Source organism: Mucilaginibacter sp. Mucisp86 (genome assembly GCF_047324315.1).
GTDB lineage: Bacteria > Bacteroidota > Bacteroidia > Sphingobacteriales > Sphingobacteriaceae > Mucilaginibacter.
In genome coordinates, this window is sequence record NZ_CP168503.1 from 6,166,687 (window position 1) to 6,282,029 (window position 115,343).

The following is a 115,343-nucleotide window of genomic DNA, read 5'->3' on the forward strand; positions in this document are numbered from 1 at the left end:
GATACATGGCTGATAATCGATACCGTGGGCCTTACAATAGGCCACATCCGGGCGGTTAACCGAGCTGTAAAAGCTATCCGATTCACTTTTATTGCCAATGCGGCCAACCATCCAGGGCGATATCATATCCAGGGCGCTATAAGCTGAAAGGAATGCCGGGCGCGAGTCGCTATCCTCGGTACGCCAATGGGTAGGTACGCCGCCAATAACATAACACCCTTTGCTTTTAAACCATTTGATCACATCCAGGCATTGTGCAGCGGTAAAAGGGTGGTTATCATCACTGAAACCAAAGCCCCAGATACATACTACCGGCTTACCATTTTGCTTGGCATAAGCCGGAGATGCGGTATAAACCGACATTTTGTTGGTCCAGTCGGTTTTGATTTCCGATTGCATATTTTTCCAGCCGCTAACATCATACATGATGTAAAACTTTACGCCGTTTGCTTCTGCCGCTATTTTGGTTTTCGCCGCCATTGCATCACGTACAGGGCCTTCCAATCCGCTTGGGTTAAAGCGTTGCAAGGCAGCGCCGTCAATGCCATATTGTTTCATCCATTTAAACTGCACATCAATAGTTTGATCAGAGAAGGATGAAAACACATTTGCCGGCTGGCCGTTATTAAGGTTAGCATATTTGGTAGGGAAGGTTTGGGTATAATCCCGTACATCGGGCCATGATTTAATTGCCGTGTTGGTTGGCGAAGGCTGTTCTTCCCAGGTTTGCGCCCAATGCCAGTACCTGTCAATGGGGGAGCCATCGCCAATTGCTGCAAACCAGCCCTGGTAGCCAACAACAACTTTACCCACTACGTCGCCAACGGGCGATGGGGTAAGGTCTATCGTGTCTTTTGGCTTATCCGGTGGTGTAACATCACCTCCACTGCTACTTTTCTTTGAACAGCTTAACGCCAACACTACCATGGCGGCAATACAAAAAGTTGTTGGGTTTTTACTTCTGATATTTTTCATCGATCATTGATTAAAGGGGTTATGTGTTCGATTGGCTATTTTGAAGCTGTAGGTTCGACCATTTTGATTGAGCCATCGGTATTGTAATAAAGCTTATCCACGCAAATGGATCTCAGCCAGTCTTCATGCGATAATGCGCTGGTATGATAAAATGAATACCACTGACCTTTGTACTGCACTATAGAGCCATGATTAGTATAACTATCAGTTGGGTCCATATAAATTCCGCCGTATGTCCATGGGCCAAGCGGATTTTTACTGGTGGCGTAGTTCATGCGGTTATGCTTTCCGTTAACGTCGTGGTTATCTGAGTAGGAGAGATAATAAATGCCATTGCGTTTATGCACCCAGCTTGCTTCATGGAAATCTTTAAGCCCCTCCATTGGCTTCATTTCGCCCTCAATTTCCATCATATTATCCTTTAGCTTACCACCTTTGCAGATGCCACCACCACCATAATAAAAGTAGGCTTGTCCGTCATCATCAATAAAAACACAGGGATCAATCATCGACTCAAGTCCTTTAATATAGCCTTGCACGGTAAAACCGCTTGCCGGGCTTTTGCTGGTTGCCACACCAATTTTCCAGCTTTCGTTCCATTTGGTATCGCTTGGGTGGGGGAAATAAAAATAATAGGTGCCATTTTTATACGCGCAATCTGGCGCCCACATAAAGCCACCTTCTTTACGGCCCCAGGATACCTGCGATGCGCGAAGAATTTCGCCGTGGTCTTTCCAGTGTACCATATCATCGGTAGAAAACACGTGGTATTGATCCATCAAATCACAACCTCTTGCAGGATAAATATCGTGCGAGGCGTAAACATACAAACGGCCATCAGCCCAAACGTGTGCAGATGGGTCGGCGGTGTACATATCGCGGATAAAAGGATTAGGGGCGAGGGGAGTTTCGGCAACAGGCTTACCATTGTTTTGTTTTGACTGTTTGTCCTGCGCCTTGCTGCAACTTGCAATGAGTATTACCAAACTGAAAGTCATGGCAGCCGAAGCGCTTTTGCGGGCTATGGATTTTATTAAACTAGATATGGTCATTATTGATGTATTTAAGCCCGGAACCAGTAATATTCCAATTGCCGGGCTTGTTTTAGTATGTTTTATTTTGAGATAAAGCGCAGGTCATCAACACCGGTAACCAGGTCGTCGTGAGCTTTGCTGTTAGTCCAGAAAAAGATCCGGAAGTGGTTGATCTTGGTGTAATCGGCACCCGGATCAGTCCCAGAGGGCTTGATAGACTTATCAAAATCCAGCGTTATCTGGTTCCATCCATTTTTTAGCGTTGGTATCAATGGCGCTACATCCCAGGCTGATTCATGATCATCAGATTTACCAGAGCTGGTGATCTCGATAGAACCATCGGCTTTTAGCAATGATACATCTGATACATACCACCAGAAAGTGAACCTGCCATCAGCAGCACTAAAGGAACTATTGACCGGAGGATCGATATCCTTGATGAACTGCATAAAGTCGCTTCCGTTCGCAATGGTGTTTTTCAGGTATCCTGTGCCTTCTTTTTGGCCGGTGGTAGCTATCGTTGGCGTGCCCACAGTTTGCCAACCATCAGCCTTGTCGGCATTGTCAAACATTACTGGTGGAGGTGCAGGCGCCGCCCTGAACACAAAGTCGTCAACGCCTGTAATAAAATCAGCATGGTCTTTAGTTTGCGTCCAGAAGAAGATCCTGAAGTGGTTGATGGCCGAATAATCGGCGCCGCCATCATTGGTTTTAATAGCTTTGCTGAAGTTTAGGGCTATCTCATTCCACCCATTTTTTAGGGTAGGGATCAATGGCGCTACATCCCATGCCGATTCATGGTCGTCTGATTTACCTGAGCTCGTGATCTCGATAGAGCCATCAGCCTTGAGTAACGAAACATCTGAAACATACCACCAGAATTTAAACTGCCCGTTATTGCCGGTAAGTTTGGTATCTACCGGTGTTGACAGATCTTTAATAAACTGCATAAAGTCGCTACCGTTGGCAATGGTATTTTTCAGGTATCCTGCGCCTTCTTTTTGGCCACTTGTCGCGATACTTGGTGTACCAACAGTTTGCCAGCCGTCAGTTTTATCCGCATTGTCAAAGGATACCAGCGTAGGATCTACTGCAGGTGGCTTAGTGGTATCCGGCGGTGGTGGTTTCAGGTATGATGTATCGCGCGAAATATATTTTTCCTTTTTGCAGCCCACGGCTATCAGGCCTATCATGAGGATGGAACAAGCCATCATTGTCTTTATAAATTTCATTTCCTTTTTGGTTTTAGGTTAACTTATTTAGGAATATCTACCTGTACTATTTCCGAAAAATTTGAGCTGTTAAAACTATCGCTCAGGCGAACGCCCACCCGAACAAAGAACGTACGCCCCGGAATAAGATTGGGTACAGTAAGTGTTATCGATTTTTCGGCAGCGCTCATATCAATAAATGCCTTGTTGATGGTTTTGGCGTTCACATCCGAAAAGTCACGGATAGAAGCGCCTGTACCTACCAGTTTGGTGGTATTTACATATGGCTGCACGTCTTTGATGGTTGGTAAACCGGCAACAATAGGTGCGTCGATATCAAACGTGAGTGTGAGTGTGGTACCGGTTAAGGTATGCGTGAAGTTTTTGATCACGGTATACGGTGTAACCGTAAAGTCATGCTTGGTGCCTTGACCAATGTTAACCGTTACGGTATCGAGAACCGGCCAGAAAGCGCCGCCGGTAGGTACAATTTTATACCCGCCTTTAAACAATTTTGAATCCTCATAAGTACCATCAAATTTACTTGGAATGGTTTGCGGGGTAGTCCAGCCTATTTGCTGCAGTTTGATAGTGGTGCTGCCGCCCGAGGTAAGGAGATTGCCGCCTTCGGATGATAATATATTACCCTGCAATGAAGCATTAGGGCCATCGTAGTTATCTGTTTTTGTACATGCAGAACTTGCCAGTATAGCTATGCCCACCAAAATTCTACCAATCAGATTTTTCATATCTTTAACTTTTAAATTCTTAATAATTAGGGTTGTTAGGAAGCAGGTTAGGATTTTTGCCGATTTCGCCGCCAGGGATAGGCTCATAGTAAAATTGCTTTTGGAAAGTGTACTCCCTGTTAAACAATTCAGGTTCGGCCAGGAAAATGTATTTGTTTTCATTTAATACATAATATGGCATCAGACCTTTAAAGTGGGCACGGTCAAGCACCACATCGGCAATGCGCCATCTTTTCAGATCCCAGTAATATTGATTTTCGAAAGCAAGTTCCATACGGCGTTCCTTGCGTACTTTATCCAGATCGATAGAGCCATAAGGTGTTGCGCCGGCGCGGCTCCTGAGCAGGTTGATAGAGGTTAAAGCATCGCCATTGTTGCCCAACTCTACAGCTGCCTCGGCACGGTTCAACAATATTTCGCCGTAACGCAGGTCAATCCAGGGCTGCTCGCTTCTGTTTAAGTCTACCGATGCCTGTGGTTTATTGTAATCAACGTATTTACGCACATAGAAACCTGTACGTGTTAACTCGTCGCCGCCGGTCCATGGGCCCGTAAAACCGATAACCTGTTTGCCCTGGTAAAGGGTTTTGGTATCACCTGCAAGTATATATGACCGTGAGTTTGGTTGTTTGGCGACTTCTGCGGCGGCAGTCCCGCTGAAAGAAGGGTAGATACCACGCTGCATGTCAAACATTAGCCCCCTTAACATAGCACCCGGGAAGTAGATGGTAGCCAGCAACCTTGGTTCAAGTCCTTGCATTAGTTCGGCACGATTATCGAAGCGTTTAGGGGTGCCGTCGTCATTAGTTACGTTCAGATTACCCCAAAGCTGCACGAGGTCAAGGGTAGGATATGAGCGGGATAATGCATTAGCGGTAAAGTAACGTGGCGACATGGTATCATCCCAGCTATGTGCAGTATGATTAGCAATAGAGTATTGCTTAATGAAGATGTTTTCAGGACTTGGTTTAAGGAACAGGTCAACATAGTTCTGCACTTTATCCGAATTAGCATTATAAAGCGAATAATGACCTTCCAATAATTTGGCAGCATCGTAAGCGGCCTGGAAATAGGTATTAGCCTTGCTTCCGGGGATCCCTACCAAACCTTGGGAGCGTGCCGGGCCATCAACAAAATTGGTTGAGCCATACTTGGCAATACAGGCTGCGTATAACATTACCCTTGATTTTAAAGCGGCGGCAGCATATTTATTTGCCCTGCCTGCATCGCTTGTTTCAGGCATCATCTGGTAACCAAGGTCAAGTTCCGCACCAATAAAATCCCAGGTGGCTTCTTCTTTATCACGATGTACCTGTAATTCGGATAACGGAGCAGCCGGATCCTGGGGCTCTTTAATGATAGGGACGCCGCCATAGCGTTTGGCTAAGCCAAAGTAATAGTAAGCCCGTAAAAAGTGAGCTTCACCCAATAAGGCATTCACCGTGTTTTGAGTTAAAGCTGCGGTATGTTTTGGAAGCTCGGCGATCAGGGTGTTCACATTCCTGATATCGCCGTAAGGCCAGTAGCCAAAACCGCCGCCTATATCCATGCCACCAAATGGGCCAACTTCTTCGCCGGTAACCGAAGCCGAGTTATAGAAGTTTTCCCAGTCGTTACTGCCGGTTTTAAATCCCTGGTCGGGCCGGTATTTAAAATCCTCGATAGGAAGGTTTTGATAAATAGTTGCTAAAAATGATTTTACGCCCGATTCGCTATCATAAATGATATTAGGTGTAAAAATGTTAGTAGGCGGGATGTCTAATTTTTGGCAGGAAGTTACCGAAGTACCTACACCGACAGAAATCGCTATAATGAGTTTGTGTATTTTTTTCATGTGTTAAATGATTTAGAATGAAACATTTGCACCCAGGTTAAAGGTCCTGTTCATTGGGTAGGTATAACCGCCAAGGGCTACACCAAAGTTGCCGCCATCTCTCGGATTAGGCCCCTGGTGTTCCGGGTCATAATTCTTTAATCCGGTGAATGTTAGTAGATTGTAGCTGTTTACATAAACCCGGAATTTCCTCACCCCAATGGCTTTTAATACAGCAGGCGACAGCGAGTAACCAAATTCAAGCGTTTTGACGCGCAGGTAGCTGGCGTTTTGAATAGCTTTTGTACCCTGAGCATCCGGCGAGCCCATTGCAGGATAATAACCTGGTACCCATTGCGTATTCGGATCAAATACGTTGGCCGAAGGATCTACAGTATGCCAGCTATCCAGGAAACGGGTTAACGCGCTGCGGCCATACATTAGCGGCGATGCAAACTGCTCACCGTATTGTACATATACACCTGCAGCACCCTGTAAAAGCATGTTCATATCAAAGCCTTTGTAGCTTACACCAATGGTGAGACCATAGTTATACAACGGGATATCGGTAGTGGCAATAGGATGGCTGTCTTTATCGTCAATTACACCATCATTGTTCCAGTCTTTATAGTAATAGTCGCCGGGAATAGTATTGTTATTACCGCCGCCGGTATTTACACCATAGTTATAAATTTGGTTATATGAGGTAAACTGTCCTGCATATTCAGGTCCCCACCAAACATTTTGATACCTGTTGGTCTGGTTCTCTTTCCAGTTCAGGTATTCGTTACCCGACCCGCCACGAAGTACTTTTAATGCCTTTAAACGTGTGGTGCCAATATTGCCGGTTACGTTTAAGCCAACCTGGCCAAAGGTATTACGGTACGACATGTTGAAGTCCAGGCCCTGAACACGGTCACTGTTATAGTTGATTTGTGGTACGGCAGCACCTACAGTTCCCGGTAAAGCTACTGCCGGCTGTGCCGGTAAACCAGTCCTGTCGTTCCTGAAAACCTCAATAGTACCATCAACTTTACCCCCAAACAAACCGAAATCAACAGCGATATTTTTGATGGTATTTACCGACCATGTTAAACCTGCGTTTCCTAATTTAGGTGCTGAGCCATTTACTGCGCTTGAGCCAAATATGTAGCTGTTTACAGGATAAGTGTAGCCATTTACATAGTTAAATGCAGGAGCATTTGCTTCATCTCCAGTTTGACCGTATGAAGCTCTGATCTTCAGGTTTGAAAGGATATTTTCAGATACCAGATTACGGAAAAAGCTTTCCCTGGTTAACACCCAGCCTATTGATCCGCCGGGAAAAAAGCCCCACTGGTCTGAGCCGGGTTTGTATAGGTTATTACCATCACGACGAAAACTGAACTCGGCAAGGTATTTTCCTTTATAATCATAATTTAAACGACCTATGATACTCCTGTGGGCACGGTCCTGTAAAGCACCTGCATCCATACCACCCGACATATTAGAGTTTTGCAGACCACCAAACAGATAATCAACCGGGATCTCGATATCGCGGTAAGCGTTAAAATTATCGGCGGTTTCATGGCTTTGCTCATAGGTGGCCATTGCTGTAATGTTGTGGTCTTTAGCGAAGGTATGGGCATAGTTTAACGTTAACTGACTTAGCGTATTAAAGTGGGTGTAATACTGGCGGGTAATACCTGCCGGCGAGTTTACTACACTTGGTATGTAAGTGTCATTATCGGCTTTGTAAGTATACAGTGAAAATGATTTTCTGATGATATTGTTATCGGCCGTGCCATAATCAATGTTGAATAAAGCTTTGGCGGTAAGACCAGTTACACCAGGGATGTCATATTGTAAATTTAATTGGCTGGTAATGTTCTTGTTTCTGAATCGTTTGCTGCCTACTTTATTGGCATCGGTAATGATAGATGGGTTCATGTTATCATCTATTACCGCCGGATAAAGCGGATTGTCATTAGCGTAGATCTGGTGAGTGGGGATCTGGTTCCAGGTATATTTATAAATGGTCCATTCATCAGTATAAGGCAGATTCTTTTCGTCCATCCAGGCCGATGTTAGTACTTGTGCCCTTAAGCCTTTGGTGATGGTTGCGGTAACGTTTGAACGGAAGTTGTATTTATTATAATTCAGACTGCCGGTTTTAAATACGCCATCCTGGTTCTGATATCCAAAGTTGAAGAAATAGCTGATCTTATCATTACCACCATCAATGTTCAGATTGTGCTGAATTTGGTTGGCGGTTTTCTTGAAAACCATGCCAATCCAGTCGGCTGATTTATAAGTGCCGTCGAGCCATGGTTTAATATCGGCATATGAGTATTGTGGTGTAACATTGTGCACAAAGTTATTAGCAAAATCACGCTTAACTTTTTCGTTGGTTAACAACATATAATCAACAGCGCCAACACCTTCGGGCATACCCAAAAAAGTTTGTATAGCATCGTTAACTGAATAGTTGATGTTGATCTTGCCGTTTTTGCCCCCCTTTTTTGTAGTGATAATGATAGCACCACCAGCTGCACGCATACCATAAATAGAAGCCGCCGCATCTTTCAGTACCGAAATGCTTTCAATCTCATTTGGGTCCATACGGCCAACGGTTGATTGGTCACCTCCGATAATACCATCAATAACAATTAGCGGAGCGCTTTGATAACCCCTGATATTCAAATTGTTGGCGTAGGAACCTGGCTCGGCAGTGGTTTGTACAATACGCACACCGGGTATTTTACCGGTAAGCATATTAATAACGCTTTCGTTTTTGGTTGTAGTGATCTCTTTGCTTTGCAGTGTAGCAATGGAACCTGTAATGGTTGCCCTTTTTTGCACACCGTAACCTACAACTACAACCTCCTCAAGGCTTTTATTGGTTGTTTTTAGGGCGATAGTGCCGTCTTTAATATCCTTAACGGCTATTTCCTGTGTTATATAACCTATATAGGATACCTGCAGGATGGCATTAGGCCCGGGTACCTGGAGCTGGAACTTGCCGGCTAAATCTGTAATGGCGCCAGTATTTGTATCCTTGATCTTTACACTTACCCCCGGAAGTGTCGACCCATCGGTTAAGTCTATTACTTTCCCGTTGATGGTAGTTTGCTGGGCTAACAAACTAAGCGGGAAAAGGAAGAAAAGTATAAGTAAGTATTTATATTTTTTCATATCGTCTCTCTTTGTTGATTGGTTAAGTTTATTTGGTTGGTTACCCACTTGGGGTAATAAATAGCGCATGCGGCGGCAAGCCTTACGGCGGGTTGATGTCGTAGTAATACATGGTTTAAAGAGTTTGGTTAAAGCAGTGCTTTGTTGCAGTTACGCGATAAAAGCACCGTAGCTGGTTTATAATTTCAAGTACAAAACAACAGGCGGGCATTAATAAAAAATAAATAATACATTAATAAAGGCCGTATTAATGCCCAAAAACGCGGTTTTATGAACTTTTTTGCAATCGATTGCGGAAAAAGATGATTTCCGGGAAAATAATTTGATTTTTAATGGCAGGTGTGATAGGTTGATGCATTTTTAACAAAAGGTGATACGGATTAGCAGATATTTAATTATTGGCACGAAGAAACGATGCGAAGCCGTAAATTATATGATACAAGGCATTGATTTTTGCTTAAAAAATGTAGTTTTAAAATTCGTGAACCAATAAATTATATACCCTTATCTTAATGCCCCTTAAACGTGCCTGCCAGCTTCCTGTAAAACTGCTATTGCTTATCATGTTGTGTTGCGTAAACTACTTTTATGCATCCGCGCAAAAAAAGAACGCCGGGTATAAGTATCATATCCGCAGGGCCACTTCGGCTATTAATATAGATGGGGTAATGAACGAGCAGGCCTGGATGCAGGCTGATTCGGCGGGCGACTTTTTTATGGTATTGCCGATGGATACCAGTAAGGCTAAGGTGAAAACCGAAGTACGGATGACCTATGATGATAAAAACCTGTACATTATAGCCATCAATTATAATTCGGTACCGGGGCCGTATATGGTTGAGTCGCTGAAACGCGATTTCAATTTCGTAAAAAATGATAACTTCCTCATTTTTATGGATCCTTTTGATGCCCGTACCGATGGCTTCAGTTTTGGGGCTAACGCAGCCGGAGGGCAGTGGGATGGGAGCATGTACGAGGGCGGTAAGGTTGACCTGAGCTGGGATAACCGCTGGTACTCGGCCGTAAAAAATTACCCTGATAAATGGATCTGGGAAGCATCTATCCCTTTTAAAAGTATCCGTTATAAAAAAGGGATCAAGGAGTGGGGGATCAACTTTAGCCGCAACGACCTCAAAACTGCCGAGAAATCAAGCTGGACACCTATCCCGCGGCAGTTCCCTACGGCTTCGCTAGCATATACCGGCACACTGGTATGGGATGAAGCGCCGCCAACTGCAAGCAGTAACGTATCTATTATCCCTTATGCACTTACAGGTTTATCCAAAGATTATCAGCATAATACCAAAACTGAATATAAGCATGAGATAGGAGGAGATGCCAAGATCTCTGTTACGCCATCTTTAAATCTTGATTTAACAGTCAACCCCGATTTTTCGCAGGTGGATGTTGATCAGCAGGTAATTAACCTGAACCGGTATGAACTTTTCTTTCCCGAAAAGCGGCAATTCTTTTTAGAGAACGGCGATTTGTTTGCAAACTTTGGCTACTCCGATATCCGGCCTTTTTTTTCCAGACGGATAGGATTGAATGTGCCGATTGACTTTGGAGCAAGGCTTACCGGTAAATTGAATAAAGACTGGCGTATTGGCGCTATGGATATTCAAACCGGCGGTTCGGGCGGTGTAGCACAAGCGCCCGAAAATTATGGTATTATTACCTTGCAAAGGCGGGTGCTCGACCGTTCCAATATTGGTTTCCTGTTTGTAAATAAAGATGCTACAGCTAATATTCCCGGTACCAATACAGGCTCCACCGCCTATAACCGCAATATAGGTGCTGAGTTTAACCTCGCGTCAAGAAGCAATATCTGGACAGGCAAAGTGCTTGCCCTCAAGTCATTTACACCTGGCGTAAGCGGCCATGACTATGTAGTATCTGATCATTTTCAATATCTCAGCAAATATTGGACGCTGTACATGCAGGAAGAATATGTAGGCAAAAACTATAACGCCGAAGTAGGTTATGTGCCCCGTGTTGGTTATGTGAAGCTTAGCCCGTTGTTGTTACGCAACTTTTTCCCTAAGCAGGGAAATATCCTGAGTCATGGCATTCAGCTTACATCCAATTATTTTTTTGATGAGTCGTTTCATCGTACTGATAATGAAAGCATCCTGTCATATCTCATCACTTTCCGTAATAGGGCAACCTTATCGGTATCTGGCATTAACGATTATGTGCGGCTGTTAAAACCTTACGATCCTACCAATATCGGCAAAGGTTTATTACCTACCGGGTCGGAGCACAACTGGAATACTATTGATATTCAGTTTGCTTCTAAGCCGCAAAATGTATTTACTTATCTGCTTGAGGCATCGCACGGTGGTTATTATGATAAAGGCATACGTAATAGCGTTACAAGTTTGGTTGGCTATCGTTTTCAGCCTTATGTAAATATCGCTATCAATACGTCATTCAACGATTTAAGGTTGCCGCAACCTTTCGGGCATAACACGTTCTGGCTGGTTGGGCCAAAAATTGATGTTACCTTTACCAATAGCCTGTACTTTACAACCTATGTGCAGTACAACCAGCAAATAGATAATATCAATATTAACACGCGCCTGCAATGGCGTTATAAGCCGGCATCGGATCTTTTTATAGTTTATGGCGATAACACTACACCATCTCCCTATACGGTAAAAAACAGACAGCTTACTTTAAAGTGGACGTACTGGTGCAACTTATAACAGTATTGTTATAAAACAAGCTCAGTTGATGGCTGTTGGGCTATTATATCTGCCCGTAATGAAAAAGCTGATCATATTTGATTTGGACGGTACCCTTGCCGAAAGTAAGGCTGCCCTTGATAAAGAAATGGCTGTGTTGCTAGCCGATTTAATGAAAGTTGCAAAAGTGGCCATTATATCGGGCGGCGACTGGCCTCAATTTGAAAAGCAAGTATTATCAAACCTGCCCGACAAAAAATCGCTCAAAAACTTGTCGATATTACCAACCTGCGGTACTAAATACTACCAGTACAAAAAAGCAGGTTGGAAAAAATTATATTCTGAAGATTTCACCGATACCGAAAGACGAGAGATCATCGGTAAATTAAACACGGCTGTTGAAGCATCAGGTATAAAATTTAAGAAAACCTGGGGCGATCAAATAGAAGATCGTGGAAGCCAAATCACCTTTTCGGCCTTAGGCCAGCGTGCGCCGCTCGATGAAAAAAAGAAGTGGGACCCTAAATATGTCAAACGGAAAAAAATCAAGGCCCTGCTTGATAAATCGCTAACAGGTTTTTCGGTACAAATAGGAGGAGCTACTTCTATTGATATTACCAAACCCGGCATTGATAAAGCTTATGGCATTCATAAACTACAGCACACTTTAGAAATAGCTATCAGGAAGATGATATTTATTGGTGATGCCTTATTTGAAGGCGGCAACGACCATCCCGCCCGTACAACCGGGGCAGATTGCATCCAGGTGCGTAATCCGGAAGAGACCAAGCGCGTTATTGAGGGTATAATTCTTTGCTTGAAATAGTATCGTCTGTTCTCCTTAGGGTCTGCTTAAAAGTGATTTTAATGTAAAGTGTATTGTTTACACTTAAGTGGTAGGTAAAACTGCCTATCTTTGCAACATGGAAGCAGATTCAAGTATAGAGAGTACATCATCAAATGTAGTTTTAGCCATCGCCGGATTTGTAAAATTTACCTTTATGGGATATTTTACTATTGGTTTGAGTCTTGGGGTACTTCCGGTGTTTATTCATAACCAGTTAGGGTTTAGCGCTATGATCGCTGGTATAGTGATTAGCCTGCAGTATTTAAGTACTTTTCTATTCAGGGGATATGCGGGCAGTATCATCGATAAAAAAGGCCCAAAAACTGCCGTGCTTTCCGGGTTAACAGGTTTTGCTATTAGTGGCCTGTTTTTGTGTGTGGCCTTTTTGTTTAAGGGACAACATGAACTATGTTTGATTTTAGTTGCCCTTACCCGGCTTGTAACAGGTTTTGCCGAGGGATTGATAGGATCAAGTCCTATAAATTGGGCCATTAATACTACAGGCGAACAAAATACAGCACGGGCTATATCATACAACGGTATAGCAAGTTACGGCGGACTTGCAGTAGGTGCTCCAATCGGGATTTTGCTTGCTTATAACTATGGCATAGCGGGTATTGGTATTGTAGTTTTTATACTCGGTATGATTGGCTATTTGTTGGCCGGAAGAAAAAATAATGCTGTAATGAAAAGCACTGAAAAGCGAAAGTCATTTGCTTCGGTACTTAAAACAATTGCCCCGTATGGGATATGCCTCACACTGGCCGCGTTAGGTTTTGGTACTATATCCACCTTTATAACACTTTATTATGCATATTTAAACTGGAACAATGCAGTACTTTGTCTTTCGGTTTTTAGCGTCTTTTTTATTTTAGGCCGGTTAATATTTGCAGGGGCAATTGATAATTACGGCGGACTAAAAACAGCCATTGCCTGTATGGCGTTAGAGTCGGTAGGTTTAGCGGTGCTTTGGCTGGCCAATATGCCACAGGTAGCACTTGTTGGTGCAGGAATAACAGGACTTGGGTTTTCGCTTGTATTTCCTGCACTTGGGGTAGAAGCTGTTAAATTAGTGCCCGGTTCAAATAAAGGCGCTGCATTAGGAGCTTACGGCTTGTTCCTTGATATTTCGCTTGGGCTCACCGGACCGCTTGTAGGAGGGATAGCCAGTCATTTCGGGATGTTGTATATATTTCCGTTCAGTATGGGAATGGTGCTTTTAGGCTTAGTTTCATGCCTTTTTATCGGCTGGAGAGTAAAAAGCTTTAAGGCATAATCCCATAACGCGGGTATTTAATCTATTTCATACTTTTCGTAAGGAATTTCAAAGCTGAAAGTACTTCCTTTGCCAGCATCGCTTTTTACGCTGATACTTCCTTTTTGCAATTCAATCAGTTGCTTACAAATGTATAAACCAAGACCGGTACCGGTGTTTCCTTTCGCTGAGCTGGTTTGGTAATATTTAGAAAATAAGTTCATCTGTTGTTCCTGGCTTATACCAGCCCCGGTATCTGTAATATCAACTGTTAGCCCCTCTGCGCCCCCAGTCAATTTCAGTGTTGCTTTAATGTTTACGCTTCCTGTTTCAGTATATTTAATGGCATTGCTAACAAGGTTCACGATAATCTGCTTTAGCCTGAAACTATCACCCAAAACTTCAGCTTCCGGATCGCCTTCAAAATGATAATTCAATTCCAGTTGCTTTTTATCGGCACTAAATGCCATGCTTTCTATTACCTCTTTTAATGTTTTATCCGGGCAGAACGGATCATGATGGATTTTTAGTTCGCTGCTTTCCATCTTTGCAGCATCAAGGGTATCATTGAGTGTTTGCAGCAGCAAGTCGGACGATGCTCGAACTGTACCCAGCATTTCCGATTGTTTTGGTGTTAGTGTCGTTCGGCTGAAAATGTATAAAAAACCATTTATAGATGTAAGTGGGTTACGGATTTCATGACTCATATGCAACAGCAGGTCCTGCTTTTGTCGCGCTATCGTTACGGCACGTGCGTTCTCTTTAAGTAAGCGCCCTTCAGACTGCCCCAGCTTAATTACAAACACAATCAGCAGCACTGCAAAGGCCAAAAGCAATAAAAGCGCAACAAGGTAAAGCCTGTTTAGTAAACGTGTTGTTTCCAGGTAACTATTAAATGCTAAACCCTTAAAGGCATCAGTCATGCTGTAATTTATATCCTTAATCGTTGTAATTAACTGCTCCATTTTATGGGTAATGCGCATATTGAGGGCGATGAGTTGCCTTTGCGCTTCCTGTAATTTGAAGTTGCTTTGTTGTAACTGCTTTATCTTATTAAGGTAGCTCGACTGATCTTTATTTCGAAGTTTTTGTGTAACTGAATCAACATAAACCCGGGTTCTATGGTTAATAACAACCCCGCCGGAGCCTGTAGCATAAGCATTTTTATTTTTAATAGCTTCCTTAATCCTCGCAAAAAAGCCTTTTCTTTTTAATGTGCCAGGCTGAGTTAAAGTGTCGGTGCTGTTTTGCACAGTACGGCTACTTTTAACAGCAAGTTTATTTTTAATGGTCGCCGTATTGTAATCTGAGTATGTTGTGAGTAGGGAATCAAAGTCGTGCCGGGCAGATAGAAGATCAGTGGATAGTTTTAGCTTTTGATTATGCCATGTATGAAGTTGAGCGCGCTGTTCAACATTTAGTTTGGAGGTGTCATGCTGCATGTTCAGCAGTGTATCAATTTCGGAAAATGCTAACGAAAGTTTGGCCTGGTAAGCCTGAGCTTTAGTAGCATCGGCATCTACGAGCGAGGATTGAAATAGATCCTCGGCCTGGTGAAGTAATAGCAACGCTTGCTGGGGCCTGGAATTGTTAAGGTCCATCAGGTGCGATATCTGGGCCGTATGGGCTAATCTTTCGGTGATCTTATCTCTCACAAAAAGAGCTGCGATGACTAAAATTATGGTAAAGGCTAAAAAAGCAAGCAGGATCTTCCTGGATAAAACGTTCATATAATTATTTTCATCAGTGTTCCGGTTTGTGTCAATTTAGAATTGATACCGCCGTCGCCAATGGTTTTGAAGAACAATGATAATGATAAAAATAATATAATCAGCCGATGATTACCTCGATTGATTGTCAGCGGCTTTCATGGAGGGGTAAATATTTAACTTATATTTTAATAAATGACTTTCGCGTATGTTAAATGTATCGGATGTTAAGTAAAAGTGTGGTGCCCTGATTTAATTATAAGTTATGAAGTAAAAACAAGGTAATTTTTAAATGCAAGTTTGGGATAAGGAGAAATTTATAAATGCATACTTATACGTTAAACCTTTACACCATATATTAGTAGCCTGATATTTACCATGAGATATTTTACGATAAAATTCCTATTGCTTTTAAGCTTATTGTTGATATGCAACTTGTTAAAAGCTCAAAATAAACCTGTTGAGTATTTAGCTTCATCAGCAAGGCATATTTCCCCGGGCAACCGAACCTATTATATCGACCCTGTTAAGGGTAATGATAATAATACCGGGCTAACAGATGTAAAGGCATGGAAAACATTTACAGGCATTAACCGGCTTATTTTATCGCCGGGTGATGTTGTGAAGATACTATCGCCGGGAGGGTTTCACGAAACGTTGTCAATTATGGCCCGTGGAGTGAAAGACAGGCCGGTAAAGATCTGGTTTGCCCCCGGACAGTATAGCTTTTTTCCGGATGAAGCATACAAAACACAATTGCAGATTTCCAATACCAACGATGCGCCTTACGGATTAAAAGCAATTGCATTAATGCTTGATAGCAGCAAATTCGTGGATATTGATGGTGCTGGTGCAACGGTAAACCTTCGCGGAAAAATGATTGAAACGTATATTAATAACAGCCATCATATTAAATTGAACAGTTTGAGTTTTGATTACCACCGACCAACGGTTTCTGAATTTAGCGTGGTAACAACAACGTCAAAATATGCCGATGTTACGGTTAATGCCGAATACAAGTTCGCCATTAACGACAGCACACTAACATGGCTGGGGGAAGGCTGGAGTTACCAGCCCGGATCATATTGGCAGGTGTATGATCACGTCACTAACGAATTATCGAGAATAGATATTCCGCAGGAAGGGCTTCGCTATGAAGCTACAGGAGAGCATAACCTGAGAATATTTTTCAAAAACAATCCGGGCTTTAAAAAAGGCTTAACCTATCAAAATCGTGATGTTACCCGTGATTGCGCCGGTTTTTTCATACAAAAAAGCAGTAATATCAATTTAAACCACATTCGCGTTTATTTTATGCACGGCATGGGCGTAGTAAGCCAGTTTAGCAATGACCTGAGTTTTAATCATGTTGTGGTAAAGGCGAAAGATGGTCGTACCTGTGCTGCATGGGCAGACATCCTTCATTTTTCGGGTTGTAGTGGTAAAATTGAAATAGCCAGTTCATACCTGTCCGGGGCAAATGACGACGCAATTAATGTGCATGGCACTTTTCTGAAAATAACAGAAAAGCTTTCGGCAACTCAGGTTAAAGTGAGGTTCATGCATGACCAAACTTACGGATTTGATGCTTTCTCGGTAGATGACAGTATCGGGCTTGTTCATCCGGCGAGTTTGCTTACTTATCAAAATAACAAGGTGTCGAAAGTTGAGAGACTGAATAACAGGGAATTTTTGCTGGATTTTAGCAAACCGATGCCTGATGATATGCAAACAGGAGATGTAGTGGAGAACATCACCGCTACGCCGCAGGTATGGATCCATCACAATACTATTGAAAAGATCCCGACAAGGGGCATCCTGGTTACTACTCCCAGGAAAGTAATAATCGAGAACAATATAATTAACCGAACCCACAACAGCGCAATTATGATCAATGATGATGCATCGAGCTGGTATGAGTCGGGTGCAGTAAAAGATGTTACTATTAAAAACAATACCTTTTATGAATGCGGAGGGCCGGTTATAGCCTTGTCGCCAGAAAATAAGGTAAAATCAGCAGCTCCGGTTCATTCCGGGATTAAAGTAATTGATAATAAGATCATATTGAAGGACATCCGGTTTTTTGACGCTTCAAGTACATTCGGAATTAAAGTTACGGGGAATGAGATAACAACACCCCGCAGTATTAAAAATATTGATCAATTGATAAGTTTAAAAGACTGCCAGGATACCAGGGTTTATAACAATCAGCTAATAAAGCAAAAAGAGTAATAGGGCGGTGGATATATGTTAACAGAATGGTAGTTTATTTAAGAGCGAGCGCCGAGTAGATTATTCCTCCAAACCTTGATGGCGCTTGCGCCAATTTAACGGTTTTATAACCTAAGCGGGTAAACTCAATATCTAACTTTTGAAATGATATAGGGTAGGGAACCCATGGATTAGCTTTGGTGGTATCATATTCTACAATTAGAAATTTAGGATTGCTTTTAAACCTCTTCTCCAACTGTTTTATCAAATTTGATTTATCAGCTACAAAATGCAATGAGTTTGCCATAAGCAATCCATTCAGCGAATTTAGGCCAATTGGTTCATTTACAAAATCAACTTTTCTAAAATCTATTTTGACGTTATCGCTAAAAGCAGGAAAATGTTGTTGCGTTTTGTCGATAGCTGTAATATTACTTTCCGGAGGCAGCAGGCTTGCAAGGGCAAACGTAAATGTGCCGTTTCCGCAACCCAGATCTGCCCAGTGTTGCGGGTGTTCATTTGTTATTCCTTTTTCTATCAGCGCTATAGCTTCGGATTGTTGCATGCCTTAAATGAAGCGCTAAAACTCGTCGGCCGTGCTACGGCTATCAATAAATGGCGAACTATAAAAACTTATAATTAAGAGGTCGTAATCAACAAGGAAGGTCCATTCTGAAGTTTGATCCTTTTTGTAAGTGACAACATCTTCGCAACCAAACGAGTAGTTAACGTCAAGCACTATACGGAAGCTTCCCTGACCTTTGTTCGGATCAAATTTGATCCTGTCGAAATTTAAACGGATTACCTCCGGCGAGCCTTCCGGCCTGAATTCGCGCTCAAGCGCATGTTTAAGCTCTTCGTAGTTCACTGAAAGAGGCTCAAACATAACATTCATAAACCTTAACAAGCTTGCAGGTTCATTCTTTAGCTCATCAAGCTGCTCTTTGTTAAGTTTAATTTGTAAGCTGTTCATCATCAATACAAATTTAAAAACAAAAGCTGGATTAAATCAAAATTGAGACATTAACCCAGGCAAGCGCATCCGAATAGGGTTAACACTTTTTTAAAGTATTGAATTTGAATTATTTATAATCAGTTTATTGTGTTTTTTAGGGGTTGCACCAAACTGATATTTTTGAGCAATTAGGCATGTCCAAATGTCCGTGCCTGTATTTGCAAAGCATCCGCTGAGAAATCTGGGCTATTTAACTGCCATCGATGCATAAAACAAGTATCATTTGATACTAATAGCTCTCCGACACCTCATCCTTATTTCATTAGTTGTTTTTATAACAAGCTATCGTCACTAAATATTTGAATGGGAAGGCCCTGGGGTATTAACCTTATTTAATTGTTTTAAGTACATTAATTTAAGTACGAAATCGATTGCGTTGAAATAACCTTTTCAAAACTGATGGCTGTCCTGCCTCAGAATTCTCCATCAGTTTTTTAGCTGTAAATACAGCTTCTTGAAAGTGTAAAGGCTCAGAAATGCCCCTGTTTAGAACTCGTAGTTTTAATGACGAAGATTTTTTTAATAAATTTTTAATAATTGTTGTTTTGACAATAAAAGTTTTTACATTTAGCTTTCTTTAGATAGCCCAACCTATTTAATTATAAACCAGTTAATACAACTTCATGGAAATTTTGAACGATGCTCATATTATTGAGCAATTAAGATTAGGGAACAAGGAGGCCTTTGAGGCTGTATTTAAAAAATACTACAAGTTGCTTAATGTATCGGCTTTTTACATTTTACAGGACGAAATGGAAGCCGAAGATACTGTTCAGGGTTTTTTTGTTGATCTTTGGGAAAGGCAATTATATACCAATATTAATTCGTCGCTAAAGGCTTATTTAACTACGGCGATTCGTAACCGTTGCCTGAAAAAAGTTGAAAGCGAATCACGTGCGCAAAAAAAATTAATTGATTATAAATACACACTTACCGAAATAGAGGAGGAAGAAGAGGTTCCATTGCCCGAAATTTATCCGGAAAAAATACTGGCCGATTTATCGATGCAACGGATGCAGGCTTTTACCCTGGTACATTATGAAAATAAAAAATATAAAGATGCTGCCCTTGAAATGGGCATCAGCATAAATTCATTGAAAACTCATTTAAAACTGGCGGTAAAAACTTTAAAAGCAGGGTTGAAAAGTGCTAAATAAGTTCACCCTTTTATCCTTAATGAGGTCTTATATATAATGACATACAATAAAGCGTATTTTCAGGAACTAATAATTGAGCAAATTGCGGGCGCGATAAGTGAAGAAGACAGCCATTTGCTTAACGAAGCCATACAAAATGATCCCAGGGTTAAACAACTGTGGGATGAAATGCAGCAGACATTAACATCAAATAAAGCCCGGTCGTTTTTTAACAATATTGATGAAAATAAGGCATGGGATAAAATTAAGCCCGAAATAAAACCATTAACACCTGTTAGCTCCCATCGGGTGGAGATAATGAAATGGATGTCTGTGGCGGCTTTATTATGCATTGCCTTTACCGCAGGATATTACTGGCGAAAAATGCCTGTTAATGAAGTTGCTGTGGCTTCAAAGAATATCAAAGCACCGGCCATTGAACTACAAATGGCAAATGGGCAACATATCGATCTGTCCGACACCTCAAAAAGGGTAATCAATATACCCTTTGCGCATTTGAAAAAGGGGGCTAACGGGCTAAGTTACCAGGTAGATAATAGCAAGAACGAGGAATGGAGCACGCTCGTTATTCCTTCAAAATTAAATTACAAGATTGTACTTTCCGATGGTACACAGGTTTGGTTGAATTCGGTATCAAGCCTGCGTTTTCCGTTTTCATTTTTAGGTAAAACCAGGGAAGTGTACTTAACAGGTGAGGCATTTTTTAAAGTTGCAAAAAATGCTGCTCATCCCTTCATAGTTCATACCGGCCAAACGGATGTTAAAGTTTTAGGTACAAAATTTAACGTAAATACCTACAAGCCAGATGAAACAGTAACATCTTTGGTTGAAGGTTCGGTATCAACAAGCGGTTTGGATAAGCAAAAAATGCTTTTACAGCCAGGCTACCAGGCGGTTTATACTTCGGGAAGCGGTTTTCGGGCCCAACCATTTGATTCTTCTGTCGAGTTGGCCTGGATGAATGATATTTATTATTTCCACAACACTAAACTACATGACATAAGCGATGTGCTACTGCGTTGGTTTGATGTAAAAGTTGTTTTCGATGATCCTGGTACAGCCGACGAAACATTTAGTGGCGCTATTCAAAAAAACAAACCGGTTGATGTTTTTATTCAAAATATTAAGGCGTCTGCCGGAGTTACGGCCGTTTTAAAGGAAGGGGTTTTACATATCAGGTAATTTATCCCCGGGTTAAATCACAATTCATTTCAGATGTTTTTAAATGCTTGTTTTTTGAGCATATGGGCGTTTATTGTCATTGATTAACCAGAGTTTTTAGTTTTTAATGCATTGAAACACTGCTAATTGCATCCTTTAAGAACCTTGTGATAAAAAAAATACATTTTTTCCTGTTCCAGTTCACCCGTTTCATCAGGATACGGTCTTATAGAAAACCAAATCATAAACCCAATAAGTATGGATAGAATTTTATTCAACCGGCGGCTTATACTGCCTTTTATTTTTCTTTTATTGGTAACCCGGTACAGTGCGGTACAGGCACAGGCTACGGGGCCAATAACGCTTAAAAAGGCCAATATTAGTTTGGCCGAAGTATTTAAATCGATTAAAAAGCAAACAGGTCTAACTGTTTTTTACAGTAACAATCTTTTAAATGACAAGGAACTTGTTACTGTTGATTTTAAAAACGCAGAGCTGAAAGAAGTTTTCAGTGTTCTTTTAAAGGGAAAAAATCTAAACTACGTATTGCGCGACCAGCTCATTGTTATTGAAAAAAGTGAACCAGCGCCTGTTGCCCCTCCATTAAAAAAAGAGCCTTCGGTGCCTCCCGTACCCAAAAAGGTACAAGGCGTTGTTTCGGATGACAAAGGACTTACGCTACCCGGTGTAAGTGTTAAAGTTAAAGGAACTATGAACGGTACACAATCAGATGTAGACGGAAAGTATACCCTTAATCTAAAAGAGGGCGGAAGTACAATTATTGTTTTTTCATTTGTAGGATCAAAATCGCAGGAGTTTGATCTTGCAAACTATACTCCATCAGCGGGCGGCGTTTATAGAATTAATGTGCAAATGGGGGCTGATAAAAATGCACTTGAAGAAGTAGCCGTAGTTGCTTACGGAACGCAAAAAAAGACAAGTCTTGTTAGCTCTATCACTACTGTAAACCCAAAGCAACTAAAAGGGCCGTCAAGTAACCTTACCACCATGCTTGCAGGTGTTGTGCCCGGCATGATCTCATACCAAAGAAGCGGTGAACCTGGTGCTGATAACGCCCAGTTCTTTATAAGAGGGGTGGGGACTTTTGGTGCAGGTAAGGTAGATCCGTTGATATTAATTGATGGTATTGAATCGAGTACCACCGATCTGGCAAGGCTTCAGCCGGACGATATATCGGGTTTTTCGGTATTGAAAGATGCTACAGCTTCATCATTGTATGGTGCAAGGGGAGCAAACGGCGTAATATTGGTAACCACCAAACGTGGTGATGTAGGTGCTGTTAAGTTCAATATCCGGGGTGAAAACTCAACCTCATCTAATATTAAAAATATTGATTTGGCCGATAATATTACGTACATGACACTGGCTAATGAAGCCGTGCTTACCCGTAACCCTCTGGGCATTTTGCCGTACTCACAAAATAAAATAGATCATACAGCCAAAGGTGATGATCCGCTGTTATATCCTAATAATAATTGGATCAAACAGTTGATCAAAACCAAAACCAACAATCAAAGGTATAACATGAACGCCAGTGGCGGGTCGGAAAAAGCTAAGTACTATCTGGCCATGACCTACAATATCGACAATGGCAACCTGGCCGAGAACAGCCTTAATAATTTCAGCAATAACATTAAGCTGCAATCATACTCTATTTTATCAAATACCACTTTAAACCTTACTAAAACCACTGAGGCCGTAGTAAGCTTAAAGGGGCAGTTTGATAGTTATCACGGGCCCATTAATGGCGGCGGTTACACTTTTTTAAATGCTTTGTGGAGCAACCCGGTAGCATTTCCGGCTATTTATCCTGGTAATTTGTTACCGTACGCAAGTCACCCGCTTTTTGGTAATGCGCTTATACCCGGCGGCGGCCTGTATATGAATCCGTATGCGCAATCTCTATCAGGCTACCAGACTTCAAATACAAGTACATTGACAGCGCAGTTAAACCTAAATCAAAAACTTGATTTTATTACTCAGGGCTTATCAAGCAGGGTAATGGCGTACACAACCCGTTATTCGTACTTCACAGTTTCACGTCAATACAGCCCTTACTACTACCAATCAAATGTAATTAATGGGCAATTTAATGGTTTAACTTTACTTAATAGCGGAGCACAAGGCAGTGTAGGTGCCATACCAACCGAGTATTTAACTTATAGCCCCGGAGGCAGCATTTCCAACTCAACTACATATATTGAGGCGGCAGTAAATTACAACCGCACATTTGGGCAAAAACATGCTGTTAGTGGCTTGTTAATTGGCACCATGCGTAATTATCTTACCGCTAATGCGCCAACGCTCCAACTATCCTTACCGTCACGAAATCAGGGTGTATCGGGCAGGTTTACTTATGGTTATGATAACCGTTATTTGGTTGAGTTTAACTTTGGCTATAATGGTTCCGAACGTTTTGCAAGCAATCACCGTTTCGGCTTTTTCCCTTCTGTAGGTGCCGGTTGGGTTGTATCGAACGAGAAGTTTTTTGAACCATTGCTGTCAACTATCGATAATCTTAAATTCAGGTTTACCTATGGTTTAGTAGGTAATGACCAAATCGGCTCGAGTAATGACCGTTTCTTCTACCTCTCAGATGTTAACTTAAATAATGGCTCGAACGGTCAGTTTGGTACTAACTATACCTACAGCAGGCCGGGTATAGTCACCAACCGTTACGAAAACCAAAACATAACCTGGGAACAATCAAGGCAAACCAATATAGGTATGGATTTAACGGTGGCTAAAAACTTTACTTTAACCGTAGATGCTTATCAGCAAAAACGCGATAATATCCTGATGGTACGTAGCACCATACCTACCTCGATGGGTTTACAGGCCAATATATCATCAAATGCCGGCAAATCATCCAGCAGAGGTATTGATATAGCCATGGATTATAAAAAGAACTTTAGCAATTCATTTTGGGTTCAATCGCGTGGTACGCTTACTTATTCTAAAAGCAAATTGTTAAAAAATGAAGAGCCGGTTTATGGTAATGACCTTAAATACCTTAGCCGGGTTGGCAACTCATTGAGCCAGATCTACGGCCTTCTTGCCGAGCGGTTATTTATCGATGATAAAGATGTTGCCAACTCGCCGGTTCAAAGCTTTGGCGATTATAAAGCGGGCGATATCAAATACCGTGACATGAATGGCGACGGTAAAATATCCAGTTCGGACGTTGTGCCGATCGGGTATCCGATTGTACCCGAAATTATCTACGGATTTGGCTTTTCTTTCGGTTATAAGAATTTCGATATCAGCGCGTTCTTCCAGGGATCTGCACGCTCGTCTTTTATTATAAACTCGGCGGATATTTCCCCTTTTTACCTCGTTAACGGTTTGCAGCCTAACGGCCTTAATACTGGTAACCAAAGCGGGCTTTTAAGCACGATAGCTAACGACCACTGGTCGGAAGATAATCGTAACCCCTATGCCTTTTGGCCGCGGTTAAGTACCAACATACAAGGTAATAACACCCAAACGTCTACCTGGTGGCTGCGCAACGGATCATTTGTGCGCCTTAAATCAGCAGAACTTGGGTACAATTTTAACAAGAACCAGCTTAAGTTTATCCATTTGAGCAGTGCCCGTATTTACCTGAACGGCCTCAACCTGCTAACCTTAAGCAGCTTTAAACTCTGGGACCCGGAAATGGGAACATCAGGATTGGGCTATCCAATTCAAAAAGTATTTAACGTGGGCCTAAGGGTAGAATTTTAAAAGCTTTCAAATCACTTTATATGAAAAGTAATTTTATACAAAAAATTAAGGGTTTAGTATTAAGCCAAGCACCTAAAGGGTATCTCTCTTTTGGAATGCTGATCTTGATAATGATTATTCCGATATCATCCTGCAAAAAGTCATTTCTGGATGTTGTTCCTGATAACGTATCAACAATAGCTAATGCTTTTGTTTCAAAAACCGAGGCAGAAAAATACCTGTTTACCTGCTATTCATACCTGCCTACAGAAACCGATCCTACTTACAACGTTGGTTTAACTGCTGGCGATGAGGTCTGGGTAGAGGACCCTGCAAATCACATCCGTTCAACAAACGTTTTGCAGTTACCAAGAGGGTTTCAAAACTCATCAGATCCTATTGCCAACTACATGAATGGTACCAGGGATGCCGCCGCAAACTATAAGGCAATTCGCGATTGTAATGTTTTTATTGACAATGTAAGTGATCAAACCAAAGTTCGCGACCTTGATATCGACACACGTGAACGTTGGATTGCTGAAGCACAATTTTTAAAAGCTTTTTATCACTTTCAGCTATTCAGGGCGTATGGGCCGATACCTATTATTGATAAAAACCTGGCCATTGATGCGCCTATCGATGAAATCAGGGTAAAGCGCCGCCCGGTTGATGAAGTTGTGAATTATATTGCTGATCTGTATGATAAGGCCGCGGCAAAATTACCTTTAACAATCCGCAATGAAGGAAGCGAACTTGGTCGCGTTACCAAAGCAGCAGCTTTAAGTATGAAGGCCAAATTATTGGTAACAGCTGCAAGCCCGCTGTTTAATGGTAACCCGGATTATAGCTCATTTAAAAATAAAGATGGTGAACAATTATTTAACCCTGCCTTTAGTGTTGAAAAATGGCAACGTGCCGCAGATGCCTGCAAAACGGCCATTGATTTTTGCGAATCACAAAATATCAGTTTATACACTTTTCCTGCGCCAACAAATCCGCTTAGCGATACTACCATGACGCAGATGAGCATCAGGAACGCTATGAGTGAAAAATGGAATAATGAATTGATATGGGGGCTAACCGCCAATAATAACATCAACTATAATTCATTTTTCCAGTCAATGTGCGCAGGGCAGTATGATTTCAACAATGCTGATGCCGCGAAATCAGCAAACCGTCCGTTGCTTGGCCCTACCATAAAAATGGCCAAAATGTTTTATACTAAAAATGGTGTGCCAATTAACGAGGATAAAACGCTAGACTTTAGCGATATAGCTCAGCTAAGGGTTGGTACGCATGCCGACCGTTTTAACATCAAAGAGGGTGAAACCACTGCAAGGCTCAATTTTGACAGGGAGCCTCGTTATTATGCCGATCTGGGATTTGATCGCGGTGTTTGGTATATGGCCAACAGTCCAACCAAAACCGACGAAAACACCTGGTGGATGAAATCGCGCGGTGCCGAAGTTGGTCAGTCTTCACCAATTCCTATTGCCGGTTTTTATATGAAAAAAGCGCTTAACTGGCATTATGAGTGGGCAACTGTTACTTATATCAACTATCCATGGCCCGAAATGCGCCTGTCTGATCTGTATTTGCTTTACTCGGAAGCATTGAACGAGGCACAGGGGCCAGTGGCGGATGTGTATACCTATGTAAACCGTATCAGGGCAAGGGCTGGTTTGCCTACAGTTCAGCAGTCGTGGTCAAACTACAGCATCAATCCAACTAAATATACTACTAAGGATGGTATGCGCTCAATCATTCAGCGCGAGCGCAGCCTTGAACTTTGTTTTGAAGGGCACCGTTTCTGGGATTTGCTGCGCTGGAAAACTGCCGGTGTTGAGCTTAACGGAAACGTAACAGGCTGGTCAATTAGTGAAAACTCGCCCGAATTGTATTATCGCGAACGTACCATTTATTCGAGGCATTTCGTGATCCCGCGTGATTATTTATGGCCGATACAGGAAAGCGACCTGCTGGTTAATCAAAACCTGGTGCAAAACCCTAACTGGTAAATGCGTAGCAATAATATGTTTAACACAAAAAGCATTAACATGGAAACAAAGAAACTACAAGCTGTTTGGTGCATATTGCTATCGATGATAGCCATAGCAGGATGCAAGCAGGAATCACTTAATAAACCAACTATAACAAATAATAATGGCCCCGGAGTTGTAAGTAATGTACAGGTGCAAAACCTGAATGGCCAGGCCACTTTAACATATTCGCTGCCGAGCGATAATGATCTTTTTTATGTAAAAGCTGTTTACGAAACCTCGCCGGGCAAAACGCGTGAGGTAATAGCCTCACATTATACCAACAATTTAACTGTTGATGGCTTTGGCGATACGTTAGCGCATGTGGTAAAATTATATGCTGTTAACTCCAGCGAAAAGGCTTCGGCACCGGTTTCGGTTACAGTAAACCCTTTAACCCCGCCTTTTTTACTTGCCTTCCGTTCGCTTAAGGTAACACCAACATTCGGCGGTTTTAATGTAACCTGCGATAACGCAGCTAAAGATAACCTTGCTATTGTGCCCATGGTTGATACTGCCAATAACGGCCAATACGTACAACCAAAGGGCATGGATAACATTTACAGTAACAGTGTTTTGATAAAGGCTGCAGTAAGAGGCCAGCCTGCCATTGAGCGCAAGTACGCATTTTTTGTAAGGGACAGGTTTTTAAATAAATCCGATACTTTATTTTTAAAGTTTACACCGTTTTATGAGGAACAGTTTTCGAAAGCAGATTGGTCTGTTTATGCATTGCCTGGCGATGCTACTAACCTGTATTCATATACCGATGTAACCAAGATTTTTGATGGAAACTTTACCGGTGGCTGGCCAAATTGCCTTTTCACAGTTGAAAGTGCTGGTAGCCCGCAAATGGTTACTATTGATCTTGGCAAGCAGCGGGTATTCAGTCGTTTTATATTGAATCCTTTCATCGAGATCGGTAATGTTTATTATGTAAGGGGTAACCTGCGCGACTTTGAAATATGGGGATCAAACGCGCCAAATGTGAATGGCGCCCTTGATGCCTCATGGACAAAACTGATAACCTGTAATGTGGTAAAACCATCTGGCTCACCATCAGGTACGGAAACTGCTGCCGATTATAATTACGCCCATGACGGATGGGGATTTGATTTCCCGGCCGGGCTAAGCGGTTACAGGTACCTTAGGATCAGGAGCCTGCGCAACTGGACAGGATCGTACTTTATGAGTATCAGCGAGTTTACCTTATTTGGAAAGTAGTAAAATGTGCGGAAGCTTTCTTTCAATTTAATTTCAATTATGAAACCATATAAAATCATATCATACTATCTGTTAATGTTAACGGCTTTCATCATGAGCGCCTGTACTAAAATGGATGATTACAAAAAGAAATATGAGCCCAATGGCCCTATTATATACCCCGGTAAACTTGATTCGGTGCAGGTATTTTCGGGCAGGAACCGTGTTTTGTTGACCGGTTTGTTTACATCAGATCCTAAAATTGTAAAATATAAGGTATACTGGAACAGTAAACAGGACTCGATAGTAACCCCTGTAACCCGTACATCCGGGGTTGACACGGCGAAATTGTTTATACCCAATTTACCAGAAGGTGTCATGACCTTTGAAGTTCGCACTTATGATGGCGAAGGACACGTATCTATTCCGGTTACCCTTGCAGGCAATGTTTATGGCAGTTTATATCAGAGCTCGCTGATTAATCGTGGTATTGCCAAAGCCGAACTTCAAACGGATGGCTCGGCCTTAATTAACTGGGCCGATGTAAACGCCGATGACGGATTGCAGTCGATGGAGATCAAATATACAGACGCTTCTAACAAACAGCATGATACGCTCATTGTTTCATTGCCTTCAGGGTTAAGTACATCACTGCCTAAATTTAAAGCAGGTGGTGTTATCAGTTATCGTACCTCATTTAAACCTAATAAGACAGCTATTGACACCTTCTATACAGATTTCCAGGATCACAGTGTTAAGGCCGATGTAACCAGTATTTACCTCTCAAATACGGGGCCTTTTCAGCGAAATACCTATGATGGTCGCTGGGGAACGCTCGCTGCGCCATGGATAACCAATGCTGCTGCCAAAAATAAAGACGGAGGAACAAACGGTGGTTACAGCTCAGACGGAGGAGGAACCATTAACTGGGAAACATGGAATAATACCCCTGTAGTGGATGGTATAGTTTACCAGGCAACATCTTCAGCGCTGCCAGCCGGCAATTATATAGTTTCATTTGATTCTTACTCAGAAGTACAATCAAATTCATCTGTTTATTGCGTAGCTGCGGCAGGAAATGGTATCCCTGTACTTGCAAACCTTTCTACCGCGTTGGGATCTGTAAATATGTATAATGGCGCAAAAGTAGGTACAACCAGTCCAAATTCGAGAGAAGTAAAAACTTTCACGTTCACACTTACTTCACCACAAGTGGTGTCGATAGGATTTTTGGGTAACCTGGTAGGCAATGGCAATCCGGGCAATTACTTTACGGTATTTAATATCAAATTATTTAAAAATTAAGAATGCTAAAAAGAAAGGCCCTGATACTAATCAAGGCCTTTCTTTTTTTATAATACCTTAGTTCGCTATTGAGCTGATCGATCATTCGCAAACTGCCATTTGTACAGCTTCGGGTTCCGGTATTTCTTCAATGTTTTCCGATGCTGCTTTCTTTGAAATACTTGCTTTAATAAAGCTCATACCAAATGCAAGTAAAAGCAACGGTACCGTCATCCAAATTACTTGTTGAATGCCATAATGGGCAATCACAAAGCCACCGAGTAAAGTGCCCAGCGTAATGCCTGCATTAAAAAAGGAGGGAAGCAGGCTGTTTACAAAGTCGAGCGCAGGCTCCTGAATGCCGTGGGTGAGCTGTATGTTGGCAGCCAAAAATCCCCCGGTGTGTATAAATCCCCAAACCGAGAGAATAATGACCATCGGAATAAAATGTCCGCCAAACTGATAAGCTAATATATGGGTTGCAACCAATGAAAGTAAAAACAGGCGTGTGGTAAGTATTACGTTTTTGCTAAGGGCAATACCCATAAACCAGTTGCCAGCAATACCTGTACCACCAAATACCAGCAGCATGATACTGATCTGCGCCCCACTCATGTGCGATACTTTATCAAGATATTCGGCAAGATATCCGTAGGTGGCAAACATACCCGCCAGTATAATGGTTGAAGCCAGTAATTTAACCCATAAATGTACATTTCGCAGTAATTTTACCTGGCTTTTAGGGCTTGCCAATTCTTCATTAACAGGCATTGACGGTGAGAAAAGCGCCAATGCACCAAAAGCCAGTAAGTTTACAATAGCTGATACAACAAAGGAAGCCCTCCAACTAAAAAGATCGGCCATGTAAGTGGTTAAAGGTACGCCAAGCACTGTTGCTACACTTAACCCCGCCATAACTATAGAAATGGCTTTAGGGGCATCTTTAGGCCCCGCCTGTTTGGCAGCGGCAGTCATAGATACAGCCCAGAATACCGGGTGTAAAAATGCCGGTAATATGCGGGCTATCATCAACACTGTAAAGTTTGGCGCAACTGCCGATAATAAATTAGAAATAACAAATATTCCCAATACCAGGCACATTACAAATTTGCGGTTGAGGCGGGCGGTGAGCATATTAGTAAACGGCCCGGCAAGCGCCACTGTTAATGCAAAGGCGCTAAGCAACCATCCTGCTGTATCAATTGAAATATGAAACTCTTTTACAAGGTCGGGGAGGATGCCTATTACCCCAAATTCGGTAGTAATTATACCGAATGCGCCCAGCGCCATAATGTAGATTGATTTATTCATAAGTAGATGTATTTAAATATTTAAATCTTTCGATGTTTTATGTCCTGAAAATTAAATTTTATCGATAAAAACTAATTTTAACCTTTTAAATCGTTCAACGAAGCAATGTACTCGTCAAGTACTTCCTGATTTAGTACGTATTTGAGGTTCCGGCCTTCCTTTTGCGGCAATAACAAATCGGCATCAACCAATTGTTTAAGGTGATGTGAAACGGAAGGCTGGGTAAGGTCAAGAAGATCGTTCACCTCGGCGCAATACAAACAATCCTTCCTCTTTTTAAACTGTTGTAAAATAGCTATCCGGTTTGTGTCACTCAGCGCCCTGGATATTTTTTCTATTTTTTTATTGTCCATTATCTTTTGCTTCAGATGATATTTAATCAACGTTGGTAACGCAAAGGTAGAATAATATTAATACATAGAAATGTTTCTATGTATTTAAAACACTGTAATGACAATATTAAAGGCAGGTACAGTTGCTAATTGAACGGGAAGATCTGGCAGAGCTTAAAATTTGTCACAAATGCCCCTGTTGCTTGGCGCGTTTGCCTGTTTAATGCAGGCGGTATTTAATGTAGCTTCATGGTATGAAAGTAGTAAGAGTACAATATACCACACGCCCCGGGTTTGTGGCAACCAATCAACGCAACATAGCTGCCATTGTTGAAGAGTTGAAAACCTTAAATCATCCCGGCATAAAGTACACCGCGTGGCTATTGCCCGACGGTAAAACATTTATGCATTTCGATCAGTTGGAAAATGAGGAAGCTCACCTGGTGCTACAGGGATTGGCTTCCTTTCATAAATTCGCCACCGAACTTGAAGCCAGCGATTTAGAGGTTGAACCTAAGCTTGAACTGCTTGAGCTGGTTGCCTCAACAGAATCTTATTTTTGACGATTTGAACTACTGCTTCCCGATAGGTAATGCCGTTTCGGTTTTTGCAGCTTTCATTACCAGTTTGGTTTCTACCTTACCAATAGCGACTACCGCGAAAAGTCGGTTCATCAAAAAGTCATAGTATTCTTTGCGGTCTTTTACAGTCACCTTAAGGATAAAGTCAAAATCGCCTGTAAGGTGATAGCATTCTAAAACCTCAGGTAGTTTAATGATTTCGCTTTCAAAGTGGCTTAAGCTGTGCTGGCTATGGTCTTTTAGTTGCACGTGTGTAAAAGTCATGAAATCAAGCTCCAGCTTTTCATGATCAAGCACCGCAACGTATTTTTTAATATAACCGCGTTCCTGCAACGAGCGGATGCGGTTATTGATAGGCGTAGTGGTTTTGTTGAGCTTAAGGCCTATTTCCTGGCCGGTAAGGCGGGCATTTTCCTGCAAAAGCTGAAGTATGCGGATATCGGTTTCGTCGAGTTGGTTGAGCATAGGAGTTATAAAAACTAAAATGGAAGCTTTAAATATTTGTCAAAAGTTTTACAAACTGTTTTTTAATGTAAAAATAGTTTGCAAAACCAAATTTTAAGTACTCTATGGATTATGAGTTTGTGAATATACAATTTTACATCATAATACTATGGAATATCAAAAAAAACAACTATCAGCTGTAATCCTCGTTACCGGCGCCTGCGGGCAGATTGGTACGGAGCTCGTTGCCGCTTTAAGAAAGGTTTACGGCCGGAAACAAGTAATTGCTACCGATTTGCATGATGCCACAGCAATATCTGATCAGCAGCGGCCATATCATCAGTTAAATGTATTGGATAAAGATGACCTCGAAAGCCTGGTTGTTACTTATGGTGTAACTCAAATTTATCATTTGGCGGCTACTTTATCTGCCAAAGGAGAGGAAGCCCCGCTTAAGGCATGGCACCTGAATATGCAAAGCCTGCTTAATATATTGGAGGTAGCTAAGGATCATAAATTAGATAAAGTATTTTGGCCAAGCAGCATTGCTGTATTTGGCCCGTCAACAGCCCGTAAAATAAGTCCGCAGGATGCTTTGCTTGATCCTCAAACAGTTTACGGTATCAGTAAAGAAGCTGGCGAGCAGTGGTGTGCTTATTACAGGGAGCACTACGGATTGGACGTGCGCAGTCTGCGCTATCCAGGGTTAATCAGCTATAGCGCTCCGGCTGGTGGCGGCACTACGGATTATGCTGTGGCCATATTTCACGAAGCTTTACAAAACGGATCTTACGAATGCTATCTGAACCCGGATACTGCATTGCCTATGATGTATATGGATGATGCGGTAAGGGCTACACTCGAGCTGATGAATGCACCCAAGGAAGCCCTCAAAGAGCGCGGCGCTTACAATATAGGTGCATTAAGTTTTACTCCTGCCGAACTTGCAATAGCGTTGAAAAAGCATATCCCCGACTTTACTATCAGCTATAATGCAGATAAGCGCCAGTCCATCGCAAATTCATGGCCGGCCGGCGTTGATGACACTATGGCAAGGCATGATTGGAACTGGCAGCCAGAATACGATTTGGCAGCAATGACTAAAGACATGTTTGATCACCTGGAGCCGGTTTATAAAAACAGCAATGCAGCAACTATGAGTTAAACGAAGGCCTAATGAGAGACCTGAATATTACCCAATCTATCACCGCTCGTGACGCTGCCTCGCTCGAGAAATATTTTAGCGACATTGCCCGTGAGCCAACTATTAATGCGGAGGAGGAAGTTCTGCTGGCTGGGAAGATCCGCCAGGGAGACCTGTCGGCTTTGCATAAGCTGGTAAAGGCCAATCTGCGTTTCGTAGTTTCAGTGGCGAAGAAATATCAACATCAGGGTATGCCCATGGGCGATTTGATAAGCGAAGGTAATTTAGGTTTACTCGAAGCCGCGAAGCGCTTTGATGAAACCCGCGGTTTCAAGTTTATATCGTATGCCGTTTGGTGGATCAGGCAGCGTATTATGGAAGCGCTCCTTGACAAAACGCGGATGATCCGCCTGCCTGCTAACCAGGTGGATATGATAGTACATGTTAACAGGGCGACAGGCGTTTTGGAGCAGCAGCTCGAAAGGCTGCCTGTTCAGGATGAGATAGCTGCATTTCTGGAAACTGCTGAATGGAAAGTAAAGGAGGCTTTGCATGTAGCGCCTTTTACACATTCGTATGATAAGGCCGATACAACGGCCGACGATGGATATGGCCTGCTTGATCGTTTACAGATTGACGAACCCGGAGCCGAAGGTGTTTTAGAAGCATCTCAAATCAAACAACAACTTGATGATTTGCTCAGCAAGCTAAATAGTAACGAACGGTCTGTTATATTTTATCATTATGGGCTGGATGGCTATGGTGAACTTTCGGCGCCCGAAATAGGCAGCCGACTTGGGGTTAGCGCAGAAAGGGTGAGGCAGCTAAGGAACCGCGCCATCACCAAGCTTCAGGAAAACGCCCGGTTCCAAAAGTTTGAAATTCATTAGTATCAAGAACTTTATCATTGCTTTCTTGTTGGCTAAGTTCATCTATTCAATTGGGATTCAAATCCTGCAGTAACGATATTCGATATACCTTTTTTGTTTGGCAAACGTTTGCGTTAAATTAAGATTGCAGGAAATTAGGCATTCCTATTTAAGCTTTATAATTTAGGGGCTCGTAAACATAGCGGTCAGTATACTTATACATGATCTATCATGAGTCAACTCTACAAATGCAAATGAAAAAAGCACTTCTCTCTTTATTATTGTTAATCCTCATTACTTCACAGGCCTTTAGCCAGGCAAAACACACTTTTAAAATTGCCGATGGCAATTTTATTTACGATGGAAAACCAATCCAGATCCACAGTGGCGAAATGCATTTTGCCAGGATCCCAAAGGCTTACTGGAAACAACGCCTGCAGATGCTTCGCGCAATGGGCATGAATGCCGTTGCAACCTATGTTTTCTGGAACCATCATGAGGTTAGTCCGGGCGTTTGGGATTTCAAAACTGATAACCGCGATATCCGTGAGTTTATAAAAACTGCACAGCAGGAAGGTTTGATGGTGATATTAAGACCGGGTCCGTATGCTTGTGCCGAATGGGAATTTGGGGGCTATCCGTGGTGGCTTCAAAATGATAAGCAACTGGTGATCCGCAGCAAAAATGATCGCTTTCTGGATTCATGCAAAACTTATATTAACCAATTGATGGGGCAGGTTAAAGACTTGCAAATAACTCACGGAGGGCCGATAATCATGGTTCAGGCGGAAAATGAATTTGGATCGTACGTAGCACAGCGCAAGGACGTGCCGCTTGCCGATCATAAAATCTATAGCGTGGCTATAAAGGATTTATTGCTAAAAGCAGGCGTTGATGTGCCTCTGTTTACTTCAGACGGCGACTGGCTGTTTCAGGGCGGCGTAATTCAAGGCGCATTGCCAACGGCTAACGGAGAAGGGGACACCAAAAACCTGAAGAAGCTTATTAATCAATATAACGATGGAAAAGGCCCATACATGGTGGCCGAATATTATCCAGGCTGGCTTGACCACTGGGGTGAGAGATTTGAGAAAGTGTCAGAGACCTCGGTAATTAAAGATCTGGAGAAATATCTAAAAGATACCGTATCATTTAATGTCTACATGGCGCATGGCGGTACCAATTTTGGTTTTACCAGTGGTGCCAATTATGATAAAGAGCATCAGATTCAACCGGATATTACCAGCTATGATTATGATGCGCCAATAAGTGAAGCCGGATGGGTAACACCTAAATTTACGGCTATCCGTAACCTGATGAAGAAATATGCAGCTTATTCAATTCCGGAAGTACCTGCACAAATTCCGGTGATTCAGATTCCTGCTATTAAACTTACTAAAACAGCCGATCTGCTGGAATTTGCAAAAAATCAGCAAGCCGTAGAAAGCGATACTCCGCAAACATTTGAAACACTTAACCAGGGGCATGGTTATGTATTATACAGCCGCAAGTTTACGCAACCTATTAATGGTACTTTAAACCTGGAAGGGTTAAGAGATTATGCAACGATTTATATAAACGGTGAAAGAGTTGGCGAGCTTAACAGGCAAGGCAATAAATTTACATGCCCTATAAATATCCCGTTTAATGCTCGTTTGGATATATTGGTTGAAAATCTTGGCCGCATCAATTACGGTGGCGAAATCATTCACAATCTTAAAGGTATCATCAGCCCGGTAAAAATCGACGATCATGAAATTACCGGTAACTGGCAAATGTATAAGCTCCCGATGGATAAAGTTCCGGCATTTATGGCGGGGACAACCAACACAGCCGGCAGCCCGACACTTTACCAGGGAACATTTGACCTCAACAAACTGGGTGATACCTTCCTGGATATGAAAAACTGGGGTAAGGGTATCGTATTTGTAAACGGGATTAACATTGGCCGCTACTGGAAGATTGGTCCGCAACAAACACTATATGTGCCGGGCTGCTGGCTTAAAAAAGGAGCAAACAGCATTGTTGTACTTGATCAGTTAAATGATACTAAACAGACAGAAATTAGCAGTGTACTAGTGCCAGTATTAGATGGCCCTGTAACCAAATAATATTTATTTAATTAACGCAATCAAAGGCAGCAGGAAAATCATTCTGCTGCTTTTTTGTTATTGCTAATCAATAAGATTTGGGTTTTAACATTAACTATTACTACTTAAATTTGCTCGCAATTTTAACCTATTGTTTATATCAATCGATAAGCAATAATAATAGTTCAAAATATTCGTATGGGTTGTTATATTCACACTTTATTATGAAAATCCCTAAACCGATTATGGAAATTAACCGTATTCCTAATCCAAAACGAAACAAATTTATAGGCTTTTGATTTTCATAATAAAAGCCGTAAATCAATGAGGATCAGCAAAGTTCTACATATTGCGTTTGTTTTATTGATCGGAACCGCTGCAAGGGTATCTGCACAAACTAATTATGTAGCTGCGGTTCACGGTGTATTGGATCTGCGCAGCAAACCTATCAACGATAAAATTGAGCTTACCGGGAATTGGTTGTTTTACTGGAACCAATTGCTAAAGCCCGGCGATACAGATGTTATTAAAGACAGGCTGCTGGTTGAGTTTCCTTTTAAATGGAACGGATATACCTGGAGAGGGAAAAAATTAACGGCATTTGGTTACGGAACTTACAGACTTAAAGTTTTGTTACCTCAAAAGCACGTAGCATTAAAGTTGGCGATGCCCGATGTCTATAGTGCTTACCGGCTTTATATTAACAGCAAATTAGCGTCGTCAAACGGAAGGGTAACCACTTCTGCAAAGGGTTTTGAAGCACATTGGGAGTATCATGCTGTCGACTTGCCTAACAGTGATACCATTAATATCACATTACAAATTTCCAATTTTATACATAGCAAAGGTGGTATCAGTAAACCAATATTCATAGGACCGGCAGATAGAATTGACCTTGCCCGGCACAGGGCAGAAGGTATTGACCTGATGCTTACAGGCTGTTTAATGATGGGAGGGTTATTTTTCCTTGGCTTGTATTTGTTGGGCAGCCGCGATAAAGCTATTTTACTTTTTGCTTTGTTTTCTATAGTTTATAGTTACCGGATCATTGGTACCGATAACTATGTCTTGCATACTTTATTGCCTGATATTAATTGGTACATTACAGCGAGGTTGGAGTATACGAGCTTGTTTTTAGGGATAGGTTTGTTTGGTTTCTACACTTTGTACTTATATCCTGCAGATGTAAACAGCCGGATAGTGAATGTCATTAATGGCATTAGCTTTTCGTTTGCAGTAATGACATTATTTAGTCCTGCTGTAATTTTCACCCAGTTGGTAAATCCCTTTTTGGTGGTGATGCTTTTTTGCCTCGTTTATATTCCTTATGTATACTCAAAAGCATGGCGCAATAACCGGCCGGGGTCTGTTTATGCTTTGATGAGCGCATTTGCTTTAATGTCGGTATTTGGGATATCGCTTTTTCACTACTGGGCGTTAATACCTCCCTTGCAGCTGGTAAGTTTTTTAGGTTATATCGCATTTTTCTTTTTACAGTCGCTTGTTCTGGCGCACAGGGTATCATTTGTGTTAAAAAAGGCTAAAGCTGAGGCCGAACAGGGTTTAAAGGTTAAAAGTGAATTTTTAAGCACGATGAGCCACGAGATCCGGACACCGTTAAATTCGGTAATAGGTATGAGCCATCTGCTGCTGAGGAACGAGCCACGTAAAGATCAGATCGAACATCTCGATGTCATGCTCTTTTCGGCTAATAATCTGTTGGCGATAGTGAACGACGTCCTTGATTACAACAAGATCGAAGCAGGCAAAATTACCTTTGAACACATAGAGATGGATCTGGCTGCAATTGCCCGCAATGTGGTAGGCGGCTTACAAACGGCTGCTCATGATAAGGGGATTACACTGAGGCTTGATTTTGATAAGAAATTGCAGCATAAACTACTTGGCGATCCCACCCGGTTATCGCAGGTAATTAGCAATCTTGTTCATAATGCTATCAAATTTACCCCGAGCGGCGAGGTTGTATTGGGGATGGAAGTGAAAGAACAAACTGACACTGCCGCCACATTAATGTTATTTGTTAAAGATACAGGTATCGGCATCCCCCGCGGTAAACAGAAATTAATATTTGAACGCTTTACCCAGGCCGATTCATCTATATCACGAAGTTTTGGAGGCACAGGTTTAGGTCTTGCTATCAGCAAAAAAATATTGGAACTACAGGATTCGGCTTTACAATTGATTAGTGAGGAAGGAGTGGGCTCGATATTTTACTTTATTCAAACCTTTGAGAAAGCAAGTAGTATATCGGGGGCGGTTGACGTTAACGTTAAACCAGATGCGGCGGATAAGCTTCTCGACGGGATCTCTATTTTACTGGTTGATGATAACCCAATGAACGTGCTGGTTGCGCAAACTTACTTAAAACGCTGGGGCGCCGCTACAGATGTAGCAACCAACGGCCAGGAAGCACTTGACAAGCTGGATACTTCAAAACATCGCCTTGTGTTAATGGATTTACAAATGCCTGTTATGGATGGGTATGAATCCACAAAAAAAATGAGATTGAACGGGGTAAATATTCCCATTATTGCGCTTACAGCCAATCTTCCTAAAGACGTTGAAGACGATGCTTATAATACAGGTTTTGACGATATTGTGATGAAACCCTTTTTACCTGACGAACTGCATAGCAAGGTGCTCCATTATGTTTTTAAGCAGGAGCATGCCTGAAAATCTTTCATACATCTGAAGACAGAAGGATTGTGATGCTGCTCTGAAGTCATCCATTCACAGTGTTTCCATGAAGATACATGCCTTGTTTCTGAAACACTCTTCTGTTACTACTACTATCTCCTTTTTTGTCTTTGAGGCCAATCCTTCGAAACGGGAAACGTCATCTTCCCATAAAACAAGCATTCATTCTCAGAATCATTCTTTGTGATGTTCTCAATTGATTCAACTAACAGTGTTGATCCACCTTTACTTCAGTGACAGAAACAGCACTTTTGAAAGTTTCTTTTTCTATTCTTTTTACATGTCTAATCTCCTTTGGATGGGAATCTTTGAGGCCTTGGAAACATCTTCGTATGCTAGAACTAGACAGAATCATTGTTTTAAACAAACCTACACATAGATGTTCATCTATGTATGTCCTCAGGCATAGAATGGTATCTGTCATATCTGATGTTTCAGGTCCTTTGTGGACGCTTGATGTCGAACATGTTTCAAGCGCCTTGGACTCTCCTTCGTTGCAAAAGGAAATACCTTCGTGTTTCATTCAAGCAGACAGAAGGATTCTCAGAAATGTGATGATGTGTGTGTGTGTGTGTGTTGAACTCACAGTTGAACCTTTAAACATTCATTCAGTTAGGTTGAACCCTGTTCTCCTTTTTGGGTTTTGAGGCCTATTGTGGAATTGGTTGGATGTCTTCAAGCCCATTGTGAAACCCCTTCGTAGTATTTCCTCATTGTGACATAAAAACTAAACTCAACAAAAATTTTGAATCTTTGTGATGTGTGTCCTGAACTAAAAGTCAGCTGACAGTCTAACTCTCATGGTAGATTTGAACAGTTGTCAGAAACAGGGGATGATATCATTCAGAGCAGACTTTGCAAATTTCATTTGTGTGAGATTTCACATTGCCTTGACAGCCGTTGGAGTTGGAATCTTCTCATGGTGTAACCAGCTGATAAATAAAATATGTCCCACTCTAAAACACACGTAAAAACAAATGGTGATTCTTTAATGATGGCTCGTTGATCACCATGAATAAAAATTCGGTTTTGAATTATCCCGACAAGTTTACCGGCGATACCCGTGAGATTTCATTAAAAGGAGAAGCTTTTTTTGATGTGGCCCATGATAAATCAAAACCATTTATGATCCACGTAAATGATGTGGTTGTAAAGGTGGTTGGCACCTCCTTCAACATTAAAACTACCGGCGCCAACACCGAGGTCATTGTTGAAACCGGTATAGTGCAGGTAATTCAGCAGGAGATTGTAGTGAAGCTAAAACCGAAGGAGAGAGCATCGGTACAGGGAGGTAAAATGCAAAAAGGCAGCAGCCAGGACGAGTTGTATAATTATTACCGTACCCAAAAGTTTGTGGCCAATAAAACGCCGCTATGGCGCCTGGTTGACGTGCTCAATGAAGCCTATCATGCAAATATTGTGATAGATAACAAAAAGCTGGCAAACAGGACTATAACAACCACATTTAAAGCAGATTCATTGGACAATATCCTGAAAACAATTGCAGATACATTTGGCGATGTTAAGGTGATCAGGAAACCACATCTCATCATAATCAAAAACTGATGGAAAAGAAACTAAACATACTATTTTATATAATGTTGGTATTGGCGGGTTGCCTGCTCATTACCAATGCACTTGCACAAGATAACCTAAACCGGACTGTAACGCTCAATGTTAAACAAAAAAAGATAGCCGAGATTCTTAATATCATCGGCGAAAAGGGAAAGTTTTATTTTTCATACAGTAATGATGTTATTAAAACTGATAGTGTGGTGAGCATGGTAACGTCGGGTCAAACTATCAAAAATCTGCTCGATGAGCTGTTTCACGGTAAGGTTGATTATAAAGAGTCGCCGGGGTATATTATACTCCGGCCTACACCGTACAGGCTAAGCGTTGTGCCCGATACCATAACCGGTCCGGGTAATGTTTATTACATAAGCGGTTATGTGTACGATGACATAACCGGCAAAAAACTTTATAACGCAAGCGTGTACGAAAGAAATTCCCTCGAATCGACGCTTACCGATCAGAATGGGCATTTTCAGCTTAAAATAAAGGCCAATGGTATGATTACGCTTAATGTAAGCAAGGAGCTTTATCGTGATACAAGCATCAATCTTTTGAACAACGTAAATGTATCTATAAAGCCGCGCGAGTATTATTACAGCGCCGACGCCGCCAATTCAAAATCAGACAGGAGCTGGCTGGGCAGAATGTTCCTTTCATCAGGCCAAAAAATACAGAACCTTAACCTGGGCGGGTATCTTTCAACAGTGCCGGTACAGGCTTCGCTTGTGCCAAGTTTGGGCAGTCACGGCATTATGAGCGGGCAAATAGTCAATAACTTTTCGTTCAATCTTTTAGGTGGCTATAATGGAGGTGTTAACGGCGTTGAGCTTGGCGGCTTGTTTAATATTAACAAGCAGGATGTTAAATATGTTCAGGCTGCGGGGCTCTTCAATGTTGTGGGGGGTAACAGCAAAGGAGTTCAACTAGCCGCTGTAAGTAATAATGATCAAAAAAGTATGACGGGACTTCAGGCCGGAGGTATCTATAATATGATAAAAGATAGTGTTAAGGGTGTGCAGCTTGCCGGAATCTTTAATCATGTAAATGGCAATACCAGGGGTTTTCAGGCAGCGGGCATTTATAATTATACCAGGAAAAACAGTGAAGGCTTCAGCATTGCCGGGATAGCCAACGTTACAGGCAATGAAGCAAGTGGGATGCAGGTAGCCGGAATTTTCAATAAGGCCAGGGTTATAAAAGGATCATCATTTGCATTAGTAAACATCGCGGATACACTTGATGGTTATGGTATCGGTTTACTGAATATTTCACGAAATGGTTATGCTAAAATTGAGGTGTACAGCAACGAGATCACCACAACAAATATTGCTTTCAAATCGGGCAATGCCAAACTGTATTCTATCGTTTCCGGAGGCGTTAATTTTACCGATAAGCATACATTTTACAGCGCAGGCTGGGGCTTAGGGCATGATTTTATTTTTAACAATAGCTTATTCTTATCTGCAGAAGGCTCAACTCATTTGTTGTTTGCAAAAGGATGGAAAAATCAAAATCAGATAAACCGGGTAAGCGCTTTATTGAACTTCAAAGCCGGTTCAAAAGTTAGCTTTTTTGCAGGCCCATCCTTTAACGTTTACACCAATAATGGCGATCATCCCGGCGATAGCGACATTAAGCAGATCATCAAAAATAAACCAGGTTTGATAGATTGGGGCAACCGTACAAAGGGCTGGATTGGCTGGTCGGCGGGTATAACCATATTGTAAGTTTGCAGCAGGATGCTCAACTTTGTGCGATAAAAATTACCTTATGAAAAAACTCCTGTATCTCATTTTGTTCAGCGCTTCGTCGGCATGTTTTGCCCAGAAAGCAAATAAAGACGTAACTTTTTTAAATCCAGCTACAGTAGGCAAACCGTTTGGCTACTCCCATGCTGTAATTGTTGACTTGGGTAAAAACAACATGGTGATCATGTCGGGCCAGGTTGGTTTGGATAAAGATGGCAAACTTGCCGGGAATGGTGATCTGACAAGCCAAACCGAACAGATCTTTACAAATATCAAAAATATAATTGAAGCTGCCGGCGGTACCATGAATGACCTGGTTGAGCTGAACTATTATTTGATAGATGCTTCCCAGGTTCAGCTGGTTCGCGGTATCAGGGATAAGTTTGTGAACACTAAACAACCACCGGCAAGCACATTGGTACAGGTTAGTAAGCTTTTTAGAGATGATATTTTAATTGAGATAAAAGCTACGGCGATTATCAAAAAGAAGTGAGGCTAATGATGAAAGACTTACGAAGTTTTAAAAACTTCGTAAGTCTGGTTCTGCTATTTTTTATTGGTGGCCCTTGTGGCTTTTACTTGTGCCATAGTAATGGCGCTGGCTTTATTTCCAAAGCTGTTGCGTACAAAGGTCAGTACGTCAGCAATTTCCTGATCTTTCATAAAATCATGCGCAGCCATGGTGTTTGAGTAGGTTTCGCCATTTATTTCTACATCTTCATCAAAACCATTGAGCACTATTTTGATAAGCTTGCTTTTATCGCCCAAAACATAAGTGGTTTTAACTAATGGCGGGTTCATATGCGGTACGCCCAAACCATCTGCCTGGTGGCAGGTCACACAATATTGAGTAAAAAGTGCCTGACCTCTTTTTATGGATGCTTTTAAGCCTGCAGCAGGTTTCCTGCCTGCCGGCTTTTTATGTTTTGTTTGTGCCTGTAAGGCAGCGCCTGTAAATAAGGTTATGAATAATAGCAGAAGGGCTTTCTTAAAGTCCATTGTTATTTTTTATAAGTGATTTTGTAAATGTTTCCAGCCACATCATCGGTAACATAAAGCGAACCATCCGGGCCTTGCGCTAAACCACATGGGCGGTGGGCCGCTGCACCTGAAGCTGTATTAGCAGCAGACCCTGAAAAGCCATCAGCAAAAACTTCCCACTGGCCATCAGGTTTGCCATCTTTAAACGGCTGAAATACTACAAAATAGCCAGCCTGGGGTTCGGGTGCACGGTTCCATGAGCCGTGGAAGGCAATGAACGCACCATTTTTATATTTTGCCGGAAATTGGTCGCCGGTGTAAAATATCAGGCCATTAGGAGCAAGGTGACCTGGATAAGCAGCAACCGGATCAATGGCATCTTTTCCTCCTTCTATTTTGCCATCGCCACCATATTCAGGCATCAGCATTTTTTTATGTTGCTCCTGATCATAATACATATAAGGCCAGCCGGCATTATCACCTTTTTTTAGGGCATACATACACTCTGCCGGTAATATGGCCGATTGTTTAGCGGTAAAATATTGAGGGTAAAATTCATACAGTTGGTCGCGGCCATGCTGCATTACAAAAAGCTGGTTGTTTTGCTGGTTCCAGGTAATGCCTACAACATTACGCAGGCCGGTGGCATAACGCACGCCATCGCCATAGTGCTGGTTCAGCTTATCAGCCTTAAACTGCCATATACCACCTGCCGAATCCAGGATAGGGCAACCTTTTTGACCTGGCGAGCCTTTTTTACGGTCTTCAACCTGGCAGGCGTTTGAGTAAGCACCGATATTAACGTAAAGGTTGCCATCATTATCAAGCGTTATAGCTTTAGCTTCATGCTCATGGCGACTGATAAGTCCTGTAACAATTTTTTCAGGCTTATCAGGATTGATCACTTCACTTTTATCGTTCAGCTTATAGCGAAAAACTTCTTCATCTGACGAAGCATACAGGTATCCGTTTTTGATGGACATACCTGTACCGCTGTAGGCGCCAAAGCTGTTTTTAACGGAAGCTTTACCTCCATCTTCATGCAGCATTAAAATACCCTTATTGTTTTTAACGTTGGTAAGCTTTACATAAATATCGCCTTGCGGGGTGATAGCAATATGGCGGGCACCACCAAGTTTTTCGGCAATAATACTGGCGCTGAAGCCTGCGGGTGTTTTAAGTCCGGCGTTTTCTGTTGTCGAAGCAGGAGCAGAGGTGCTATCGGCGGTTTTCTTTGAATCATTGTTGCTTTTGCAGGCTGTAAAAAACATAAAGCCTCCTATAGCAACCATCGGCAGTATGGAATGTAATAATTTGCGGTTTTTCATGGTAATTGATTAAAGGTTATCAAATTAAGTAAATATACCTATAATCCTAAAATCTGTTTTGTAGTATTCAAGTGACACTTTCATTTTTATTACAACATCCAGGCTAATAAAATTTGGTTACAATAGATTGCTGTAGTTTTTTTCGGAATAAAGTTTGGTTAAAGCAACTATGAATAAAAGATTGTACTAATTAACTAATGTTTTAACATATAAAGCAATAGCCGGTTAAACCATTGCTGATAGATATCGTCCTAACTATATAAAATTTACAATTATGAAGAAGTTAGTCATATTATCAGCAATAGCAGCCGGAAGCTTATTTATCAGCAAAGCCAACGCTCAGGTATCTATACAATTTGGTATTAATATCCCTGCTCATCGCGTTTATGTACCGGCCCCTCCGCCACCTGTGGTTCAAGAAGAGCCTGTTTACGATGACAACGTAAATGTTAGCGACGACGATGATTATTACTATTTACCGGAAGTTGAAGCTTACTACAATGTGGGCGCAGGATGCTATTATTACAATGACGGCAGCCGTTGGGTAAACTGTGCTTACCTGCCCGGTGCATACAGGGACTACAACTGGCGTACCGCTGTACGTTATGAAGTGAGGGCGCCACGTCCGTACCTGCGTCACGACTTCTACAGGCAAAGATGGGGCGGTTATATGGGTGACCGTAGTAACTGGGGCCATCGTTTTGACAGAAGGCCTGCAGATGGCTATGCTTATCGCCAAGGCTGGGGCGGCGACCGTGGAAGCTGGGGCAGAAGACCTAATCCATACGATAGCCGCGGCAACTGGGATAATGGCAGAGATAATCGTGGCTGGGGTAATGGTCGTGGTAACTGGGGTAATGGCAATGGAAATGGCAACCACGATAACCATGGCGGCTGGGGCAACGGCCAACAACAAAATAACGGCAACCATGATAACCAGGGCGATCACGACAACCGTGGCAATTGGGGTGGCCGACCATCAAACGATGGCGGACATGACAGAGGTAACAGCGGTGAACGTTTTACTCAAAACCGAGACTTCGGCAGAGGCATGCGCAGATTTTAATATTCTAACTCCCTATATATTAACTGAAAGGGTCGCCTGTTACGGGCGGCCTTTTTTGTTTTGTATGCTATTGTCCTTTTTGGAATTATTGCATGGCAGTTAATTAATAAGCAAAATAAACCATTTATTATCTACTAAACCTGTTTAGCATTACCATTTATATTATATATTTGGTTTTAAATACTAAATATCCTTGAAGAAGAAATTATCTATAGTTGACATTGCCAATAGTCTGAATATATCTAAAACTACTGTGTCTTTTATCCTTAACGGGCGGGCACAAGAAAAACGAATCAGCGATGAACTGGTAAAACGCGTATTACAATATGTAAAAGAGGTAGGCTACAAACCAAACTCTTTGGCCAAAAGCTTGCGGACTGGTAAATCAAATATCATAGGTTTATTGGTACAGGATATCTCAAACCACTTTTTTGCAACCATAGCCCGCCGTATTGAGGATTTAGCCTATCAAAGCGGTTACAAGATCATTTACAGCAGCACAGATAATGATACGCAGAAAACCCGGGAACTGATAGCCATGTTTCGCGACAGGCATGTTGATGGTTATATTATCACCCCTCCGGATAATATTGAAGAGGATATCAGCGATTTAATCAAAGATGGCTTTCCTGTTGTGCTTTTTGACCGTTACCTGCCTAAAGTGGCAACTGATTATGTGGTGGTTGACAACCTGTTCAGTACTTTTAACGCTACACAGTACCTCATTGATAAAGGACATAAAAACATCGCCTTTATAACTTACAGCTCTATCCAAACCCAAATGATAGAAAGGCTGGAAGGCTATGAAAAAGCGATGCACCAAAGTAAATTGAAACCTAATATAACCGAAGTTGATTTTCACACCACCGATCAGGCCCTCCTTAAACTAATGAGGGATTTTCTTGAAAACAATAAGGATGTCGACGCTATCCTGTTTGCCAATAATCATTTGGGAAAATGCGGGCTAAAAGCTCTCCGAAAGGCAGGCAAAAAGGTACCCGAAGATATTGCACTGATAGCTTTCGATGATTATGAACTTTTTGAATTGTATACTCCAGCTGTTACCGCCATTGCCCAACCTATTGATGAAATAGCCGATAATGTGATCAAACTGCTGATGGAAAGACTTAACAACACAACTCCCGAAGAGAAAAATCAACATATAACACTGGCTGCTGAATTAATTATCAGGGATTCATCAAACTAAAATAACTATTTTGCATCACCAATAAACCAAATCCCGCGTGATGAAAAGGTGTTTTATTTTCTTGCTGCTATCGGTACTTGCCGCTAATGTATTCGCCCAAGGCTCTGTTTTAAAAACTGCCGACCCGGTGTCGGCAAAGTTTTCGCCCGAGAGGTTAAAACGGATAGATGCCATGATTGAGCAGAACATCGACTCGGGATATGTAAAAGGTGTGGTTGGATTTATAGCCCGCGATGGCAAAATTGTTTACGATAAATCATTTGGCCTGGCAGATGAAGAGCAGAAGCGTTTGATGAGCAACGATGCTATTTTTCGTATTGCTTCGCAAACTAAAGCCATTACCAGTGTGGCAGTGATGATGCTTTTTGAAGAAGGTAAGTTTTTACTTGACGATCCAATCTCTAAATATCTCCCCACATTTGCGCATCCTGCAGTGGTTGACCAGTTTAACGATAAGGATAGCACGTATACCACTATTCCCGCAAAACGGGAAATCACCATTCGTGACCTGCTAACCCATACTTCGGGCATTGAATATGCGCAGATCGGTTCGCCCAAGATGAAGGCTATTTATGCTAAGGCTGGAATTCCGGCGGGGTTTGTAGCCGATAAGATTATGCTGGCTGATGTGATGAGCAAACTGGGTAAACTCCCCCTGCTGCACCAACCCGGCGAACGTTGGACTTACGGAATGAATATCGATGTGTTGGGCTACCTTGTAGAAAAAGTATCCGGCAAAAGTCTTGACCAATTTTTTAAAGAACGGATTTTTACACCGCTGGGCATGAATGATACTTATTTTTACATCCCTGCCGTAAAGCAAAATCGTTTGGTTACAGCCTATACATTTGACCAAAGTGGCCATATCACCAATTGGAGCAAATCTACATTTCCTTCGTTTGATGTGAATTATCCGAAGACTGCCGGTACATACTATGCCGGTGGCGCAGGACTAAGCTCAACTATAAAAGATTATGCCACCTTTTTACAAATGATGCTTAACGGCGGTGTTTATAACGGGCAACGTTTACTGGCTCGTCATACTGTCAACATGATGACCACCAATCAAATTGGCGATCTGTATATTAATGCCGATAAAGATAAATTTGGTTTGGGCTTTGGCCTAACCACGCAAAACAGTTCGGCCAAACTGGGTATTAGCGAGGGTTCCTTTGCCTGGGGCGGTTTTTATGGAACGTTATATTGGGTTGATCCTAAAGAGCATCTTGTTTGCCTGTTGTTTGTACAAAACTGGCCCTTTCCTCATAACCAGATCCAGGATAAATTCAGAGCCATGGTGTACCAGGCCCTGAACGATTAACCCAATACTTCTAAAAAAAATCTCAATTCCTGTTAACGTTTCAATAAAATATTATTCGTTATATGGCTGTGGTAACAATAATACAATAGTATACTTTATTGATATATAGGAAATTAATTTCCTTGCAGTTTATTTTTACGTAAAAATACGTGAACACGTTACGTCAAAACTGCAATGAAGTGCAGTGAAAATACTGATGTTTTTTTTATAAAAGAATGCTGTATTATAAGTAATTTCATGATATATTATTTGAGTAATAATCGGTTATCTGTTGTATCTGAACCTATTTTTCAAAAAAATATTTAAGCCTTATCGTTATGTTCAATAGCATAGTATTAGATGTTTTCATCGGATTAATCTTTGTTTATCTTTTGTATAGCTTGCTGGCAACCATTTTACAGGAAATTGTAGCCCGTTGGTTTAATCTCAGAAGCAGGATGTTGCAAATGGCTATCAGGAGAATGCTGGAGGATGATAATAAATATTCGCAATTGTCCTTAATTAATGCAGTTATAGAAATATATTATGGAATAGTACGTTTTTTTTATCCGCATTATAAATCAAAAAGCTATCTCACCAAAGCCTTTTTTAATTATCCAACAATTAAATACCTCGCGCAAAGCAGTTGGCAAAGTAAACCGGCCTATCTGGATCCATCAAATTTTTCACAAACATTGATTTACATGCTTCGTGGAGATAATTATGACGGAACGAGCCCGCAAATGAGCTTGATACAGAAATCACTATTTGTTCAAAAAAATATTTTGATAGGCGCTAATACAGCACAAATCGACTCTGAAACACTTGCATTTCTTCAAAAACTCTTCTACGATTCGACTAATGATATCGATAAATTTAAGTCGCTGCTTGAAAAATGGTTTAATGATACAATGGATCGTACTTCCGGCTGGTACAAAAAGCAGACGCGGGTGTTGTTATTTTTAATCGGCTTTATTATGGCTTATAACTTTAATATTGATACAATAGCCATTTACAAGCTTTTAGCTAAAGATAAAACAGCAAGGCAAAACCTGGTAACCCTTGCCGTAAACAACAGGGATAAATACGAAACATTGGTAAAACAGGTTGATGAGAAAGCAAATAAAGACAGTTTAACTGCAGATACCAGCAAAAAAGGTGCGAAAATAATCAGGCATTATATTATAGTTAGTGATTCCGACCTTGTTAAAGCAAGGAAGGCTGTTGATGAAGATATAAGCCAGGCGAACATGATTGCTGCAATTGGAAGACCTGATGAAGATAGCTGTAAAATTTGCGATACCTTGAAGCTAAGACTTGGTAAGATAAAAAACTTACATGATACAAGCAGCCTGAAGTTGCGAAAAGGTTTTGCAACTTCAAATAATAAAAAACCATCCAAAAATGACACCCTTAAGTTAAAAAAGGCGCTTGATTCAATAAAACGGGTTGCCCATAGCGATAGCCTTAAAATCAAACAAAAAATAGATTATTACAACAAAACCTTTACCTGTGCAGGCAATCCTTATCAAAATCCGCAAAATAAGTTTTGGGGGTGGTTAATAACAGCTTTGGCCCTGTCGCTTGGCTCAACATTTTGGTTTGATTTGTTAAACAGGTTTATTCAGTTACGTGGTACAGGGCCAAAGCCACAATCCGACGCAAGTAATAGTACACCAGATCCTTCAGCCGGGGGAGGTCCCGGGCAATCACCAACTAACAGAGTAGGGTAATGAAGCTAACGGTAAGCAAATATTTAAACGCGAGGATAGATAAGCCATCAACCTTTTCTGACTGTATTTTATACCGCGCTCCGGGTTTTGTAATAGATATTGATGATGTTGTTACGGGCACTGAAATTGAAGGAAATGGCGTATGGGTTCATAGTAAAGATGATGGCTACTTTTATTGGAGTGGAGGCTTTGCCGAAAATGATTTTGTGTTTCCCGGAAAGGAGTTTCCCGATTTTAATGATGAAGACAAAATAATCCTTTTAAAATCGGCAAAGAAATATTACTCGACATTATTAAAGGCAAAAGTTACCGGTTTTAAGGGAATAGGAGTAGGCAATAAAAATAATGATCAAACAGCCGGCCTGGCTTTGCTTGTATTTGTAGATGCTAAAGTAGGCGTTGATCAGTTGGATTTTGTCGTGCCGGGCAACCTGGTGTTTAAAGGCATTGCCATGCCTGTTGATGTTATAGCCGTAGGCAACCCTGCAACCGCGGCCCGAATTGAATATAAAAATAATGAAAACTTACGGCTGGATAACGGGAGTAAATTGGGAATGGGAGGGAGTATTTCATACATGGACGATAATGACAATGTGAATGAATACGGATCGCGGACGATAATCGTGATCAATGATCAAAACAAAAAAAACTACCTGATGAGTTGTTTTCATGTATTGCTGCCTGCATTGGTAAAATCGGGCGATGCCATATATTACAATGCTAACGATATAAGATGCCAGGTGCCTTCAAGCAAATTGCAAGCCCGCAATAGTTTCGATGTATTAACTGTTTTTGAAGGATATTACGACGGCGGATATGATTATGCTGTTGCCGAAATAGCTAATATCGGCGGTTGTGTGAATGGTGTTGATCAGGCTAGGTTTGCAGATTATTACAAAATCGATGAAATTGACAGCTTACTAAATAAGCCTGTAAAAATTTACGGTGCTACATCCTATATCCAAAGCGCTACTGTAAATAATCCAAATTGTGATGTTGAGCTTGATTGCAGAGGTATCAGGCGCGAATATGTCGGGCTTATTTCAACCGACAAAGTAACAACTGGTGGCGATTCGGGAGGACCCGTTACTGACAATGCCGGTAAGTTGATAGGTTATGTTGTGGGCGCAACTAACGATAATCAATTTACCTATATTTTACCTGTATACAATTTATTTTCTAACCGCGGATATTCACTATTTAAGTCATGAAAAAACTTTTTACTATTTTATTATTAACAATAACCTTTAATTGCGCTTCTGCGCAATCGAAACCCGATATTGTGTTCAAGTACACAGATTTAAAAGGTACTAAACAAATTATTCTTGATACAAGTAACGTAAAATATTTGATGCGTATAAGTGGCATACCAAATGATAGCGTCGATGCACTTGTGGCCAATTCAACGTTTGAACAGACAAACGGTCCCGTACAGCAATTGGGTGATTATCTGAAAGGCCTATGGGGGCAAAAATATGCAGATAGCATAAAATCAATTAAATCCACATCGAATTTAAATCTCAACCTTGATAGTAAAGTAAATAAAGGAAACCTGACGACAGGAAAAAAAATAACTTTGGTATTCGGGACAGGAAAAAAACCAGCTGATAACTTGGCTCATATTGAATTTTCCAGGGGAGTAGCTGGCAGTAAAGCAACAACTGATACAGGTAAAGTCAAAGCAGAATCAGATAGGAGCAAGGTGTTGGCCGCATTATTACCACTTGATACCGCTTTCATCGGCCCGGCATTTAAATTTATTGACAGAGAAATGTTTGACGGATTAGCCACGTTTGGTTATTCATCTCTAGTGCGCTGCATGAGTGATCAGGATGATAAACGGCTTCCCGGCGAATATATATGGCTGTATGATATGCAGCGCGGTGATTATTATACCTTGAAAAAAATAATTAAAAAATCAACTGATACTCGTAAAATAAACGGTCTTAATTGCGATGGTAAATACGTGGAATATTACAAATGGGTAAAATCAATGTTTTATAGCCCGCCGGTAGGGGCGCAGTTTAAGGTTGAACTCATGAATTATACCAGTAATGATGCGCTTAGCCTGACTCTTGCATACAAGGATAATTTTTTGGAGGATGAAGGCAAATTTTCGACAATGCTTAACAGTGCTGCCAATTTTAAAAAAGATACCTCAAAAGCTGACACTGCAAAAAAAAATGATTCGAAAGTAAACAGTTCAGGCGACGATAAATTGGCGTCGACAACTGCGGTTAATTTAATTGATTGCAAGAACGATTTGTACTACTACACCAAAAACTTTTATTTCAACTCCGCAACCATCGAAAAACACGCACGTAATATCCAGGCTATAAATAAACACATTCATGAGCGCTTCGGGATGTCGATGGCCGAAGTTATCAAGCTCTATAAAAGCGATAAAGATGATAAGTTAACGCTGCTTGTTAAATATATTGAACTGTTGTACAACAAGGTTTATAGCTACAAAACCACATCATTTTTGGCCGAAAAACTTAAAAATCATGATTATCTGACCATGACTTTGAAAGACGCTCAGGGTAATGTGAAAAAAACAGAGGAGATCAGGTTAAGCGGCGGGTTTAAGATTGATTTTAGTTCGGGCGTACTTATCACCGGCCTTAAAAATCAAACATTCGCTTTTATGGATACCACTGTGAAATATCGCCGTAGCACCGACACAACAACATCACTGAAAACACTAAAAGATACAACCGGCCGTATCGCTATCAGACAAAATAATAGTAAGCAAAAAATTGGGTTCGGAGTTCTTATGCACGCATACCCGAGAATAAGCAGCAATTACAATATTGCAGTCACAACAGGCTTATCGGTAAACACGGAAACAGAGCTAAATGTATTGTTAGGTGGCAGTGTATTGCTGGGTTCAACCCGTCGCCTGGTACTTTCAGGTGGTGTGATCTGGGGTAAAACGGATCGCCTGAACAGCACAGTTAAATTAGGGCTTAACCGGTCTGATCCTAACAATATATATTCAGCCCCTAAGTTTTATACCGATAGCACAGTTCCGGTAATTTCGGATTGGGATCACAGCTGGTTCTTTGGTATCACTTACAACTTTACTGCAAGGTAGCTGGCGTTTAGAACTTTTAATTTTTTAATTCATCTTTTAAAACCGCCCAAACATTATTAGCTACAATTTTGGCACCCTGGGCAGTAGGGTGGATGCCATCGCTTTGATTAAGCGATGGCATGCCACCAACGCCCTGCAACAGAAAGGGCACCAGCGCCATATTGTTCTTTTTAGCCAGGTCGGGGAACACGGTTTTAAATTTACCGGTATAATCCGCCCCCATGTTGGGTGGCACCTGCATGCCTAACAAAACAAGTTTAGCATCGGGGTATTTAGCTTTCACTTTATCTACTATGGATTGCAGGTTCTTTGCAGTTTCATTCACAGGGATGCCACGAAGTCCGTCGTTGGCGCCGAGTTCGAGTACAAATACATCTATCTTTTGCTTTAACAGCCAGTTAATACGCCCGTTACCGCCTGCGGTAGTTTCGCCGCTCAAGCCTGCATTAATTACTTTGTAAGGCAGTTTCAGTGAATCAACCATGTGGCTGATCACTCCTGGAAAGGCATCTGCCGGGTCATCGAGCCCATACCCGGCAGTTAGGCTATCGCCAAAAAATAAAACTATTTTCTTTGATGCCGAGTCGGTTTTTGCCACTTCGGTAGTAGCCTGGGCCTGGTCATTATTTGGTGATTTAGCGCTGTTGCCGCAGCCCACCATTGTAAGGGCACCAAGCATGATACCGCTTAAAGTAACTTTGTTCATATAAAATAAATACAATGCGTTTATGCGTTTGTTCTTAAAATCTCCAGCGGAGGCTTGTTTAGCACTCCACGGCTGTTCAATAAACCGATCACAACGGTTAGCAAGCTGACTGTCAAAAATAATACAAGAGCAGGTAAAACATTAATGCTGTATGGTATTTCGAAACTATATTTTGCAAGGAAATAAGTGCCCGCAAAGGCAATCAGGATGCCGGTTAATGCCGACAAGCTACCTAAAAACCAATATTCCAGCGCCGTTATGGTGAATATCTGCTTACGACTTGCCCCAAGGGTACGCAATAACACGCTTTCCTGGATTCGCTGGTATTTGCTGATGCGCACGGATGCAATGAGTACTACAATACCTGTAATGATGCTGAATGCACTCATAAAACGGATGACATAGCTGATTTTACTCAGTAGCTCATCAACAACACTTAAAATCAAACCCAGATCGATTATAGAAACATTAGGATAGGCCTTCACTACAACCTGCTGAAAAGCTGCCGATACTTTGTTTGAAGGCACGTGCGTCATCAATACATGAAATTGTGGCGCCTCCTCAAGTACTCCCTTAGGGAAAACAACCTGGAAATTGGTTTGCACCTTACCCCAGTTAACTTTGCGGATGCTGGCCACATAGGCAGGCATCTGCACGCCCTGTACATTAAATACTATTTTGTCACCAATTTTAAGGTTGCCTCGTTTGGATAGGTTTTCTTCAACAGATACCGGGATTTCCTTTGAAGGATCGGCCTGGCCAATCCATTTGCCATCCAGCAATTTTTCTGACGAGGTTAACGAATCCCTGAACGTTACCCTGTACTCCCAGGCAAATACGCCATGCTGTATTTTAATAGTAGTGTCTTTTGTAAGATCAGCAGCTGTTTTACCGTTGATCTGTTCAATGCGCATAGTAACGATAGGTACCTGTTGTAATACAGGAAGTCCTTGCTGTTTGGTTAATTGAACAACCCCTTTTTCCTGGCTGCTCTGGATATCAAACAGAATCATGTTTGATTGATTGCCGCTGGTTGAAAGATTAACCTGCTGCACCAATAATGTTTGTACAAAATACAGTGTACAAATAAACATGGTGCTTAAGCCGATTGATACGATAAGGATAATAGTTTGATTATTTGGACGATACAAATTTGCAAATCCCTGTCTCCATAAGTAGCTCCATGAGCCTTTTACTATTGCTTTTGTGATGCGCATTAACAGCCATGCTGTTGCAGTGAGGATCATGAAGGCAATCAGGATTCCTAACGTAAACAGTATACTACCCACCACGCTGTCCAACTGCAAATAAGTAAAAGCTATTACAAATAGCAGTATCAGCAAATACACGAGCCAACGCAAAGGATCGCGCCTGTTACCACTTTCATCAAACGAAATACGGAGCGTATTGAGCGGCGAAATATTTCGAACAGAGATTAAAGGCAGCAGCGCAAATAGAATAGAGATAATCACGCCCAGCAAAATGCCCTGGCCAATAGCCATCCATGATATTTGCACCGAAATAGCAAAGGGCAAAAAGTCTTTAAATACAAGGGGTAATAAATGTTGAACAGCCGTACCTAATATGGCCCCGGTAACAGAACCGATAATGCCTATACCCACAATTTGTATCAGGTAGATCAGAAATGCCTCGGATGATTTAACACCCAGGCAACGCATAATGGCTATGGATGCAATTTTTTCTTTTACATAAATATGGATAGCACTGGCTACCCCAACGCAGCCCAATAGCAAGGCAACAAAACCCACCAGTGATAAAAAGCGGCTCAGATCACCAAAGGCGCGCCCTGTATTATCTTTTTTTGTTTCGATGGTTTCAAAGCGCATCCCTGCCTTGTCAAGCATTGGGTCAAGCTTTTTGCCGAGTTTATCTACATTAACCGACGAATTGAACATGTAATAAAAGCTATAATTAACCCGGCTGCCTATTTTTACAAGCCCTGTTTGCTCCAGGTACTGCATTGGGATGTAAACTACAGGGGCAATACCAGCCATTACGCCGCTTTGGCCGGGTGCCTTATTCAGGATGCCGGCTATCTGAAAATTAAGGTTACCTACCTTTACGGAATCGCCCACTTTGGCATCGAACTGCAGCATCAGGGTTTTATCAACCAGCGCCATTCTACCTCTTTTAAAGGTAAGCCCGGCAGCTTCGGGGGTAGTTTCTAATGCGCCATAGTAGGGAAATCCTCCCTGTAATGCTCTGATCTGCACCAGTCGTGTACCTTTGGTACGCGGAAAATAAAGCATAGATGCAAAGCTTCGTTCCTGCGAGCGTTGATCGCCCAGTGAATCGAGCAGGTGCTTTAATTTATCGTCGGCCGGTTTATTGCCGGAAATGGCTAAGTCGGCGCCAATGAGGGTAGCCGCCTGATCGTTCACATCATTTTGTACGTTGTATTTGAATGAATAAATAGCCACCAGTGCAGCAATTCCAAATACGATGGCCGATATAAAAAGGAACAGTCTTGACCTGTTCCGTCTGCTGTCGCGCCAGGCCATGCGGAACAGCCAGGGGATATTTATTTTTCTTTTGAAAGAAATAGCGGTATTATCCATTAGCTTATGCGTTAATGGTTTTTTCGTCGGCAATAAGCTTACCTCCCTTGATCCTGATAATACGCTGGGTTTTAGCTGCCAGTTCAAGATCATGCGTTACCACTACAAGGGTAGTACCCGCTTCCTTATTAAGGTCGAAGATGAGTTTGATCACCTTATCGCTGGTTTCGGCATCGAGGTTCCCCGTAGGCTCATCGGCGAAAAGGATCCGGGGGGCATTTGAAAAAGCACGTGCCAACGATACACGTTGCTGTTCACCACCCGAAAGTTGGAGTGGATAGTGATGACCACGTTCTGACAGTCCCACTTTATCCAAAAGATCTAAGGCCCTTGCCCGGATGTTTTTTTCGCCCCTGAGCTCTAGTGGCACCATCACGTTTTCGAGTGCTGTAAGTGTTGGCAGTAACTGAAAATTTTGAAATATAAATCCTACGTGCTGGTTGCGTACTTGCGCGCGCTGATCTTCGGTTAGTTTGTTGAGGGTAATGCCGTTGAGTTCAACAGTACCTGAAGTTGAGCGGTCAAGCCCGGCGCAAAGGCCAAGCAGGGTAGTTTTTCCGCTGCCTGATGGCCCTACTATAGCATTGGTTGAACCTATTGCCACCGAAAAATTTATTTGATCGAGTACAGTAAGCGTGCGACCGGCACTTTGGTATGTTTTACTCAGATCGGAGATATTGAGGATATTGCCCACAGATGTTTTTTATGGTATAGATACAAAAAAGCCGGGGTTGTTACCAGGCCCGGCTATTGAATGTTCAAGTATTATGCCATCTTTACTTTTAGCTGACATTGAGTTTAAAGCTGGCTAAAAGGCAATATCATTTAATTTGAAAGTTAAATTTTATCAGCCATTACCTGTTCATACATCTGGTTAAAAGGTTTGTTTTTTAATTCGATTGCGATGGAGGAGTTTCGCTGTTCGCAATACCTGAGCATTTCATAGCAATCGGTTAAGATTTCATCGTCAATACCTTTAAAGGTCATTTCAACCACTTTACCTGAGATTTTATAGTATTCGTCCAGTGCAGCAAGCCCGTTATGGTTTACTTTGATGAGCTTAGCCCGTTTGTCATCGGGCGAGGTCCGTTCATCTATTTTCTCTTCCCGGATGAGCCGGTTGATGACCTCCATACCGGTAGTTGTTTCGGCAAACATATAATTGATGAGGTCGCTTTTTCGAACTTCGCCAAGGTGCAGTAAGCCGTTTAGGTAATAAAAGCTTTCGGCAGGAGGGATGCCGATATAATTTACAGCCGACCGGAAATAAAGCGAATAGGCACTCAATATTCGGCCGAGGGTTTTAAGCAGGTAAGCGCCATTCATAATGCGCTCACCTTTTTTACCAGGTTGCTTAGGTTTTGGACGTTGCTTTTGCAAATAATATCTGCAAAATGCTTCAACAGTTGGTTGTTCACTTACTTCCTCAAAAGCTGTCCATTCCTCAACTAATTGTACTACTGACTTCATTTTGTTCCGGTTTGGCTGTAAAAATATAAAATTACTACTAAAATGTTTTAATTATTCCTGATTTGAAATATATTTGTCAAACTATATCGAAATAGAAATATATCTAAAATAAAAACAGCTTGCCGTTTCGTTCTGATTTATTTCGATAATTTTAGATGAAATAAAAATGTTTTCCGTGCTCAATCGTCAAACACAATAAAGACTCGATTGAGATCCACAAAAAAAGAATTATAAATCAAAGATCATATGCAACCTGATCCTTCAAAAAAAACAAACAGTAAGCCACCCGGCGTATTTAGCCTATTGAAACCATATAAAGGCCTTGTCGCGCTGTTACTGCTATTTGCTTTAATGGGAAATGCCATGAACCTTTGGTTGCCAAAGATTATAGCCAATGGTATTGATGCCTACTCCAATCATCATTTTGTGCTAAACGAGGTAATGGCTAACTTCCTGACTGCTACATTGGTGGTGTTTTTTTTCGCTGGTTTACAGGCAATAGTTCAAATTTTTGCGTCCGAAAAAGTAGCGCGTGATCTGCGCCAGCAACTGGCTAATAAGATATCCCGCCAAACCCATGCTTTTATCGAGCAGGCAAATCCATCAAAACTATTAACCAATCTGACTTCAGATATCGATTCAATTAAGTTGTTTGTATCGCAGGCCCTGGTTTCTATCGTATCATCATTGTTTATCATTATTGGGTGCAGTGTTATGCTGCTAACCATTAACTGGAAACTTGCATTGGTGGTGATTACCATTATCCCTATTATAGGTGGTACATTCTTTTATGTATTAAAAAACGTACGGGCCCTGTTTATGAAAAGCCGCGGGGTTATCGATATGCTTAATAAGGTTATTAATGAAAGCATACTTGGCGCGGCGCTTATCAGGGTGATCAATTCACAGCAGTTGGAATATAATAAATTTCTGGCTGCCAATACCGAAGCGAGGGACTATGGCTTGAGGATCCTTGGTTTTTTTGCCGGACTAATTCCCATTGTAACGTTTACGGCTAATATGGCGGCATTTACCATTTTGGTAATGGGTGGACACTTCGTAATCAGCGGTAGTATGAGCCTGGGTAGTTTCGCGGCCTTTAACAGTTACCTGTCGTTACTGATATTCCCGATATTTATTTTGGGTTTTATGAGTAACCTGATTGCTCAGGCTACGGCTTCGTTTACAAGGATCAGCCTGGTTTTGAACGCACCTGATGTTTCCGACGGCGGCCCGCTGAAAGATATCCTGCGAGGTGATGTTGAACTCCGCAATGTAACAGTAACCTACGGGCAAAAATCGGCATTGAAAAACATCTCCTTTAAGGTTAAAGCAGGTTCAAAAATAGCTATTATCGGACCTACATCTGCCGGTAAAACGCAGTTGTTGTACCTGCTTACAGGTTTGATCAATGCTACTTCCGGAGAGGTGTTGTTTGACGGCAAAGCCCTTGCCGAATATGATAGCGAAACCTTTCACAGGCAGGTTGGCTTTGTTTTTCAGGACAGTATCATCTTTAACATGAGCATCCGTGAAAATATCGCATTTAGTGATACCGTTACGGATGAATCGCTTAAAAAAGCAATTGAAACTGCCGAGCTAAGTGCGTTTATAGATAATTTGCCCGATAAGCTGAGCACCATTGTTTCTGAGCGGGGATCAAGCCTTTCGGGTGGGCAAAAGCAGCGTATTATGCTGGCCCGGGCGCTTGCAATTAATCCAAAAGTATTGCTTCTTGATGATTTTACTGCAAGGGTTGATAATAACACAGAAAGGAAGATTCTTGCTAACATCCAAAAAAATTACCCCGGGTTAACGCTGATCTCGGTAACCCAGAAAATTGCATCTGTTGAACACTATGACCAGATCATATTATTGATGCAGGGCGAAATAGTAGCCAGCGGAGTACATGATGAGTTGATGAAAACCAGCCCGGATTATGTACAGATCTTTAATTCACAGCAAAGCACCAGCAATTACGAACAGGGTGTTAACCACTAAACATTGAGTTCGCAAGAAAAAAATATTCACTACAATGAACTACGATTTAAACTATTTAGGTAAAAATCAGCCAAAGACGTCAACGCTGGCCGGGTTGAAAAAGCTGCTTCAGCTTATTGCCCATGAAAAGCGTACGCTCATCATTGCTTTTTTTGCCATTCTTGTTAACTCAACCCTCAACCTGCTCGGGCCACTTATTATTGGTCGTACCATTGATAAATACGTGCAGCACAAGGATTTTAACGGGGTTTTACATAACGCGGCAATTTTGTTTTGCATGTACCTGGTAGCGCTATTTACCAGCTATAAGCAAACCACGCTAATGGGCGGGGTAGGGCAAAGGATGTTGTTTACCTTGCGCAACTCCATTTTTAATAAACTGCAACAATTACCGGTAGCTTTCTTTAATCAAAACAAGGCCGGCGACCTGATATCAAGGGTAAATAACGATACCGATAAGCTTAACCAGTTTTTCTCCCAATCGCTGATGCAGTTTATAGGCAATATTTCTATCATGATTGGTGCCGGGATCTTTTTGCTGGCAATCAATATCGAGCTGGGTGCAGCTGCTTTATGCCCTGCATTGGTTATTCTTTTTTTAACGTTGGTATTATCGCCATGGATAAAAAGAAAGAATGCCGCCAACCTAAAAAGTACAGGGGCACTAAGCGGAGAAATCCAGGAAAGCATCAATAACTTTAAGGTGATCATTGCCTTTAACCGCCGCGATTATTTCAGGAAACGCTTTGATATAGCCAATAATGAAAACTATAAAACGGCTGTAGGATCGGGCATGGCCAATAACGTGTTTGTACCGGTTTATGGTTTATTTGCGAGCATGGCGCAGCTTACCGTGCTGTGTTTTGGTATTTACCTGATCAGTAAAGGCCTGTTTTCTGTTGGTTTGCTGGTGAGTTATTTATCGTATGCTACAAACTTTTATAACCCCTTAAGGCAGCTGGCTGCTTTGTGGACAAACTTTCAGCTGGCAATGGCGGGTTGGGACAGGATCTCTCAAATTCTATCCCTTGAAACTGATTTGCCGATAATTCAGGCAGATATTGATGAGCCGAAAGCTGCTTTGCTGGAATTCAGGCATGTGCATTTTAGCTATGACGAAAGCAGGGAGATCCTCCATAATATCTGCTTTAAATTGGAACGCGGCAAAACCTATGCTTTGGTTGGCCCAACAGGCGGCGGTAAAACAACAACAGCTTCATTAATAGCTCGTTTATATGATCCAACTAAAGGTTTGGTATTACTTGGAGGAAAAGATATCCGCAGTTTTACAGCAGAGGAACGCAGCCAGAAGATAGGGTTTATTTTGCAGGAGCCATTTCTGTTTACCGGCACTGTAAGGGATAACATTTTGTACGGTAATGAGCTTTTTAAAGATCATACCAACGAAGAAATGGAACAGGTGATCAGGGATGCTAACCTGGGCAGCCTGCTGGCAATTTTTGAAGAGGGCCTGGATACCAAAGTTTTATCGGGCGGAGATAGTATCAGTTTAGGGCAGAAACAGCTTATAGCTTTTATGAGGGCCGTTTTGCGTAACCCCGAAATTTTGATATTGGATGAAGCTACCGCCAATATTGATACCATTACCGAAAAACTGTTGAGTGATATTTTGGATAACCTGCCAAAAACTACCACAAGGGTAATCATAGCACACCGTTTGAATACGATTGAGAATGCCGACGAAATATTTTTTGTAAACTCGGGCGAGGTGATCAGGGCGGGATCATTTGACGATGCTATGGATCTGTTGTTGCAGGGTAAAAGAGTGAGCTGATTTATCAGAAACTTATCCTGTTTTCATTTTGGCGCGGTAAATCATTTTAATTTAGATCAATAAATTGTTATTGTATAAAATAGTTGTCCGATTAACAATAAATAATTGCTAAATTATTTTTACCATTGCATATAAACTTAACCTAAGTTATGCATAAGTACAGCGGCGAAACGCGCATTTTAGTTGCAACAGATTGTATCATATTCGGATTTGACGGAGCAAACATCAAGTTATTGCTTGTTCAGCGTGGCCTTGAGCCCGAAAAACATAAATGGAGCCTGATAGGTGGTTTCATAAAACCGACCGAGTCGCCCGAGGATGCTGCAAACCGTGTACTTGAGTTGCGTACCGGGCTAAAAAATGTATACATGGAGCAATTCCAGGTATTTGGCAAGCCCGAACGCGACCCGGTAGAAAGAACGCTTTCGGTTGCTTATTTTGCGCTTATTGATATCCATAAATATGAGGAACAGTTAAGTGAAGAGTATCACCCCGAATGGTTCCTTCTTAACGAAATGCCCGACCTGATATTTGACCATAACGAAATGGTGCGGCTTGCCAAAAGACAATTGCGTTACAAAGCTGCGCTTCACCCTATATTATTCCAGCTATTGCCCGAAAAGTTTACCATCCCGCAATTGCAGGCCCTTTATGAAGGCGTTTATCAAACTAAGTTTGATGACAGGAATTTCAGTCGCAAACTACTTTCGACGGGGCTGCTTGTGAAGCTTCCTGAAAAAGATAAGCTTTCATCAAAAAAGGGGGCATTTTACTACAAGCTTGACCAATCGCATTACGAAGAAAATTTTGAAAAGTTCCTGAATTTGGTACCTAATCCGGATAAGTTTTTTTAACTATCAGTTCAGACTGAAAGAACGGCAGGGTTCAGTCCAATAAAATTGCTAAGCAATTAAACAGCGTGGTTAATTTTACATAATTATCCTGTTGTGGCAATAAAGGTTTTTGTACATTTAAAGGGCAGTTTAATACTGCAAAACCAAATCCAACTGTACACCTTTGAGCAATATAATTTTTTTGCGGTCGTTAAGCCTCGCGTTTATTTTCATATGTTTTGCTATTTGCACTCACGCACAAGGTTCATCAAACCAGGGCACGGAGTTTTATACCGCATATATTGACCACGTTGATGGTGCTGCCGGTAACTCCGACGCATTGGGCAGGGGCAGCCAGATGGAACTTTATATAACTGCAGATGTAAACACAACTGTGAAGATTGAAGTTGCAGATGGCAGCTTTTCAAACTCCTACCAGGTTAAGGCCAATGATATATTAACTGTCGATATTCCTCCGGGGGCCTTTATTGGTACCCAGGGACAGTTTTTAAAGGGCATTCATATTACTTCGCCTAAGCCTATCGCTGTTTACGCACATATCTTTGCGCAGAATGTATCCGGTGCAACACTCCTGCTACCGGTAAATACTTTAGGTAAAGACTATCTTTCTATTAATTATAAACAAATATCAAACTCAAACAATGGTACAAAAACTACAGAGGGGGTCCCTTCGTATTCAACTTTTGCAGTAATAGCAACTGAAGATAATACCGCCGTTGAAATAACACCTTCGCAGCCATTGCTAAACGGTATTCCCGCAAACCAGCCCTTTACCATAAATTTAAAAAAAGGCGAGGTATACCAGGGCTTATCTGCCATGGATTTAACCGGTACCCGCATCCGTTCAATTGTTAGTGCTACCGGTGCCTGCAAAAAAATAGCTGTTTTTTCGGGCAGTTCAAAAATAAGTATCGGGTGCCAGGGTGATAAGGGATCATCAGACAACCTTTTTCAGCAGGTGTATCCTTTAGCCGTTTGGGGTAAAAATTATATAACCGCCCCTTTAAAGACACGCAATTATGATATTTTAAGAATAGTACTTAGCTCGCCGGATACAAAGGTAACAGTAAATGGAGCAGCACCCCAGGGTGGGTTAATTAATGGCCTTTATTATGAATTTACTTCAACCACAACCAATGTTATCGCTGCCGATAAACCAATTCAGGTAGTGCAATACGCGGTGACCCAGGGCGAGGGCTTAAATTGCCAGTTCATTAATGGAGATATTGGTGATCCTGAAATGATATATTTAACGCCGATTGAGCAAACACTTGATCATGTTACATTAAATTCAACCCATAATTACCTGATACAAAATAACTTTATTAATGTTATTATAAAAACAGCTGCCGTACCTACCTTTTCGCTTGACGGGCAACCTTATACCCAGTTTTCACAAGTGCCTAACAGCGTTTATTCATACGCACAAATTAGCGTTAACGCCGGCGTACATAATATCAAAGCGTCTGATGGATTTAATGCCATAGCATATGGGTTTGGCCGAACAGAATCATATGGCTATGCTGCAGGTACCAACCTTAAAAACCTGAATGAGTTTATTGTATTACGAAATCCGACAGATAACTCAACACAGGCCAATGGCTGTGCCGAGATACGTTATAAGTTACAGCTTACACTGCCATTTCAAACAAACAAAATTACATGGGATTTTAAAAACGGAACCCAGCCCGTTACTATGAATAACCCAATACCAACCGGTTCAACAGTAAAAGACTCAAAAGTGCTTTACACTTATGAGTATCCTGCAGACGAAGTGTACCCCGATGGAGACTACAGCGTAGTAGCCACTGTATTTAACCCAATTGCCGACGAATGTGGATCAAACGAAGATATTGAGTTTGATTTTAATATTTCGGTGCCGCCGGTTGTAAAGTTTGGTTTTGCAAATATCTGTTTCGGCGATAATGTTCAATTTACAGACCAGTCAACATCAGGTACCCGGCAAATAAAAACATGGCACTGGGACTTTGGCGATGGAACAACCGATGTAGTACAAAACCCCGTACACAAATATACCCAGCCCGGCGATTACATGGTCAATTTATTCGTTACTAATGAAAATGGTTGCGGGGAAACATCTGATCTTATCAAAGTACATATATCAAGACCTCCTGTTGCATCGTTTAGTTATTCAGCGCCTGGCTGTGTTGGTCAGGATATTACATTTACTGATAACTCCACATCTGTAGAAGGGAACATCCTTAGCTGGCAATGGGACTTTGGCGATGGCACACCTGTTGAAACCCTTACGAGCAAAAATCCGTTTAACCATAAGTATAATACGCCGGGAGATTATTTGGTTAAGCTAACCGTAACAAATAGTAACGGTTGCATAAGTAATATAGCTCCGCTGCCTGTTAATGTTTATCCTGTGCCAGTAGTTGATTTTTTATTACCCGATGCCTGTGAAGATGACTTTGCTCAATTCACTTATCAAAGCACTATTGCCGATGCAACAGAAGCCGGTTTTACTTACGAGTGGAATTTCGGCGATGCAAATGCAACTGCAGGTAATCCCGATACTTCCCATGATAAAAATCCGAAGCACAAGTTTTTAGCCGGTAATTACCAGGTTACACTTAAAGTTACGTCTAAATACGGATGTTCTGTTACCTCAAGTTCAAAATCATTAACAATTAACGGGAGTAAGCCAAAGGCAAGAATAACTGTTCTGAATCCGGCGGACTTATGCAGTGCGCAGGAAGTTTTTTTTGAAAACCAATCGTCGGTTAATTTCGGTGAGATCACCCGGCTTGAGGTTACTTATGACGACGGCGATCCTGCAACCACTGTGGTTTACGATCACCCGGCATTAGGGCTAAAGCTAAGGCACAAATATCCTTTGTTTACCGCGGGAACGCGCACCGTTACCTTACGGGCGGTAGCGTATTCAGGTACTTCGTGCTCAGATGTTAAAGATGTGCCTTTCACCTTGAAAGCGTCACCCATAATAACCTTTGATCCGGCACCGGTTTTTTGCATCGAATCGCAACCATACAAACTAATACCTAAGCTTAATGGCCCCACAGGTTCCGGAGTGTTTTCAGGAACCGGGGTTAGTGCCGACGGCGTGTTTAACCCTGCCGTTTCCAATGCCGGTACATTTGACATCAGGTGCATTTATACAACTGCCAATGCCTGTGCGGATACCGTTGTACAGCAGGTAAAGGTGGATGCATCGCCGCTTGTTTCGTTAGGGCAGGATTTTACCATGCTCGAAGGCACTAAACATATCTTTAAACCGATAGTTAACGACGATAATTTATCTTATAAATGGACGCCCGCAACAGGACTGGATCATGATGATGTAGCCAACCCGGCGGCGAGTCCAACCCAGGATATTACCTATCAACTGGTAGTTACATCTGCACACGGGTGTCAGGCCATGACCAGCGTATCAGTAAAGGTTTTAAAGTTTTTAGTTATTCCTAATGTGTTTACTCCTAATGGAGATGGCGTAAATGACATTTGGAATGTTAAATATTTAGAAAGTTATCCAAATAATAAGGTTGACGTATACAACAGATACGGAGAAAGGGTATATTCGTCAATTGGTTATAGTGTACCGTGGGACGGTAAATACAACGGCTCATATTTGCCTCCCGGAACTTATTATTATATTATTGACCCCAAAAATGGCCGAGAGGTTATTTCAGGTAATGTGACCATTATCAGATAAAAATGAAGCGAATCTTATATACTCTAATTGTTATTGCTGCAACAACTCAATTGGCAAAAGCTCAGCAACGACCGCAGTACACGCAATACGTATTTAATAACTATCTCTTAAACCCAGCATTAAGCGGTATTGAAAACTATACCGATGTAAAATTAGGGTACCGCAGCCAGTGGACAGGCCTTGATGGCGCGCCGGTAACATCTTATTTTTCGGTAAACGCACCTATAGGTAACCGATTTTTACAGGGTGACGCTACAGCATTTCCTGCCGGAGGTGGCTTAAACCCATCAAGCAGGTCATATACACAAAATTACATGGCTGCCGAACCGCATCATGGTGTGGGTTTAATGGTAGTATCTGATAAAACAGGGCCAATAACTCAAACCAATATTGATGCTACTTATGCTTATCACCTTGGGCTTACCGAAACATTGAATTTAGCGGTAGGGGTATCGGCAGGAGTAAGTCATAATGTTATCGATGTGAGCAAACTTACTTATGTAGATCAAAATGACCCAACCATCAATAACATTACCGGCTCGCAGTGGAAACCTGATTTGGGTATAGGTGTATGGGCTTATTCGTCTAATTATTTCTTTGGTGCGTCGGTACAGCAAATCCTGCCACAAAATTTATATGTAACTACATCAACAACGGCTGTCCAAAACAAAACGGTGCCGCATTATTTTGTAACCGGTGGCGTTAAGCTCTTTGTATCTGATGATATTACGCTTATGCCTTCGGCCTTGTTGAAATTTATAGCGCCGGTTCCGGTAACTTTTGATGTAAATATGAAGATGTCGTTCAAAGACAAGTTCTGGATAGGCGGTTCATACCGTCGTAATGACTCATATGCAGCTTTAGTAGGTTTTAACCTGAACTCACTCATCAATGTTGGTTATTCTTATGACTTTACAACATCTGCTTTAAACACCGTAAGCCATGGTTCGCATGAAATTGTATTAGGTATCCTGCTTAATAACCGTTATAAAGTAACGTGCCCTCAACATACTTTTTAATTCTTAAAAACGTTAATTATCTGTAACTGAGTTGCTACATCTTTGTGAGAAAATCACTGTGAGCAGCCGATGGAACCAGTTGTCAGTAAAAGTGCAATCAATTAGTTCTATCTAAAAGATTTTATAAACCATTTCGTATTACTTCCTAATTAATCAGGGGACTTCCTAAGTATTGAAGTCGAATTTGTTTTTTTTGTTGTATTTTCTTAAAAAGATAAAAAATAAAACAATACGACTGTAGTGTGGGTTTAATTTAATAACAACTAAAATTAAAACCTATGAATACTAATAATAAAACCTGGGAAAACCGGGATAATGAACGTGATGGCTATGAAAATAGCACCAATTCATTTTCTATAAATAATGGTGAAGCCAATGCAAACCGTGACCTTGAAAGTGATGACGATGATTTGGATGAGATTGACAATATAGCTGACAATGATGACAGGCCCGAAGTAGAAAAGACCGAAAAAGAACGGGTGGGCACTCATAGTCAATCGGAGGTGAATCAGCCTGACAGAAGTGCCGACACTTCGTTTAGCGAGCAAACAGATGTGACGCCGCCGAATAAGAAAGAATTTCCTTCACAAGGCCCGGCTAAAACCGACTTTGAGAGCCGACCACAAGGACGTACTACCGGCAGGATGGTTGGTCATGAGCCCGGCACCGAAGGAATTTAATAAAAGGAGGGTATAATCATGAGTGATTATAAAGACGACTATCCTGCTTCCCGGCGGGATAATATTAAAGAGGTAAGGGAAAGTAATACAACAGACAGCGATAACTACGCTAATCGAACAAATCCCTGCCTTGAAACAAAAGGTCCTCATAAAAAACACTTTAGAGTTTTACATGAGGATGGTAGCCTGGCCGATCTTCCCGATCCAAACGTTGAAGGTGCCGGTGTGGGAGATGGCACAATAGGCCGTTAATAAAAAGAAAAGGTGACCAATTTTTAGCCACCTTTTCTTTTATACTGATATTATAAGAATTAAGTCGTATAGCCCAGGATCTTTAATACTTGTTTACTGTTTTGCTCTTCGCCAAATACTTCAAAGTTGAAAGTCTCATCTCTGTTACGGCGAATAATTACATGCTTTGGTGACGGCAGCAGACAGTGGTGAATTCCCCCGTAGCCGCTTAACACTTCCTGGTAAGCACCAGTATTAAAGAAGCCTAAATATTGCACTTTACGGGTTTTAGGCATAAATACGCTGTTCATATGAGCTTCCTGGTTGTAATAGTCCTGACCATCGCAGGTGATACCGCCAAGGTTTACACGCTCATATTCCGAATCCCAGTTATTTACAGGTAATAGAATATACTTTTGGTTCAGGGCCCAAACATCAGGCAGGTTCGTAATAAATGAACCGTCAAGCATTAACCAGCGTTCGCGGTCGTTTTGCTGTTTGCGGCCTAATACTTTATACAGTATCCCTGAAGCCTCGGCTACAGTATATTTACCAAACTCGGTAATGATATCCGGTTCCATGGTATCGTGTTCGGCACAAATCTCTTTAATGCGGCTCACAATTTCATTGATCATATATTCATAATCAAAATCAAAAACCAGGGAATCTTTAAATGGCATACCACCGCCAATGTCAAGCGTATCCAGATGCGGGTTTACTTTTTTGAATTTGCAGTAAAGCGTTACATATTTCTCCAACTCATTCCAATAGTATGGCGTATCAGAGATACCTGAGTTGATAAAGAAATGCAATAACTTAACCTGGAAATTAGGATTGTCCTCAATTTTATTGTGGTAAAAATCGATAACATCCTCCATCCGTACACCTAAACGTGAAGTGTAAAACTGAGAATCAGGCTGTTCTTCGGCCGCTATACGGATACCCAGGTTACAAGGAGTATCCATTTCAATTTCATCATCGTAAAGGTTAAATTCCTCTTTATTATCCAATACCGGGATGATGTTTTTAAAGCCATCATGCAGCATATCAATAATATAAGTTTTGTATTGGAAAGTTTTAAAACCATTACATATTACGGTAATGTCCTTTGTTACAGTACCTTTCTTCTCGAGGGCATCAATCATTGGCATATCAAATGCTGATGATGTTTCCAGGTGGATCTCGTTTTTCAGCGCTTCTTCAACAATATGCCTGAAATGCGAGCTTTTAGTACAATAGCAGTATTTATAACTGCCGCGATAGTTGTTTTTGATGATAGCCTGTTGAAACAACAGTTTAGCCTGCTGGATCTTTTTAGATATCAAAGGCAGATAAGTAAAGCGTAGGGGGGTACCATACGTTTCAATCATCTCCATCAAATTTAGGTCCTGAAAGTATAGCTCATCGTCGATGATCTCAAAACCATCCTGTGGAAAGCCTACACTTAAGTCAAGAAATTCCTGGTAACTCTGCATCCTTAAAAATTTTGGGGCAAAAATGTAATTTTTAAACGGAATATTTGGCTATTTGTTAGGATTAATTTTATCGACAAAATGTAATGTTTTTACAGTAAAAAGATATTGGGTTATTACCTGCTGTAATACAGTGTGTTATGGTTGATTGCCGATAGGTATTTCGATAATAATGAAGCGGTAATATTGAGGCATCCAAAGCACTAACAGATACTCGAAATTTGGTCGGGTTTAGCTATGCCACTGCTGCCTGTTTATTGTATTTGTTACGATAATCAATTGGCGAAAGCCCGGTTATTTTTTTGAAAACTGTGCGGAATGCTTTGGCATCTGTATACCCAACATCATACATTACTTCGTTTACGTTTTTGGGGGTACTTTCCAGTTGTTTTTTTGCTGCTTCGATTTTTACACGTTGAATATATTCAACAGGTGTATTGTTGGTGGCTTTTTTAAACCGGCGCTCAAAATGTCTTCTGCCAATGGCATACATTGATGAAAGGTCTTCAACCGAAATCTTTTCGGTAACATTATTTTCTATGTATTCCTGTGCCTGCTTTATAGGATCGTCTTCATGCTTCTTTTGACCGGTGAACATCGCAAAAGGCGATTGACTTTTCCGGTCTATCTCCAAAGCATAGATCTTGGCGGCCATGATTGCAATATCCCGCCCGGCGTACTTTTCAATCAACAACAATAACAGGCTCCAATAAGAGGTGGCTCCGCCGCTTGAATACAAGCCCTGCTGTTCGGTAACTATGCGACCATCAACCAGTGTTACTTCGGGAAACATGTTCCTGAATTTATCGGCAGTGATCCAATGACTGGAACATTCCTTCCCGTTTAATAACCCGGTAGATGCCAGTATGAACGAACCGATACATAAGCTGGCAATTTCAGCACCGTTGCTGTATTGGTTTATGATCCAGGGTACAAAATCCTGATTTATTTTAACAGCATTCTCCAGGTCGCCGCTTATGGCGGGGATAACCACGATATCGCTTTTTTGTAATTCGTTCAATAAAATATCCGGATGAACCGAGAATATGCCTCCGTGTACTTTAACCTCTTTGGCAAGCCCAACCATATGAACGTCAAAAACGGGCTGCCGGCCCATGGATTGTAGAAAGTCATTAGCGCCGGTAAAAATAGTCCGTGCATCAACAATACTGGCTAAAACCGCTTCATTGGGTATCAGGATAGCAACGTGTTTCATTTGATAGTTCGTAAATTGATTATGCTGGATAAAGATAGTGAACGCAAATGTCGCAATCAACCCCTTAACAAGTCCTTTTTACGCGCTACACATCCTTGTCTCTGCAGATAACTTTGTATCGTTAACTAATCAATAATCACAAAAAAAACATATCATCATGAAACCAAAAACAATTAAAACTCTGTACTGGATCTTCACTGTTCTTTTTTTATTAGCAATGCTTGGTGATGCCTACGGGGGGATTACCATGCAACAGGCAGGCAAAGATTCATTAGCGAGGCTTGGCTATCCAATGTACCTGCTGGTAATCATGGGGGCGGCAAAAATTGCAGGTGTACTGGCCATCGCGCAAACAAAATATCACACTATTAAAGAATGGGCATATTCAGGCTTCACCATCAGCTTTATCGGGGCATTTTTATCATGGCTTGCAATTGGCGCCGGCGCTGCTATGCTCATTCCACCAACGGTGATGTTGATCGTTATGTTTTTTACCTACTATTTATGGAAAAAGTATGAACAGGTAAAAGACCTCGGTTTAACCAACACCAAACTTGCCGGTAATGCCGGCGTAGCCTAAATAACACGAATTTATATTCAATACCCGGGCTTATCATTAAGCCCGGTTTGCTTGTAATTATTATGCGCAAACTAATAGTATCCCTGAATATTACACTGGATGGTTTTATTGCGGCAGAGGATGAAGGTCTTGACTGGCATTACAAATATTGGACTGATGAGATTGCCGAGACAACAACAGAACTGCTGAGCCAGGCAGATACTATTTTATTGGGCAAAAATACTTATCAGGCTATGGCGGCGTATTGGCCTTTTCAAGCTAAATGCATGAATTTTCCCCGTACGGATATAGCCTATGCAGATATGATGAACAGTTATCAGAAGGTGGTTCTGTCTTCAACAATGACTGCTGTTTGGTGGAACAATTCATTGCTACTTAATGGTAATCTGAAACGGGCTGTAGAAAATTTGAAAAATCAGCACGGTCGGGATATCCTCACTTACGGAAGTATCAGCGTGGTTGATAAACTGGCGACTGTAAATTTGGTTGATGAGTATCAATTTTGGGTACATCCGGTAATTTTGGGTAATGGCAGGCCTCTTTTTATCCGAAAAAAAAAATCTATTTTATTAAAGCTGGTATCACAGAAAGTTTTTTCATCCGGAGTAATGCTGATGATTTATCGGGCTCAGCATTAATTTTCAGGCTAATACAGGGTATGATTGTACCTTGTGCCGCATTTTCGCTGCTGACACACTGTTGTCAATAACCTATTACATTTTTGTATAAAAAATGTGATCAACTATGAACAGGGCCGACAGGTTGCTCAGGGTATTGGTATTGCTGCAAACCAGGGATGTAGTTTCTATTGAACTGCTGACCACTCAATTCCGGATCAGCAACCGCACAGCATTCCAGGACCTTGAGGCCTTAAAACAATTAAAAATAACGGTAACCTTTGAAGCTGAAAAGGGCTGTTTTATTTTAATAGCAAGCTGCCCCTCGCCGGGGAATAGTGATGTAATCGTTTCTCAACCGATGATGGTTATTCCCCCGGCCATAAAAAATGAGTTGTTATCGGTTATCCCTCGCGAGGCAAATAATGATCATCAAAACTCGTCGTCATAATTTATTTTTCCATTCGTTAACCGCACGTAATCCACCGATCCTGTGCCCTGAAAACGAAAGACAATTCCTATTATTTTGGCCCGGCCAATGCCTTTATATACATTATAAACCAATTTGTTATCAATAAATATTTGTGCTTTGCCGTGGTGAGATTCAATTTTAAGCGGCACATATTTTTCAAAATCAACGCCAAAAGCAGAAAGATCATGTTTTTTACCCGATGCCTCATAACCTGCAAAATACATATCCAGATCGGATACGCAGCCTTTCGAGCTTAATGGGATCCAGATGGCTGTACCTTTACATAAGATATAAACAGTACTTAGCCGGCAAGCAGCGGCACCCTCACTATAATTGTTTTTTATCGAGGTTTCAAAAGTAAAATCATTGCTGTAAATCTCTCCAAAATCGGTTACGTTGGTATAAACCACATAGGGCGGCGTAGGCTGCATGGCTATATTGCGTTCCTTGATCTTTTCGGGTGACAGCGAGAGCTTGCCATCAACCATAGCATCCTTTTTTTCATAATAAACCGGCACAGGCTGCTTTTCAACTATTGGCAGCCATCCGTTCGACTCAACAAACAGTTCATGCTGTTTCACAATTTTGCCGCCCACAATGAGCTTAGCGTAATAAAAATCAGGAAAATAGTAAATAGAGGTATGCTGACGATCGTTTTTTGAAACATTGACACGTAAATGCCTGTCCCATGATTGTTGGATGGCTACCGAGTCATAAGGCGATTTGGTGGCATCAAAATCAAACACAACAGAATTGGGTAATCCCGAAGTGATCACCTTTTTACTGCTGAATTTATAATCTTTTGCTACTATAGGTGGCCTGGAATGCTCAGTACGTGAAGCCATGATCACAATCAGTAATATACCTACCAGCGTTAAAACACCTAATGCGTAAGGCATCGACCTGAAATGCTTTCTTAAGGGTTGCGGCTTAACTTGAGCATGTTCGACCGGTTTACCTACAGGAACAAATTGCATGCTAAACACCCTGAAGTTTTCATAACCCAAAAACTGCACCAGGGTATCCATGGTATAGGTATTGGGCAGGCTGTCATATTTAACCTTGCCCCAAATGCGCTTCAACGTAACATGGCTTACAGAAGCCCCCGTTTTCTCCCTGATCTTTTCGCTCAGATTTATAAAATCCTGGTTTTTCCAGTTCGCGCTGTCGCCCCAGCCGGTATAGGTTTCGTATTGTTTTATCAGTTCGGTAATAAGCAACTCTTGTGCGGGCATATTCATTGGGTCAAAAATAGCCGGTAAATCAGTTCAAATATTATTTGTACAGGCTTGTACCAACTTGTACAGGCTGTGAATTGCTATAGCGTGGCGTGCAAACTAACTTTATCAGCATTAAAATTAAACCTAAATATACCATAACCTAACCAACAATGAAACAAATAATAAGCAGGATTAGCACCTATATTTATGCTACGGTAATGTTCGTATTTGGTATACAACATTTTATGTATGCCGATTTTGTAGCTACGCTGGTTCCCGGCTGGATTCCATTCCACCTGTTCTGGGTATATCTAACGGCGGTTGCGCTGATGGCTGCCGCTATAAGCATCTACGTTAATTTATATGCTCAATGGGGATGTTTTTTATTGGGATGTATGATATGGGTATTCATTTTAACTATACATATTCCCTTATTGATCAACAGCCATTTTGATGCGGGCAAAATAACCAACGCCCTTAAAGATACCGGGCTTGCGTCATGTGCCTTTATACTGGCTTCTGTTTACGACCGGGAAGGATAAACTAATATTGTATTACCTGTAACATAACTGCGTTTGCTGTTGTCTCTTTACCATCAATCCGCAACTTATGAAATTGAGTTTAAAATACATGTTTCTGCTTGCCATGTTTGCTTTATGCACACAAAGAACCATAGCGCAGCAAACCAAGGCTGCTCATATTGACACCCTGATTCAAAGAGCAAACAGATTAGGTTTATTTAATGGTAATGTATTAGTTGCCGATCATGGGAAGGTTATTTATAAAGCCGCGATAGGCTATGCCGATGCACGTAAAACTATAAGGCTTACCGATCAGTACCGCTTTCATATAGGGTCAATAGCTAAAGAATTTAATGCCGTTGGTATCATGATGCTTGAGGAACAAGGTAAACTGAGCCTGGACGACAAAGTGTCTAAGTACCTGCCTCAACTGCCTGCCTGGGCAAATAAGATCAGCATCATTAACCTGTTGCAATACACAAGCGGTTTGCCCGATGTAAAATGGAAGACAGTTAAAGATGACGCCGGTAATATGGCCGATTTGATCAAAATTGACTCGCTTGATTTTGAGCCGGGTAAAAAATATGCGTACAATAACAATAATGTTTTTTTGCAGCGCCGCATTATCGAAAAGATAACAGGACAGAGCTTTAAACAATTTGTTGAAGATCATGAATTGAAGCCGGCCGTCATGAATACTGCTATCGTTGACCCCGATGAAAATGATAAGCTTGTTGCCCAGTCATATAATAATGATGGCAAGCCAGACGGCCTGGTATACCCCATATCTGGCTGGACAGCTGTAACGCTGGATGACTTTTATGCCTGGGCCAATGCCATTTCTAAGTTTAAACTGATGAGTCCCGTTGCTACCCGTGAGATCATTAATGGCGTAACTCCGGGAAGACAATCTGGCCTTGGCGGCGGTAGCATGGAAGGTGATAAGATGCTCAGCCATGTTCATGATGGCACTTCATTTAATTACCAGGCGTTACTGGTAAACAAGGTGCCGGAAGGCGTTACTATTATATTGATGACCAATAATAAACAGGGAAACCTGTATTCAATTGAAAAATCTATTGAAGCCATTTTAGATGGTAAACCTTACGCGCAGGTTAAGAAGTCCTTTCTTGATGCGTTTAGCGCAAAGCTTGACTTAATGAGCGGTGAGCAAATTATCAGCTTTTATAATGAGCTTAAAAGTAAACACGGCGATGAATACAGTTTTGATGACGAAAATACATTGAACGAAACGGGGTATTATTTAATGAGTAAAAAGAGACTGGCAGATGCTGTTGCTGTTTTTGAATATAATACCAAACTATTTCCAAAATCGGGCAATGTGTTTGACAGCCTTGGTGAGGCATATTACAATCAGGGCAATAAACCATTGGCCCTGTTGAATTATAAAAAGTCGTTACAACTTGATCCTGCAAATGACAATGCCAAAAAAATCATAACCGAATTGGATAAATAGGGGAGCCTGCAATAAAAATGATAAGGGGTTTATTGACGGGCTAAATTTTGCAACCACTTACCAACTCCTATATATCCGTCTGTTAACGCCGGTTTGCTTAGGCAAGCCGGCTAACAGATTTTATCGGTTCAATAAGATCATTTCAAAATTACCGCAGATCTGCTCAATGAAAGCTGTTATAAAGGCAAGGTTAGGCAATCAACACAGCTGTTTTAAAAATGTAATAAACTTTATCCTCATAATGTTGTTTTGTTCACTGATCGGTAACATCGCTTTATATGCCCCCAAAAACTTATTCAATTTTGGGCTGGCATATTTAAAAAGATGATTTAACTTTAAGGCGTTCCGTTTTGGCTATTTATTGCCATATTTACGTCAAAACCGAACCAGATAAATAGAAAAACATACAATCACTTATGCAGGAATTAGACCCCACCATTCTTCAAAAAGCAAATTCATGGCTTCAAGGAAATTATGACGCTGATGTTAAGCAGGAAATTCAAAAGTTAATTGACGATAAGGCTTATACCGAACTGACAGATTCATTTTACCGCGATCTGGAATTTGGTACAGGAGGCCTTCGCGGTACTATGGGGCCAGGTTCAAACCGTATCAATAAATATACAATAGGTGCGGCCACACAAGGTTTAGCTAATTACCTGAAAAAAACATACCCGGGCGAAAAAATCAAAGTTGCCATTGCTCACGACAGCCGCAATAATGCCGATTTCTTTTCGACTATTACAGCCGAGGTTTTTTCGGCAAATGATATTTACGTTTACTTTTTTAAAGCACTTCGCCCTACTCCCGAGCTCTCATTTGCCGTACGCCAGTTAGGTTGCAAAAGTGGTGTAATGCTTACAGCATCACACAACCCTAAAGAGTATAACGGTTATAAAGCTTACGGTGCTGATGGCGGCCAATTTGTGGCGCCACATGATAAAGCAGTGATGGACGAGGTTGCCGCTATCAGCAGTATCGATGAGATAAAATTTAATCGTGTTGATGCTAATATCGAAGAAATAGGAGAGGATATTGATGAGCTTTACCTGAGCAAAATCACCGAGCTTTCTGTTTCGCCGGATGCAATTGCGCGTCAAAAAGATCTAAAAATAGTTTATTCGCCTATTCATGGCACGGGCATTACGTTGGTTCCTCAAGCCTTAAAAAGGTTTGGTTTTGAGAATGTGATCCTGGTTGATGAGCAAATTACACCTGATGGTAACTTCCCTACGGTAGTTTATCCTAACCCGGAAGAAAAAGAAGCATTAACACTTGCGCTTAAAAAAGCCCAGGATACTGATGCTGACCTGGTGTTAGCTACCGACCCTGATGCCGATCGTGTAGGTATTGCTGTAAAGAATACCGATGGCGAATTTGTGCTCCTTAATGGTAACCAAACCGGCGCCATGCTCATTAATTATTTATTAACTGCATGGGAAGAAAAAGGTAAGCTTACAGGTAAAGAGTACATTGTTAAAACCATTGTTACCACCAACCTTATCGAGCGTATTGCCGAAGCTAAAAATGTTACTTACTATAACACATTAACCGGCTTTAAATACATCGGTGAGCTGATGACCCATTTTGAAGGTAAACAAACTTTTATTGGTGGCGGTGAAGAAAGCTATGGTTATTTGATAGGCGAACTGGTAAGGGATAAAGATGCCGTTATTTCAAGTACGTTCATTGCCGAAATGACTGCTTATTATAAGGATAAAGGCAGCAGCTTGTTCGAAGCGTTGATTGATACTTATGTACAATATGGCTTTTACAAAGAAAAATTGATCTCTTTAACCAAAAAAGGTAAAACCGGTGCCGAAGAGATTAAGGAGATGATGGAGAAATTCCGTACAAATCCTCCGGCTACTTTAGGTGGTTCAAAAGTAATTACGCTTAAAGACTACGAAAAACGCGTGGAAACTGATTTAGTAAGCAATACTTCTAAACCAATTGAATTGCCAACATCTGATGTTTTGCAGTTTATCACTGAAGATGGAAGCATTATTTCGGCACGCCCTTCTGGTACCGAGCCTAAAATTAAGTTTTATTGCAGCGTGAACGGCAAACTTGCCAGTAAAGAAGCTTACAACGGAACAGATAAACAGCTCGACGCTAAAATTGCCTCAATTATGCAGGATCTTGGTGTTTGATACTAAATCAAGCTACATAAAAAATCCCGGCCGATTAATAATTGGCCGGGATTTTTTTATGTGATTTAACGCAGTTTTATTACATCGTTTTTCTCGGTCGCCTTGGCCTGTCACCTGAAGGCGATTGCTCATTATTACTCCTGTAGCCGCCCTGACTATTATTGTTATTGTAGCTTCGGGTATTGTTAGGCCTGCTGTTATTATTGTTGCGGTTATTGTTGTTGCCGTATCCAAATGACTTGCGGGGTGGCGGGGTTTTCTTAACAAAATCGTCGTTTATTTTTACGCTTAAAATACGGTCTGCAATTGGGGTGCCATCTAAAGCAATCACGGCATTCTCGGCCCCTGTACGATCTTTCATTTCCAGAAATGCGTATCCCTTGCATATTCTTGTTTTTTTGTCACGTACAATTTTAATCGTTTCCACATCGCCATGCGGACCTATCATTTTAACAAGTTCCAGTTCTGTCATTTCCAGAGGAAAGCCGCCTACAAATAATTTGACCATTTATAAATTGAGATTAAAGATGATAGATAACCACCGTATACAAATTTCGTTTGATTTTTTTTAAATAAAGGATGTTTTTGTGTTAAAACCAAAGTTTATTTAATAAATCGGTTATTAAAAGTCATAAAAAGTATAAAAGGGGCATTCCATGCCTTTTCAAAAATAAGTTTATCAATACAAAGCGGAGAATGACTGATATGCATTTTTAAATATTATGGCTGGCCTGTTTGCTGCTATTTCGTTTTCGAGATGCTTGCTGGTAAATATTGCTACTCCCATTTCAGTTTTTACCTGGTATCGTAATGATAAATTCAACATACTTGTATCCCAGTTATAAATATCTGCATAATTGTTTGGACGCCCGGTAAAAGGGCCATATGCTTTTAAAAAATCACTGAGCACTTTGTAAGCATCACTCATTCTGAAAAAAAGATAAATGCTTACTATCTTATTTTTATAGGCACGGAAACCTATTGCATTCAATAACAAGCTATCTCCTAATACTAACAGACTACTGTCTTTATATTGATAACGTACGCAACTATCAGCATCTGGTTGGGCATCGTTATCTAAATAGGAAAGTTTATACGAAGGGATTTGAGCAATATCTTCACCAAGTGTCAATCCGTTAATCCCGTTGCAAAATTTTAAATACTCAACAGATCCTGGTGTTTTAGACTGAGAGAAAACCAACACCGGTAAAAGACAGGCTACTACAATCAAAAGCTTTTTAATTGCTGTTTTTGGTACTTCATTAGATGTTTTCATAATGTGTCAGGGTTTTACAGTAGCCAAACAACCCCGATGCCATGTCAGTATTAATATAAGTTTATATTAATTTTTATTTAATTTTTAAAATATTGAGTTTATATAATTTAATTTATTGCAATTATATAAATTGATTGTTGATATAGTGTATAGAAAATGAAGCGTTTATCTGTATCAGTGTCTTGTTTTGTTAACTATAAATTAAATTTAATGCCCAAAGCTAATTTGACGGAAATTTTTTAAGAGGCATTGACAGTACAATTGTTCTCAATTAAAAACAAACTAAAACGCATTAGCAATGCTTCAAATCCATATCTTTGAGAAGATAAACCAGGGACAATTGTACCATTGTTCTTAAAATGAAAGCCTGTTAGTTGCCGTTTTAATTAAGTTATTGAGTATTTAATCTGCTGAAATTAATGTGTTTGATTAAATGCCATGTAGCATGCTGTGTATTATTAAAAAACTTTATAACAAAAATGAAATACATCTTCTGCCTGTTTTTTTTATTAATTAGTCTTTCGGCAAATGCGTTAACTGACACAAACACTTTACTCGAAGAACTAAAAAATGAAATAGCAAAGAAAAATGTATACGACGGTGCTAAAGAGGTAAGGATTCAGAAATTAAAAGTATATCAGTCAAAACTTTCGCAAACAGATTATGATGCCCGGTTTGACACCTGGGATAAGCTTTATACCGAATATAAATCATATCAATTTGATTCGGCCTATGTTTATGTGGATAAAATGATATCGCTGAGCAAGGTAACCGGGAATAAAAAACGGGAATATTATAGCTATGTTAAGATGGCTTTTATTCTCCTTTCGTCAGGTATGTTTAACGAAACCTTTGATTATTTACATAAAGTGGATGTACACGCTTTGAGCGATGTAGATAAAGTAGACTATTATTTTCTTTTAGGCCGATGTAATTACGACCTGGCAAAGTATAGTAATGATAAGTATTTCACCCCAGATTATATCTCTGCGGGTAACAAATACATTGATTCTGCAGTTTCATTTTGTGGTAACGACCATATCATGCATACTTACCTGCTTGCTTTGCAGGATTACCAAAAAAGAGATTATAAAGAGGGGCGTATCAGGTTCAGGAAACTACTTGAACGGGACATGCCGATATCTATGCACCTCCGAGCCATGGTTTCCTGCTCGTTGGGAGCAATATGTTTAGAGGATAATGAGCCTGAGGAAGGATTGAACCTCATGATCCGCTCGGCTATAGCCGATATAAAATCATCTACCCGCGAAACTGTTGCTTTATTCACACTTGCCGAACTGCTGTACAAACAGGATAATATTAAAGATGCTTATAGTTTTATTCAATTGGCGAAATCTGACGCTGATTTTTACGGTGCCCGCCAGCGCAAGATTCAAATCGGTGCAATTTTACCGTTAATAGCCGCCGCCGAGCTTAATAATACTGAGCATCAAAAAAACCGCTTCCTGATGTTTTTGTTAATTATTACTGCGCTCGCTGTACTGATTGTTTTTTTCCTGGTGATGATAGTCAAACAATTAAAAAAACTCAAGATTAAAGAAGCTATAATTGAGGGAAAAAACGTTCAGTTGAACCATATCAACGGCAAGTTGATTGAAGATGCAAAAATCAAGGAAGAATACATTGGTCAGTTTTTTAAAGCCATCTCGGGATATATAGTTAAGCTCGAAAATTTAAAGATTTCCATCGACGCCAAGCTTTCCATGAAAAAGTATGATGCCATACATACATTTGTAGATAGCATAGATATTAAAAAGGAAAGGGAAAACCTATACTATAGCTTTGACCATATCTTTTTAAAGATCTTCCCTAACTTTATTACCGTATTTAACAGCCTTTTTGCCGAAAAAGATCAAATCTGGCCCGATGAAGATGAAGTATTAAATACCGATCTCCGCATATTTGCGCTTATCAGAATGGGTATTGCCGATAACGAAACAATTGCCAAAATACTGGAGTATTCTGTTAATACAATTTACGTTTATAAAATGAGGATCAAAGCAAAATCATTGCACCCAGATCAGTTTGAACAACGTATTATGGATATCAAAGCTTTTGATTATAATTGACTTTTTAAGAGAAATTATGAGTTGAAACCCTGTAGGATTACCAAATCTTACGGGGTTTTTAGTATAAAAAGTATTATAAATGATTAAAAAATCATTATATTTTTTTTGCGTTATAATTATATAACTATTTGGTTTTCAATATTTTAAATAAAAAAAACATCGAAAAAGTTTATAAAAATCATTAAAATAAGCCATTTTTTCCTTGCTAACCGTTGTGAACGTTTTTCTGAATTTATTTATAATTAAATTGCATTAGATTTTAATCTGTAATAATTGTAAACCATTACATTTTTAAACGACCAGTTATTGTTAATCTTATCCTGTTGCCTACCCATTAGTTGGTGAGGGGAAATGTTTTTGATAGCATTTGTGTGTATGCTTTGAGGATATTATTTTTATAATAACCGCAAACCATATCTGCATAATTTTCGTATACTGATGTAGGGTCTCTTTGTTGCAGTTTAAAAACTAAACCCAAACAACAACCAATTTCAACTAAATCTCAAGTTTTATGCAAATTAAACATTTACTCAACGTATGTTTCTTTGCTGTTTTTCTCTTTTTGATGGAGCCTGCTATGGCCCAAAATAAGGTGATAACCGGTAAGGTAACTGACAAAAAGGATGGTTCCCCTTTAATAGGGGTATCGGTAGTAACTGCTGTAGGTGCATCAGGTGGCGCCATAACCACAACTGATGGTTCTTATCGTATATCAGTGCCTGCAAATGCTGCAAGTCTTACATTTACTTATGTAGGATACGCTAATCTTACAGTTGCTATTAATGGACGTACAGCCATTAACGTAAGTATGGAAAGCGACAGCAAAACGCTAAGCGAAGTTGTAGTTATCGGTTATGGTACTCAACGAGTAAAAGATGCTACGGGTTCAGTAGCTTCATTGAGCACCAAAGACTTTAACAAAGGTGTAATTTCAACCCCCGATCAGTTATTACAAGGCCGTATCGCGGGCGTTCAGGTTACCCCTTCAAGTGGTGAGCCGGGCGCTGCGTCTTCTATTTCTATCCGTGGTACAGGTTCAATAAGGGCAGGCAATGACCCATTATATGTAATTGATGGTGTGCCTATAGCCAATGATGCCAATGCTGCTTCGGGAGCTACTACAGGCTCTTTGGGTATGTCGTCTGCAAGAAACCCGCTTGCATTCTTAAATCCGGCCGATATCGAAAATATATCCGTATTAAAAGACGCTTCGGCTTCAGCTATTTATGGTTCACGTGGTGCAAACGGTGTGGTGTTGATCACTACCAAAAAAGGCCGTAAAGGTGCAGGTATCCAATTTTCATCCAATACCTCTATCAGCAGCGTTGCCAAACGTTATGACCTGTTAAATGCACAGCAATTTATAGCGGCAGTTACAGCAACAGGTGCAGATGCAAGCGCTGTTAATAAAGGGGCCAATACCAATTGGCAAGACCAGATTTTCCGTACCGCTGTATCGCAAAACTATAACTTAGGTTTTGGCGGCGCAAAAGGGGGGTTCAATTATCGCGCATCTTTTAGCTATGACGACCAGAACGGTACAGTAAAAAAATCGCAATTGAAACGCGGAACCGGTCGTTTAAACGCGTCACAACTGCTTCTTGGCGACAGGATCAAATTAGATCTTTCATTCCTGGCTGCTGATTTGCGTAATACTTATGCGCCTATTACCAATAATGCCGGTTTTCAAGGCAGCTTGATCGGTGCAACCCTGGGTGCAAATCCAACCTATCCTATTAAAAATGCCGATGGTACTTATTATTTTGACGGTACCAACAGGAACCCGGTTGCCATGCTTAACCTGATTGATGATAAAGACAGGGTGCACAGGTATCTTGGTAATTTTGGTGCAACCTTTAAAATTACTAAAGACTTATCGTACAAAGGAACCTTTGGTAATGACTATTCAATCGCTAAAAGAACTACTTATTATGATCCGTTGCTGCAGGGGTACACCGATGCTGATAACGTGCGTGGGCAAACTATCTCGCAAATTTCGGGTAATGGCCGCGGTCAGATTCAGAACGTTAAGTTGAGCTCACAAATTACCGAGCATACATTAACCTATGACAAAAAATGGGCAGATAAGAGTGCATTAACCGTATTAGCCGGTTATTCATATCAGGTGTTTAAAAACTACAGCTGGAACGATGTGCGCTGGAATACAACCACTGCTAATGTTTTAGTGAAAAGCATTGATGCGTTTAAGAACAGGCTGCCAATTTATGGTGATACTTCTAAATCGGAGTTACAGTCATACTATGGCAGGGTTAACTACTCATTTATGGATCGTTACCTGGTAACAGCTACTGTACGTTCAGACGGTTCATCCAAATTTGGTGCTAACCACAAACGCGCAACTTTCCCGGCGTTGGCTATTAAGTGGAAAGTTATGAATGAAAGCTTTGCGCCAAAAGGCGTATTTGATGACTTGAGCCTTCGTTTAAATTATGGTAAAACAGGTAACCAGGAGTTCCCACCTTATCAGTCATTAGCTGTAACGCAGTATAATTTTGGTAATAACAGTAATACATTGTTATGGTCGCCAAATCCGGATTTGAAATGGGAAACAACCACTCAATATGGTGCCGGTATTGATTTTGCTATCTTTAACAATAGGGTAACAGGTACTCTTGATTACTTCAATAAAACCACCAAAGATCTTTTGTTCTTCCAATATTTTTCAGCTCCGGCTCCGTCTCCGGGGCAATGGATTAACCTTCCTGGTAAGATCATAAACAAAGGTTTTGAATTAGGTTTGAATATAGCTGCTGTACAAAGTTCAAAATTCAGGTGGGATGTGGCTTACAACATGACTGTTTTGAAAAATACGGTTAAAGATTTTAAACAGCGTATTGTAAATACAGGTGCCATAAACGGACAAGGTTTGTCAGGTGCTTATGCGCAGGTAATACAAAACGATTACCCAATATTCACCTTCAAAGTACCTCAATTTAATGGGTTTGACTCAAACGGGTTTGGTATTTATCCAAACGGTATTGATAAAGCTACATTGCAGGGAAGTGCATTGCCTAAGTTTACAACGAGCTTAACCAATAACTTTAGCTACGGGCCGTTCAACGCAAGTATCTTTATTAACGCGGCAACAGGTTTTTATATTTATAACAACACTGCCAATGCCTACTTTTACCGAGGCAACCTTGTTACTGGTCATAACGTAACACAAGAAGTAGCAAAGAGTAACGAAAATGTACTGAACTCTGGCGAGGTATCAACCCGCTTTCTTGAAAAAGGCGATTTTGTGCGTCTTTCAAACGTTACTTTAGGTTACACAGTAAACCTTGGTAAATCAAAAGTTTTCAAATCACTAAACTTTAATGTTAGCGGTCAAAACCTTGCCTTAATAACCGGTTATAAAGGCCTCGATCCTGAAGTTAACACAAATAAAGATATCAACAACGTGCCGTCAAGGGGAATCGATTACGCTTCCTATCCAAAACCACGTACAATTACATTAGGTATAAACGCAGGATTTTAAAATTATTAAAATGAAAAATATTACATTGAAAATTTCAGCGATTTGTGCTACCGGCCTTCTCTTTACGGCTACCAGTTGTACAAAATTGAATGAAACCGTTTATGGATCAAAATCCGTATCAAATGGTAATGCGGGGTCGGCATCTGATCTTAATGGCGTTTACGCCCAACTAAACGGACAAGCAAACCAGGCTAATACATATGCATTGCAAGAGCATCCAACCGATGAAATGATGGGCCCGACAAGGGGAACCGACTGGGGGGATTTTGGCACCTGGCGTAAATTGCACACCCACACCTGGGATGCTTTACACCAGCAGATCAGCGATACCTGGGATGAGTTAAACACAGGTGTTTATCGTGCTACACAGGTAATTAATACATCTGGTGTGAGCGCACAGATAAAAGGTGAGGCTAGCTTTTTACGTGCTTATTTTATGTGGCAGGTAGTTGATCTTTACGGGCAGGCACCGTTCAGGGATCCGGCAGCCCCATCTGATGAAAACCCAAAAGTTTATAATCGCAGCGACGCAACTGATTTTATCATTAAAGATCTTCAGCTTGCCGAATCAAGTCTTGGAGCGGCAACATCAATAGGGAAGGCCTCAAAGGCAGCAGCCGAAGCTTTGCTTGCTAAAGTTTACCTGAATAAAGCCGTTTATAAAGCTACTTCGGTTGGCGGCCCGTTCACGTTTGATAAGGCAGATATGGATAAAGTTATTGGCTATGCCAACAGCATTGCCGATGCCGGTTATCAGATAGAGCCTGCAGGTAAGTATTTTCAGGACTTTGCATGGGATAATACAGAAAAATCGCAGGATATCATTTTTGGTATAATTAATACTGCCACAAATGCTCCGGCAAATACACACAACCGCTGGAGAATGGGCATGCACTATAACCAATCGCCAGGTGGCTGGAACGGCTTTACCACCCTTGCTGATTTTTACAACAACTTTGATCCAAAAGACGAAAGAAGAGGTGGCGATTATCCGGGATTAACAGAGCTTAATGGTTTAAATACAGGTTTCCTTGTAGGGCAGCAATATGGCCCGGGCCATAAGGCTTTAACAACCCGTGGTGGCGCCCCGCTTATTTTTACTCCTAAAGTTGATCTTAACTATTCAACAGAGGCGCAAGGTATCAGGGTAATTAAATACTTCCCTAAACCTAACGCTGATGGCTCTGTAAACGATGATAACGCTACTAACACGCTTATTATATTACGTTACGCCGATGTTCGTTTGATGAAGGCTGAGGCTATTATGAGGGGCGGTACCGATCCTAAAGGCGAAACTGCTCTTTCAATAGTAAACTCAATCCGTGTTCCGCGCGGTGCAGCTGCGCTTACCACTGTTGATGAAAAGGCGATGCTTGCCGAACGTGGTTTTGAGCTTTATTATGAAGGCTGGAGAAGAAATGACCAGATCCGTTTTGGTACTTTCAATAATCCTGTAGATCAGCGCCCAAGCGCTTCTGATAAAACAAGGACAGTATATCCAATACCTCAACGTGCTGTCGACTCTAACCCCAATCTTAAACAAAACGCAGGTTATTAATATTTGAGATTTATTTGATTGAAAGGAACGTAGCGGAAAACTCCGCTACGTTTGTTTTATCCCTGATTATATGCATCCAAAGATACCCCTGTCTCTATTTGGCTTAACCCTTACCATTCTTTGCGCTTGTAATGGTGCCAATAAGCAAACCCTGTTTACGCTCCAAAATAACGAAGCAATGGGCGTAAATTTTGCTAACCAGCTTAATGATCAGGACCGTACAAACGTTTTTACTTTCCGTAATTATTATAACGGGGGCGGGGTGGCTATCGGTGATGTTAATAACGACGGTTTAAACGACGTTTACTTAACCTCAAACATGGGTGGCAACCAGTTATATATCAATAAAGGGAATTGGAAATTTGAAAATGTAACCGGTAAGGCAGGGGTTAAAGGGACTAAGTACTGGAGCACCGGAGCAACCATGGTTGATATCAATGGTGATGGATGGCTTGATATTTACGTTTGTCATAGTGGAAATGCACGCGGCAATGAAAAAGGAAATGAATTGTTTATAAACCAGCATGATGGTACGTTTAAAGAAGAAGCCCAAAAGTATGGCCTGGTGGATAACGGGTTATCAACCCAGGCCATATTTTTCGACTATGATAACGACGGCGATCTGGATTGCTTTGTATTAAATAACTCTTTCAGGCCCATAGAATCCTTCGATTTCAGTAAAAACCTTCGCGCTGTTGTTGACGAGCTGGGTGGCGCACGGCTGTACCGTAACGATGGCGGACACTTCACCAATGTAACTAAAGACGCCGGCATCTATTCGAGTGACATTGGATTTGGATTAGGCGTTTCTGTTGCGGATATAAACCAGGACGGGTATCCTGATATTTATGTATCCAACGATTTTTTTGAGCGCGATTACCTCTACATTAATCAAAAAAACGGAACTTTTAAAGAAGATATTCAAAATGAAACCGGTCACCTGAGCCTGGCTTCAATGGGGTCGGATATCGCCGATGTCAATAACGATGGGCAGTATGATATTTTTACTACCGAGATGTTGCCCGAAGGTGATCAGCGGCTAAAAAAGATGACGGCGTTTGAATCTTACGACGTAATCAAAGCTAAACAACGCGATGGCTATTACAACCAATACATGCAAAATTGCCTGCAGGTGCGTAATGGAGATGGCACTTTTTCCGAAACTGCCTTTTACTCAGGAGTAGCCGCGACAGACTGGAGCTGGGGAGCGTTGATGTTTGATATGGATAATGATGGTTGGAAAGACATTTTTGTATCAAACGGTATCTACAAAGATCTTACAGATCAGGACTATATCGAGTTTTTGGGGAACCGAGACAATATGGCAAAGATCGCCGAGGGCAGAAAAAAGTTTGATTATAAGGATTTTACTGATAAAATGGCATCATCGCCCATTTCAAATTATGCCTATCTGAACAATCACAACCTAACCTTCACCAATAAATCAGCTGATTTTGGTTTGGATAAGCCAGGGTTCAGCAACGGATCATCCTATGCAGATCTCGACAACGATGGAGACAATGATCTCATCGTAAATAATGAAAATGCTCCTGTATCGATCTTTAAAAATAATGCCGAAAAAAATGGCAACCATCACATTCAATTAAAATTGAATGGTGCCGGATTAAATACTTTTGGTATTGGCGCAACGGTAAAGGTATTTATGAAGGGTAGTTCACTGATTTATTACAATCAACCAACGCGTGGGTTCCAAAGTTGCACGTCGCCCAATTTGCTTACTATCGGCATCGGAAAATACAAAACGATTGATTCAATACAGGTGATTTGGCCCGGCAATAATTATCAGTTACTGAAAAATGTAATTGCTGATAAAGTTTATACTATAAAACAAACTGACGCTAATTTGAAATACAACTGGACAAAGCCTCCGGTTAAAACAATGTTTGCGGATGTTACCAAATCGATCTTTGACAGCATCCCAAGGCATAAAGAGGATGATTTTATCGACTTTGACAATGAGCGTCTGATGCTCCAGATGTTATCGACAGAAAACCCGTACATGGCGACCGGCGATGTTAACGGTGATGGTCTTACAGATTTTTACTTCGGCAGCTCAAAAAACAATTTTGCAGCTATCTATATTCAACAAAAAGACGGACGGTTTAAACAAACCGTTCCCGATGATTTTAAAAAGCAAGGGTATCTTGAAAATGCGGGTGCCGTTTTTGGCGATTTTGATGGCGACGGCGACCTTGACCTGATCATAGGAGTAGGGGGCAATGCCGATGAAGCAGAAACACCGATTTATAATCCGCGTTTTTTTGTAAACGATGGCAAGGGCAATTTTCATCGCGACCCCGAAAGGACGTTACACGCCGCGGTTAATACTTCGGTAATTGTTTCGGCAGATTATGACGGCGACGGCAAACCCGACCTTTTTATTGGTGGCAGAAGCGTACCGGGACTTTATGGTTGCTCGCCTCGCTCATTTGTTTTTCATAACGATGGTAACGGGCATTTTACGGACGTATCTAAAGCTGTATTAGGTAATGATACAAAGCTGGGAATGGTAACAGCCGCCAAATGGGTTGATATAGATAATAATGGTTCGCCCGATTTGATAGTGGCAGGTAACTGGATGGGGATCCGGATCTTTAAAAACAATAAAGGTAAGTTTACTGAAGATAAGCAACTGGCTAACTACAAAGGTTGGTGGAGCAGCTTGGAGGTTGCCGATGTAGATGGTGATGGTACACTTGATATTATTGGCGGTAACATTGGCCTCAATTCAAAATTCAGGGCGTCGTTTGATCAGCCAATGGAAATTCACGTAAAGGATTTTGATAATAATGGCACTAAAGAATGCGTAACCTCCATGTATAAAAGCGATGGTGTAAACTACGTTTTCCATATGAAGCCCGATTTAGTAGGCCAAATGCCCATCCTAAAAAAACGCTTTTTACGCTATATAGACTATGCAGGCAAGCCATTTAACGAAGTATTTACTGCAGATATGCTTGATGGCGCTGAAACGCATCAGATGAACTTCCTGGCCTCGGCTGTATTCTTTAATAAAGGCGGAAAATTTAGCTGTAAACCGTTGCCCGCTGATGCGCAGCTATCAATGGTAAATACTATTTTGTGTGTCGATATTGATAATACAGGCACCAGGAAGATCATATTAGGTGGCAATTTTTATGGCTTTAAGCCCGAAGTCGGGAGGCTTGATGCTAACCACGGTCAGGTTTATCAATACACAAAAAATGGGTTTACTTATTTCCCTACTGCGCAAACCGGGCTCAATTTAAACGGACAGGTGCGCTCATCGGTTGTTATTAAAAATGCAGGGGGCAAAAACTACTACCTGTTTGGCATTAACGATGAACCGCTTAAAGCTTATGAACTTCGCTAACACCAATTTAATGCTGTTTAACAAAAATACTTTTAAATATTTCCTTATACTGTTATGCATTGGTGTAGCGGGTTTGTTTTCCTGTAAACCGCAAAAAGGTGGTGAGGGCATATTTAAATTGCTCCCGGCCAATGAAACAGGAGTAACCTTCGTCAATAAAAATATAGTAACAGATTCGGTTAATATTTTAGATTACCTGTATTTCTACAACGGAGCAGGGGTAGCCACTGCCGATTTTAATAACGACGGCCTGCCCGATTTGTATTTTGTATCTAACCAGGGGCCGAATAAACTTTACCTGAACAAAGGCGGGATGAAGTTTGAGGATATTACGGATAAGGCTGGTGTTGCCGGTACAGGTAGCTGGCAAACCGGTGTAACGGTGGTTGATATCAATGGCGATGGGCTTAAGGATATATACGTGAGCGTAGTATCAGGCTATAAGACTTTTAAAGGAAAAAATCAGCTTTATATCAACAATGGAGATTTAACTTTTACCGAAAGTGCAGCTAAATATGGGCTCGATTTTGCCGGCCTCTCAACTCAGGTATCGTTTTTTGATTACGATAAAGATGGCGACCTGGATATGTTCCTGCTTACCTCATCAGTGCACAGCAATGATACTTATGGTGATTCCACCCAACGGTTCAAATACAGTCATGACGCGGGCGATCATCTTTTCAGAAATGATAATGGACATTTTACAGATGTAACCGTTGGATCTGGTATTTATTCGGCTCCGATTGGCTATGGCCTGGGGGTAAGCATTGGAGATTTAAATAACGACGGATGGGACGATATTTATGTAAGTAACGACTTTTTTGAGCAGGACTATTATTACGTTAACCAGCATAACGGCACTTTTAAAGAGGAATTAAAAAGTGCATTCGGCCATACAAGCCTGTTTTCGATGGGGAATACCATCAGCGATATCAATAAGGACGGGCACCTGGATGTGCTTAGCACCGATATGCTTCCTGAAGAAATGAAAGTGCTCCGCTCGACCATAAATGACGAACCCCTGGATATTTACAACCAGGAAGTTAATGCCGGGTATTACTATCAATATTCAAAAAATTGCCTGCAGCTAAACGTAGGTAATGGTAATAAGTTTGTTGATTTGAGTTTATATAGTGGTATTTCGGCTACAGACTGGACCTGGTCGCCGCTGGTTCAGGACTTTGATATGGATGGCACGAAGGACATGTTCTTTTCTAATGGTATTAAACGCCGCCTCAATGATATGGATTACCTGAAATACCTTGGTGACCCTACGGTAATGCAAGCCTACAAGGAAAACCGCGTATTTGACAAGGAAAAGATCAATAAAATGCCGGAGGGCGGCGTGCATAACTACTTTTATCGCGGAGGGGATAAGCTGAAGTTTACCGATGAATCATCGGCTAATGATATGCAACAGGCATCCATATCGGCAGGCGCGGTTGCCGTTGATCTGGACAATGACGGCGACCTTGATATGGTAACCAATAACATGGATGAACCGGCCTTCATTTATAAAAACACAACAATTGAAAGTCATAAAGAGGGCAAGCCTTCTTTTCTGAAATATGCTGTAAAGTATAATCTTTTGAACCGTGATGGTATCGGCACCAAATTTTTCCTGAAATCAAAAAAACATATCGATCACCAGGAAATCCAAACCAGTAACGCTTACGAGAGCAATTTAAACAATGAGTTGCTATTTACGTTTGAGCCAGGTGATAAACCGGAATCGCTATTGGTAGTATGGCCGGATAATAGCTATCAGGTGATCAAAGATTTCAAGCCCGGACAGAAGACAATTATAAGTTATAATGCACAGATAGTTGACAGGAAACCTGTAGACGGGGTTATAGATGCCTTCATCAGCGATAAAAAGCAGTTTGACTATAAGCCCGTGCAATCAAAACTTTTGGCATCAGTTAAAACTTTTGACACGCCTGATTTTAATTATTACTCACTTTTACCCCATACCTATTTGCCACATACGCCGGCAGTTGCTGTAGCCGATGCAAATAATGACGGCATTGATGATATTTATGTAGGTGGTATTGCAGATGAGGAAAAATATATACTTGCAGGCAATAAATCTGGCGGCTTCAACAAAATAAGGGTGGCATTATTTGATCAGTATAAAAACACCGGCGATGAACAGGCTGTATGGGCAGATGTAAATAATGATGGCAAACCCGATTTGATCGTGATCAGCGCCAATCATCCATTTTTGGAGACAGAAAAGTTGGTTCAGCCGCGATTATATTTAAACAAAGGCAATTTCCAGTTTGAATATAAGCCGCTGCCGAAAATTAATTACCAGGCATCAAAAATCACCTTATTTGATTTTAATGGGGACGGTCTGAATGATATTTTATTAACAAGTGCCGTTTCATTTAAAGACTATACAGCCGTTGTTCCGTCTTCAATTTTAATTAACAAAGGCAATAGTGCATTTGAAATAAGTCATGATAAAGCTTTTGATGAAATTACTAACCTGCAATATGTTACCAGTGTAACAACAACCGACATTGATCATAATGGCAAACCCGACCTGCTGATCACTGCCGAGTGGCAGCCCGTTTATATTTTTCTGAATGACGGAAAAAAACTAAAGCGATTTTCGTCGAAGGTTTTAGACAAGGAAAAGGGCTGGTGGCAATCGGCAATGATAACCGATGTTGATGGCGATGGTAAGGCCGACCTGATTGCCGGTAACTGGGGCCTAAACAATAAATATAACGTTGCCGCTGATCAACCGTTGTTCGCCTATAATACCGATTTGGATAAGGACGGCAAAAACGATCTGATCCTCTCATACTTTTACAAAAGCTTATACTATCCGTTCCGCCCTAAAAATGATTTGGAGCAGGAACTGCCATATCTTAAAAAAGAATGGCTCAGCTATCAAAAAATGGCCGACAAAACCACTTCCGAAATATTTAAAGATAAATTGGATGATGCTAGGCGCCTTAGCGTAAATCAGTTCAATAGTATTTTTGTGAGCGATGTATTACATGCGGCGTCGGTTACGCCACTGCCTTATTTGTACCAGCAAGCCCCGATTAAGTCGGTGTTAAAAGATGACAGCGGCAATATATTGCTCAACGGAAACTTTTGGGGGGTAGTACCTTATGAAGGTAAGTATGATGCGCTTGGTTTAGCCGAGCTTGGTTATAATAAAAATAACAAAGCTTTTGAAAATCCCGGCTATTGGGTAAATGCCTCATTCAATTTTCAGGAGCTCAGTAATTTAATACCGCTTAAAACGGCTATTCCTCATAGTTATTTAGTAGTTACTTATGACGGCCGGTTACTGCAGATAAACCACTAAATTAAAATATCGGGTAATATATTTGGGTGATCCATTTTGAGGTATCTTTTTCAACCGAACGGTCGGTTATTAATGACTCAAACGGCATTGCCGGGGATATCAGCCTATGGTCTTTCATGTATATTTTGATCTGGGCCAAAGCATCCTTTACAGTGTTGGAGCCGCCTTTTACATCGGCTACTAACAAATTACCTCCTTTGGGTATATAGTTTATAGCAGTTTTTGCCGATGGTATGATCTTTTTATTGATGGGAACCGCAACACTTACCTGGTATTGCTCTTCGCCGATTTTCGTAGCATTCATCATCGGATAATTGGTTTCTTTGGCGCCGCTGGCAGTTACTTGTTTCCTTAAATCGGTAATGATATTGTAAACGTACGGGGTAGACGGATAGGTGCTTAACAGGGTTGTTGAGGTTATTAAAACAGTATCCTGCGCAGCTTTTAAATAGATTTTATACCCATAAGCGTTTTTTTCATTTTGTAAAAAAAGTTTAAGGTGGTTGGCAATTTCCGTTATCTGTTTTTCAATACCCGTTAGTTTAAAGTTATCAAGTATAGGAGGGAAGGCCGCTCCACTTTCTTTTGTAATGTCCCAGATAACTTTAACTTCACCTTCATTAGCTGCCAGGTAATTAACTGTACAATTAAGATAGAGTTTATCTTTTTGAATACTGAGCTCGGCCCCGCCGTTGGTAAACTTGATGGTCTTAAATTCAAGATCGTTGTAGCGGAATTGGCGGTCATTTATTTTAGTTCCGGGCCACCATTTGTGCCAGTTGTTTTGATTAGTTAAAAATTTGGCAGTAACAAAGTCCGAAGCCTCAATAGTTTCTGTATAACTGATACTTTTTTTTGATGGAATAACACAGACGATAACAATAGCAAAAACTAAAATGATAAGAACTTTTTTCTTCATTGGTTTATAAAAGCGGAATACAAGGGATCGTAAATTTAACAATCTTGCATCATTTGTAACACATATTGTATTGAAAATATAACATGTGTTTATTTAAGTGAAAAAGTGCATTTTTTAATCAAAAAGCAAACTATTTTATACTGCTCTATTGCTAAAAAAAGCCTATATTGGCTGTTAAGCAATTAAAAAAAACCGATAGGTTTTCCCTATTTACCTGTTTGGTTTTAACCTATTTTATAATTTATGAGATCCTTTTTATTTTGCCTTTCCGGGGTATTATTTCTATTTACATCCTGTAAAAAACCTGATTATGAAAAAGTAATTCACGACCCTGAACTTTACCGTTTAACCGTTAAAAAGTTGAATGATATCGTTCTTGAAAATAACTTTCCGCCGGTAACAGCTTCCCGTAATTATGTATATGCCAATATCGCTGCATATGAAGTCATTGCCTCCGGCGATCCTGAACATTTTAAATCATTAGCGGGGCAAATTAAGCACCTGCCTGTCGTACCAAAAGCATCAAAAGACACAGCTGTTGACTATCAGTTTGCTTCGCTGCTTGCATTTTGCACCGTTGGCAATGCGGTAACATTTCCAGAAGGTAGTATGGATCAATATGTTGACGAACTCAAAAAGAAAGCTAAAGATGCAGGTATGCCGTCGGCACTGTTTGAAGGCTCGGTAAATTATGCCGGTAAAGTTGCCAAATTTATACTAAAATGGAGTAAGGGAGATCATTATGCCCAAACGCGTTCGGCAAGTAAATATACTGTGAAACAGCAGGATGGCCGCTGGATCCCGACGCCGCCCATGTATGCTCAGGCTTTGGAAGCGCATTGGGGCGAGATCAGGCCGATGGTGCTGGATTCAACGGCGCAATTTATTCCACCTGATCCACCGGTATTTAATGTTAAAGATCATAACAGCCCCTTTTATAAACAGGCGCTTGAGGTAAAACAAATAGTTGACAGCCTGACCAAAGAACAAAAACACCAGGCCGATTTTTGGGATGATAATGCTTTTAAGCTCAATGTAGTAGGCCATGCATCGTTTGCAACCAAGAAGTTTTCGCCAGGAGGGCACTGGATGAATATAACAGCTATAGGCACACGCAGTAAAAAGTTTGATTTTGGTACTACGGTTAGCGTTTATACCGAAACCTCAATTGCCCTGTTCGACGGTTTTATCAATTGCTGGTATCTTAAATATCGCTCAAACTACGTACGGCCAGAAACTATAATTACCAAATATATAGATGCCGACTGGCGCCCGTACATTCAAACGCCTCCATTTCCGGAATACAGCAGTGGTCACGCTGTGATTTCATCGGCTGCTGCCGAGGTACTTACCAATAGAATTGGTGATGATTTTGCCTATACAGATTCATCAGAAATGGAGTTTGGGATCGATCCTTTATCTTTTAAGTCATTCCGGGAGGCGGCAAAATCTGCAGCTATGTCGAGGGTAATGGGAGGGATCCACTTCAAAAATGCCTGTGTTGTAGGCAACAAACAAGGTGCCGAAATAGGGCAACTGGTTGTTAAAAAGCTTCAGTTAAAGGTTAAGTAGTATTTTAGTTATTGAATTTAAGTTATTGATTTTGAATAAGGTATTTAAGTTTGGTTTGTTTTTTGCTTTACTGGTGCCCGTGGTATCTCAAGCACAAAATATTGACCCGTGGAAAATTAAAGCAGATAAAATTGATCCATCTAACTACTACGGAATTACGGTAGCCAATGGGATGATCGGGATAGTATCTGCCCCTGAACCATTCAAGGTTAAAAATGTAGTGCTGGCTGGTGCTTATGACCTGTATGGCCGGGGCCGGGTAAGCAATTTTCTGAACAGTTTTAACCTGCTTAACATGTACCTCGAGATTGATGGTAAACGCATCGATGCCAAAAACATCAGTAATTTTAAGCAAGAGTTGGATATGCAGCATGCTGCATTCACCACCACTTTTGATTATGCCGATAAAGCGACCATAAAATACACCTATTACTCACTTAGGCAATTGCCTTTTACCGTTTTGATGGATGTTTCGGTGACGGCAAAGCAAGCTATCAGCATCACATCCGCAAGTGTAATGGAAGCGCCCGACGCGCTTAAAGAGGTTCAGAATTACTATAATGAAATTGACAGGCCGCATGTAACCATAAGCTTACTTACTTCAACAGCAAAAAGCCCCACTGGTAAAATGCAGCTATGTGCGTCTACGTCCTTTTTATTTAGCGAGCCGCATGGCCAGGAGCCCCGCATCATTCATGAAATGTGGGATAATAACATGCACCTCATGAAATTTAGCAAAGCTATAGCTGCCGGCCAAACTTACAATTATGCTGTTACTGGTTCGTCCATAACTTCAGCACATCATGCCGACCCACTGAATGAAGCCGAGCGCCTTACTATTTTTGCTAAACTGGAAGGCCGCGACAGGCTCATCAAATTTCATAATAAGGCATGGGATGAGCTGTGGACAAGCGATATCCAGATAGCGGGCGATGACCAATCGCAGCAGGATATTCATAGCATGTTATATCATTTATACTCGTTTTCGAGGGCAGGTACGGCATATTCGCCCTCACCAATGGGGCTTTCAGGATTGGGTTACAATGGTCACGTTTTTTGGGATTGCGATGTTTGGATGTATCCGGCCATGTTGGTTTTGCATCCCGAAATAGCGAAATCAATGGTCGAGTACCGGTTTGAGCGCCTGGATGCCGCGCATAAAAATGCGTTTTCGCATGGTTATAAAGGGGCAATGTTTCCCTGGGAAAGCGCCGACAGCGGGGTAGAGGAAACACCTGTTTGGGCATTGAGCGGCCCTTTTGAACATCATATTACGGCTTGTGTGGCACTTGCGGCATGGAATTATTATTGTGTTACCCAGGATAAACAATGGCTGAAAGAAAAAGGCTGGCCTATACTTTCGGCCACTGCCGATTTCTGGGCAAGCCGGGTTGAACGCAACGGAGCCGGTCATTACGATATTAAAAACGTAGTTGCGGCCGACGAATGGGCCGAAAATATTGATAACAACGCATTCACCAATGCCGCTGCAAAAGCAAACCTTTTAAATGCCACCACTGCTGCTAAAATTTTAGGAGAAAAAGCCGACGCCGATTGGGTGAATGTTGCTCAAAATATCCCAATTCTGAAGTTGGATAATGGGGTTACCCGCGAACACGCATCCTACAATGGCGAGGGGATTAAACAGGCTGATGTTAACCTGTTGGCCTATCCGCTTAAAACAATAACCGATCCGGCTCAGATAAAAAAAGATCTCGAATACTACGAAACCCGTGTACCCAACGAAGGCACCCCGGCCATGACCCAGGCCGTTTTTGCGCTGTTATATTCACGCTTGGGCAATGGAGAAAAGGCCCTGCATTTTTTTAAAGACGCGTACGAGCCCAATCTTAATCCGCCGTTCCGTGTAATTGCCGAAACCAAAGGCGGAACCAACCCGTACTTCGCTACCGGGGCAGGAGGAATTATTCAAAGCCTGTTGATGGGTTTTGGCGGTTTGGATATTACGCCAACCGGCATTGTGCAGGTTAAAAGTAAATTACCTGCGAATTGGAAATCATTGAAAATTACTGGTGTTGGGATGAATAAGGCTACCTATATGATAAAGTAAACATCATCAATAAACACGGTCATTGCGAGCGCAGCGTGGCAATCGCACGGAAGCAGATCTGTATTGTATAGATGCTTCATAGTTCCTCCGCACGATAGTTAAGACTTACGAAGTTTTCGAAACTTCGTAAGTCTGGATTCTACAACATGCTTTACAGTTTAATCAATTCTGAACTTCAGCCGGTGTTTTTTCCAGTTGTTCTGTATCAATGTGATATCTGTTAACCAAATGCAATAAAACCCCATTAGTCCAGCCGAAGCCATCCTGCAGGGGGTACTCCCCGCCGCCGGCAGTTAATTGTGTATCAACCACATTATACTTTTCCAATAATTTTCCGGTTTGTTTAAACACCCTGATATTAAGTTTAAGCCAACGAGTAGCAATTTCTTTTGCCAGTGTATTGTAATTGTATTTTTCAAGGCCATCTACAGCCATATATTGCAATGGTGCCCAGCCATTTGGTGCATCCCATTGTTGGCCCGAAAAGTTTGGCGTGGTAACCAGGCCACCAGGTTTCAGGAAGTTGCTTTTGAGCCCATCGGCCACTAAACGGGCCTGCTCATCGCTGGCAATTTTAAATTCAAGCGGGAATTCGCCGGCAAGCGTTTCAATAGCTGATTGTTGCTTCAATTTCCAGTTATAATCATCAAACCAGCCTGTTTTTTGGCTCCAGCAATATTTTAGGATTGCATTTTTCCGGCTGTTTGCTCTATACCTATACATTTTAGCCAGTTTGGCATTTGGGAGTTGGTTTAAGCTGCGGGCGATGGTCATTTCCAAATTATATAATAAACAATTCAGATCAACAGGTATGATATCACTGGTTTGTATAGTTGGCAATTTGCCCGATGCATCAAACCATCGCGTGCTGAAATCCCAGCCTGAAGCCGCAGCTGCACGGATGTTTCTATAAAATTGGGCCGACGGTTGTTTGCTTTCTTTAGCTGCATCAACATCTTTTATGTATGACTCCTCGCGCGGTTCATCGCTTTCGTCCCAATACCTGTTCAAAACAACGCCATCTGGCATACGTACAACCCTGTGTGCCGCTTCATTGGCCTTTATTGTTTCCCAGCCATGCATCCAGTATTCATATTCTTTGATCAACTGTGGCCTGAAATGTACCAGCACTTTCTCGCCCTCCAATTTTGCCAGGAGGTTAACCATCATAGCAAAAAATGGCGGCTGCGAACGGGTGAGGTAATAGCTGCGATTGCCGTTGGGGATAAAGCCATATTTATCAATCAGGTAAGCAAAGTTTTCGACCATATTGTGGATCACCTTCACCTGGTGGCTTTCCTGCAGGCCGAGCATTGTAAAATACGAATCCCAGTAATAAATTTCCCTGAACCTGCCGCCAGGCACAATGTATGGATTAGGCAAGGCAAGTGCCGATGAAAAAGGCTTGGCTTCGTCAGGGCGGCGCTGTAATACCTGCCATAAAGTATCAATGTGCTTGCGAATCCCCGCGGATATATCGGTTTGAAAGTTGTTGTGCGATACAGGGACATTGAAATTAGCTAAAACAAATGCCTGCAGGCTAAAGCCGGGCTTATCTTTCTGCTCATTATAAGCTTTCATGATCAGTGCAGGATCCTGCTTGGGCACGGCATCAACAAAGGTCTTGTTATCCGGAAAAATGGTTGAGGTCTGAACCGCCTCAAACAGTCCCGGAAACTGTTGCCGTGGTGTGGCGGTTTGAGCATTTGCCTGTAATACAAAGAATAAAAATGCGAGTAAAAGAAGTTTTCTCATCAGCTTAAAATTACACCTTTTTGCAGGATAGGTATTTGGTTTATAACAGGAGATAAATTTACTATTTTTGAAGCGATTATAATTGATATCTGCTTTGTTTTCAGCCATTATTGTGCAGGATATAAAAGATATCATCCGTATGACCCCATACTATAAACCATAAATCATTTACCATGATAAGCTTTTTACGAAGAGGGTACATTATATTTTCTTTTTTGTTTGCCCATGTTTGCTATGGCCAGTCAACTGTTAACAAGTTACCTTCGTGGGCATTTGGCGGGTTTGTACGGCCGGCAAATATTAACCCAATCATATCGCCGGATACTGCGTCTCGCTTCCTTGATCCCATGAGTAATAAGCGGGTTCAATGGGAAGCCAATGATACTTTCAATCCTGCAGCGACTATAAAAAACAATAAAATAGTAGTACTGTACCGGGCCGAGGATCTGTATGGTATAGGCATCGGCTTCCGCACCTCACGTATTGGTTATGCTGAAAGTAACGATGGGATTCATTTTAACCGAAGAGAAACACCTGTACTTTACCCGGATAACGACATCGCCAAAAAATACGAATGGCCTGGCGGTTGTGAAGACCCGCGTGTAGCAGTTACGCCCGATGGTACCTATGTTATTTTTTACACCGAATGGAACCGGGATTTACCAAGATTAGGCATAGCGACGTCAAAAGACCTGATCCACTGGAAAAAGCACGGGCCAATATTTGAGACCGCCTACCATGGTAAGTTTTTTAATATTGCCAGTAAATCAGCCTCCATATTAACCCGGGTGGTTAATGGTAAACAGGTAATTATTAAAACACATGGAAAATACTGGTTGTATTGGGGCGAACACCATGTATACGCCGCAACATCGACAAACTTAGTAGACTGGGTGCCGGTAGTTGACCAAAAGGGGGATCTGAAAGAGCTTATGTCACCTCGCGATGGTTATTTTGATAGCGATTTAACCGAATGCGGCCCGCCGGCATTGATGACTAAAAATGGCGTGATCCTGTTTTATAACGGCAAAAACAAACCAGCGGAAGGTAGGGATAAGCGGTTCAATGCCAATTCGTATTGTGCTGGGCAGGCCTTATTTGATGCAAAAGATCCGTCTAAATTTAAAACGCGACTTGATATTCCTTTCCTTAGACCGATGGAAGCTTTTGAAAAGAGCGGACAATATATAAACGGAACCGTTTTTATTGAGGGAATGGTTTACTTTAAAAAGAAATGGTTTATGTACTACGGCTGTGCCGATTCGCGGGTGGCAGTAGCAGTATATAATCCATCTAAACCTGCACCGCCCGATCCGATTGAATAGCAGTCGATTGTAGTCTGTTATTAAACAGAAAAATTATGGCTTAAAACTTTGGGTTGTATTAATCTAAATATTATCTTCAAAAATTAATATTTAATATGCTTTACATCCTTATTTCAACTGCTGTTATCCTGTTTATTGCCCACGTAGTTTTGTTATTTACTTCGTTTTCAAATGCAAGTTTGATCTCGCCTCGATATTTTTATTCGCACTTAACTTTATGGCTTACGGGATTATCTGTTTTTGCATTGGCTGCGTTATATAGTGGTACCAACCAATCGGGCTTTCTTGATTATTTTAATACATGGATGAAGAGATCATATATCCTGGTATTTACTTTTGGTCTGTCGTTGGTTGCTCATTGTCTTGTGACTTTTTTAGTGCTGCCTTTATTACGAAAATCAAGAGCTTAACAGCAATTTATTGTAGATAGATTGTTGCTGCAGTGAGGCTAATTCAATAAATCAAGCAGATCATCTTTTGAAAGCGAACTTGTGATAGTGCTGTCTGGCTTGATGAGGGTGTTGGCTATATCCTTTTTTGATTGCTGCATTACCATGATCTTTTCTTCAATAGTACCGGGGCAAATGAGCCTTACGGCCACAATCTTTTTATCCTGGCCTATACGGTGGCAACGGTCTATGGCCTGATTTTCGACAGCCGGGTTCCACCAGGGGTCAACAAGGTACACATAGTCGGCTTCTGTTAAATTGAGTCCGGTACCGCCGGCCTTCAGGCTAATCAGAAAAACCCTGATGCCTGGATCATTTTGAAACTCATTAACTGCCTGTTCCCGTTTGCGTGTTTGGCCGGTGAGGTACGAGAAACGAATATCACGGGAGCTTAATTCCTTGCGGATCAAATCAAGCATAGATACAAATTGCGAAAAGATGAGGATCTTATGCTGATGTTTTTTACTCTCAATTTCTTCCATCAGCATATCCAGCTTGGCCGATGCATCGCCCGGCATTTTTTCGCCTTTTATCAGCATCGGGGAATCACAGATCTGCCTGAGCTTATTAAGCCCTTTTAATACATTCATGGAGCTCTTTTTCAACTCTTCGTTTGTTGTGGCCGAAATGTATTCCCTGAATTCCTTTTCGTAGGAGTCGTAAATATGGCGCTGTTCCTGCTTCATTTCGCAATACAAAACCATTTCGGTTTTTTCGGGCAGTTCCGCAGCAACCTGTTGTTTGGTACGCCTCAATATAAAGGGCTTCACCTTTTCCTGCAATTCGGCGGCACGTTTACTTCCCTTAAATTTATCGATAGGAACTGCATAAATGTCCTTAAAGTATTGTTTGCTTCCCAGCAGGCCCGGGCATGCAAATGAAAGCTGGCCATACAAATCGAAGGTGTTGTTTTCGACAGGGGTACCTGTTATGGTAATTTTATTGCGCGATTTCAGGAGCCTGACGGCCTTGTAACGTTGCGATTCGGGATTTTTTATATGCTGTGATTCATCCAGAAACACATAATTGAAATTAAAATCTTTTAAGAAATTAATATCTGACAATAGTGTACCGTAGGAAGTAAGCACAATTTCATGCTGACGCAGATGTTTGGTATGTTTAAACCGCTCCGCACCATAAATAGTATGAACTTTGATAGACGGTGCAAATTTTTGAACCTCCTGCTGCCAGTTAAACAGGAGCGAAGTAGGTACCACAATGAGGTTGGTATTGTCGTCGGTTTTACTCCGCTGCAAAAGGATAAAAGCAATAACCTGGATGCTTTTACCCAGGCCCATATCATCGGCGAGGCAGCCGCCGAAATTAAGATTATCCAAAAAGTTGAGCCAGTTCAATCCCTGGCGTTGATAGGCACGGAGTGTTCCATTTAGTCCGGCAGGTACAGGTACTTCATCAATAACTGCAGTACTGGTTAGCTTTTTATTGTATATGGCAAGCTCATTTCGTACATCCTCGTCAAGCATTTCTTCATCATAATATTGCTGTATGGCAGTATAGTTACTTTTTGAAGTGTGCAACGTATCATCATCTGAGATTTCGCCCGAATTAAAATAGTGTGTGAATTTCTCTATCCATTCGGCGGGTAAAATTCCCTGCGTACCATCATCAAGCCGTATGTATTTACTTTTGTTTTTTACAGCCTGGTGCACCTGTTTTAATGAAGCCCTTTTTTTGCCGAATTTTAAATCGATTACTGTGTTGAACCAATTAATGCCGCTCACTACGTTGATGGTGATCTTTACTTTATGCGGGTTTAGCTTATTGCCCTCCAGTTCGTTAAAGCCAAGTATTTCAATATTGCTATTAAGCCACTCGTCAAATACGTTTAAAAACCACTCTTCATCCAAAAAGTGCCTTTTATGCAGGTAAAAGTAATCGAGGTCGTTATCCAGTTGTTCGTTAAAATAGGGGTGTTGTTTTACAAGTAGGGCTGTAAAGGCTATTTCCTCGTCATCTCGGCGTTTGACTAAAAACTGGTTGCCTTTTTCGTCGGTGCCATAAATTTGTTTTTGTGTGCGGATGGGGATCTCGGCCTCTCCATAACGTATCACCGGGATAATCATCACATGAGCACCAAAATCTGACAAGTAAATGATCTTTTCGGCAGGCTGATCAAACCCCTCTTTTTTTATTTGCTCCTGTGTGGCTGGTTTAATGTAAGTATAATCAATGTGAAGCCTGTTTTCCAGCTTGTTAAGAAGGTGCGATTTTAACTCGCCGAATTTGCTTTTATGCACCTGCAGGCTGCCTTGCTTCTTTTTCAGCAGTTCAATAACATTCAATACCTGCAAGCTTTCAACCAGGTAAAGTACATTGCCGGTGCTGATAAAGTAGGTGTATTTGATATCAAGATCTTTTATATCATACAACAACCCATCTATATTAAAAATGCCGCTTATCTCATAAAACTCATCCCATGTATTTACCTTAAGCTCCAGGTTGCTTTTTAAACTTTTAACCAAAACCTGGTTTATCGAACCGCTGCTAACCTTTTCAGAAACATTGTTGTCATGAGCGTAAAAACTATATGCTAAAGGGTTTTTAACGATGGCTTTCAGCGCTGCGATATCTGCAACTGTTTTCTCTTTGCTAATATGGTTTTGAAACTTATGTACCCCGGTAAAAAACTTGAGCTGTTGTGCGTCATTGGTTTTCCAGATGAGGTCTAAAGGAGCTATTGGCAGCAAAGGATTCTTAATCTTTCCGTCTTTAGTGCTTTGTGCAAGGTACAGCTCAATAAATAAATACTTATAATATTTGTGTTGTTTTAGTACAATACAGGTTGTTTTATCCGCCACATCGCCGGGTTGTTCAATTGGTTCGGCTTTATCATTTACGATGATACTTTGCAAACTGGCAAGGCTCTCTTTGGTAACGGCGGTTAATGCTACAGAGCGCGGGATTATTTCAAAGCTTTTAGATGATGATCTCAGCTCGAAAAACTTATCGAGATCTGGCTCTTCTTCCAATCCGTAATCGGCCGCTGTCTTTTTTAATTTTTTATGCCTTAGTTCGGCATCAAAAAACACCCTAAACTCATCTCGTTGTGTTATGGCCGATAATACCTGTGCCTGGTGTTCGCACAGTTTATTACCTGTGGCATGGCATCCGCATGAAAGCGCCATCTGCCCGTCGTGGCCGGTAACAATTACCTCAGGGAAAGCTACGGTACCCGATTGATTGGTAAATACGCCCTGGTTAATTTCAAGGTGCTTGGCCAGTATTTGCCGGTAGCTATGCGAATCAAAATAAATACTTACAGCAGCATGAGCGGCAATAATACTTTCGCTAAGGTCGGCAATGGTTGCGCCTTTGATGATGATATTATGATTGCTTTCGCCTTCCTGGTAGCTGATTATCCTGATCACTCTTGCTTTGATGGTTCCCGGTAAATATCATAACAATTATGGTAATGACGATAACCGAGGGTGTTTTTTCGCTAAAAGATTATTTAATTTCTGTTTAAGAAGTTGTTATGAGGCTGTATCAAAAAATGATCAGCTTCATTTTTTGATACAGATAACTTAAGCGATATATAGTTTCGATTGAATTAACTTTTCTAACAAAAAGGGGGTTAACAGGGTTAACATAATTTTGTGCTGATTTTTAATTATATAGTTAATAATCAATTAGTTGATCGTTTTTTATGCCAAAAAAATGTTAACCCCCTTTTGTATAAATATTATCGGATAAGTTAAATTGGTTTCTAAAAACGCCAAGTAATGTCAATATTAATTATGGGTTCAACCTTGTTCTTTGAAAGTGTTAATCTTAAACAGCCTCTAACTATGTAACAATTATATTCTTCATCAATTATTTACCTTTAATAAATCTATCTGTCATAATTTAGCTGTTTAGTTTAGTACTATGAAATATCCAAAAGTCTTATTGCATCTATTTATTTTAGCGCTCTCTTTTTGTTTTTATGCTTGTCATACTGTTTCAGGAAATAAACAGACTTCCGATAATGAACAGGTCAATATGCATAGTGCCTATGACGACAGTACACTTAACCGCCATATCCTGCCGGTTTTAATGCCTTATAACCGCATTATTGATCCGGCCGGTACGGTAATTTCATTTGGCGATGCTGCTGATGAAAACCACAGCATGGATGTAAGGCTAATTCCGGGTACCAGGTTTATCGCTGTTGAAGACAGGTACGGTATGACCATAATTGATACTACTGCAAAAAAAGTTGCCACCCGGTGGACCTACAAGCAAGATGCACGCTACCGCGGGCTTACAAGTACTTACTCCGGACTTAAAGTTGTTAATATCGATAACCAAACCCAAATTTACTGGAGTGCTGCCGCCGGCAAAGGCAAAGATTCTAAATCGTACGTTTTCCAGGCAATATGGAAAGACGGCAATATCAACATCCAAAATACCTTCAGTTTTAAAGCTGAAGGCGAATCGCCACTGGCGTTACCTAACGATCTGGCCATCAATAAAGAAAACGGTATAAATTATCTGTACGTGGTTTTAAACGGAAATAACCAACTGGTTAAGATTAATTTAGCAGATAATAAAACCGTTTGGACAAAATCAACCGGTGTTGCTCCATATGGAATTACCATCGCGAAAAACAAAATATTTTTAACCAATTGGGCAGGACCGCAAGCCATTGATACATTGAAGCGTGAAACAGCCGGCGTTCCATATGGTAAGGCATATATCGACCCCAAAACCGGGGCAACGGTACAGGGTACCGTAATGGTTATGGATTTAGCTAAAGGCGATGTGATTAAAGAAATTACAGTTGGCCTGCATCCGAATGCTATCGTTAACAGTGCCGATGAAGCTTTTGTTTATGTGGCGAATGGCAACAGTGATATGGTATCGGTAATTTCAACCAATTCACTGCAAAATGTTGCTGCTATTGATGTTAAGTTAAATCCGGGTAAAAAAAGCTATATAGGTGATTCGCCCAATGCTTTGGCTGTTAATGCCGATGGTACTATATTGTATGTCGCTAATGGTTTGGATAATGCGGTTGCCGTAGTAAAGTTGGGAAGCAAAACATCGCTTAAGGGAACCGGCAATGATGAAGTGAGAGGTTTTATCCCAACAGAAGCATATCCCGGCGGCCTGGCTGTAGATGGTAACAATCTGTTTGTGACCAACCTGGAAGGCGAGGGCTCAAGGATAAGCACAGACGAGATAGGTAAGGATAATTTAAAAGGCGATTTGCCATCCGGCGCTGACGTTACTGCTTATAACTCGCACCATTTAAAGGCAACTGTATCAATGATTAGTATCCCCGATGATAATTTATTGAAGCAGTACACCCAAAAAGTTCAGGACCTGAACCTCAGCTTCCGTCAGCAGATAGCGCAGTTACTGCCCCGTAAAAATATCGCGCCTAAACCAATGCCAGAGCGTATCGGTGAGCCATCGGTTTTTAACCATGTGCTGTATATCATCAAAGAGAACCGTACGTACGACCAGGTTTTAGGCGATATGCCTGAAGGCAATGGCAATAAATCGCTTTGTATTTATGGCGATAGTGTTACGCCAAATCAACATAATATAGCGCGCAACTTTTTGTTGCTTGATAATTATTATGCCTCCGGCAAGTGTTCGGCAGAAGGTCACCAGTGGACCGATGCTGCCATGGTTACAGATTATGTTGAAAAAAGCGTACGCTCCTGGTTTAGGAGTTATCCGCATGTGCAGGAAGATGCACTTGTTTACGATGGTAACGGTTTTATCTGGAATAACGCTGCCGATCATGGTAAAACAGTAAGGATTTATGGTGAAGCTTGTGCCGTGCATTTTGATGATAAGCTAAGCTGGAGCGATATTTATAACAACTACACAGCAGGTAAGCCTTTTGTATTTAAGAATACCAGTACCATTTCGCGGGTGAGACCAATGCTGTCGCAGAATTTTCCGGGCTCCGATGAACATAAGATCAACGAGCAATTAAGAGCAACAGCTTTTATTAAAGAGCTACATGAATATGAGCAAAAACCGGGGGACCAGTTGCCTCAACTGATGATCATGGCGCTATCTGCGGATCATACAGTAGGCACCCGGCCTGGTTTTCCAACACCCGATGCCATGGTGGCCGATAACGACCTGGCGCTTGGCCGTATTGTAGAAGCAATTTCAAAAAGCCGTTTCTGGAAAAATACGGTAATATTTGTTACTGAAGATGACTCGCAGGCGGGATGGGATCACGTGTCTGCATATCGTACTACAGGCTTTGTGATTAGTCCTTATAGCAGGCTACAGCATAAAGTAAGCAAAAATTATAACCAGACCTGTATCGTACGTTCCATTGAACAAATATTGGGTTTACCACCAATGAACATCATTGACGCAACCGCAATGCCCATGTTTGATTGCTTTACCGGTAAGCCATCTCCTTATACTTATACCAGTTTGAAAAATATGGTGCCGCTTAATAAAATCAGCGCGCCTTTTTCTTCACTCAAAGGATCTGCATTACATTTTGCGAAATTATCATCAAGGCCCGAATACGATCATATTGATGGTGGAAATGATGACGTGATGAACAGGATACTGTGGTTTGCTGCTAAAGGGAAAAAAGCCTATCCCGCTAAGCTGGCAGGGAAAGATGAAGATGATGATTAAAAAATAAGTAAACATCGTCATTAATTCTAAGATCAACTATAATATCAAAATAGTTGTATGTTTTAAAACCGCGGCCTTAATAGGGCCGCGGTTTTTTTGATGTCAATCGGCTTAATCTCCAATAACTGATTGTTTTATACGTAAAACTACGGTAAAAACACCTCAAAAATACCGTGAAAATACGGGGGCACCTGTTCGCAATATAGCCTTATCTTTATTGTAAACCTCATCAACGCCTGCAAGCGATTAATCAATCAATTTCACAACCTAACCAAAAAAATTATGAAAATTTCAGCGCTTGATGAAAGTGGCGAACCAGTTGACTGGTGGTTTATTTACAAAGTTCCGCAGCTTGACGGAGGGGTGGGCAACGACAAAGCTACAGGGTATGAGTATGTTTATTACGATTCCAAAATCGATGCAAATTCTGATGCCCGGCAAAGAGTAATTGAAAAATCTCCTAATGTACTGAACAGCGACAAGGGGGCGCTCAACCTCACAATGGAATCGGTGTTCAAGAATTTCAACACGCCGGCTCCAACCACTGGTTGGATCCTTTACAATGATGAGATGCCCGAAAGCTTTAGCGTTAATAAACATGACGATGGTACCAGGGGGCATACCAAGGGAATATTAGCATTTGATACCGAATCTGAAACAGCTTTCTGGTTGCTTCACTCGTGGCCCAAATTTATGGAGCCGGGTTCAGAGAAAGACCCAACTCCCAAATATGGGCAAACATACTTATGTATTTCATTAGATTTAAAAACTGCGAATGCTATTGCCAAGCAAATGCTGACCCACCAGGAGCCGCAGATATACCATTTTAGAACTGCCAATTTGCCTCCGACGGCTGATCTCTTTACGCTAACACAGCCATTGAAAAACCATCCCGATCCCCTTGGGGATTCTATTGATTTAACTTCAATTGGTGGTATGCCTTTCAAAGTTATTGCTAAGAACAGGGAATGGAATAAAGATTTTTGGAATGATTTGGTAGGTGATGTTTTAAAAGATGACCTGGACGTAGAAACGTGGATCCGCGGCCCCATTCCACCGATAGCTGATAGTGACGGTATTCATAAAACCTTTGATATTAAGTATATCAACTTAGGCTTCATGGGCGCACATTGGGCATGGCCCGAAACAAATGATCATGCCAAGTGGGGAGTTACATTACACGATCCATGGATTTGTGTTGGTGATATTAACCGTATGATCTCGCAACGCAAACGCGGCGGAGGTACTATTGCATTTAAAAATCAAACCTTGTGGTCGGGCTTGTCCAAAACAAGTTTGCTTTTGGCCCCTCCGGGACATAACAGAACTGAAGCTCATGTGCTGATTCAAAAAACGCACCATCTTCATGCAGAGGCCCCTCCAAGAACACCGCCTGCATAAACATATAAACTATTTCTTATCGATACAGGTATTATTAGTTGTATATGACCTGTATCGAAAGGAATTAAAATAAGGTCGTTAATATGACAGCTTATTCACCAAATTATGCTGGATCATTTCTGATACCTCGAAAAAGGTCATCAGTTTCTGCTGTTCTATACCCGCCCCGGCAAGCTCGTTTATTTTTTCAACGCTTAGTTCGATATGTGGTATATAGCTTTTGGCTAAAGGAGAAAGTGATATATAGTGACGACGCCTGTCTTCAGGATTGATATTTATTGATACCAACCCACGCTTTTCCAAATCAAAAACAATTACCGCCGTGCGCGATTTGTCAATCTGTAGCAGCTCTGAGAGCCTGTTTTGTGTAACCTGGTTCTCCTCAACGGCAAGCGTTAACAATACTTCAAAGTGATGGTCGAGTTCAAAGGGTGAGAGCTCGTTTAAGATCATTTTTGTATACAGATAATTGATCTTTTTTAATCGTTTTGATATCAATTGTATATTTTTCATATCCTCTAATGATATTAAGTCAATTCATTTCATTATTAATGCTATTCTCTGGATGACTCATGTTCTGCGCGCGCCTCCGCGATATCATACTCCAGTTCAGGGTCAATATTCTGTGCCTCAACTTTTCTTGCTTTTTCCATCAGTTCTTCATGGTGCGCTTGCAGGTAAGCCAGTTGTTTTTTTCCGTAGGATAACCTTGTAAGAAGTACAAAAAGTACGGGCACAACAAAGATGGATATGGTTGACGACGCTATCATACCACCCAGCACCGTAACGCCAATGGTATTCCGGGATTCGGCACCGGCACCTGTAGCCAGCACCAGCGGTAATACCCCTAAAATAAACGCCAGCGATGTCATGATGATTGGCCGTAAACGCAGGCGTACCGCTTCCAGCGTTGATTTGATGAGTTCTTCACCGCGGTCAACCCTCAGTTTGGCAAACTCTACAATAAGAATGGCATTTTTAGCAGACAAACCAATAAGTGTTATTAAACCTATTTGTGCATATACATTGTTGGTTATGGTCGGCGTAACGGTTAATGCAACTATAGCCCCAAACGCACTGACAGGAACCGCAAGCATAACCGAAAAAGGTACCGACCAGCTTTCATATAGTGCGGCAAGAAACAGGAATACAAAAATGATAGAGAACAGGAAGATATATACTGTGATGGAGCCCGCTTTTATCTCCTCATAGCTTAAACCCGAAAACTCATAGGAGTAACCCCGCGGAAGTGTTTTTGCAGCCAGTTGCTTTAATGCTTCAATGGTTTGCCCGCTGCTATATCCCGGTGGAATAGCGCCATCAACCTCTGCGGAACGGAAAATGTTAAAGTGGGTGATGAGCGGAGCGGCTACAATTGGTTTGTAACTGATCACTGTACTCAGCGGCAGCATTTGACCCGCCGAATTGTGTACATAATATTTATTGATATCAGACACAAGCGCCCGGTAGGAGGTATCTGCCTGAACCACCACGTGATACGTACGATTATACAGCGTAAAATTATTTACAAACAAGCTGCCCATATAAGCCTGCATAGTTGAAAATACGTCTGAGATATTGATACCCAGTTTTTCGCATTTTTCCCTGTCTACATTTAATTCATAGCTTGGTGTATGCGCCGAAAAATAGCTGTAGGCGCCTGCTGTTGCGGGTACTTTTTTGGCTGCTGCAACAAATTTTTTGACTGTCTTCTCAAATGCATAAATATCGTCGGTAGAATTTCCCTGTTCTATTTGCATACTAAAGCCCGCTGCCTGGCCTATGCCGCGGATTGGTGGAGGTTGAGCAACAACCACGTTGGCATTTTTGATACCGGCCTTCGCAATACGCTTTTTAATTACGTTAATTAAACCTTGTATCCGGGTATCAGGAGTGGTGCGGTCATCCCAGGGAGTGAGCATACAAAACATGGAGCCATTGTTTGAGTTGGCCCCGCCGTTAAGAATATTGAACCCGGAAATGGCAGTATAATGCAGTATTCCCGGAGTTGATGCCACAATTTTCATCAGTCTGGTCATCACATTAACCGATTGAATTGTTGATGATGCTTCCGGCAGTTGGTAAGTTATGTATAACCTGCCGCCATCTTCAGAAGGTACAAAACCAGAAGGCTTTAGCTTAAACAAAATATAAGTGCCGGCACAAATACATACCAAAACAATGATAACATAGCGAGCCCCCTGTATACATTTTTTTACGCTGTTAGCGTAGCTGAAGGACATTTTTTCAAACATCCGGTTGAAGGCAATAAAAAAACGATCGAGCCAATTTTGCTTAGCGCCATCAGCTTTAGCGGGCCGCAATAACAACGTACATAACGCCGGGGTTAATGAAAGCGCAACAAAGGCCGACAGCATAACCGATATAGCGATGGTAATAGCAAATTGCTGATACAAACGCCCAACAATTCCCGGAATGAAGCCAACCGGCACAAACACTGATGCAAGGATAAGCGCAATGGCTATTACCGGTGCCGAGATCTCCTTCATGGCATGATAAGTAGCCTCTTTGGGGGACATACCTTTTTCATCTATATAATGTTGTACAGCTTCAACCACTATAATGGCATCATCAACCACTATACCTATAGCCAGCACAAAGCCAAACATGGTTAGCGTGTTTATGGTAAATCCAAGCGGTATAAAAAAGCAAAAGGTGGCTAATATAGATACCGGGATAGCCATAATAGGAATGAGTGTTGATCGCCAGTTTTGCAGGAACAGCAACACAACTATAGCCACCAGCCCCAGTGCCTTAAGCAATGTGCCCACTACTTCCTGCATCGAAACTTTAATGATGGTTATGGATTCAAATGGCACTACATAATCCACATCGCTTGGAAAGGATTTTTTGAGTTTGGCTAAAGCAGCATACACATTTTCGGCTGTTTGCAGCGCGTTGCTCCCGGGCGATTGGTATACCTGGATGGTTGAGGCCCGGTTACCGTCAATAAAGGCATTGCTTGAGAAGGTAAACTTACCCAGTTCAACCCTGGCAACATCTTTCAACCGCACAAGCTGACCCGTACCGGGGATGGTTTTGATAATGATATTTTCGTACTCCGTAGCTTTGTTAAGCATGCCATTAACCAAAATCCCGGTTTCATAAACCTGCGATGACGGTTGAGGAGGCGCACCTACAGCACCCGCTGCTACATACATGTTTTGTGAAGACAGGGAACTGGTAACTTCGGCCGGAGTAAGGTTATACGATGCCATTTTATTGGGATTAAGCCATATGCGCATACTGAAGTTATCGGTACGTGCAGTCACATCACCAACACCAGGCACGCGTAATATGGCATCCTGAATGAATGTATTGGTATAGTTGTCTAAAAAGGTGATGTTATGGGTATGCTTTGGCGAGTAAATGCCTATCATCATTAACTGATCGGGATTACTGGCGCGTACAGTTAAGCCTAACTTACTCACAACCGATGGCAATAACGGCGAAGCAATCCCCACGCGGTTTTGGACATTAAGTGCTGCTATGTGCACGTTAGTGCCAATTTTAAAAGTAACCCTGATACCCATGCCGCCGCTGTTGGTGCTGGTACTGGTCATGTATTCCATACCCGGCGTACCGTTTACCTGTTCCTCAATAGGAGTGGCAACTGTTTGTTCAACAGTTTGCGCATCAGCACCGGTGTAAGATCCGTTGACGGAAACGCTCGGTGGTGAAATGTTCGGGTATTGGTCAACCGCCAGGTTAAACAGGCATATTAAGCCCGAAATCATCAATACTACGGATATAACGATTGCGGTGACCGGTCTTTTTATAAATGTGTTTGCGATCATCGTTATTCAGTTTTATGTAATTCGCGGGATTTCGCAATCTCGTATTCCAATTCAGGGTCGATGTTTTGAGCTTCGACCTTTTTAGCCTTTTCTCTAAGGTTTTCGCGGTGCGCCTGCAGGTATTCCAGCTTTTCTTTGCCATACGAAACACGGGTTATCACTACAAACAGCACAGGTACAATAAATATGGCTATTGTTGATGCAGCAAGCATGCCGCCAAGTACGGTATAACCAATGGTTTGCCTGGCTACAGCTCCTGCGCCCGTAGCAAGCACCAGCGGCAGCACACCTAATATAAATGCAAGTGATGTCATGACGATAGGCCTTAAACGGAGGCTTACGGCTTCAAGGGTAGATTTGATGAGCTCTTCTCCCTGGTCAACCCGTACTTTTGCAAACTCCACAATAAGGATGGCATTTTTTGCTGCAAGGCCAATCAACGTTATCAAACCTATCTGGGCATAAACGTTATTGGTTAAACCTGGAACCATTACCAAAGCAAGGATAGCTCCTAAAGCTCCTACAGGTACAGCCAGCAATACGGAAAAGGGAACAGACCAACTTTCATACAGCGCGGCCAAAAAGAGAAACACGAACGTAAGAGAAAATATAAAGATGTAAATAGTGGTTGAACCTGCTTTTACTTCTTCGTAACTCAACCCCGACAACTCAAATTCGTACCCCTCGGGTAAAACCCGTTTGGCCAGTTTCTGCATTTCGGTTATAGCTGCGCCACTGCTGTAACCTTCGTTGGTTGAGCCATCAATTTCGGCCGAACGGAAAATATTAAAATGTGAGATCAGCGGCGGGGCATCTACCGGCTTATAACTAATAACCGTTCCAAGTGGTACCATGCCACCGGCCTGGTTACGCACATAATATTTATCCATGTTGGATACCAGCTTGCGATAAGCTGTATCGGCCTGTACTACAACGTGAAATGTGCGGTTGTAGGTAGTGAAGTCATTTATATACAGGCTTCCCATATACGCCTGTATGGTGGTAAAAACATCAGCTACATTTACCCCGAGTTTTTCGCATTTCTCCCTGTCAACCGTCAAGCTGTAATTAGGTGTATGTGAAGTATAAAAAGTAAAAGCTTTTTTAATAACCAGATTTTTATTGGCTTCGGTTACAAAATTGTTCACCACTTTTTCAAACGCCTGCAAATTATCAGTTGTGCTTCGTTGCTCTATCTGCATACTAAAACCAACCGTGGTACCAATGCCCGGCAGGGGCGAAGGCTGGATCACTTCCACATTGGCATCATTTATACCGGCGTCGGCAATCCGTTTTTGTAGAACGCCTATAATTCCAGGTACTTGTTCGCTTGATTTACTTCTGTCATCCCAGGGGGCAAGCTGACAATAAATGGTGCCGTTGTTTGAGTTACTGGCATTGGTGACAACGTTAAGGCCCGACAATGCGGCGTAATGCGCAACGCCGGGAGTGGAGCCGATCACCTTCATTAATTTCGACATCACTTCAACCGACCGGGCGGTTGATGACGCCGGAGGCAACTGAAAAGTGACGTACAGATTTCCATCATCTTCTGACGGTATAAACCCTGATGGTTTGCCCTGGAAAAGGAAGTACGATCCCGCACAAATACATATTAATATGATGATCACCAGGCGTGAAGCCTTAATGCTTTTTTGCACGCCAAGGGTATATCGGTTGGTTATTCGTTCAAATGCATTGTTAAACACAAAAAACCACTTATTGATACCCTTAGCCTCCTTATTAATTGGCGAGGGTTTAAGCAACAACGTACAAAGCGCCGGTGTTAACGACAAGGCTATAAAAGCCGATATGATAACAGATATGGCTATGGTAATAGCGAATTGCTGATAAAGACTGCCTACAATGCCGGGTATAAAACCCACCGGCACAAATACGGCAGCCAATATAAGCGCAATGGCGATAACCGGGGCCGAAATATCCTTCATAGCCGTATAAGTCGCTTCTTTAGCCGACATGTGGTCATGATCGATATAATGCTGCACGGCCTCAACCACAATAATGGCGTCATCAACCACAATACCAATGGCCAATACAAAACCGAACATGGTTAAGGTATTAATGGTGAAGCCAAGCGGTATAAAGAAGCAGAACGTACCGAATATAGATACTGGTATAGCCAATACCGGAATGAGCGTTGAACGCCAGTTTTGTAAAAACACAAATACAACCACGGCAACCAGCGCTAATGTTTTTAAGAGTGTGCCTATTACATCGCTCATGGATACCTTTACCACCGTAACGGATTCAAAAGGTACCTGGTACTGTACATCGGCCGGGAAGTTCTGTTTCAGCTTGGCGAGGGCGGCGTATACGCCATTCGCAGTTTCAAGGGCATTGCTACCGGGTGCCTGGTATATTTGCAGGTAAGATGCTTTATGGCCATCAACAAAAGAATTACTTGAGAAGGTGAATTTACCCAGTTCAACCCGGGCCACATCCTTAAGATAAACCATTTGTCCGGTTGCCGGGATGGTTTTAACAATGATCTTTTCAAATTCAGATACTTTGCTTAACCTGCCGTTTACCAGGATACCCAGTTCGTAGGTTTGGGTTGAGGCTTGCGGAGGCACACCCGCTGTTCCGGCGGCTACCTGTACGTTTTGTGCATTAAGGGCAGCAATTACATCAGAAGGGGTTAAGCTGTATGAAGCCATTTTTTCCGGGTTCATCCAGATCCTCATGCTAAAATCGTCGGTAAAGCGGTTGATGCTTCCAACGCCCGGC

General features: G+C 41.4%; 77 protein-coding genes and 1 pseudogene (2 of these 78 only partly in view). 49 read left to right on the forward strand and 29 right to left on the reverse strand.

The genetic code is table 11. The features are described 5' to 3' along the window. The 6 genes from ACEN9X_RS25735 to ACEN9X_RS25760 all read right to left on the reverse strand — a co-directional run. On the reverse strand, nt 1–975 hold the 5' portion of the coding sequence (locus tag ACEN9X_RS25735; RefSeq protein WP_413667853.1) for a glycoside hydrolase family 71/99-like protein. 309 nt of this gene lie to the left of the window's left edge; 975 of the gene's 1,284 nt are visible here — the first part of the coding sequence; it begins with the start codon at nt 973–975; the stop codon falls past the left edge of the window. Nucleotides 976–1,010: 35 nt separating this feature from the next. Then, nucleotides 1,011–2,027, reverse strand: a complete 1,017-nt coding sequence (locus ACEN9X_RS25740) for a family 43 glycosylhydrolase (protein WP_413667854.1) — start codon at nt 2,025–2,027, stop codon at nt 1,011–1,013. Between the two features lie 62 nt (nt 2,028–2,089). Further along, on the reverse strand, nt 2,090–3,241 hold the full coding sequence (locus ACEN9X_RS25745) for a hypothetical protein (RefSeq protein WP_413667855.1): 1,152 nt from the start codon (nt 3,239–3,241) through the stop codon (nt 2,090–2,092). Nucleotides 3,242–3,264: 23 nt separating this feature from the next. Then, complete coding sequence (locus tag ACEN9X_RS25750; protein WP_413667856.1) at nt 3,265–3,969, reverse strand: DUF3823 domain-containing protein; 705 nt, start codon at nt 3,967–3,969, stop codon at nt 3,265–3,267. Between the two features lie 19 nt (nt 3,970–3,988). Further along, nucleotides 3,989–5,803, reverse strand: coding sequence for a RagB/SusD family nutrient uptake outer membrane protein (locus tag ACEN9X_RS25755; RefSeq protein ID WP_413667857.1), 1,815 nt, complete (start codon nt 5,801–5,803; stop codon nt 3,989–3,991). A 12-nt stretch (nt 5,804–5,815) separates the two neighbouring features. Next, on the reverse strand, nt 5,816–8,956 hold the full coding sequence (locus tag ACEN9X_RS25760) for a SusC/RagA family TonB-linked outer membrane protein (RefSeq protein WP_413667858.1): 3,141 nt from the start codon (nt 8,954–8,956) through the stop codon (nt 5,816–5,818). A gap of 512 nt (nt 8,957–9,468) precedes the next feature. Here ACEN9X_RS25760 and ACEN9X_RS25765 point away from each other — a divergent pair. From ACEN9X_RS25765 to ACEN9X_RS25775, 3 genes are all read left to right on the forward strand, one after another. After that, on the forward strand, nt 9,469–11,664 hold the full coding sequence (locus tag ACEN9X_RS25765) for a DUF5916 domain-containing protein (RefSeq protein WP_413667859.1): 2,196 nt from the start codon (nt 9,469–9,471) through the stop codon (nt 11,662–11,664). Nucleotides 11,665–11,722: 58 nt separating this feature from the next. Continuing rightward, a complete protein-coding gene (locus tag ACEN9X_RS25770) occupies nt 11,723–12,469 on the forward strand; it encodes an HAD-IIB family hydrolase (RefSeq protein ID WP_413667860.1) in 747 nt (248 codons plus the stop codon). Nucleotides 12,470–12,566: 97 nt separating this feature from the next. Further along, on the forward strand, nt 12,567–13,766 hold the full coding sequence (locus tag ACEN9X_RS25775) for an MFS transporter (RefSeq protein ID WP_413667861.1): 1,200 nt from the start codon (nt 12,567–12,569) through the stop codon (nt 13,764–13,766). 17 nt (nt 13,767–13,783) lie between these two features. Here ACEN9X_RS25775 and ACEN9X_RS25780 read toward each other — a convergent pair whose 3' ends face one another. After that, nucleotides 13,784–15,475, reverse strand: a complete 1,692-nt coding sequence (locus ACEN9X_RS25780; RefSeq protein WP_413667862.1) for a sensor histidine kinase — start codon at nt 15,473–15,475, stop codon at nt 13,784–13,786. Between the two features lie 414 nt (nt 15,476–15,889). On the opposite strand from ACEN9X_RS25780, the gene ACEN9X_RS25785 reads away from it, so the two are divergent. Beyond that, a complete protein-coding gene (locus tag ACEN9X_RS25785) occupies nt 15,890–17,686 on the forward strand; it encodes a right-handed parallel beta-helix repeat-containing protein (protein ID WP_413667863.1) in 1,797 nt (598 codons plus the stop codon). 34 nt (nt 17,687–17,720) lie between these two features. On the opposite strand, the gene ACEN9X_RS25790 is transcribed toward ACEN9X_RS25785, so the two are convergent. Further along, nucleotides 17,721–18,230 (reverse strand): methyltransferase domain-containing protein, encoded by a 510-nt coding sequence (locus ACEN9X_RS25790; protein ID WP_413667864.1) that lies wholly within the window; start codon nt 18,228–18,230, stop codon nt 17,721–17,723. Between the two features lie 15 nt (nt 18,231–18,245). Then, nucleotides 18,246–18,641, reverse strand: a complete 396-nt coding sequence (locus ACEN9X_RS25795) for a hypothetical protein (RefSeq protein WP_413667865.1) — start codon at nt 18,639–18,641, stop codon at nt 18,246–18,248. A 662-nt stretch (nt 18,642–19,303) separates the two neighbouring features. On the opposite strand from ACEN9X_RS25795, the gene ACEN9X_RS25800 reads away from it, so the two are divergent. The 6 genes from ACEN9X_RS25800 (at nt 19,304) to ACEN9X_RS25825 (ending at nt 29,271) form a co-directional block, all read left to right on the forward strand. Then, complete coding sequence (locus ACEN9X_RS25800; protein WP_413667866.1) at nt 19,304–19,837, forward strand: sigma-70 family RNA polymerase sigma factor; 534 nt, start codon at nt 19,304–19,306, stop codon at nt 19,835–19,837. 36 nt (nt 19,838–19,873) lie between these two features. Further along, entirely contained in the window at nt 19,874–21,019 is a 1,146-nt protein-coding gene (locus tag ACEN9X_RS25805) for a FecR family protein (protein WP_413667867.1), read from the forward strand. Nucleotides 21,020–21,256: 237 nt separating this feature from the next. Continuing rightward, a complete protein-coding gene (locus ACEN9X_RS25810; RefSeq protein WP_413667868.1) occupies nt 21,257–24,745 on the forward strand; it encodes a TonB-dependent receptor in 3,489 nt (1,162 codons plus the stop codon). Between the two features lie 110 nt (nt 24,746–24,855). After that, nucleotides 24,856–26,742 (forward strand): RagB/SusD family nutrient uptake outer membrane protein, encoded by a 1,887-nt coding sequence (locus tag ACEN9X_RS25815; protein ID WP_413667869.1) that lies wholly within the window; start codon nt 24,856–24,858, stop codon nt 26,740–26,742. 39 nt (nt 26,743–26,781) lie between these two features. After that, nucleotides 26,782–27,987, forward strand: coding sequence for a DUF5000 domain-containing lipoprotein (locus ACEN9X_RS25820; protein WP_413667870.1), 1,206 nt, complete (start codon nt 26,782–26,784; stop codon nt 27,985–27,987). 39 nt (nt 27,988–28,026) lie between these two features. Further along, the gene (locus tag ACEN9X_RS25825; RefSeq protein WP_413667871.1) at nt 28,027–29,271 is read left to right on the forward strand and encodes a DUF4998 domain-containing protein; all 1,245 of its coding nucleotides are present in this window, start codon (nt 28,027–28,029) and stop codon (nt 29,269–29,271) included. A gap of 81 nt (nt 29,272–29,352) precedes the next feature. Here the strand turns inward: ACEN9X_RS25825 and ACEN9X_RS25830 are convergent, their stop codons facing one another. Continuing rightward, a complete protein-coding gene (locus ACEN9X_RS25830; protein WP_413667872.1) occupies nt 29,353–30,561 on the reverse strand; it encodes an MFS transporter in 1,209 nt (402 codons plus the stop codon). 77 nt (nt 30,562–30,638) lie between these two features. Next, complete coding sequence (locus ACEN9X_RS25835) at nt 30,639–30,914, reverse strand: ArsR/SmtB family transcription factor (RefSeq protein WP_413667873.1); 276 nt, start codon at nt 30,912–30,914, stop codon at nt 30,639–30,641. A 233-nt stretch (nt 30,915–31,147) separates the two neighbouring features. On the opposite strand from ACEN9X_RS25835, the gene ACEN9X_RS25840 reads away from it, so the two are divergent. After that, a complete protein-coding gene (locus ACEN9X_RS25840; RefSeq protein WP_413667874.1) occupies nt 31,148–31,456 on the forward strand; it encodes a hypothetical protein in 309 nt (102 codons plus the stop codon). Between the two features lie 9 nt (nt 31,457–31,465). On the opposite strand, the gene ACEN9X_RS25845 is transcribed toward ACEN9X_RS25840, so the two are convergent. After that, nucleotides 31,466–31,939 (reverse strand): Lrp/AsnC family transcriptional regulator, encoded by a 474-nt coding sequence (locus ACEN9X_RS25845; protein ID WP_090525447.1) that lies wholly within the window; start codon nt 31,937–31,939, stop codon nt 31,466–31,468. Between the two features lie 148 nt (nt 31,940–32,087). On the opposite strand from ACEN9X_RS25845, the gene ACEN9X_RS25850 reads away from it, so the two are divergent. The 8 genes and pseudogenes from ACEN9X_RS25850 to ACEN9X_RS25885 all read left to right on the forward strand — a co-directional run bounded on the left by ACEN9X_RS25850 (nt 32,088) and on the right by ACEN9X_RS25885 (nt 42,555). After that, complete coding sequence (locus ACEN9X_RS25850) at nt 32,088–33,083, forward strand: NAD-dependent epimerase/dehydratase family protein (protein WP_413667875.1); 996 nt, start codon at nt 32,088–32,090, stop codon at nt 33,081–33,083. Nucleotides 33,084–33,094: 11 nt separating this feature from the next. Then, nucleotides 33,095–33,952: an RNA polymerase sigma factor RpoD/SigA gene (locus ACEN9X_RS25855; RefSeq protein WP_413667876.1), complete on the forward strand. Its 858-nt coding sequence runs from the start codon at nt 33,095–33,097 to the stop codon at nt 33,950–33,952. A gap of 233 nt (nt 33,953–34,185) precedes the next feature. Continuing rightward, the gene (locus tag ACEN9X_RS25860) at nt 34,186–36,042 is read left to right on the forward strand and encodes a beta-galactosidase (RefSeq protein WP_413667877.1); all 1,857 of its coding nucleotides are present in this window, start codon (nt 34,186–34,188) and stop codon (nt 36,040–36,042) included. Nucleotides 36,043–36,345: 303 nt separating this feature from the next. Next, complete coding sequence (locus tag ACEN9X_RS25865; protein ID WP_413667878.1) at nt 36,346–38,715, forward strand: response regulator; 2,370 nt, start codon at nt 36,346–36,348, stop codon at nt 38,713–38,715. 1,023 nt (nt 38,716–39,738) lie between these two features. Then, nucleotides 39,739–39,954: pseudogene (locus ACEN9X_RS25870) on the forward strand (FecR domain-containing protein); the annotation flags it as partial. An 81-nt stretch (nt 39,955–40,035) separates the two neighbouring features. Next, the gene (locus tag ACEN9X_RS25875; RefSeq protein WP_413671159.1) at nt 40,036–40,305 is read left to right on the forward strand and encodes a DUF4974 domain-containing protein; all 270 of its coding nucleotides are present in this window, start codon (nt 40,036–40,038) and stop codon (nt 40,303–40,305) included. Then, nucleotides 40,305–42,041 carry a carboxypeptidase-like regulatory domain-containing protein gene (locus tag ACEN9X_RS25880; protein WP_413667879.1) on the forward strand — a complete coding sequence of 579 codons (1,737 nt, stop codon included), beginning with the start codon at nt 40,305–40,307 and terminating at the stop codon, nt 42,039–42,041. Before ACEN9X_RS25875 ends, ACEN9X_RS25880 begins: the two co-directional genes overlap by 1 nt. A gap of 43 nt (nt 42,042–42,084) precedes the next feature. After that, nucleotides 42,085–42,555 carry a RidA family protein gene (locus ACEN9X_RS25885; RefSeq protein WP_413667880.1) on the forward strand — a complete coding sequence of 157 codons (471 nt, stop codon included), beginning with the start codon at nt 42,085–42,087 and terminating at the stop codon, nt 42,553–42,555. A gap of 53 nt (nt 42,556–42,608) precedes the next feature. Here the strand turns inward: ACEN9X_RS25885 and ACEN9X_RS25890 are convergent, their stop codons facing one another. Continuing rightward, entirely contained in the window at nt 42,609–43,061 is a 453-nt protein-coding gene (locus tag ACEN9X_RS25890) for a c-type cytochrome (protein ID WP_413667881.1), read from the reverse strand. A gap of 2 nt (nt 43,062–43,063) precedes the next feature. Then, nucleotides 43,064–44,371 (reverse strand): PQQ-dependent sugar dehydrogenase, encoded by a 1,308-nt coding sequence (locus ACEN9X_RS25895; RefSeq protein ID WP_413667882.1) that lies wholly within the window; start codon nt 44,369–44,371, stop codon nt 43,064–43,066. Between the two features lie 274 nt (nt 44,372–44,645). Here ACEN9X_RS25895 and ACEN9X_RS25900 point away from each other — a divergent pair, with 274 nt between their 5' ends. The 6 genes from ACEN9X_RS25900 (at nt 44,646) to ACEN9X_RS25925 (ending at nt 52,774) form a co-directional block, all read left to right on the forward strand. Further along, on the forward strand, nt 44,646–45,437 hold the full coding sequence (locus tag ACEN9X_RS25900) for a hypothetical protein (RefSeq protein WP_413667883.1): 792 nt from the start codon (nt 44,646–44,648) through the stop codon (nt 45,435–45,437). Nucleotides 45,438–45,630: 193 nt separating this feature from the next. Beyond that, on the forward strand, nt 45,631–46,644 hold the full coding sequence (locus ACEN9X_RS25905; protein WP_413667884.1) for a LacI family DNA-binding transcriptional regulator: 1,014 nt from the start codon (nt 45,631–45,633) through the stop codon (nt 46,642–46,644). A gap of 40 nt (nt 46,645–46,684) precedes the next feature. Continuing rightward, complete coding sequence (locus tag ACEN9X_RS25910; RefSeq protein WP_413667885.1) at nt 46,685–47,965, forward strand: serine hydrolase domain-containing protein; 1,281 nt, start codon at nt 46,685–46,687, stop codon at nt 47,963–47,965. Between the two features lie 317 nt (nt 47,966–48,282). After that, a complete protein-coding gene (locus tag ACEN9X_RS25915; protein ID WP_413667886.1) occupies nt 48,283–49,677 on the forward strand; it encodes a hypothetical protein in 1,395 nt (464 codons plus the stop codon). Next, nucleotides 49,677–50,888 (forward strand): hypothetical protein, encoded by a 1,212-nt coding sequence (locus ACEN9X_RS25920; RefSeq protein WP_413667887.1) that lies wholly within the window; start codon nt 49,677–49,679, stop codon nt 50,886–50,888. The genes ACEN9X_RS25915 and ACEN9X_RS25920 overlap by 1 nt, the downstream gene beginning before the upstream one ends. After that, nucleotides 50,885–52,774 carry a hypothetical protein gene (locus tag ACEN9X_RS25925; RefSeq protein ID WP_413667888.1) on the forward strand — a complete coding sequence of 630 codons (1,890 nt, stop codon included), beginning with the start codon at nt 50,885–50,887 and terminating at the stop codon, nt 52,772–52,774. The genes ACEN9X_RS25920 and ACEN9X_RS25925 overlap by 4 nt, the downstream gene beginning before the upstream one ends. Before the next feature lie 16 nt (nt 52,775–52,790). Here ACEN9X_RS25925 and ACEN9X_RS25930 read toward each other — a convergent pair whose 3' ends face one another. The 4 genes from ACEN9X_RS25930 to ACEN9X_RS25945 form a co-directional block, all read right to left on the reverse strand. Further along, nucleotides 52,791–53,480: an arylesterase gene (locus tag ACEN9X_RS25930; protein WP_413667889.1), complete on the reverse strand. Its 690-nt coding sequence runs from the start codon at nt 53,478–53,480 to the stop codon at nt 52,791–52,793. 20 nt (nt 53,481–53,500) lie between these two features. Then, complete coding sequence (locus tag ACEN9X_RS25935) at nt 53,501–56,059, reverse strand: ABC transporter permease (protein WP_413667890.1); 2,559 nt, start codon at nt 56,057–56,059, stop codon at nt 53,501–53,503. 4 nt (nt 56,060–56,063) lie between these two features. Beyond that, the gene (locus tag ACEN9X_RS25940) at nt 56,064–56,753 is read right to left on the reverse strand and encodes an ABC transporter ATP-binding protein (RefSeq protein ID WP_413667891.1); all 690 of its coding nucleotides are present in this window, start codon (nt 56,751–56,753) and stop codon (nt 56,064–56,066) included. A 143-nt stretch (nt 56,754–56,896) separates the two neighbouring features. Then, the gene (locus ACEN9X_RS25945) at nt 56,897–57,529 is read right to left on the reverse strand and encodes a MarR family winged helix-turn-helix transcriptional regulator (RefSeq protein ID WP_413667892.1); all 633 of its coding nucleotides are present in this window, start codon (nt 57,527–57,529) and stop codon (nt 56,897–56,899) included. A 246-nt stretch (nt 57,530–57,775) separates the two neighbouring features. Between ACEN9X_RS25945 and ACEN9X_RS25950 the strand changes: the two genes are divergently transcribed. The 7 genes from ACEN9X_RS25950 to ACEN9X_RS25980 all read left to right on the forward strand — a co-directional run bounded on the left by ACEN9X_RS25950 (nt 57,776) and on the right by ACEN9X_RS25980 (nt 67,830). Then, entirely contained in the window at nt 57,776–59,530 is a 1,755-nt protein-coding gene (locus tag ACEN9X_RS25950) for an ABC transporter ATP-binding protein (RefSeq protein WP_413667893.1), read from the forward strand. A gap of 34 nt (nt 59,531–59,564) precedes the next feature. Continuing rightward, nucleotides 59,565–61,325 (forward strand): ABC transporter ATP-binding protein, encoded by a 1,761-nt coding sequence (locus tag ACEN9X_RS25955; RefSeq protein WP_413667894.1) that lies wholly within the window; start codon nt 59,565–59,567, stop codon nt 61,323–61,325. Nucleotides 61,326–61,474: 149 nt separating this feature from the next. Further along, nucleotides 61,475–62,179 carry an NUDIX hydrolase gene (locus tag ACEN9X_RS25960; protein WP_413667895.1) on the forward strand — a complete coding sequence of 235 codons (705 nt, stop codon included), beginning with the start codon at nt 61,475–61,477 and terminating at the stop codon, nt 62,177–62,179. 163 nt (nt 62,180–62,342) lie between these two features. Then, nucleotides 62,343–65,879: a PKD domain-containing protein gene (locus tag ACEN9X_RS25965; RefSeq protein WP_413667896.1), complete on the forward strand. Its 3,537-nt coding sequence runs from the start codon at nt 62,343–62,345 to the stop codon at nt 65,877–65,879. A gap of 2 nt (nt 65,880–65,881) precedes the next feature. Continuing rightward, nucleotides 65,882–66,898: a type IX secretion system membrane protein PorP/SprF gene (locus ACEN9X_RS25970; RefSeq protein ID WP_413667897.1), complete on the forward strand. Its 1,017-nt coding sequence runs from the start codon at nt 65,882–65,884 to the stop codon at nt 66,896–66,898. A 278-nt stretch (nt 66,899–67,176) separates the two neighbouring features. Then, nucleotides 67,177–67,578, forward strand: coding sequence for a hypothetical protein (locus ACEN9X_RS25975; RefSeq protein ID WP_413667898.1), 402 nt, complete (start codon nt 67,177–67,179; stop codon nt 67,576–67,578). 18 nt (nt 67,579–67,596) lie between these two features. Beyond that, nucleotides 67,597–67,830: a hypothetical protein gene (locus ACEN9X_RS25980; protein ID WP_413667899.1), complete on the forward strand. Its 234-nt coding sequence runs from the start codon at nt 67,597–67,599 to the stop codon at nt 67,828–67,830. A 59-nt stretch (nt 67,831–67,889) separates the two neighbouring features. Here ACEN9X_RS25980 and ACEN9X_RS25985 read toward each other — a convergent pair whose 3' ends face one another. Further along, nucleotides 67,890–69,284 (reverse strand): arginine decarboxylase, encoded by a 1,395-nt coding sequence (locus ACEN9X_RS25985; RefSeq protein ID WP_091206294.1) that lies wholly within the window; start codon nt 69,282–69,284, stop codon nt 67,890–67,892. A gap of 232 nt (nt 69,285–69,516) precedes the next feature. After that, a complete protein-coding gene (locus ACEN9X_RS25990) occupies nt 69,517–70,497 on the reverse strand; it encodes a GlxA family transcriptional regulator (RefSeq protein ID WP_413667900.1) in 981 nt (326 codons plus the stop codon). Between the two features lie 157 nt (nt 70,498–70,654). On the opposite strand from ACEN9X_RS25990, the gene ACEN9X_RS25995 reads away from it, so the two are divergent. The 3 genes from ACEN9X_RS25995 to ACEN9X_RS26005 all read left to right on the forward strand — a co-directional run bounded on the left by ACEN9X_RS25995 (nt 70,655) and on the right by ACEN9X_RS26005 (nt 72,145). After that, the gene (locus tag ACEN9X_RS25995) at nt 70,655–71,077 is read left to right on the forward strand and encodes a DoxX family protein (RefSeq protein WP_413667901.1); all 423 of its coding nucleotides are present in this window, start codon (nt 70,655–70,657) and stop codon (nt 71,075–71,077) included. Between the two features lie 62 nt (nt 71,078–71,139). Then, a complete protein-coding gene (locus tag ACEN9X_RS26000; protein WP_413667902.1) occupies nt 71,140–71,715 on the forward strand; it encodes a dihydrofolate reductase family protein in 576 nt (191 codons plus the stop codon). A gap of 106 nt (nt 71,716–71,821) precedes the next feature. Then, the gene (locus tag ACEN9X_RS26005) at nt 71,822–72,145 is read left to right on the forward strand and encodes a hypothetical protein (protein WP_413667903.1); all 324 of its coding nucleotides are present in this window, start codon (nt 71,822–71,824) and stop codon (nt 72,143–72,145) included. Here the strand turns inward: ACEN9X_RS26005 and ACEN9X_RS26010 are convergent. Beyond that, nucleotides 72,127–73,401, reverse strand: a complete 1,275-nt coding sequence (locus ACEN9X_RS26010; protein ID WP_413667904.1) for a hypothetical protein — start codon at nt 73,399–73,401, stop codon at nt 72,127–72,129. The two genes, ACEN9X_RS26005 and ACEN9X_RS26010, sit on opposite strands and share 19 nt — an antisense overlap. A 155-nt stretch (nt 73,402–73,556) precedes the next feature. Here ACEN9X_RS26010 and ACEN9X_RS26015 point away from each other — a divergent pair, with 155 nt between their 5' ends. The 3 genes from ACEN9X_RS26015 (at nt 73,557) to ACEN9X_RS26025 (ending at nt 77,537) form a co-directional block, all read left to right on the forward strand. Then, nucleotides 73,557–73,928 (forward strand): hypothetical protein, encoded by a 372-nt coding sequence (locus ACEN9X_RS26015; RefSeq protein WP_413667905.1) that lies wholly within the window; start codon nt 73,557–73,559, stop codon nt 73,926–73,928. 67 nt (nt 73,929–73,995) lie between these two features. After that, the gene (locus ACEN9X_RS26020) at nt 73,996–75,384 is read left to right on the forward strand and encodes a serine hydrolase (RefSeq protein ID WP_413667906.1); all 1,389 of its coding nucleotides are present in this window, start codon (nt 73,996–73,998) and stop codon (nt 75,382–75,384) included. A gap of 416 nt (nt 75,385–75,800) precedes the next feature. Continuing rightward, nucleotides 75,801–77,537: a phospho-sugar mutase gene (locus tag ACEN9X_RS26025; RefSeq protein ID WP_413667907.1), complete on the forward strand. Its 1,737-nt coding sequence runs from the start codon at nt 75,801–75,803 to the stop codon at nt 77,535–77,537. A gap of 79 nt (nt 77,538–77,616) precedes the next feature. Here the strand turns inward: ACEN9X_RS26025 and ACEN9X_RS26030 are convergent, their stop codons facing one another. Together ACEN9X_RS26030 and ACEN9X_RS26035 are read right to left on the reverse strand one after the other, a co-directional pair. Next, nucleotides 77,617–78,045 (reverse strand): RNA recognition motif domain-containing protein, encoded by a 429-nt coding sequence (locus ACEN9X_RS26030; protein ID WP_413667908.1) that lies wholly within the window; start codon nt 78,043–78,045, stop codon nt 77,617–77,619. 171 nt (nt 78,046–78,216) lie between these two features. Further along, the gene (locus ACEN9X_RS26035) at nt 78,217–78,813 is read right to left on the reverse strand and encodes a hypothetical protein (RefSeq protein ID WP_413667909.1); all 597 of its coding nucleotides are present in this window, start codon (nt 78,811–78,813) and stop codon (nt 78,217–78,219) included. Between the two features lie 479 nt (nt 78,814–79,292). Between ACEN9X_RS26035 and ACEN9X_RS26040 the strand changes: the two genes are divergently transcribed. From ACEN9X_RS26040 to ACEN9X_RS26060, 5 genes are all read left to right on the forward strand, one after another. Beyond that, nucleotides 79,293–80,903, forward strand: coding sequence for a DUF6377 domain-containing protein (locus tag ACEN9X_RS26040; protein ID WP_413667910.1), 1,611 nt, complete (start codon nt 79,293–79,295; stop codon nt 80,901–80,903). Nucleotides 80,904–81,414: 511 nt separating this feature from the next. Beyond that, entirely contained in the window at nt 81,415–84,402 is a 2,988-nt protein-coding gene (locus ACEN9X_RS26045) for a SusC/RagA family TonB-linked outer membrane protein (protein WP_413667911.1), read from the forward strand. Between the two features lie 10 nt (nt 84,403–84,412). Then, a complete protein-coding gene (locus tag ACEN9X_RS26050; protein WP_413667912.1) occupies nt 84,413–85,960 on the forward strand; it encodes a RagB/SusD family nutrient uptake outer membrane protein in 1,548 nt (515 codons plus the stop codon). Between the two features lie 70 nt (nt 85,961–86,030). After that, a complete protein-coding gene (locus ACEN9X_RS26055) occupies nt 86,031–89,333 on the forward strand; it encodes a VCBS repeat-containing protein (protein WP_413667913.1) in 3,303 nt (1,100 codons plus the stop codon). Next, nucleotides 89,320–92,661 (forward strand): FG-GAP repeat domain-containing protein, encoded by a 3,342-nt coding sequence (locus tag ACEN9X_RS26060; protein ID WP_413667914.1) that lies wholly within the window; start codon nt 89,320–89,322, stop codon nt 92,659–92,661. The genes ACEN9X_RS26055 and ACEN9X_RS26060 overlap by 14 nt, the downstream gene beginning before the upstream one ends. A gap of 1 nt (nt 92,662) precedes the next feature. On the opposite strand, the gene ACEN9X_RS26065 is transcribed toward ACEN9X_RS26060, so the two are convergent. Beyond that, complete coding sequence (locus ACEN9X_RS26065) at nt 92,663–93,580, reverse strand: hypothetical protein (protein ID WP_413667915.1); 918 nt, start codon at nt 93,578–93,580, stop codon at nt 92,663–92,665. A gap of 243 nt (nt 93,581–93,823) precedes the next feature. Here ACEN9X_RS26065 and ACEN9X_RS26070 point away from each other — a divergent pair, with 243 nt between their 5' ends. Both ACEN9X_RS26070 and ACEN9X_RS26075 read left to right on the forward strand, forming a co-directional pair. Next, nucleotides 93,824–95,152, forward strand: a complete 1,329-nt coding sequence (locus tag ACEN9X_RS26070; RefSeq protein WP_413667916.1) for a vanadium-dependent haloperoxidase — start codon at nt 93,824–93,826, stop codon at nt 95,150–95,152. A gap of 31 nt (nt 95,153–95,183) precedes the next feature. Continuing rightward, a complete protein-coding gene (locus tag ACEN9X_RS26075; protein WP_413667917.1) occupies nt 95,184–97,223 on the forward strand; it encodes a glycoside hydrolase family 65 protein in 2,040 nt (679 codons plus the stop codon). A gap of 162 nt (nt 97,224–97,385) precedes the next feature. On the opposite strand, the gene treA is transcribed toward ACEN9X_RS26075, so the two are convergent. Further along, complete coding sequence (treA, locus tag ACEN9X_RS26080; protein ID WP_413671160.1) at nt 97,386–99,032, reverse strand: alpha,alpha-trehalase TreA; 1,647 nt, start codon at nt 99,030–99,032, stop codon at nt 97,386–97,388. A gap of 119 nt (nt 99,033–99,151) precedes the next feature. Here treA and ACEN9X_RS26085 point away from each other — a divergent pair, with 119 nt between their 5' ends. Further along, the gene (locus ACEN9X_RS26085; RefSeq protein WP_413667918.1) at nt 99,152–100,303 is read left to right on the forward strand and encodes a glycoside hydrolase family 130 protein; all 1,152 of its coding nucleotides are present in this window, start codon (nt 99,152–99,154) and stop codon (nt 100,301–100,303) included. Nucleotides 100,304–100,398: 95 nt separating this feature from the next. Further along, the gene (locus tag ACEN9X_RS26090) at nt 100,399–100,713 is read left to right on the forward strand and encodes a hypothetical protein (protein ID WP_413667919.1); all 315 of its coding nucleotides are present in this window, start codon (nt 100,399–100,401) and stop codon (nt 100,711–100,713) included. A 38-nt stretch (nt 100,714–100,751) separates the two neighbouring features. Here ACEN9X_RS26090 and ACEN9X_RS26095 read toward each other — a convergent pair whose 3' ends face one another. Further along, nucleotides 100,752–104,141: an SNF2-related protein gene (locus tag ACEN9X_RS26095; protein WP_413667920.1), complete on the reverse strand. Its 3,390-nt coding sequence runs from the start codon at nt 104,139–104,141 to the stop codon at nt 100,752–100,754. Nucleotides 104,142–104,754: 613 nt separating this feature from the next. On the opposite strand from ACEN9X_RS26095, the gene ACEN9X_RS26100 reads away from it, so the two are divergent. Both ACEN9X_RS26100 and ACEN9X_RS26105 read left to right on the forward strand, forming a co-directional pair. Further along, the gene (locus ACEN9X_RS26100) at nt 104,755–107,376 is read left to right on the forward strand and encodes a bifunctional YncE family protein/alkaline phosphatase family protein (RefSeq protein WP_413667921.1); all 2,622 of its coding nucleotides are present in this window, start codon (nt 104,755–104,757) and stop codon (nt 107,374–107,376) included. 282 nt (nt 107,377–107,658) lie between these two features. Further along, nucleotides 107,659–108,777: a deoxyribonuclease II family protein gene (locus tag ACEN9X_RS26105; RefSeq protein WP_413667922.1), complete on the forward strand. Its 1,119-nt coding sequence runs from the start codon at nt 107,659–107,661 to the stop codon at nt 108,775–108,777. Between the two features lie 78 nt (nt 108,778–108,855). Here the strand turns inward: ACEN9X_RS26105 and ACEN9X_RS26110 are convergent, their stop codons facing one another. The 3 genes in view from ACEN9X_RS26110 to ACEN9X_RS26120 are tightly spaced (at most 41 nt apart) and all read right to left on the reverse strand, a layout consistent with a single transcriptional unit that may run on beyond the window. After that, on the reverse strand, nt 108,856–109,290 hold the full coding sequence (locus ACEN9X_RS26110; RefSeq protein WP_413667923.1) for a MarR family winged helix-turn-helix transcriptional regulator: 435 nt from the start codon (nt 109,288–109,290) through the stop codon (nt 108,856–108,858). A gap of 41 nt (nt 109,291–109,331) precedes the next feature. Beyond that, nucleotides 109,332–112,595 carry an efflux RND transporter permease subunit gene (locus tag ACEN9X_RS26115; RefSeq protein ID WP_413667924.1) on the reverse strand — a complete coding sequence of 1,088 codons (3,264 nt, stop codon included), beginning with the start codon at nt 112,593–112,595 and terminating at the stop codon, nt 109,332–109,334. A 2-nt stretch (nt 112,596–112,597) separates the two neighbouring features. Then, nucleotides 112,598–115,343: the 3' portion of an efflux RND transporter permease subunit gene (locus ACEN9X_RS26120; protein ID WP_413667925.1), read on the reverse strand. It continues 509 nt past the right edge of the window; 2,746 of the gene's 3,255 nt are visible here — the last part of the coding sequence; the start codon falls outside the window, past its right edge — the gene reads right to left on this strand; it ends in the stop codon at nt 112,598–112,600.

Coding starts and splice junctions, on each gene's coding strand:
- ACEN9X_RS26000 (WP_413667902.1), top strand. CDS start 71,140: ATGCGCAAACTAATAGTATCCCTGAATATTACACTGGATGGTTTTATT.
- ACEN9X_RS25880 (WP_413667879.1), top strand. CDS start 40,305: ATGGAAAAGAAACTAAACATACTATTTTATATAATGTTGGTATTGGCG.
- ACEN9X_RS25750 (WP_413667856.1), bottom strand. CDS start 3,969: ATGAAAAATCTGATTGGTAGAATTTTGGTGGGCATAGCTATACTGGCA.
- ACEN9X_RS25770 (WP_413667860.1), top strand. CDS start 11,723: ATGAAAAAGCTGATCATATTTGATTTGGACGGTACCCTTGCCGAAAGT.
- ACEN9X_RS25950 (WP_413667893.1), top strand. CDS start 57,776: ATGCAACCTGATCCTTCAAAAAAAACAAACAGTAAGCCACCCGGCGTA.
- ACEN9X_RS25795 (WP_413667865.1), bottom strand. CDS start 18,641: ATGATGAACAGCTTACAAATTAAACTTAACAAAGAGCAGCTTGATGAG.
- ACEN9X_RS25775 (WP_413667861.1), top strand. CDS start 12,567: ATGGAAGCAGATTCAAGTATAGAGAGTACATCATCAAATGTAGTTTTA.
- ACEN9X_RS26015 (WP_413667905.1), top strand. CDS start 73,557: ATGAAACAAATAATAAGCAGGATTAGCACCTATATTTATGCTACGGTA.
- ACEN9X_RS26020 (WP_413667906.1), top strand. CDS start 73,996: ATGAAATTGAGTTTAAAATACATGTTTCTGCTTGCCATGTTTGCTTTA.
- ACEN9X_RS26100 (WP_413667921.1), top strand. CDS start 104,755: ATGCATAGTGCCTATGACGACAGTACACTTAACCGCCATATCCTGCCG.
- ACEN9X_RS25855 (WP_413667876.1), top strand. CDS start 33,095: ATGAGAGACCTGAATATTACCCAATCTATCACCGCTCGTGACGCTGCC.
- ACEN9X_RS25745 (WP_413667855.1), bottom strand. CDS start 3,241: ATGAAATTTATAAAGACAATGATGGCTTGTTCCATCCTCATGATAGGC.
- ACEN9X_RS26045 (WP_413667911.1), top strand. CDS start 81,415: ATGCAAATTAAACATTTACTCAACGTATGTTTCTTTGCTGTTTTTCTC.
- ACEN9X_RS25860 (WP_413667877.1), top strand. CDS start 34,186: ATGAAAAAAGCACTTCTCTCTTTATTATTGTTAATCCTCATTACTTCA.
- ACEN9X_RS25790 (WP_413667864.1), bottom strand. CDS start 18,230: ATGCAACAATCCGAAGCTATAGCGCTGATAGAAAAAGGAATAACAAAT.
- ACEN9X_RS26040 (WP_413667910.1), top strand. CDS start 79,293: ATGAAATACATCTTCTGCCTGTTTTTTTTATTAATTAGTCTTTCGGCA.
- ACEN9X_RS26025 (WP_413667907.1), top strand. CDS start 75,801: ATGCAGGAATTAGACCCCACCATTCTTCAAAAAGCAAATTCATGGCTT.
- ACEN9X_RS26060 (WP_413667914.1), top strand. CDS start 89,320: ATGAACTTCGCTAACACCAATTTAATGCTGTTTAACAAAAATACTTTT.
- ACEN9X_RS26105 (WP_413667922.1), top strand. CDS start 107,659: ATGAAAATTTCAGCGCTTGATGAAAGTGGCGAACCAGTTGACTGGTGG.
- ACEN9X_RS26050 (WP_413667912.1), top strand. CDS start 84,413: ATGAAAAATATTACATTGAAAATTTCAGCGATTTGTGCTACCGGCCTT.
- ACEN9X_RS25985 (WP_091206294.1), bottom strand. CDS start 69,284: ATGCAGAGTTACCAGGAATTTCTTGACTTAAGTGTAGGCTTTCCACAG.
- ACEN9X_RS25930 (WP_413667889.1), bottom strand. CDS start 53,480: ATGAACAAAGTTACTTTAAGCGGTATCATGCTTGGTGCCCTTACAATG.
- ACEN9X_RS25810 (WP_413667868.1), top strand. CDS start 21,257: ATGGATAGAATTTTATTCAACCGGCGGCTTATACTGCCTTTTATTTTT.
- ACEN9X_RS26055 (WP_413667913.1), top strand. CDS start 86,031: ATGCATCCAAAGATACCCCTGTCTCTATTTGGCTTAACCCTTACCATT.
- ACEN9X_RS25820 (WP_413667870.1), top strand. CDS start 26,782: ATGGAAACAAAGAAACTACAAGCTGTTTGGTGCATATTGCTATCGATG.
- ACEN9X_RS25970 (WP_413667897.1), top strand. CDS start 65,882: ATGAAGCGAATCTTATATACTCTAATTGTTATTGCTGCAACAACTCAA.
- ACEN9X_RS25955 (WP_413667894.1), top strand. CDS start 59,565: ATGAACTACGATTTAAACTATTTAGGTAAAAATCAGCCAAAGACGTCA.
- ACEN9X_RS25830 (WP_413667872.1), bottom strand. CDS start 30,561: ATGAATAAATCAATCTACATTATGGCGCTGGGCGCATTCGGTATAATT.
- ACEN9X_RS25925 (WP_413667888.1), top strand. CDS start 50,885: ATGAAAAAACTTTTTACTATTTTATTATTAACAATAACCTTTAATTGC.
- ACEN9X_RS25780 (WP_413667862.1), bottom strand. CDS start 15,475: ATGAACGTTTTATCCAGGAAGATCCTGCTTGCTTTTTTAGCCTTTACC.
- ACEN9X_RS25850 (WP_413667875.1), top strand. CDS start 32,088: ATGGAATATCAAAAAAAACAACTATCAGCTGTAATCCTCGTTACCGGC.
- ACEN9X_RS25755 (WP_413667857.1), bottom strand. CDS start 5,803: ATGAAAAAAATACACAAACTCATTATAGCGATTTCTGTCGGTGTAGGT.
- ACEN9X_RS25900 (WP_413667883.1), top strand. CDS start 44,646: ATGAAGAAGTTAGTCATATTATCAGCAATAGCAGCCGGAAGCTTATTT.
- ACEN9X_RS26115 (WP_413667924.1), bottom strand. CDS start 112,595: ATGATCGCAAACACATTTATAAAAAGACCGGTCACCGCAATCGTTATA.
- ACEN9X_RS25975 (WP_413667898.1), top strand. CDS start 67,177: ATGAATACTAATAATAAAACCTGGGAAAACCGGGATAATGAACGTGAT.
- ACEN9X_RS26030 (WP_413667908.1), bottom strand. CDS start 78,045: ATGGTCAAATTATTTGTAGGCGGCTTTCCTCTGGAAATGACAGAACTG.
- ACEN9X_RS25835 (WP_413667873.1), bottom strand. CDS start 30,914: ATGGACAATAAAAAAATAGAAAAAATATCCAGGGCGCTGAGTGACACA.
- ACEN9X_RS26005 (WP_413667903.1), top strand. CDS start 71,822: ATGAACAGGGCCGACAGGTTGCTCAGGGTATTGGTATTGCTGCAAACC.
- ACEN9X_RS25890 (WP_413667881.1), bottom strand. CDS start 43,061: ATGGACTTTAAGAAAGCCCTTCTGCTATTATTCATAACCTTATTTACA.
- ACEN9X_RS25825 (WP_413667871.1), top strand. CDS start 28,027: ATGAAACCATATAAAATCATATCATACTATCTGTTAATGTTAACGGCT.
- ACEN9X_RS25815 (WP_413667869.1), top strand. CDS start 24,856: ATGATTATTCCGATATCATCCTGCAAAAAGTCATTTCTGGATGTTGTT.
- ACEN9X_RS25960 (WP_413667895.1), top strand. CDS start 61,475: ATGCATAAGTACAGCGGCGAAACGCGCATTTTAGTTGCAACAGATTGT.
- ACEN9X_RS25845 (WP_090525447.1), bottom strand. CDS start 31,939: ATGCTCAACCAACTCGACGAAACCGATATCCGCATACTTCAGCTTTTG.
- ACEN9X_RS25865 (WP_413667878.1), top strand. CDS start 36,346: ATGAGGATCAGCAAAGTTCTACATATTGCGTTTGTTTTATTGATCGGA.
- ACEN9X_RS25840 (WP_413667874.1), top strand. CDS start 31,148: ATGAAAGTAGTAAGAGTACAATATACCACACGCCCCGGGTTTGTGGCA.
- ACEN9X_RS26065 (WP_413667915.1), bottom strand. CDS start 93,580: ATGAAGAAAAAAGTTCTTATCATTTTAGTTTTTGCTATTGTTATCGTC.
- ACEN9X_RS26035 (WP_413667909.1), bottom strand. CDS start 78,813: ATGAAAACATCTAATGAAGTACCAAAAACAGCAATTAAAAAGCTTTTG.
- ACEN9X_RS25800 (WP_413667866.1), top strand. CDS start 19,304: ATGGAAATTTTGAACGATGCTCATATTATTGAGCAATTAAGATTAGGG.
- ACEN9X_RS26090 (WP_413667919.1), top strand. CDS start 100,399: ATGCTTTACATCCTTATTTCAACTGCTGTTATCCTGTTTATTGCCCAC.
- ACEN9X_RS25990 (WP_413667900.1), bottom strand. CDS start 70,497: ATGAAACACGTTGCTATCCTGATACCCAATGAAGCGGTTTTAGCCAGT.
- ACEN9X_RS25910 (WP_413667885.1), top strand. CDS start 46,685: ATGAAAAGGTGTTTTATTTTCTTGCTGCTATCGGTACTTGCCGCTAAT.
- ACEN9X_RS25875 (WP_413671159.1), top strand. CDS start 40,036: ATGCAAAAAGGCAGCAGCCAGGACGAGTTGTATAATTATTACCGTACC.
- ACEN9X_RS25945 (WP_413667892.1), bottom strand. CDS start 57,529: ATGAAGTCAGTAGTACAATTAGTTGAGGAATGGACAGCTTTTGAGGAA.
- ACEN9X_RS25995 (WP_413667901.1), top strand. CDS start 70,655: ATGAAACCAAAAACAATTAAAACTCTGTACTGGATCTTCACTGTTCTT.
- ACEN9X_RS25915 (WP_413667886.1), top strand. CDS start 48,283: ATGTTCAATAGCATAGTATTAGATGTTTTCATCGGATTAATCTTTGTT.
- ACEN9X_RS25760 (WP_413667858.1), bottom strand. CDS start 8,956: ATGAAAAAATATAAATACTTACTTATACTTTTCTTCCTTTTCCCGCTT.
- ACEN9X_RS26110 (WP_413667923.1), bottom strand. CDS start 109,290: ATGAAAAATATACAATTGATATCAAAACGATTAAAAAAGATCAATTAT.
- ACEN9X_RS25740 (WP_413667854.1), bottom strand. CDS start 2,027: ATGACCATATCTAGTTTAATAAAATCCATAGCCCGCAAAAGCGCTTCG.
- ACEN9X_RS25885 (WP_413667880.1), top strand. CDS start 42,085: ATGAAAAAACTCCTGTATCTCATTTTGTTCAGCGCTTCGTCGGCATGT.
- ACEN9X_RS25805 (WP_413667867.1), top strand. CDS start 19,874: ATGACATACAATAAAGCGTATTTTCAGGAACTAATAATTGAGCAAATT.
- ACEN9X_RS25980 (WP_413667899.1), top strand. CDS start 67,597: ATGAGTGATTATAAAGACGACTATCCTGCTTCCCGGCGGGATAATATT.
- ACEN9X_RS26070 (WP_413667916.1), top strand. CDS start 93,824: ATGAGATCCTTTTTATTTTGCCTTTCCGGGGTATTATTTCTATTTACA.
- ACEN9X_RS25920 (WP_413667887.1), top strand. CDS start 49,677: ATGAAGCTAACGGTAAGCAAATATTTAAACGCGAGGATAGATAAGCCA.
- ACEN9X_RS25935 (WP_413667890.1), bottom strand. CDS start 56,059: ATGGATAATACCGCTATTTCTTTCAAAAGAAAAATAAATATCCCCTGG.
- ACEN9X_RS26085 (WP_413667918.1), top strand. CDS start 99,152: ATGATAAGCTTTTTACGAAGAGGGTACATTATATTTTCTTTTTTGTTT.
- ACEN9X_RS26010 (WP_413667904.1), bottom strand. CDS start 73,401: ATGCCCGCACAAGAGTTGCTTATTACCGAACTGATAAAACAATACGAA.
- ACEN9X_RS25765 (WP_413667859.1), top strand. CDS start 9,469: ATGCCCCTTAAACGTGCCTGCCAGCTTCCTGTAAAACTGCTATTGCTT.
- ACEN9X_RS25895 (WP_413667882.1), bottom strand. CDS start 44,371: ATGAAAAACCGCAAATTATTACATTCCATACTGCCGATGGTTGCTATA.